The sequence below is a fragment of the Paraburkholderia sp. A3BS-1L genome (assembly GCF_051125215.1).
In the GTDB taxonomy this organism is placed as follows: Bacteria; Pseudomonadota; Gammaproteobacteria; order Burkholderiales; family Burkholderiaceae; genus Paraburkholderia.
Map to the genome: position 1 here is coordinate 1,484,326 of NZ_CP120443.1, position 114,233 is coordinate 1,598,558.

The 114,233-nt window shown below is 65.6% G+C and carries 97 protein-coding genes and 4 pseudogenes (2 of these 101 only partly in view); 41 read left to right on the top strand and 60 right to left on the bottom strand.

Annotation, left to right across the window (positions count from 1 at the left end; genetic code table 11):
• From P5W99_RS21870 to P5W99_RS21880, 3 genes are all read left to right on the top strand, one after another.
• Positions 1-124, top strand: partial view of a response regulator gene (locus tag P5W99_RS21870; RefSeq protein WP_213302789.1) — the 3' portion only. Its footprint begins 590 nt before the window's first position; 124 of the gene's 714 nt are visible here — the last part of the coding sequence; the start codon falls outside the window, past its left edge; its stop codon occupies positions 122-124.
• Positions 125-138: 14 nt separating this feature from the next.
• The gene (locus tag P5W99_RS21875) at positions 139-1,479 is read left to right on the top strand and encodes an ATP-binding protein (RefSeq protein WP_421025493.1); all 1,341 of its coding nucleotides are present in this window, start codon (positions 139-141) and stop codon (positions 1,477-1,479) included.
• A gap of 198 nt (positions 1,480-1,677) precedes the next feature.
• Complete coding sequence (locus tag P5W99_RS21880; protein ID WP_421025494.1) at positions 1,678-2,439, top strand: DUF4410 domain-containing protein; 762 nt, start codon at positions 1,678-1,680, stop codon at positions 2,437-2,439.
• A gap of 1 nt (position 2,440) precedes the next feature.
• On the opposite strand, the gene hpnR is transcribed toward P5W99_RS21880, so the two are convergent.
• Positions 2,441-3,985, bottom strand: coding sequence for a hopanoid C-3 methylase HpnR (gene hpnR / locus P5W99_RS21885; RefSeq protein ID WP_434662917.1), 1,545 nt, complete (start codon positions 3,983-3,985; stop codon positions 2,441-2,443).
• A 375-nt stretch (positions 3,986-4,360) separates the two neighbouring features.
• Here hpnR and P5W99_RS21890 point away from each other — a divergent pair.
• Positions 4,361-4,975, top strand: a pseudogene (locus tag P5W99_RS21890) (uracil-DNA glycosylase family protein); the annotation flags it as partial.
• 24 nt (positions 4,976-4,999) lie between these two features.
• A complete protein-coding gene (locus P5W99_RS21895) occupies positions 5,000-5,365 on the top strand; it encodes a DUF488 domain-containing protein (protein WP_421027008.1) in 366 nt (121 codons plus the stop codon).
• A 60-nt stretch (positions 5,366-5,425) separates the two neighbouring features.
• Here the strand turns inward: P5W99_RS21895 and P5W99_RS21900 are convergent, their stop codons facing one another.
• Complete coding sequence (locus tag P5W99_RS21900) at positions 5,426-5,647, bottom strand: hypothetical protein (RefSeq protein ID WP_434662920.1); 222 nt, start codon at positions 5,645-5,647, stop codon at positions 5,426-5,428.
• A 467-nt stretch (positions 5,648-6,114) separates the two neighbouring features.
• Complete coding sequence (locus tag P5W99_RS21905; protein ID WP_421042685.1) at positions 6,115-6,723, bottom strand: universal stress protein; 609 nt, start codon at positions 6,721-6,723, stop codon at positions 6,115-6,117.
• A 268-nt stretch (positions 6,724-6,991) separates the two neighbouring features.
• Between P5W99_RS21905 and P5W99_RS21910 the strand changes: the two genes are divergently transcribed.
• Positions 6,992-9,262: a phosphoketolase family protein gene (locus tag P5W99_RS21910; RefSeq protein WP_434662924.1), complete on the top strand. Its 2,271-nt coding sequence runs from the start codon at positions 6,992-6,994 to the stop codon at positions 9,260-9,262.
• A 27-nt stretch (positions 9,263-9,289) separates the two neighbouring features.
• Here P5W99_RS21910 and P5W99_RS21915 read toward each other — a convergent pair whose 3' ends face one another.
• Positions 9,290-10,261: an acetyltransferase gene (locus P5W99_RS21915; protein ID WP_421025499.1), complete on the bottom strand. Its 972-nt coding sequence runs from the start codon at positions 10,259-10,261 to the stop codon at positions 9,290-9,292.
• A gap of 263 nt (positions 10,262-10,524) precedes the next feature.
• Entirely contained in the window at positions 10,525-10,902 is a 378-nt protein-coding gene (locus tag P5W99_RS21920; protein ID WP_421025500.1) for a transposase, read from the bottom strand.
• Between the two features lie 223 nt (positions 10,903-11,125).
• On the opposite strand from P5W99_RS21920, the pseudogene P5W99_RS21925 reads away from it, so the two are divergent.
• Positions 11,126-11,949 (top strand): annotated as a pseudogene (locus P5W99_RS21925) (DUF72 domain-containing protein).
• A gap of 1 nt (position 11,950) precedes the next feature.
• On the opposite strand, the gene P5W99_RS21930 reads toward P5W99_RS21925, so the two are convergent.
• Positions 11,951-13,552: an RNA polymerase factor sigma-54 gene (locus P5W99_RS21930; RefSeq protein ID WP_434662928.1), complete on the bottom strand. Its 1,602-nt coding sequence runs from the start codon at positions 13,550-13,552 to the stop codon at positions 11,951-11,953.
• A gap of 294 nt (positions 13,553-13,846) precedes the next feature.
• On the opposite strand from P5W99_RS21930, the gene P5W99_RS21935 reads away from it, so the two are divergent.
• Positions 13,847-14,209 carry a BON domain-containing protein gene (locus P5W99_RS21935; protein ID WP_421025502.1) on the top strand — a complete coding sequence of 121 codons (363 nt, stop codon included), beginning with the start codon at positions 13,847-13,849 and terminating at the stop codon, positions 14,207-14,209.
• Between the two features lie 64 nt (positions 14,210-14,273).
• On the opposite strand, the gene P5W99_RS21940 is transcribed toward P5W99_RS21935, so the two are convergent.
• Positions 14,274-15,326, bottom strand: coding sequence for an aldo/keto reductase (locus P5W99_RS21940; RefSeq protein WP_434662930.1), 1,053 nt, complete (start codon positions 15,324-15,326; stop codon positions 14,274-14,276).
• A gap of 162 nt (positions 15,327-15,488) precedes the next feature.
• On the opposite strand from P5W99_RS21940, the gene P5W99_RS21945 reads away from it, so the two are divergent.
• Complete coding sequence (locus P5W99_RS21945; protein ID WP_421025504.1) at positions 15,489-19,997, top strand: DEAD/DEAH box helicase; 4,509 nt, start codon at positions 15,489-15,491, stop codon at positions 19,995-19,997.
• A 115-nt stretch (positions 19,998-20,112) separates the two neighbouring features.
• Here P5W99_RS21945 and P5W99_RS21950 read toward each other — a convergent pair whose 3' ends face one another.
• Together P5W99_RS21950 and P5W99_RS21955 are read right to left on the bottom strand one after the other, a co-directional pair.
• Positions 20,113-20,454, bottom strand: coding sequence for a YcgJ family protein (locus P5W99_RS21950; RefSeq protein WP_421027009.1), 342 nt, complete (start codon positions 20,452-20,454; stop codon positions 20,113-20,115).
• A gap of 46 nt (positions 20,455-20,500) precedes the next feature.
• Entirely contained in the window at positions 20,501-23,122 is a 2,622-nt protein-coding gene (locus P5W99_RS21955; RefSeq protein ID WP_434662933.1) for a heavy metal translocating P-type ATPase, read from the bottom strand.
• An 82-nt stretch (positions 23,123-23,204) separates the two neighbouring features.
• Between P5W99_RS21955 and P5W99_RS21960 the strand changes: the two genes are divergently transcribed.
• Positions 23,205-23,669: a Cd(II)/Pb(II)-responsive transcriptional regulator gene (locus tag P5W99_RS21960; RefSeq protein WP_421025506.1), complete on the top strand. Its 465-nt coding sequence runs from the start codon at positions 23,205-23,207 to the stop codon at positions 23,667-23,669.
• 89 nt (positions 23,670-23,758) lie between these two features.
• Here P5W99_RS21960 and P5W99_RS21965 read toward each other — a convergent pair whose 3' ends face one another.
• Positions 23,759-25,219, bottom strand: a complete 1,461-nt coding sequence (locus P5W99_RS21965; RefSeq protein ID WP_421025507.1) for a M20 family metallopeptidase — start codon at positions 25,217-25,219, stop codon at positions 23,759-23,761.
• A gap of 178 nt (positions 25,220-25,397) precedes the next feature.
• Between P5W99_RS21965 and P5W99_RS21970 the strand changes: the two genes are divergently transcribed.
• Together P5W99_RS21970 and P5W99_RS21975 are read left to right on the top strand one after the other, a co-directional pair.
• Positions 25,398-25,748, top strand: coding sequence for a superinfection immunity protein (locus P5W99_RS21970; protein ID WP_421025508.1), 351 nt, complete (start codon positions 25,398-25,400; stop codon positions 25,746-25,748).
• 170 nt (positions 25,749-25,918) lie between these two features.
• On the top strand, positions 25,919-26,548 hold the full coding sequence (locus P5W99_RS21975) for a LysE family translocator (protein WP_421025509.1): 630 nt from the start codon (positions 25,919-25,921) through the stop codon (positions 26,546-26,548).
• A gap of 22 nt (positions 26,549-26,570) precedes the next feature.
• Here the strand turns inward: P5W99_RS21975 and P5W99_RS21980 are convergent, their stop codons facing one another.
• From P5W99_RS21980 to P5W99_RS22000, 5 genes are all read right to left on the bottom strand, one after another.
• Entirely contained in the window at positions 26,571-26,852 is a 282-nt protein-coding gene (locus P5W99_RS21980) for a YodC family protein (protein ID WP_421025510.1), read from the bottom strand.
• A 297-nt stretch (positions 26,853-27,149) separates the two neighbouring features.
• The gene (locus tag P5W99_RS21985) at positions 27,150-27,716 is read right to left on the bottom strand and encodes a carboxymuconolactone decarboxylase family protein (RefSeq protein WP_421025511.1); all 567 of its coding nucleotides are present in this window, start codon (positions 27,714-27,716) and stop codon (positions 27,150-27,152) included.
• 24 nt (positions 27,717-27,740) lie between these two features.
• Positions 27,741-29,099, bottom strand: coding sequence for an aspartate aminotransferase family protein (locus P5W99_RS21990; protein ID WP_421025512.1), 1,359 nt, complete (start codon positions 29,097-29,099; stop codon positions 27,741-27,743).
• Between the two features lie 70 nt (positions 29,100-29,169).
• Complete coding sequence (locus P5W99_RS21995; protein ID WP_434662941.1) at positions 29,170-30,222, bottom strand: C45 family autoproteolytic acyltransferase/hydolase; 1,053 nt, start codon at positions 30,220-30,222, stop codon at positions 29,170-29,172.
• A gap of 141 nt (positions 30,223-30,363) precedes the next feature.
• Positions 30,364-30,495, bottom strand: coding sequence for a hypothetical protein (locus P5W99_RS22000; RefSeq protein WP_421025514.1), 132 nt, complete (start codon positions 30,493-30,495; stop codon positions 30,364-30,366).
• On the opposite strand from P5W99_RS22000, the gene P5W99_RS22005 reads away from it, so the two are divergent.
• The gene (locus P5W99_RS22005) at positions 30,494-31,672 is read left to right on the top strand and encodes a M91 family zinc metallopeptidase (protein WP_421025515.1); all 1,179 of its coding nucleotides are present in this window, start codon (positions 30,494-30,496) and stop codon (positions 31,670-31,672) included. The genes P5W99_RS22000 and P5W99_RS22005 overlap by 2 nt on opposite strands.
• Before the next feature lie 84 nt (positions 31,673-31,756).
• Here P5W99_RS22005 and P5W99_RS22010 read toward each other — a convergent pair whose 3' ends face one another.
• Together P5W99_RS22010 and P5W99_RS22015 are read right to left on the bottom strand one after the other, a co-directional pair.
• Positions 31,757-32,617, bottom strand: coding sequence for a MurR/RpiR family transcriptional regulator (locus tag P5W99_RS22010; RefSeq protein ID WP_421025516.1), 861 nt, complete (start codon positions 32,615-32,617; stop codon positions 31,757-31,759).
• Positions 32,618-32,759: 142 nt separating this feature from the next.
• A complete protein-coding gene (locus tag P5W99_RS22015; protein WP_421025517.1) occupies positions 32,760-33,512 on the bottom strand; it encodes a TerC family protein in 753 nt (250 codons plus the stop codon).
• 192 nt (positions 33,513-33,704) lie between these two features.
• Here P5W99_RS22015 and P5W99_RS22020 point away from each other — a divergent pair, with 192 nt between their 5' ends.
• From P5W99_RS22020 to P5W99_RS22045, 6 genes are all read left to right on the top strand, one after another.
• Positions 33,705-34,685 carry a hypothetical protein gene (locus P5W99_RS22020; protein WP_421025518.1) on the top strand — a complete coding sequence of 327 codons (981 nt, stop codon included), beginning with the start codon at positions 33,705-33,707 and terminating at the stop codon, positions 34,683-34,685.
• A 144-nt stretch (positions 34,686-34,829) separates the two neighbouring features.
• A complete protein-coding gene (locus tag P5W99_RS22025; protein ID WP_434662947.1) occupies positions 34,830-35,951 on the top strand; it encodes an AI-2E family transporter in 1,122 nt (373 codons plus the stop codon).
• Positions 35,952-35,989: 38 nt separating this feature from the next.
• Positions 35,990-37,570: a TolC family protein gene (locus P5W99_RS22030; RefSeq protein WP_421027010.1), complete on the top strand. Its 1,581-nt coding sequence runs from the start codon at positions 35,990-35,992 to the stop codon at positions 37,568-37,570.
• On the top strand, positions 37,567-38,697 hold the full coding sequence (locus tag P5W99_RS22035) for an HlyD family secretion protein (RefSeq protein WP_421025520.1): 1,131 nt from the start codon (positions 37,567-37,569) through the stop codon (positions 38,695-38,697). Before P5W99_RS22030 ends, P5W99_RS22035 begins: the two co-directional genes overlap by 4 nt.
• 13 nt (positions 38,698-38,710) lie before the next feature.
• A complete protein-coding gene (locus P5W99_RS22040) occupies positions 38,711-39,727 on the top strand; it encodes a DUF2955 domain-containing protein (RefSeq protein ID WP_434662950.1) in 1,017 nt (338 codons plus the stop codon).
• Positions 39,728-39,768: 41 nt separating this feature from the next.
• Positions 39,769-40,158 (top strand): potassium channel family protein, encoded by a 390-nt coding sequence (locus P5W99_RS22045; protein ID WP_421025522.1) that lies wholly within the window; start codon positions 39,769-39,771, stop codon positions 40,156-40,158.
• Between the two features lie 31 nt (positions 40,159-40,189).
• On the opposite strand, the gene P5W99_RS22050 is transcribed toward P5W99_RS22045, so the two are convergent.
• The 3 genes from P5W99_RS22050 to P5W99_RS22060 are packed head-to-tail and all read right to left on the bottom strand — an operon-like array spanning position 40,190 to position 46,118.
• Positions 40,190-41,764: an efflux transporter outer membrane subunit gene (locus P5W99_RS22050; protein WP_421025523.1), complete on the bottom strand. Its 1,575-nt coding sequence runs from the start codon at positions 41,762-41,764 to the stop codon at positions 40,190-40,192.
• A 1-nt stretch (position 41,765) separates the two neighbouring features.
• Positions 41,766-44,966, bottom strand: coding sequence for an efflux RND transporter permease subunit (locus P5W99_RS22055; protein WP_421025524.1), 3,201 nt, complete (start codon positions 44,964-44,966; stop codon positions 41,766-41,768).
• Positions 44,967-44,978: 12 nt separating this feature from the next.
• The gene (locus P5W99_RS22060) at positions 44,979-46,118 is read right to left on the bottom strand and encodes an efflux RND transporter periplasmic adaptor subunit (RefSeq protein ID WP_421025525.1); all 1,140 of its coding nucleotides are present in this window, start codon (positions 46,116-46,118) and stop codon (positions 44,979-44,981) included.
• A 486-nt stretch (positions 46,119-46,604) separates the two neighbouring features.
• Between P5W99_RS22060 and ppk2 the strand changes: the two genes are divergently transcribed.
• Entirely contained in the window at positions 46,605-47,426 is an 822-nt protein-coding gene (gene ppk2 / locus P5W99_RS22065) for a polyphosphate kinase 2 (RefSeq protein WP_421025526.1), read from the top strand.
• Between the two features lie 62 nt (positions 47,427-47,488).
• On the top strand, positions 47,489-47,749 hold the full coding sequence (locus tag P5W99_RS22070; RefSeq protein ID WP_421025527.1) for an RNA recognition motif domain-containing protein: 261 nt from the start codon (positions 47,489-47,491) through the stop codon (positions 47,747-47,749).
• Between the two features lie 40 nt (positions 47,750-47,789).
• On the opposite strand, the gene P5W99_RS22075 is transcribed toward P5W99_RS22070, so the two are convergent.
• Together P5W99_RS22075 and P5W99_RS22080 are read right to left on the bottom strand one after the other, a co-directional pair.
• Positions 47,790-48,446 carry a response regulator transcription factor gene (locus P5W99_RS22075; protein WP_421025528.1) on the bottom strand — a complete coding sequence of 219 codons (657 nt, stop codon included), beginning with the start codon at positions 48,444-48,446 and terminating at the stop codon, positions 47,790-47,792.
• Complete coding sequence (locus tag P5W99_RS22080) at positions 48,443-49,570, bottom strand: PAS domain-containing sensor histidine kinase (protein WP_421025529.1); 1,128 nt, start codon at positions 49,568-49,570, stop codon at positions 48,443-48,445. Before P5W99_RS22080 ends, P5W99_RS22075 begins: the two co-directional genes overlap by 4 nt.
• Before the next feature lie 1,227 nt (positions 49,571-50,797).
• Here P5W99_RS22080 and P5W99_RS22085 point away from each other — a divergent pair.
• Positions 50,798-52,264, top strand: coding sequence for a DUF3300 domain-containing protein (locus tag P5W99_RS22085; protein WP_434662956.1), 1,467 nt, complete (start codon positions 50,798-50,800; stop codon positions 52,262-52,264).
• An 11-nt stretch (positions 52,265-52,275) separates the two neighbouring features.
• Positions 52,276-53,313 (top strand): DUF2950 domain-containing protein, encoded by a 1,038-nt coding sequence (locus tag P5W99_RS22090; RefSeq protein WP_434662958.1) that lies wholly within the window; start codon positions 52,276-52,278, stop codon positions 53,311-53,313.
• Positions 53,314-53,338: 25 nt separating this feature from the next.
• On the opposite strand, the gene P5W99_RS22095 is transcribed toward P5W99_RS22090, so the two are convergent.
• From P5W99_RS22095 to gltA, 10 genes are all read right to left on the bottom strand, one after another.
• Positions 53,339-55,108 carry a SulP family inorganic anion transporter gene (locus tag P5W99_RS22095; RefSeq protein ID WP_421025532.1) on the bottom strand — a complete coding sequence of 590 codons (1,770 nt, stop codon included), beginning with the start codon at positions 55,106-55,108 and terminating at the stop codon, positions 53,339-53,341.
• A 78-nt stretch (positions 55,109-55,186) separates the two neighbouring features.
• Positions 55,187-55,783: a PqiC family protein gene (locus P5W99_RS22100; protein ID WP_421025533.1), complete on the bottom strand. Its 597-nt coding sequence runs from the start codon at positions 55,781-55,783 to the stop codon at positions 55,187-55,189.
• Positions 55,780-57,402, bottom strand: coding sequence for an intermembrane transport protein PqiB (locus tag P5W99_RS22105; protein WP_421025534.1), 1,623 nt, complete (start codon positions 57,400-57,402; stop codon positions 55,780-55,782). Before P5W99_RS22105 ends, P5W99_RS22100 begins: the two co-directional genes overlap by 4 nt.
• Positions 57,395-58,708: a paraquat-inducible protein A gene (locus P5W99_RS22110; RefSeq protein ID WP_434662963.1), complete on the bottom strand. Its 1,314-nt coding sequence runs from the start codon at positions 58,706-58,708 to the stop codon at positions 57,395-57,397. The genes P5W99_RS22105 and P5W99_RS22110 overlap by 8 nt, the downstream gene beginning before the upstream one ends.
• A 14-nt stretch (positions 58,709-58,722) precedes the next feature.
• On the bottom strand, positions 58,723-59,109 hold the full coding sequence (locus P5W99_RS22115) for a response regulator transcription factor (RefSeq protein ID WP_421025536.1): 387 nt from the start codon (positions 59,107-59,109) through the stop codon (positions 58,723-58,725).
• Positions 59,110-59,260: 151 nt separating this feature from the next.
• Positions 59,261-59,854 carry a hypothetical protein gene (locus P5W99_RS22120; protein ID WP_421025537.1) on the bottom strand — a complete coding sequence of 198 codons (594 nt, stop codon included), beginning with the start codon at positions 59,852-59,854 and terminating at the stop codon, positions 59,261-59,263.
• 13 nt (positions 59,855-59,867) lie between these two features.
• On the bottom strand, positions 59,868-60,455 hold the full coding sequence (locus P5W99_RS22125; RefSeq protein ID WP_421025538.1) for a BPSL1445 family SYLF domain-containing lipoprotein: 588 nt from the start codon (positions 60,453-60,455) through the stop codon (positions 59,868-59,870).
• Positions 60,456-60,598: 143 nt separating this feature from the next.
• Positions 60,599-61,057, bottom strand: a complete 459-nt coding sequence (locus P5W99_RS22130; RefSeq protein WP_434662967.1) for a glycine zipper domain-containing protein — start codon at positions 61,055-61,057, stop codon at positions 60,599-60,601.
• Positions 61,058-61,370: 313 nt separating this feature from the next.
• Entirely contained in the window at positions 61,371-63,641 is a 2,271-nt protein-coding gene (locus tag P5W99_RS22135) for an amylo-alpha-1,6-glucosidase (RefSeq protein ID WP_421025540.1), read from the bottom strand.
• A 121-nt stretch (positions 63,642-63,762) separates the two neighbouring features.
• Positions 63,763-65,064, bottom strand: coding sequence for a citrate synthase (gene gltA / locus P5W99_RS22140; protein WP_421027011.1), 1,302 nt, complete (start codon positions 65,062-65,064; stop codon positions 63,763-63,765).
• A gap of 315 nt (positions 65,065-65,379) precedes the next feature.
• Here gltA and P5W99_RS22145 point away from each other — a divergent pair, with 315 nt between their 5' ends.
• On the top strand, positions 65,380-65,781 hold the full coding sequence (locus P5W99_RS22145) for a hypothetical protein (RefSeq protein ID WP_421025541.1): 402 nt from the start codon (positions 65,380-65,382) through the stop codon (positions 65,779-65,781).
• A 90-nt stretch (positions 65,782-65,871) separates the two neighbouring features.
• On the opposite strand, the gene P5W99_RS22150 is transcribed toward P5W99_RS22145, so the two are convergent.
• The gene (locus P5W99_RS22150; RefSeq protein WP_421025542.1) at positions 65,872-66,516 is read right to left on the bottom strand and encodes an alpha/beta hydrolase; all 645 of its coding nucleotides are present in this window, start codon (positions 66,514-66,516) and stop codon (positions 65,872-65,874) included.
• A 362-nt stretch (positions 66,517-66,878) separates the two neighbouring features.
• Here P5W99_RS22150 and P5W99_RS22155 point away from each other — a divergent pair, with 362 nt between their 5' ends.
• On the top strand, positions 66,879-68,465 hold the full coding sequence (locus P5W99_RS22155) for a DHA2 family efflux MFS transporter permease subunit (protein WP_421025543.1): 1,587 nt from the start codon (positions 66,879-66,881) through the stop codon (positions 68,463-68,465).
• A 55-nt stretch (positions 68,466-68,520) separates the two neighbouring features.
• Here P5W99_RS22155 and P5W99_RS22160 read toward each other — a convergent pair whose 3' ends face one another.
• Both P5W99_RS22160 and P5W99_RS22165 read right to left on the bottom strand, forming a co-directional pair.
• Complete coding sequence (locus P5W99_RS22160) at positions 68,521-69,765, bottom strand: NAD(P)/FAD-dependent oxidoreductase (protein WP_421025544.1); 1,245 nt, start codon at positions 69,763-69,765, stop codon at positions 68,521-68,523.
• 40 nt (positions 69,766-69,805) lie between these two features.
• Positions 69,806-70,624 carry an ABC transporter substrate-binding protein gene (locus P5W99_RS22165; RefSeq protein WP_421025545.1) on the bottom strand — a complete coding sequence of 273 codons (819 nt, stop codon included), beginning with the start codon at positions 70,622-70,624 and terminating at the stop codon, positions 69,806-69,808.
• Between the two features lie 128 nt (positions 70,625-70,752).
• Here P5W99_RS22165 and P5W99_RS22170 point away from each other — a divergent pair, with 128 nt between their 5' ends.
• The 4 genes from P5W99_RS22170 (at position 70,753) to P5W99_RS22185 (ending at position 73,992) form a co-directional block, all read left to right on the top strand.
• The gene (locus P5W99_RS22170) at positions 70,753-71,793 is read left to right on the top strand and encodes an ornithine cyclodeaminase family protein (RefSeq protein WP_421025546.1); all 1,041 of its coding nucleotides are present in this window, start codon (positions 70,753-70,755) and stop codon (positions 71,791-71,793) included.
• The gene (locus P5W99_RS22175) at positions 71,790-72,437 is read left to right on the top strand and encodes a helix-turn-helix transcriptional regulator (protein ID WP_421025547.1); all 648 of its coding nucleotides are present in this window, start codon (positions 71,790-71,792) and stop codon (positions 72,435-72,437) included. The genes P5W99_RS22170 and P5W99_RS22175 overlap by 4 nt, the downstream gene beginning before the upstream one ends.
• Positions 72,438-72,511: 74 nt before the next feature.
• Positions 72,512-73,435, top strand: coding sequence for a glutaminase (locus P5W99_RS22180; protein WP_421025548.1), 924 nt, complete (start codon positions 72,512-72,514; stop codon positions 73,433-73,435).
• A gap of 50 nt (positions 73,436-73,485) precedes the next feature.
• Positions 73,486-73,992: a GNAT family N-acetyltransferase gene (locus P5W99_RS22185; protein WP_421025549.1), complete on the top strand. Its 507-nt coding sequence runs from the start codon at positions 73,486-73,488 to the stop codon at positions 73,990-73,992.
• Positions 73,993-74,025: 33 nt separating this feature from the next.
• On the opposite strand, the gene P5W99_RS22190 is transcribed toward P5W99_RS22185, so the two are convergent.
• The 12 genes from P5W99_RS22190 to xylA form a co-directional block, all read right to left on the bottom strand.
• Positions 74,026-74,358, bottom strand: coding sequence for a non-heme iron oxygenase ferredoxin subunit (locus P5W99_RS22190; protein ID WP_421025550.1), 333 nt, complete (start codon positions 74,356-74,358; stop codon positions 74,026-74,028).
• A 1-nt stretch (position 74,359) separates the two neighbouring features.
• Positions 74,360-74,716, bottom strand: a complete 357-nt coding sequence (locus tag P5W99_RS22195; protein WP_421025551.1) for an SUF system Fe-S cluster assembly protein — start codon at positions 74,714-74,716, stop codon at positions 74,360-74,362.
• 13 nt (positions 74,717-74,729) lie between these two features.
• Entirely contained in the window at positions 74,730-75,203 is a 474-nt protein-coding gene (gene sufU, locus P5W99_RS22200; protein ID WP_421048015.1) for a Fe-S cluster assembly sulfur transfer protein SufU, read from the bottom strand.
• The gene (locus P5W99_RS22205; RefSeq protein WP_434662974.1) at positions 75,200-76,453 is read right to left on the bottom strand and encodes a SufS family cysteine desulfurase; all 1,254 of its coding nucleotides are present in this window, start codon (positions 76,451-76,453) and stop codon (positions 75,200-75,202) included. The genes sufU and P5W99_RS22205 overlap by 4 nt, the downstream gene beginning before the upstream one ends.
• The gene (sufD, locus tag P5W99_RS22210; RefSeq protein WP_421025554.1) at positions 76,450-77,784 is read right to left on the bottom strand and encodes a Fe-S cluster assembly protein SufD; all 1,335 of its coding nucleotides are present in this window, start codon (positions 77,782-77,784) and stop codon (positions 76,450-76,452) included. The genes P5W99_RS22205 and sufD overlap by 4 nt, the downstream gene beginning before the upstream one ends.
• Positions 77,781-78,542: a Fe-S cluster assembly ATPase SufC gene (gene sufC / locus P5W99_RS22215; protein WP_434662976.1), complete on the bottom strand. Its 762-nt coding sequence runs from the start codon at positions 78,540-78,542 to the stop codon at positions 77,781-77,783. The genes sufD and sufC overlap by 4 nt, the downstream gene beginning before the upstream one ends.
• A 14-nt stretch (positions 78,543-78,556) precedes the next feature.
• Positions 78,557-80,005 (bottom strand): Fe-S cluster assembly protein SufB, encoded by a 1,449-nt coding sequence (gene sufB, locus P5W99_RS22220; RefSeq protein ID WP_421025556.1) that lies wholly within the window; start codon positions 80,003-80,005, stop codon positions 78,557-78,559.
• 313 nt (positions 80,006-80,318) lie between these two features.
• Positions 80,319-81,518 (bottom strand): sugar ABC transporter permease, encoded by a 1,200-nt coding sequence (locus P5W99_RS22225; RefSeq protein WP_434662978.1) that lies wholly within the window; start codon positions 81,516-81,518, stop codon positions 80,319-80,321.
• Positions 81,515-83,056: a D-xylose ABC transporter ATP-binding protein gene (gene xylG / locus P5W99_RS22230; protein ID WP_434664469.1), complete on the bottom strand. Its 1,542-nt coding sequence runs from the start codon at positions 83,054-83,056 to the stop codon at positions 81,515-81,517. The genes P5W99_RS22225 and xylG overlap by 4 nt, the downstream gene beginning before the upstream one ends.
• Positions 83,057-83,192: 136 nt before the next feature.
• On the bottom strand, positions 83,193-84,221 hold the full coding sequence (gene xylF, locus P5W99_RS22235; protein WP_434662980.1) for a D-xylose ABC transporter substrate-binding protein: 1,029 nt from the start codon (positions 84,219-84,221) through the stop codon (positions 83,193-83,195).
• 253 nt (positions 84,222-84,474) lie between these two features.
• On the bottom strand, positions 84,475-85,965 hold the full coding sequence (gene xylB, locus P5W99_RS22240) for a xylulokinase (protein WP_421025559.1): 1,491 nt from the start codon (positions 85,963-85,965) through the stop codon (positions 84,475-84,477).
• Positions 85,966-86,049: 84 nt separating this feature from the next.
• Positions 86,050-87,366 carry a xylose isomerase gene (xylA, locus tag P5W99_RS22245; RefSeq protein ID WP_421025560.1) on the bottom strand — a complete coding sequence of 439 codons (1,317 nt, stop codon included), beginning with the start codon at positions 87,364-87,366 and terminating at the stop codon, positions 86,050-86,052.
• 255 nt (positions 87,367-87,621) lie between these two features.
• Here xylA and P5W99_RS22250 point away from each other — a divergent pair, with 255 nt between their 5' ends.
• Positions 87,622-88,860 carry a XylR family transcriptional regulator gene (locus P5W99_RS22250; protein ID WP_421025561.1) on the top strand — a complete coding sequence of 413 codons (1,239 nt, stop codon included), beginning with the start codon at positions 87,622-87,624 and terminating at the stop codon, positions 88,858-88,860.
• 40 nt (positions 88,861-88,900) lie between these two features.
• The gene (locus P5W99_RS22255) at positions 88,901-89,986 is read left to right on the top strand and encodes an aldose epimerase family protein (RefSeq protein WP_421025562.1); all 1,086 of its coding nucleotides are present in this window, start codon (positions 88,901-88,903) and stop codon (positions 89,984-89,986) included.
• Positions 89,987-90,075: 89 nt separating this feature from the next.
• Here P5W99_RS22255 and P5W99_RS22260 read toward each other — a convergent pair.
• A pseudogene (locus tag P5W99_RS22260) lies at positions 90,076-90,245 on the bottom strand (IS110 family transposase); the annotation flags it as partial.
• 127 nt (positions 90,246-90,372) lie between these two features.
• Between P5W99_RS22260 and P5W99_RS22265 the strand changes: the two are divergent.
• Positions 90,373-91,113, top strand: a complete 741-nt coding sequence (locus P5W99_RS22265; protein ID WP_421025563.1) for a PadR family transcriptional regulator — start codon at positions 90,373-90,375, stop codon at positions 91,111-91,113.
• 45 nt (positions 91,114-91,158) lie between these two features.
• Positions 91,159-91,968 (top strand): siderophore-interacting protein, encoded by an 810-nt coding sequence (locus P5W99_RS22270; protein WP_421025564.1) that lies wholly within the window; start codon positions 91,159-91,161, stop codon positions 91,966-91,968.
• A 95-nt stretch (positions 91,969-92,063) separates the two neighbouring features.
• On the opposite strand, the gene P5W99_RS22275 is transcribed toward P5W99_RS22270, so the two are convergent.
• The 3 genes from P5W99_RS22275 to P5W99_RS22285 form a co-directional block, all read right to left on the bottom strand.
• Positions 92,064-93,191, bottom strand: a complete 1,128-nt coding sequence (locus P5W99_RS22275; RefSeq protein WP_421025565.1) for a 3-deoxy-7-phosphoheptulonate synthase — start codon at positions 93,189-93,191, stop codon at positions 92,064-92,066.
• 138 nt (positions 93,192-93,329) lie between these two features.
• Positions 93,330-94,337: a sterol desaturase family protein gene (locus P5W99_RS22280; RefSeq protein ID WP_421025566.1), complete on the bottom strand. Its 1,008-nt coding sequence runs from the start codon at positions 94,335-94,337 to the stop codon at positions 93,330-93,332.
• Positions 94,338-94,355: 18 nt separating this feature from the next.
• A complete protein-coding gene (locus tag P5W99_RS22285; protein WP_434662988.1) occupies positions 94,356-95,381 on the bottom strand; it encodes a YncE family protein in 1,026 nt (341 codons plus the stop codon).
• A 318-nt stretch (positions 95,382-95,699) separates the two neighbouring features.
• Between P5W99_RS22285 and P5W99_RS22290 the strand changes: the two genes are divergently transcribed.
• The gene (locus tag P5W99_RS22290) at positions 95,700-97,025 is read left to right on the top strand and encodes an Nramp family divalent metal transporter (RefSeq protein ID WP_434662991.1); all 1,326 of its coding nucleotides are present in this window, start codon (positions 95,700-95,702) and stop codon (positions 97,023-97,025) included.
• A gap of 213 nt (positions 97,026-97,238) precedes the next feature.
• Positions 97,239-98,711, top strand: coding sequence for a glucose-6-phosphate dehydrogenase (zwf, locus tag P5W99_RS22295; protein WP_421025569.1), 1,473 nt, complete (start codon positions 97,239-97,241; stop codon positions 98,709-98,711).
• Between the two features lie 174 nt (positions 98,712-98,885).
• On the opposite strand, the gene P5W99_RS22300 is transcribed toward zwf, so the two are convergent.
• Positions 98,886-99,908 carry a hypothetical protein gene (locus P5W99_RS22300; protein WP_434662994.1) on the bottom strand — a complete coding sequence of 341 codons (1,023 nt, stop codon included), beginning with the start codon at positions 99,906-99,908 and terminating at the stop codon, positions 98,886-98,888.
• Positions 99,909-100,035: 127 nt separating this feature from the next.
• Here P5W99_RS22300 and P5W99_RS22305 point away from each other — a divergent pair.
• A protein-coding gene (locus tag P5W99_RS22305; protein ID WP_434662996.1) for an IS3 family transposase occupies positions 100,036-101,258 on the top strand; the annotation gives its coding sequence in 2 pieces (ribosomal slippage) (positions 100,036-100,315 and positions 100,315-101,258; 1,224 coding nt in all).
• A gap of 279 nt (positions 101,259-101,537) precedes the next feature.
• On the opposite strand, the gene P5W99_RS22310 is transcribed toward P5W99_RS22305, so the two are convergent.
• The 4 genes and pseudogenes from P5W99_RS22310 to P5W99_RS22325 all read right to left on the bottom strand — a co-directional run bounded on the left by P5W99_RS22310 (position 101,538) and on the right by P5W99_RS22325 (position 106,011).
• The gene (locus P5W99_RS22310) at positions 101,538-102,809 is read right to left on the bottom strand and encodes an IS256 family transposase (RefSeq protein ID WP_421025294.1); all 1,272 of its coding nucleotides are present in this window, start codon (positions 102,807-102,809) and stop codon (positions 101,538-101,540) included.
• A gap of 181 nt (positions 102,810-102,990) precedes the next feature.
• Positions 102,991-105,119: pseudogene (locus P5W99_RS22315) on the bottom strand (hypothetical protein); the annotation flags it as partial.
• A 245-nt stretch (positions 105,120-105,364) separates the two neighbouring features.
• Positions 105,365-105,559 carry a hypothetical protein gene (locus P5W99_RS22320; RefSeq protein WP_421073366.1) on the bottom strand — a complete coding sequence of 65 codons (195 nt, stop codon included), beginning with the start codon at positions 105,557-105,559 and terminating at the stop codon, positions 105,365-105,367.
• Positions 105,560-105,594: 35 nt separating this feature from the next.
• On the bottom strand, positions 105,595-106,011 hold the full coding sequence (locus tag P5W99_RS22325; RefSeq protein WP_421025572.1) for a MarR family winged helix-turn-helix transcriptional regulator: 417 nt from the start codon (positions 106,009-106,011) through the stop codon (positions 105,595-105,597).
• Positions 106,012-106,291: 280 nt separating this feature from the next.
• Between P5W99_RS22325 and P5W99_RS22330 the strand changes: the two genes are divergently transcribed.
• On the top strand, positions 106,292-107,344 hold the full coding sequence (locus P5W99_RS22330; RefSeq protein ID WP_421027013.1) for an alcohol dehydrogenase: 1,053 nt from the start codon (positions 106,292-106,294) through the stop codon (positions 107,342-107,344).
• Positions 107,345-107,453: 109 nt separating this feature from the next.
• On the opposite strand, the gene P5W99_RS22335 is transcribed toward P5W99_RS22330, so the two are convergent.
• Positions 107,454-107,735: an aldo/keto reductase gene (locus P5W99_RS22335; RefSeq protein WP_421025573.1), complete on the bottom strand. Its 282-nt coding sequence runs from the start codon at positions 107,733-107,735 to the stop codon at positions 107,454-107,456.
• A 23-nt stretch (positions 107,736-107,758) separates the two neighbouring features.
• Between P5W99_RS22335 and P5W99_RS22340 the strand changes: the two genes are divergently transcribed.
• Positions 107,759-107,971, top strand: coding sequence for a hypothetical protein (locus P5W99_RS22340; RefSeq protein WP_421025574.1), 213 nt, complete (start codon positions 107,759-107,761; stop codon positions 107,969-107,971).
• Between the two features lie 66 nt (positions 107,972-108,037).
• The gene (locus P5W99_RS22345) at positions 108,038-110,173 is read left to right on the top strand and encodes a tetratricopeptide repeat protein (RefSeq protein ID WP_434663000.1); all 2,136 of its coding nucleotides are present in this window, start codon (positions 108,038-108,040) and stop codon (positions 110,171-110,173) included.
• A 26-nt stretch (positions 110,174-110,199) separates the two neighbouring features.
• Here the strand turns inward: P5W99_RS22345 and P5W99_RS22350 are convergent, their stop codons facing one another.
• A complete protein-coding gene (locus tag P5W99_RS22350) occupies positions 110,200-110,421 on the bottom strand; it encodes a hypothetical protein (RefSeq protein WP_421025576.1) in 222 nt (73 codons plus the stop codon).
• 336 nt (positions 110,422-110,757) lie between these two features.
• Between P5W99_RS22350 and P5W99_RS22355 the strand changes: the two genes are divergently transcribed.
• Positions 110,758-111,111 (top strand): DUF1330 domain-containing protein, encoded by a 354-nt coding sequence (locus P5W99_RS22355; RefSeq protein WP_421025577.1) that lies wholly within the window; start codon positions 110,758-110,760, stop codon positions 111,109-111,111.
• Between the two features lie 47 nt (positions 111,112-111,158).
• On the opposite strand, the gene P5W99_RS22360 is transcribed toward P5W99_RS22355, so the two are convergent.
• The gene (locus P5W99_RS22360) at positions 111,159-111,683 is read right to left on the bottom strand and encodes a hypothetical protein (RefSeq protein ID WP_421027014.1); all 525 of its coding nucleotides are present in this window, start codon (positions 111,681-111,683) and stop codon (positions 111,159-111,161) included.
• A 42-nt stretch (positions 111,684-111,725) separates the two neighbouring features.
• Positions 111,726-112,535: a DUF2092 domain-containing protein gene (locus tag P5W99_RS22365; RefSeq protein WP_421025578.1), complete on the bottom strand. Its 810-nt coding sequence runs from the start codon at positions 112,533-112,535 to the stop codon at positions 111,726-111,728.
• A gap of 507 nt (positions 112,536-113,042) precedes the next feature.
• On the opposite strand from P5W99_RS22365, the gene P5W99_RS22370 reads away from it, so the two are divergent.
• Positions 113,043-114,233 carry the 5' portion of an NAD-dependent succinate-semialdehyde dehydrogenase gene (locus P5W99_RS22370; protein WP_421025579.1) on the top strand. The gene runs 252 nt beyond the window's last position, so 1,191 of the gene's 1,443 nt are visible here — the first part of the coding sequence; it begins with the start codon at positions 113,043-113,045; the stop codon falls past the right edge of the window.

Here is a 114,233-nt window from a genome sequence, read left to right on the forward strand (position 1 = left end):
CCGCAGCGTCGACGTGCAGATCCTGCGGCTGCGCCAGATCGTCGAGGAAGATCCCGCCAAGCCGCGCTTCATCAAGACCGTCTGGGGTCTCGGCTACATGCTGGTGGCCGGCGTCGAGTCCTGAGCCCCGCGACGTTCATGCGCTGGCTGCCACGCTCGCTCCTCTCGCGCAACATCGCGCTGCTGGTGGCGCTCGTCGCGCTCACCCAGCTGTGCTCGTTCGGCGCGCTGCTGCATTTCGTGCAACGCCCGCGCATCGAGCGCGCCTCGATCATCTTCGCGGACTACGTCAAGCTGCTCGACAGCACGCTCGCCGCGTTGCCGCCCGCCGAAAGCCGCGCGAGCGCCGCGCGCCTGAACGAACACCGCACGGCCCCCGCCGCACACGTGGCGAACCTCGATCCGCCGGGCGCGAGTCTGCTCCATGTTTTCCAGACGTGGCAGCGCGACGTCTTCATCACGGCGCTTCAGCGCCACCTGCCCGCCGACATGCCCGTGCGCTGGGAATCATCAGACGAAGAGCGCCTCTGGATACGCATGCACGCGGCGGGCGAGCCCATTTGGGTTGCCTTGCCGATGAGCGCCGATGCGCGCGCCAGCGGCATCGCCGCGGCCATCGTGTTGTCGATCGGTCTCGCGCTGCTCGCGGCGTTCACGGGCTGGCTGATCCAGTTGCATCTGAACCGCCCCCTCGGCGATCTGGCGCACGCGGCGCGCCATGTCAGCGCCGGTGAAGCGCCCGCGCCGCTGCCCACCGACGGCCCGACCGAGATCGCCGAGGTCAGCCAGGCCTTCAATCAGATGACCGCCGCGCTGCAACAGGCCGATGCGACGCGTGCGCTGATGCTCGCGGGCGTGTCCCACGACATCCGCACACCGCTCACGAAACTGCGCCTCGCACTTGCGATGGCGCTGCCGCGCGGCACCAACGACAAGCTCGTAGACGCGGCCGAGGGTTATCTCGACCACATCGACACGATCCTCCAGCAGTTCATGGACTACGCGGGCAGCGGCGAGCGCGAAGCCCCGCAGCCAGGCGACCTCAACGCGCTCGCGGGCCAGCTCGTGGCCGACTTCGCGGGGCTCGGTCACGAATTCGACTTCGAGGAATGCGCGCTGCCCTGCTTCGCGTTCCGGCCCGTGGCCATCATGCGTCTCTTGATGAACCTGATGCAAAACGCCGTCGTCTACGGGCGCACGGGCCTGTGCGTGCGCACGTGGCAGGCGGACGGCCACGCTTGCGTGGCCATCTGCGACCGTGGCGGCGGCATCCGCGCCGAAGAACTGGAGCGGCTCAAAGCGCCCTTCAGCCGGGGCACCAACGCGCGCACCCACGCGGGCGGCACCGGCCTCGGGCTCGCCATCGTCGAACGCATCGCGCGGCAGCACGGCGGTTCGCTCACCTTCACCGACCGTGCGGGCGGTGGACTCGAAGCCGTGGTGAAGCTGCCGATTCACGACGCCGACGCGCGCCGATGACATCGAGCGACATAATTTGCGCGTGGCGCACCCACTGACTCCCCCGCATACTTGCGCCTGTGCCGAGTGACACGCGCTGCAACCTGAATAATCAGGCGAATGCAGGCAAGCCGCTCAGGCAGCCCTCACGAACCCATCGCGATATTTCGATATCCTGATTAACCGTCGATATCGAATCCAGCATCCAGGCGACCCGACATGAATACGCTCTTCCCCTCCCTCCTCAACAAGACCCGCCGGTTCGCCGGCGCTGCGCTGTTCGCGGGCTCGCTGCTCGCGTCAGGCTGCGCCTCGGCTGCGAGCCCGCTGCAAGCCGCCGCTGCGCTGCCGCAAGTGCACGCCGAGGTCATCTACGTCTGCGCGTTCGAGATCTCGCCCGAACTCGTGAAGCTCGACAGCGGCATGGCGCAGCGGCTCAAGACGATGTCGAGCGGCGAGTCGTCGGCGCAGCAACAGCAGCAAGTGGCGCTCGCGGCGCGCGAAAAGCTGGCCGACGACATCGTCGCGCAGTTGCAGAAGATGGGGCTGCCCGCGGTGCGCGTCGACGGCCCCGTGCCGGCGGGCCGCGACGCCATCGTGGTCGAAGGCCGCATCGATACCGTCGATGCAGGCAGCCGCCGGCGCCGCGCGCTGATCGGACTCGGTGCGGGCAAGAGCGAAGTGGACGCCACCATCGCCGTGTCGTACCTGCCGGCGCATGGCGCGCCGCAATCGATCGCCACCTTCGAGACGAGCGCGAACAGCGGCTATATGCCCGGCATGGCGGAAACTGCGGGCGCGGGTGCGGCGGCGGGCCACCTTGCGGCATCGGCGGCGGCGGGCGCGGGACTGCACGGCGCCTGCGCATCGAAGCGCGACACGATTGCCGCCGACGCGGGCAAGCTCGCGAACTCGATCGCCAAGCAGCTCGCGCAGGCGGCCGCGCAATACGGCTGGGTGCCAGCCAGCAAGGCGGCGTGATTCAGCCCAAATCCATGCGGGTCTCGTCGACGAACTTCTCGGTGGCGTCGTCGATCTTGCGGCCGCGCCGCCCGGTCGGCCCGTGAATGTAGACCGTCTTCATGTCGACCCCGCGCTCGCCCATCGCGGCGGGCGGCGGCGTCATCTCGTAGCGCACCTCGCGCGCATGATCGGCGAGTTGCAGACGCGGATCGAACACCGAGTTGAACTTCCACAGCATGCGCACGAAATTGGTCTGGCCGCGCAGCAGCAGATGCATCGCCTGCCCCGCCGCGCCGCGAAACGCGGTCCAGCCCATGTGCTTGCGATTCAAAACCTGTTGCGTGCGCACCAGTTCCGCATAGAACTCGGGCAGCGGCAGCTTCGTTGGCACGACCGCATGCTGGATGTCGTAGAGCCGGTAGTCGAGGCTCGTCAGGCGCCGCGTCTCGTGTTGCCAGTTCTCCGTGCCCGGATACGGCGTGTTCACGCTGATGTTCACGATCTCCGGAATCTCCATGCACCACTGGCGTATCGTCTCGAAGCGGGCGTGGCCCCAGTCCGGGTCGGCAATCAGGTTGATCGCGACCGTAATGCCGAGCGAACGCGCGAACTCGAGCGCCTCGAAATTGCGGTCCAGACTGATGCGCTTGCGAAACGCCTTGAGGCCCTCGTCGTCGATGGCTTCGAGCCCGAGGAACATGTATTTCAGGCCGATCGCCTGCCACGCGCGGAACACCGCCTTGTTGCGCAGGAGCACGTCGCCGCGCGTCTCCAGGTAGTAGCGCTTCTGGATGCCGCGCCGGCGGATCGCATCGGCAATCGCCATGCCGTGCTCGGCGTGCACGAAGGCCACATCGTCGACGATAAAGACACCTGGTTCGCGCAGCGCCGCCAGTTCCTCCACCACGACCTCGGGACTGCGGGTGCGGTAGCTGCGCCCGTAGAAGGTCCACGCGCTGCAGAACGTGCAGTCCCACGGGCAGCCGCGCGCGAACTCGATCGAGGCGCACGGATCGAGCGTGCCGATGAAATATTTGCGCCGATGCCGCAACAGATCGCGCGCGGGCCGCACGGGATCGAGCTGCTCGACGAAGCGCGGCGGCGGACCCGATCCTTCGCGCGTCACCACGCCCGGCACTGCGAGCAGATCGCCGCCTTGCGCAACGGCTTCGAGCAGCGCATTGATCGACGCCTCGCCCTCGCCGCGCAGAATGCAGTCGATGGCGCCCTCACCGTGACGCAGCAGATCGTGCGCCGTGAACGAGACGCTGTGGCCGCCCACGAACACGAAGCATGCGGGCAGCGCGGCCTTCACAGCCCTGGAAAGATCGACGATCTCGGGAATGTTCGCCAGATAGTTGCCCGAGAAACAGAGCGCCTCGGGCTGCCAGTCGCGCACCATGCGCATCAGGTCGCGATGGGTTTGCACCTGCAGGTCGATGAGGCGCACCTCGTGTCCCGCATCGCGCGCCGTGCCGGCGACCGATTCGAGACCCAGCGGCTCGAGCCGAAGAAACACGCGCGTGTACATCAGCCCGCTCGGGTGGACGGCCAGCAATCTCATGAAGCCTCCTTGCGAAGCGCGCCTGCCCGAAGCGACGCACGACTCGTGCGATTCATGTGATTCGTGCAAACCTGGCGGGGCGCTCGCGGTGTCGTTCACGGTTCTCGTCGCGCCGGCGCGGCTCGAACGTGCGGCCAGCGCGTCCCTGACACTGCTGCTCCGTGCGAGTCTACGCGCCTTCGCGCAGCGGCGCTCGCGCTGTACGCCGCCATCGTCCTTCATGCCCGCCGTGCCGACCGGCCGGGCCGGCACGCCCAGGCCACGAGGGAGCACCGAGGTCAGCGCCGAGGTCAGCGCCGAGATAAGGACGATAGGCAGCGGCGCTTTGATAGACTGGAATTCCCGCACATTAATTCGTCGAAGCGCCGTCCCACCGTGCCGAATACCCGCTCGCTCCCGCGCCTGCTGACCGAAATCCGCGCTTGCCGCATCTGCGCCGACACGCTGCCGCTCGGTCCGCGTCCGGTGCTGCAAGCGAGCGCGAGCGCACGGCTCCTGATCGTGGGCCAGGCGCCCGGCGCGAAGGTCCATGCCTCGGGTATCCCATGGGACGACGCGAGCGGCGAGCGTCTGCGCGAATGGATGGGCATCGACGCCGAAACGTTCTACGACGCCGCGCGCATCGCCATTGTGCCGATGGGCTTTTGCTATCCGGGGCGCGGGGGCGGCGGCGATAACCCGCCGCGTCCCGAATGCGCTCCCCTCTGGCACACACGCCTGCTCCCGCTGATGCCCGACGTGCGCCTCACGCTGCTGGTCGGCCAGTATGCCCAGCGTTATTTTCTCGGCAGCCGCCGCAAGGGCTCGCTCACCGAAACCGTGGAAGCCTGGCGCGACTATGCCCCAGGCTTCGTGCCGCTGCCCCACCCCTCGCCGCGCAATACGCCGTGGCTCCAGCGGCATCCGTGGTTCGCGCGCGACGTGCTGCCCGCGCTGCGCGAGCGCGTTGCCGATGCGCTGTCGGTGCCGTCCCAGCAGACGAATGCCAAGATGCCTCACAAGGAGAAGTGCAACATGACCCTACCGGCGATCACCACCCAGCGTGTCTATGAACCGCTGCCCGAAGACAGACAGGCGTGCTTTCTGGTCGACCGGCTATGGCCGCGCGGCATGAGCAAGGAAAAACTCGCGGGCGTGACCTGGGCGAAGGACGTCGCGCCGAGCACGGAACTGCGCGAGTGGTTCCACAAAGACCCGGAACAGTGGGACGAATTCACGCGGCGCTACGTCGCCGAACTCGATGCAAACCATGCTGCGTGGGCGCCGCTTGCGAAGGCGAGCAAGGCGCAGCCGGTGGTGCTGCTGTTTAGTTCGCACAACACCGAAAACAACAACGCGACCGTGTTGCGTGACTATTTGATGAAGAAGCGGCGCAAATAAGGGCGCGCGCAATCCGAGTCGATTGGAATCGATCGGGATTCTGGAAAACTGCGCCGCCGGTTAGCATGCGTCGAGATCGAAATCATGCCCGCTGCCTTGTGTCAGGCGCCGCAACAACTCCTTGCCGCGGGTCGTGAGGCGGGCGGCGCAGCCGTCGCCGACTTCGTCCATCTCCACGAGATGGTAGCGCTCGAGCGCCAGAAAATCGGAACCGAATGTTTGAAGCGGCGCATTGGCGTCGCGAATCAATAGCAGCGCCGCCAGTTCGTGATGACTGAGCATCGAATCTCTCCTGTTCAGGACTCACCGTGGAAACCAGCATAGCGAGCAAAACGTACAGTTTCGCTACAGTCGTGTTTCTTCTTGTTACCCATACAATCCACGCGCCGGAGGGGAAAATTCGCTGCGCGTTGCATGGTAGTTAAAGCGTGTTATGCATCCGATAAAAAATTAAATCGGATTCCTGATTGCATGCGGAGGTGAATGGCGGCACATAGGGCGTGCCTCCAACCAGCCGGGCGACCCAGCCGGATTGTCGCGCCGCCAGTTGCAAATGATAAAAGGGATGCCCGGCTCCGCGTGACCTACACGGGTGCAAGATTTGATCGAAATCGTATTTCGAGATATTTGCACCTCAGGCGGACACATTGAACCCGGGGCGCGCATCAATTTTTAGATGCGGATGCCAGCGCGGCGGCGGGCGCCGCCGCGCCCGCGCACCGCCCGCGAAAGCCGGCGTCAGACCGGTGTCAGGCCGCCTTCGGTTCCTCATCGCGCACCAGCATGACCGGGCGATCGGCCATGCGCAGGAACGATTCTGCGACGCTGCCGAGCAGCAGCCGCTTCACGCCCGACAAACCGCGCGTGCCCATCACGACGAGGTCCGCATCCTCTTCCGCGGCGATGCGGTAGATCACCGCCGCAATGTCCTCGCCCATCGCGTCGGCGGCGCGCGCCGTGCCCGACACGCCAACCTGCGCGAACACGGTTTTCGCCTCCTCGAGCGCGGCCGTGGCGAGATCGGCCTCGGCCCTTTGGCGCGTGGGCTCCTCCGCAAATCCCGTGCCGACATCGACGAGGCGCGCCGGATGCTGCACCACGCAAAGCGCCTGAACCGCGGCGCCCGTCGCCTGGGCGATTTTCACGGCCTCGTCGAGGGCGCGGCGTCCGCTGCGGCTGCCATCGACGGCTACCAGAATTTGTTTGTACATCATCACCTCCAGGGCAAGGCCCATGATGCGCGGCATCCGGCATGCGCGGCCCCGATCGCCGGGGCCGTGCGCGACGGCCTGCCCGCCGTTGCGTTGCGCGCGAGTGGCATGCGGGTTGCATGCGGGCTGCAGGGTTCGCTCGCGCAATCGAAAAACCGCGCTTTCGCGTGCTTTTCGTCCTTTATCGCCGTTACGCAGATGGGGACAAAAGCCCGCCTCGCGCTGTGTCGCAGTGTCGCTCTTCGGTCCCATGCAGCGCTTGCGTTTCGGGTCCTGGAAAGCGTTCACGAGATCCAGGGGAAACGCTGCCGCGCGATGCACGAGGGACGCATCATCCATGTTAGGCGCTCGACGCACGCACCGCGACCCGCGCGTGCGTACACGCGGAGGAAGCGTTCCCAGCGATCGTGGCACCATGATCGCCGCACGCTACCTCCCTTCGTCCGACAGGTGCCTCAATTTCCTCTATACGCACCTGAACCGCATCATCAACGAGCGCGATCTCGATCTGCTCTTCATCGCGGGGCCGGGGCATGGCGGGCCGGCCGTGGTTGCGAACACCTGGCTCGAAGGCACCTATAGCGAGACCTGGCCGAACGTGCCGCAGGACGCGGAAGGCATGGCCGCGCTGTTCAAGCAGTTCAGCTTTCCGGGCGGCATTCCGAGCCACGTTGCGCCGCAAACCCCGGGCTCGATCCACGAAGGCGGAGAGCTCGGTTACGCGCTGTCGCATGCCTATGGCGCGGTGTTCGACAATCCCGATCTGATCGCCGCGTGCGTAATCGGCGACGGCGAAGCCGAAACGGGGCCGCTCGCCACCTCGTGGCATTCCAACAAGTTCCTCAATCCGGTGACGGATGGCGCCGTGCTGCCGATCCTGCATCTGAACGGCTTCAAGATTACCGGGCCGACCGTGCTCGCGCGCATCGGCGACGATGAGCTCGCCGCGCTGATGAAAGGCTATGGCTACGCGCCGATCTTCGTGGAAGCCGAGGATCCCGGCGTCGCGCACGGTCTGATGGCCGCGGCCTTCGACACCGCGTTCGACGAAATCGCGCGCATCCAGCAGCACGCGCGCAAGGCGGCCGAAGCCGATCCGCAAGCTCACATCGAGCGCCCCCGCTGGCCGATGATCGTGCTGCGCACGCCCAAGGGCTGGACCGGTCCGAAGAGCGTCGACGGCCTGAAGACCGAAGGCTCATGGCGCTCGCACCAGGTGCCGCTTGCGAACATCGCGAAGCCGGGCCATCTCGCGCTGCTCGAAGACTGGATGCGCAGCTACAAGCCCGAGGAACTGTTCGACGCACATGGCCGGCTCACGCCCGAGCTTGCCGCGCTCGCGCCGCGCGGCGAGCGCCGCATGAGCGCGAACCCGCGCACGAACGGCGGCGGCCGGGTGCGCGAACTGCGCGTGCCCGCCTTCGAGCGCCACGCGGTGGACGTGCCCGCGCCGGGCCAGGTGGACGCCGAAGCCACCCGCGTGATGGGCGCGTTCCTGCGCGAGGTGATGCGCGTGAATCTGCCCACGCGCAACTTCCGCATATTCGGCCCCGACGAAACCGCATCGAACCGCTGGGCCGATGTATTCGACGTGACGGCGCGCACGTGGCTGGCCGACACCACGCCCGACGACGTCCAGCTCGCGGCCGACGGCCGCGTCATGGAAATCCTGAGCGAACACACCTGCCAGGGCTGGCTCGAAGGCTATCTGCTCACGGGGCGCCACGGCTTCATGTCGTGCTACGAAGCGTTCATTCACATCGTCGATTCGATGTTCAACCAGCACGCCAAGTGGCTGAAGGTGATCCGCGAGATTCCGTGGCGGCGGCCCCTGCCCTCGCTCAATTACCTGCTGACCTCACACGTGTGGCGCCAGGACCATAACGGCTTCAGCCATCAAGACCCGGGCTTCATCGACTATGCGGTCAACAAGAAGGCCGACACCGTGCGCGTCTACCTGCCGCCCGACGCCAACACGCTGCTCGCCGTGACCGATCATGTGCTGCGCACGTGGAACCGCATCAACATTGTCGTGGCTGGCAAGCAGCCGCAACCGCAGTGGCTCGACATGGACGCGGCGATCCGCCATTGCGCGGACGGCATCGGCATCTGGCAATGGGCCAGCAACGACGAAGGCGGCGAGCCCGATGTGGTGATGGCCTGCGCCGGCGACGTGCCCACGCTCGAGACGCTCGCGGCGGTCGACCTGCTGCGCGGCTGGCTGCCCGATCTGAAGATGCGCGTGGTGAACGTGGTGGACCTGATGACGCTGGAGCCGGCAGACCGCCACCCGCACGGTCTCTCCGATGCCGACTTCAACGCGCTCTTCACCACGAGCCGGCCCGTGATCTTCGCGCATCACAGTTACCCGTCGCTGATCCATCGCCTGACTTACCGGCGCGCCAATCACGCGAACATCCATGTGCACGGTTTTATCGAGGAAGGCACGACGACCACGCCGTTCGACATGACGGTGATGAACAAGCTCGACCGCTACCACCTGTGCGAGGCCGTGATCGACCGTGTGGATGGGCTCGCGCAGCGCGCCGCGCATGTGCGGCAAACGCTGCACGACAAGCTTGCCGCGCACCGCCGCTACGTGGACGAGCATGGCGACGACATGCCCGAGATCCGCAACTGGCGCTGGCTGCGCGCGAGCGCCCCTTTGCCGGGCGGCAGCGACTGATGCCGCGCGCGGCGCACGGAATTTGGCTCAGCGCGACGTCGATCGCCCGAACACGCGCACGAACCCCGTGACGAACAGGTCGAGCCGTTCCGAATCGAGGCTGTCGATGCCCGCCGCGCCCACCCGGCCGTTGCCGCCCGGGAACGCCCGGCACAACTCGTCCGCGCCGCTGGGACGCACGAGCGGCGCGCGCACGCTCACCGCGTAATTGCCGTCGGGGTTGACGCTCAGCACCGCGTGGGCGCAGGTCGGTTCCTCGAGCGCGAGGACATTGGCGAACACCCCGCGCACGCGGCGCGCCCAGGGCTCGTCGGGGAGCACGCACACGGTGCCGTACTGCACCATGAATAGCGGCGTGACCTGCTGCGCGCGTTCGAGATCTTCCTGGCGGCATGCCGAAAGACGTGCCACGACCGGCTCCGCTGCAATGAACTCGAACGGATCGGTGTAGGGCTTGAGCATCCCGTAGAGCGCGGCCGGCGCGATGAACAGATCGTCGGCGCTGTCGCCGTAGGCGTTGTAGTTGATCGATTCGCCCAGTTCGCACAACTGCGCGACTTGCGCCTCGTTAAGCCCGCCTTCGTGCGCGAGTTCGTGCGCGGTGGCCTGCAAGTTGTCGCCGAACGCCGCCGCAATCGCCCACCGGCGATACTGCCCGCGCAGGTGACGGTCGACCAGCACGCTCGTGCAGACCTGCGCGGTGGTGTCGATGTGCGCGGCGAGATTGACGTTCATCGGCAATTCGCCCGCGTGGTGATGATCGAAATACTCGATGTGGACGCCCTGGTCGAGCAACGCGCAAAGCGCTGCGCGGTTGGCGTCGAAGGAAATGTCGAGCACCGTGAGCGAGTCGCCGGGATGGGCCGGCACGCGCTTGATGAGCGCAATGTCGCGCTTCGCTCCAGTGACGAGCGTGGCCTCGCGCGGCCGGGAAAGGCGAAGCTGGTGCAACGCGCAGATGCCGTCCGCGTCGCCGTTGAATACGTCGAAATGCGCCATGTCCTGTGGATTCCGTTGCGTGGAGCTTCACAGTATCGCGCACCAAACGCGGATCCCACAAAGGGCGGATTTGACCGACCACAGTGAAGAACGATTCGTTCACCCTATCACACGACTTCGTGCCCCGACGTTCACGTGGAGTTCACGCGGACACGCAGGCGAGCGGGCAAGAACACGGCGTCACGAGCCAATCTGCATACGCAAGCGTCCAGCGGATGATGAGTCCGCTGGACGCTTGCGCAGCCAAACCTGCAGGCTGCGGCTCAGGTGCGCGCCACTGGCCAGCGCAGCGTGAACGCCACCGGGAAGCGCGGCGCCTTGCGCCCCGCCGGTGCGCGCCACGGCTGCATGCGCGCGCTCATGGCCGCGCACATGGACACGCCTTCTTCGCCGTAGAGGCGCTCCATGGCCTGTTGCACGAGGCCGGCGTCGAACCACATCTTGAAGCGGCGATGGCAGGTGCGGAAGTCAGGATAGCGCTCGGGCAGCTTCGACCATACGGAGCCCGTCGACAGCACCCACAGGATGGCTTCGAATACGGCGCGCGAGCAATGCGCCGGACGACCGCGGCGCGGACCGCTGGCGCGGATGTCACGGAAAAGCGGTTCGACGCTGCGCCACTGTGCGTCGTTCAGTTCCATTGAGGGACGAGGCTGCATCTGATATTCCAAGTGAGGTTGTCTGACACACAGCTAAATTAGCCTCACGCCCCATAGGAAAATATCGGACTTTGCCTAAAACGATCTGAAAATCCGCAATGTGATGGAGGTAGTGCCGCATTGCACATGCGTACTGGTGCTTTCGAAACCTTGCTATTGCAACCGCGCTACACTGCGCCATTCCTGACTCCACGGCGCAATTCCCATGGCTCGCTCCCCTGTTTTGCCCGAGAAAACCGGGCGCATTCGCATCGGCATCGGTGGATGGATTTACCCGCAGTGGCGCGGCACGTTATCCCGAAGGGCTCGCGCAGCGCCTCGAACTCGGTTATGCGAGCCGTCACCTGAGTTCGCTGGAAATCAACAGCACCTATTACGGCTCGCAGCGCCCCGAGAGCTTCATGCGCTGGCACGACGAGACGCCCGACGATTTCGTGTTCTCGTTGAAGGGACCGCGCTTCGCGATGAACCGCCGCGTGCTGGCTGAAGCGGGCGCATCGATCGAGCGCTTTCTCACGAGCGGCGTGCTGAATCTGCGCAACAAGCTCGGCCCGATCAACTGGCAGCTCATGCCGGGCAAGTCGTTCGATCCGGAGGACTACGCACGATTTCTCGAATTGCTGCCCGCCGAGATCGACGGACAGCCGCTAAGGCACGCGCTGGAGGTGCGGCACGAGAGTTTCTGCACGCCGGAATTCGTCGACCTCGCGCGGCGGCATGGGGCCGCCATCGTGGTATCCGGCGATTCGGACTACCCACAGATCGCCGACGCATCCGCGCCCTTCGTCTACGCCCGCATCATGGGGACGTCCGCTGACGAGCCGCTCGGCTACGCGCCCGTGGATCTCGACCGCTGGGCCGCGCGCGCTCGCATGGGCGCGCGGCGAGAGCCCCGGCGACCTCGCCACCTTCGCCGCGCCGCTCGCGGCCCAACCCGGACGCGACGTGTATCTTTACGTGATCAGCGGCTTCAAGGCGCGCAACCCCGCCGCCGCGATGGCACTGATCGAACGCCTGCGCAAGCCTTGACTCAAAGCTGCCGGCGCATGTCGGCCGCCGGCACCTTCATCATCTGGCGATACTTCGTGACCGTGCGGCGCGCCACGCGCACGCCCTGCCGTTCCAGCTCCTGCGCGAGCACGACATCCGAAAGCGGATCGCGCGGATTCTCCGCATCGATCATCTCCTTGATGAGCGCGCGCACGGCCGCAGCCGAACAGGTGCCACCCGTGCGTGTCTCCAGCTCGCGCGGGAAAAAGCGCTTGAACTCGAAAATGCCGCGCGGCGTGGCCATGTATTTGTTGCCGGTCGCGCGCGACACGGTCGATTCGTGCAGGCCGAGTTCGTCGGCGACGTCGCGCAGCAGCATCGGGCGCAGCGCGATCTCGCCGTACTGGAAGAAGGCCTTCTGGCGCGCGACGATGCACTCGCCCACCCGCAGGATGGTCTCGCAGCGCTTGTGCGCGTTGCGGATCAGCCAGCGCGCTTCCTGCAACTGCTGCGCGAGCGGCGAGCGGCTCGTCTGGTCCGAGCGCGCAAACAATTCCGCATAGAGCTTGTGAATGCGCGCGCGCGGCTCGATGGCCGGATTCACGCTCACCACCCAGCGCCCGCGCACCTGGCGCACGATCACGTCCGGCACCACATAGCCACCGTCCGCGCGGCCATAGTGATTGCCCGGCTTCGGGTCGAGGCGGCGTACGAGCGCGGTCGCGGCTTGCAGCGACTGCGCATCGCAGCCCAGCTGGCGTTGCAGCTCGCCGTGCTCGCGGCGCGCGAGGCGCTCCAGATGGCCCGTCACGAGCCGCAGCGCCAGCGCGCGGTGCGGCGTGTCCTCCGGCATCGCGTCGAGTTGCAGCGCGAGGCATTCCGCGAGCGAGCGGGCGCCGATGCCGGGCCGGTCGAGCGTCTGCACGACGCGCAGTGCGACGCGCAGGCGGTCTTCGTCGAGCGCGCCCTCCGTACCCTCGACGTCGGCAAGCTCGGTCAGGTCCTGACGCAGGTAGCCGTCGTCGTCGAGCGCCTCGATCACAACCTGAACTGCCGCGCGATCGAGGTCTGCGAGCGGCGAGAGCCGCAGCGCCTCGTGCAACTGCTCGCGCAGCGAGATGGGCACGCGCACCCAGTCGGCGGCATCGGATTCGCCGTCTTCCGAGCCGCGATAGCCCGACGGCGCGCGCGTCGCGCCTGGCAGCGGCAGGTCGGCGGCATACGCCGCGCCTTCGTCGCTGTAGCCGGACGTTTCTTCGCCATAGGCGCAGGGGGCCTGCTCGCCATACCCGGCCTCGTCGGCGTATCCGGCCGGCTCGCCGCCATAGCTCGCGGGGTCCAGCGTCATGCTGCCGTCGGCGGCGCTTTCCATGCCGCCATCGAGATCGCCCTCGGGCATATCGGCGGCCACCACGGGCGCCGCAGGCGCAGCAGCGCCAATCCCGGCCGCACCTTCGGCAGCCTCGGCGGCTTCGCCGGTTTCCTGGGCGGGCGGCACATATTCTAGAAATGGATTGGTATCGAGCGCTTCGCGCAATTCTTGCTGAAATTCGAGCGACGATAGCTGCAACAGGCGCACGGCCTGCTGCAGACGCGGCGTCAGCGCGAGATGCTGACGCGCGTGTAACGCGATGGAAGCCATGGCTTTGATGTTCTCTTGGGATTGACGTGAATGGCCCCAGTAACGCAACACCCATGCCAGCTTTTACAAGCACTTGTTTTATAACGGGATCGCGCCTTGCGAATCGCAATTCCGGCACCTGCTCCGAGCCCCATCCCGGACGTTTTTACAATCGCAGGAGAAAAATTGCGCGCCGGGTGCGGCCCCGGCCGTGGCGCCGGCCGACGTGGCAATGCCCGTTGCACCGAGGTTGACGCAATGCGGCATGGGCCTTGCGGCACCAGTTGGCCAATACCAACGGAACAGGAGAAACGCATGAAGCGCATTCCGATGCTCAAGACCGTTGCGGGTGTGGCCTGCATGACCTTCGCGCTCGCCGCCGGCGCACAGACGACCACGACAGCGCCTTCGACATCGCCTTCTGCGGCGACCCCGGCCAGCTCCGAGAGCTTCGGCCAGCACGTTGATGACTCAACCATCACGACCAAGGTGAAAGCCGAGTTGCTGGCCGCGAAAAACGTGAAGTCCGAGCACATTCACGTGAAGACCCGCAAGGGCGTCGTGTCGCTCACAGGCACGGTGCCGAGCGCCGCGGACAGAGACAACGCCAAACAGGTGGTGGAAAGCGTGGCGGGCGTGAGCGAAGTGAAAAACCACCTGAAGGTGGCCACGGAGTAATCCGCCGCGCGGGGCGTGGGGCAGCGCGGCGGCATGCCGCGCGATCCCGCGCCCTCACGCGCCCTCAGCGCTCCTCGCGCTGCGCCTGACGCAATTGCTCCAGCCGCGCCTCGCCCTGGCGCGCGAGCATCCAGCCCGGATATTCGGCGGGCAGGCGGCTCACGTCGTCGAGAGTCGCGAGTTCTTGCGCGGAGAGCCTCACCTTCGTGGCCGCGACGTTGTCGTCCAGTTGCTCGGTGCGCTTCGCGCCGACGATCACCGTCGTCACCGCGCGCTGGTGCAGGAGCCACGCGAGCGCGATCTGCGCCACCGAAACGCCCTTGCTCTCGGCGATCGGGCGCATCGCGTCGATGCAAGCCCATGCGCGCTCGCGCTCCACGGGCGGAAAGTCGAAGGTGGTGCGGCGGCTGCCCGCCTCGCCCTGGCGATCGCGCCCAAATTTGCCGCTCAGGAGGCCGCCCGCGAGCGGGCTCCATACCATCAGCCCGAGCCCTTCGCTCGCGAGCATCGGCACGATCTCGCGCTCGAGGTCGCGGCCCGCGATCGTGTAATACGCCTGCAGTGTGTCAAAGCGCGCGAGCCCATGATGATGGGCGATGCCGAGCGCCTTCACGATCTGCCACGCGGCCCAGTTCGAGACGCCCACGTAGCGCACGTGGCCCTGCTGCACTAGCGTGTCGAACGCGCGCACGGTCTCCTCGATGGGCGTGGCGGGGTCGAAGCCGTGGATCTGGTACAGGTCGATGTGATCGAGCTGCAGGCGGCGCAAGCTCGCCTTCACGCCCTCCATGATGTGATAGCGCGTCGCGCCGCGCTGGTTCGGCGATGCGCCCATCTCGCCGAGCACCTTGGTCGCCACCACGACCTGGTCGCGCACCACCTTGAGGTTCTTCAGCGCCTGGCCCGTGATCTGCTCGGAAATGCCTTGGGAATAGACGTCGGCCGTGTCGATGAAGTTGATGCCCGCGTCGAGCGCGCGGCCGATCAGGCGCTCGGCTTCGGTCTGCTGCAAGTCGCCAATCTGGTTCCAGATGCCGGTGCCGCCGCCGAAAGTCATGGTGCCGAGGCAAAGTTCGGAAACAAACAGGCCGGTACGGCCAAGAGGTTGCATTCGCATAGGAAAACTCCGACGTGAGCCGAGGGAACATCCAACGGGCCAGAGGATACTGCTAAACGCTCCAGGCGTGCCCGTGCTGCGCCGCATGCCCGAGCGAGCCCCGAACCTCACCCAGCAGCCGCGCGAGAAACCTGCCAGACTGCTTTTTTGCGCCCCGCACCCATGAACCTGCTCACGTCCGCCACCGCCCTGCCAGAGTCTGCCGCGCTCGCGCCCGCGCCCGGCGCCTCCAGCCCCGACGATCCGCTCACCCTCTTCCATCCCGCCGTGGCCGCGTGGTTCCGGACCAGTTTCGCCGCGCCCACCCCCGCGCAGCGCGCCGCCTGGCCGCTCATCGCGAGCGGCCGCGCCACGCTGGTGGCCGCGCCCACCGGCTCGGGCAAGACGCTCACGGGCTTTCTCGCCGCGCTCGACGCGCTCGTGCGCGAAGGCCTCGCAAACGGCGGTGCGCTGCCCGACACCACGCTCGTGGTCTATGTCTCGCCGCTCAAGGCGCTCTCCAACGACATCCACCTGAATCTGGAGCGCCCGCTCGAAGGCATCCGCGCGGAGCTGGCGCGCCGGGGCCTGCCGCCCGTCGAGATCCGCACTGCCGTGCGCACCGGCGACACGCCGCAGCCCGCGCGCGCCGCGTTGCGCAAGCGCGCGCCGCACATCCTCGTGACCACGCCGGAATCGCTCTATGTGCTGCTCGGTTCGGAGTCGGGCCGCCGCATGCTTGCCCTCGCGCGCAGCGTGATCGTCGACGAAATTCATGCGCTCGCGGGCAACAAGCGCGGCGTGCATCTCGCGCTCAGCCTCGAGCGCCTCGATGCGCTGTGCGGCCAGCGTCTGCTGCGCATCGGCCTGTCGGCGACGCAAAAGCCAATCGAAACGGTGGCGCGATTTCTGGTCGGCATGGGCGAGGACGCCGATGCGCCGCCGGCCTGCGCCATCGTCGATGCGGGCCACGTGCGTGCGCGCGACCTCGCGCTCGAAGTGCCGCCCGTGCCGCTCGAAGCGGTCATGGCCAACGACGTGTGGGAGCGCGTGTACGACCGCATGGCCGAACTGGTCGCGCAGCACCGCACGACGCTGGTGTTCGTGAATACGCGGCGCATGGCCGAGCGCGTGGCGCGCCATCTCACCGACCGCCTCGGCGCCGAGGCCGTGGCCGCGCATCACGGCAGCCTCGCGCGCGAGCAGCGCTTCGACGCCGAGCAGCGCCTGAAGCGCGGCGAGCTGCGCGTGCTGGTGGCCACGGCCTCGCTCGAACTCGGCATCGATATCGGCGATGTCGATCTGGTCTGCCAGATCGGCTCGCCGCGCTCGATCGCGGGCTTCCTGCAGCGCGTCGGGCGCTCCGGGCACCAGGTCGGCGGAATGCCGAAGGGACGGCTCTTTCCGACTTCTCGCGACGATCTCATCGAATGCGCGGCGCTGCTCGATTGCGTGCAGCGCGGCGAGCTCGACCGCCTCGCGCTGCCGAGCGCGCCGCTCGACGTGCTGGCGCAGCAGATCGTCGCCGAGGTGGCGTGCGCCGAATGGAGCGAAGACGCGCTGTTCGCGCTCGTGCGCCGCAGCGCGCCATTTGCGCAGCTGGAGCGCGCACGCTTGGACGCGGTGCTGCGCATGCTCGCCGAGGGCTATACGAGCCGCCACGGGCCGCGCGCCGCGTATCTGCATCGCGACGTGGTCAGCAAAACGCTGCGCGCCCGGCGCGGCGCGCGCCTCGTCGCGCTGACCTCGGGCGGCACGATCCCCGACAACGCCGACTATGCCGTGCTGCTCGAACCGCAGGGCGTGCAGATCGGCACCGTGAACGAGGACTTCGCGGTCGAGAGCCTCGCGGGCGACGTGTTCCAGCTCGGCAACGCCTCGTACCGGATCCTGCGCATCGAGGCCGGACGCGTGCGCGTGGAGGATGCGCAAGGCCAGCCGCCGAACATCCCGTTCTGGCTCGGCGAGGCGCCGGGCCGCAGCGATGAACTGTCGTTCGCGATCTCGCGCTTGCGTGGCCAGATCGAAGCGGCGCTCGGCGCAGATGGCGCGGCCCCGGATGCCATCGATCGCGCCACCGCATGGCTCGCCGAAGCGCTGAAGCTCGACGATGCCCCCGCACGCCAGATCGTCGAATACCTCGCGCGCGCCCGCGCCGCGCTCACCGTCCTGCCGACCCAGGACACGCTCGTGATGGAGCGCTTCTTCGACGAAGCGGGCGGCACGCAGCTCGTGATCCACGCGCCGTTCGGCAGCCGCGTAAACCGCGCGTGGGGCCTCACGCTGCGCAAGCGATTTTGCCGCCAGTTCAACTTCGAATTGCAGGCCGCCGCCACCGAGGACGCCATCATCCTCTCGCTCACGCACGCGCACAGCTTCGCGCTCGACGAGGTATGGCGCTATCTGCATTCGAACAGCGCCGAGCACCTGCTCGTGCAGGCGCTGCTCGACGCGCCCCTCTTCGGTGTGCGCTGGCGCTGGAACGCCACCACGGCGCTCGCGCTGCCGCGCCAGACCGGCGGACGCAAAACGCCGCCGCAAATCCAGCGCATGCGCAGCGAGGACCTGCTCGCCGCGGTGTTCCCCGACCAGGCGGCGTGCGTCGAAAACCTCGCGGGCGAGCGCGAAATTCCGCGCCATCCGCTCGTCGATCAAACGCTCGACGACTGCCTCCACGATGCTATGGATACCGAAGCATGGCTCGCGCTGCTGCGCCGCATCGAGTCGCGCGACGTGAAGCTGGTGACGCGCGAATTGACGGCGCCCTCGCCGCTCGCGGCAGAGATTCTGAGCGCGCGTCCCTACGCGTTCCTCGACGACGCGCCGCTCGAAGAGCGTCGCACCCAGGCGGTGCTGTCACGCCGCTTTCGCGACCCCGAGTCCGTCGACGACATGGGCGCGCTCGATCCCGAGGCGATCGCGCGCGTGCGTGAGGAGGCCTGGCCCCAGGTGCACGATGCAGATGAACTGCACGATGCGCTCAATACGCTCGGCGCGCTGGCCGAAAGCGAAGCGCACGCGCACGGCTGGGGCGCATGGCTCGCCGCGCTGGCCGCCGCCGGACGCGCGACGCGCATGCCGATAGCGGAACACGACGCGCTGTGGGTAAGCATCGAGCGGCTCGCCTGCGTGCGCGCGATCTACCCGCAGGCGCAATGCGAGCCGCCGCTCGCCGCGCTCTCCGGCCTCGATGAGCCGCGCGACGAACCATGGAACGAGGACACGGCGCTAGTCGAGATCGTGCGCGCGCGGCTGTCCGGATTCGGCCCCCTGACGGTCGCGCAGATCGCCCGGCCGCTCGCGCTGGAGGCGAGCGTGGCCGCGCTTGCGCTCACGCGGCTCGAAGCTGAAGGCACGCTCATGCGCGGCCGCTTCACCCCGGGCGCGCCCGAAGAGGAATGGTGCGAACGCCATCTGCTCGCGCGCATCCACCGCTACACCGTGCGCACGCTGCGCCGCGAGATCGAGCCGGTCGAGCGGAGCGATTTCATGCGCTTTCTATTCGAATGGCAGCACGTCGCTCATGGGACTGAGGGGGCGCACGGCTCGGGCCGCGACGCGCTTGCGGCCACGCTCGGGCAACTGGAGGGCTGGGAGGCTTCGGCCCTCGCATGGGAGGACGAGATTCTGCCCGCGCGCCTCGACGATTACACGCCGATGCTGCTCGACGAGCTGTGCCGCTCGGGACAGATCGCGTGGGCGCGGCTGCCGGCGCGCGCGGCGGCGTCGACGGTGCGCAGCACGCCCGTCGTGCTGCTGCCGCGACGCGAGCTCGCGCACTGGACGGCGCTCGTCGAAACGCCTGAAGCAGCGGACCTTTCGGCGCGCGCGCGACGCGTCCACGAGGCGCTGCTGCGCCATGGCGCGATGTTCTTCGACGAGCTGGGCGCCGATGCGCATCTGCTCGGCGTGGAACTCGAAAACGCGCTGGGCGAGCTGGTGGCCGCAGGGCTCGTGAACGCCGACAGCTTCGCGGGCCTGCGCGCGCTCGTGCGCCCGGCGGCGAAACGCCATACGCAAGGACATTACGGACGACGACGCCCGCGCGGCTTTGGGCCGCTCGTGGGCGGCATGGGCGACGCCGGACGCTGGGCGGTGCTGCGGCGGATTGCGCTGCCGGATGCCGCAGCGCCCCAGGCCGTGCGCGCGGCGAGCCCGACGCCCTTGCGCCGCCCTCCTGCCGATACCGACCTGCTGGAGCACGTCGTGCACGTGCTGCTGGGCCGCTACGGCGTGGTGTGCTGGCAGGTGCTGTCGCGCGAAGCGCCGTGGCTGCCGCCGTGGCGAGACCTGCTGCGCGTGATGCACCGCATGGAAGCGCGCGCAGACTTGCGCGGCGGCCGCTTCGTCACGGGCCTTTCGGGCGAGCAATTCGCGCTGCCCGAGGCGGTTGCGCTGCTGCGCGAAGTGCGCCGGCGCGGCAGTGCTGGCAACGCGCCGGGCGGCGCACGGAGCGAAGCGGCTGCGCTGGTCTGCATCGCCGCATCGGATCCGCTCAATCTGGTCGGCACTATGCTGCCCGGTGAGAAAGTGCCGGCGGTCGCGGGCAACCGCATCGTGTTTCGCGACGGCGTGCCGGTTGCGACGCTGGTCGCGGGCCGCTGCGCGTTTCTCGGCGATTTCGACGCGGCGACGCAAGATGTGCTGCGCACGGTTCTTGCTTGCCTCGGGGGCCGTTCGCCGGGCGTTTGACGCGCATTCCGGCTGTGGCGGATTTCTGTGCCACCGTGAAGTAGATGGGTTAGGCGGGCTCGGAATTGGCTGTTAGTTGCGTAAACGGCTGTAAGTCGCCATACCGCCGGAATCGCTACTGTGTTGCCTCTGCACTCCCGCCAAAAAGCAGCCTTGTGTACTTCCCGGACACGGCGCCGGTGCGCTTGCCGTCCGCGCCGTAATAACGATCCTGACGGCACAAGCGCTCTTTCACGTCGCAGAAGATACCGTTGGCGAAAGTGAAGGCGGTGAGGTCGAAGTCGCCCTGGGAAAACACTTTCGCCGCAACGCGCTGCCCGAGGTACTTCTCGGTCAGCGCGCGGGAAATGCCCTTCTCGTTGGCGCAGATGTAGCGGTCGCACAGCACGCCGCGCTCGGGCGAGCGAAGGGCTTGCTGGCCGGCCTGTGCGGAGAGGGTTGCGCCGGCCAGCAGCATGACGAAGAACAGGCCGACTGATGTCTTGTTCATGGATCAGCCCGCTTCACGCGTTCCCAGCGAAATGCCGCCGCAACCGCAGCCCGTTGGCGACCACCAGCAGGCTCGCGCCCACGTCCGCGAACACCGCCATCCAGAGGGTCGCCTCGCCCGCCAGCGCCAGCACGAGAAACACTGCCTTGATCCCCAGCGCGAGCGCGATGTTCTGCGTGAGCACGGCCGCCACCTTGCGGCTCAGCCCGATGAACGCCGCGATCTTGCGCGGGTCGTCGTCCATGATGGCGACGTCGGCGGTTTCGAGCGCCGTCGCCGTGCCGGCCGCGCCCATCGCAAAGCCGATGTCGGCGCGCGCGAGCGCGGGCGCGTCATTCACGCCGTCGCCGACCATCGCCGTCATGCCGTGCTGCGCCGAGAGCGCCGCGACCGCATCCTGCTTGTCCTGCGGGAGCAGATTGCCGCGCGCGTCGTCGATGCCGAGTTGCGCAGCGATCGCGCGCGCCGTCGTCGGGTTGTCGCCGGTCAGCATCACCGGCGTCACGCCCAGTTGCTCGAGAGCGCGCACGGCGGGCACGCTCTCGGGCCGCACCGCGTCGGCGACCGCGAACAGCGCCACCGGCTCGCTCGGCGAGCACAGCACGATGGCGGTCTTGCCCGCCGCTTCGAACTGCGCCAACTGCGCTTCGAGTTCCGGCGAGCACAGCCCCAGCGACTCGACCAGCCGATGATTGCCCAGATGCCACGCCGCGCCGCCGATGCGCCCCGTCACGCCGAGGCCGTTGAGCACCGCGAAATTGTCGATCGGCGCAAGCGCAGCCTGCCCGGCCTGCGCCGTCCGTGCACTGCGCTCGCGCCAGCCCGCAACGATTGCGCGCGCGACCGGATGGGCGCTCGCATCGTCGAGGCTCGCGGCAAGGCGCAAGGCCTCGTCTTCAGGCAACGCTGCCAGCACGAGCGTGTCCGTGAGCACTGGCGCGCCGCGCGTGAGCGTGCCGGTCTTGTCGAGCGCGACCGCCTTGAGCAGACGCCCGCGTTCGAGCCACACGCCGCCTTTCACGAGCATGCCGTTGCGCGCGGCTGCCGCGAGGCCGCTCACGACCGTCACCGGCGTCGAGACGACGAGCGCGCACGGGCAGGCGATCACGAGCAACACGAGCGCCTTGTAGAGCCATGCGCTCCACGCGCCGCCCAGCGCGAGCGGCCCCGCGATCGCGATCAGCACCGCGAGCACGACTACGGCGGGCGTGTAGTAGCGCGCGAACTGATCGACGAAGCGCTGGGTCGGCGCCCGCTGCGCCTGGGCCTCCTGGACCGCCGCCGCGATGCGCGCGAGCGTGCTGTCGCGCGCAGCGGCAGTGACGACCGCCTCCACCACGCCATCGACGACGATGCTGCCCGCGTAGAGCGCATCGCCCTCGGCCTTGTCGACGGGCAGGCTCTCGCCCGTGATGGGCGCTTGATCGAGCGCCGCGCGGCCCGCGGCCACGCGCGCATCGACCGGCACGCGCTCGCCCGTGCGCACACGGATGCGCTCGCCCACGGCCACTTCGGCCACGGCGCGGGTGCGCCATTCGCCGGACGGTTGTGCCGCTTCTGGTGCCGCTTCTGGTGCTGCTTGTTGCATCCACACCTCGGCCGTCTCGGGCGCGAGCGCCGTGAGCGAGCGGATCGCCTGACGCGCGCGTTCGAGCGACAGCGCCTCGATCTCCTCGGCGAGCGCGAACAGGAACACGACCATGGCCGCCTCGGGCCACTTGCCGATGATGACGGCGCCCGCGACCGCGAGCGACATCAGGAAGTAGATGTTGATCGTGAAGTTCTTGAGCGCGACCCAGCCCTTGCGCAGCGTCGGCAAGCCCGCGCACAACAGCGACAGCACCGTGCAGACGAGCACCGGCACGCCGGTCTCGTGGCCCGTGCTCCACGCGAGCACCTCGGCGGCGGCCGCCGCGACGCCGCTCGCCGCGAGCAGCAGCTTCTGGCGCAGCGCGAGGCTGGGGCCGCGCGCCGGCGCTTGCGCGCTCGCGCCGGCCGGGGCGGCATCGTCGAGCGGGCGCGGCGCCATGTCGAGCGAGCGCAGCGCGGCTTCGAACGGCTTCGCGTCGGGCAGCCGGTGGTAGAGCGTAAGCTCCCGCGCGAGCAGGTCGAAGTCGAGACGCACGACGCCCGTCATCGGCTCGAGGCGTTTGCGGATGAGCCGCTCCTCGGTCGGGCAGTCCATGTTCTCGATGCGGTAGCGCGCGCGCTGCGCGCCCTCCGGCGCGCTTGCCGGCGTGGCGCGCGTGGATTGCAGCGCGGCGGCGCCGGCGCAGCAGGCGTCGGCTTCGTGGCCATGGCCGTGATCGTGATCGTGATCGTGTGAATGGCTGTGGCCGTGAGCGTGGTCATCGTCATGATCACGGCCGCAAACCTGGTCGTGGCCTTGGCCGTGATCGTGTGCGTGATCATCGCCATGGTCGTGGCTGCATGTCCGGCCATGGTCATGGCCGTGACCGCTCGCCTCGTCCGCATCCGCGCGCGCGTGATCGCAGCAGCCCGCGGGCTTCTTGTTCCCCGCCTCATCGAGCAACACCGCCGATTCCGCCGGGCCCGACGCCGCCGCGCCCCGCTCGTCTTCGCGCGCCCGCAAACGTTGTGCGAGCACCAACCGCGACCAGAAAGCCAGGATCATGGCTGAATTCTCCCAAAAGTGACAGAATCATTAGACAGCCTGTAGCCGCTACAGGGTCAAGCCATTTTGGAGAACTGCGACCATGAGAATCGGCGAACTGGCGCGCCAGGCGCATTGCGACGTCGAAACGGTACGCTTTTACGAACGCGAAGGCCTGCTGGACGAGCCCGAGCGCGAAACCAACGGATACCGCAGCTACACGGGCGCGCACGCCGCGCAACTGAACTTCATCCGCCATTGCCGCTCGCTTGGCATCGGGCTTGCCGATATCCGCATGCTGCGGCGCTACCAGGCCGACCCGAGCCAGCCCTGCGACGAAGTCAATCAGCTGATCGACTGCCAGATCGCGCGCATTCACGAGCAGGTCGAGTCGATGCGCACGCTCGAACAGCAATTGCGGACGCTGCGCGAAAGCTGCCATGCGCACCACAGCAGCAGCGCCGAGTGCGGCATCATGAAGAACCTCGAGCAGCCGATCGACGAGGAAAGCTGCTCGTGCCACGCGGAAACCGCGCACGGCGACGCGGCCCACAAGAAGCAAGAGTAAGGCGCGAGATCCCGCCGAACCTCGGACCTCGCTCCGGAATTCGGCCGCTGGGCCTGTTCAGACCCGCGCTCGCCCGCTCACCTGCGCCCTCAGGGCGCTGACGCGATCACCTCGGCCACCGTGGCGGTGAGCTTCTTCGCATACGGCACGTGCAGGAACTCGTTCGGCCCGTGCGCATTCGACTTCGGGCCGAGCACGCCGCACACCATGAACTGCGACTTCGGGAAACCCGCCTGCAGGACATTCATCAACGGAATCGTGCCGCCCTGGCCCAGATACGCGCAGTCCGCGCCGAAATGCGTGCGCGACGCCGCGTTGAGCGCCTGCGTGAGCCACGGCGCGAGTTCCGGTGCGCTCCAGCCATTGGCCGAGCCCGTGTCCGGCTTGAACGTGACCTTGGCGTTATAGGGCGGATCGAATTCGAGCAGCGCCTTTAGTTCGGCGACGGCCTTCGACGCCTCCACCAGCGGCGGCAGCCGCAGCGAAAGCTTGAACGCCGTGCGCGGACGCAGCACGTTGCCGGCATCGGCGAGCGCCGGCAATCCGGCCGCGCCGGTCACCGAAAGCGAGGGCCGCCACGTCGAATCGAGCAGCGCCTCCTTCGGGTCGGTGGTCTTGGGCAGCACGGGGCGACCGTCCTGGCCGCACGCCCAGGGCAGGCCCTTCCAGACACTGTCGCCAAGAATTTGGGCCGTGGCCTCGGCTTCGGCCAGACGCGTGGACGGAATCGCGCAATGAAAGCCCTTGGGCAGAAGCGTCCCGCTCGCCGCGTCTTCCAGACGCTCGAATAGCTGACGCATCACGCGGAAGCTCGATGGTGCAATGCCGCCATACGAGCCGGAATGGATGCCCTCCTCGAGCACCTCGACTTCCAGATCGCCCGACACGAGACCGCGCAGCGAAGTGGTGAGCCAGAGCTGGTCGTAATTGCCCGCCCCCGAGTCGAGGCAGACCACGAGCCCAACCGTGCCCAACCGTTCGCGCAGCGCGTCGACATAGGGCAGCAGGTCGTAGCTGCCCGACTCCTCGCAAGTCTCGATGAGGCCCACGCAGCGCGGACGCTCGATGCCCTGGGCGTCGAGCGCGGCCAGCGCCGTGACGCTCGCGTAAATGGCGTAGCCGTCGTCGGCGCCGCCGCGGCCGTAGAGACGGCCGTCTTCGAGCTTGGGCGACCAGGGCCCGAGGTCGTTGCGCCAGCCGGCGAATTCGGGCTGCTTGTCGAGGTGGCCATACAGCACGACGGTCTCGCTGCTGCCCGAGCGCGTGGCCGGCACCTCGAAAAAGATCACCGGCGTGCGGCCCGGCAGCCGCACGATTTCGAGCTTCAGGCCGCGCACGGGCTGCGTTTCGGCCCACTTCGCAGCGTCCTGCACGACGCGCTCGAGATAGCCGTGCTTCGCCCAGTCGGCGTCGAAGGCGGGGCTCTTCGCGGGCACCGCGATGTAGTCGGTCAGCGCAGGGACGATTTCGTCGTTCCACTTGCGCTCCACGAACGCGCGCAAGGCGTCGTGATCCAGTTGCCGGATGTCCTCTGTGGTGTCTGAGCCCATGGTGCGAATACCGTGCGGGGAAAGCCTGAATCATAGACCCGAACACCTCTTGCAGGCAGGCCTTCGGCGCAAACGGAACAGCGCGCTGGCCATCCGGCCAGGCATGTCATGCGCGCGAGGCCGTTCCGCGCGACAATGAACCATTGGGCGATGGATGCCCTGTTGGGGAGGACCGGCCATGGTGAGCCATTCCGTCTTCGAGATCATTGTTCTGCTGGCGGCGGTCGCGCTCTATTTCCTGCCCGCGCTGATCGCGGAGCGCCGCCAGCGCGACGATCTGCTGACGATCGCCCTCTTCAACGCGGTGCTCGGCTGGACAGCGTTCGGCTGGCTGCTCGCGCTTTACTGGTCGCTGCAGGCGAATCCGCCGAAGAATATCGGCGGCAACGTGAAGGAAAGGCAGCGGCGTCTGGGCATGATGCTGTTCTCGCGCCAACTCGACGACCGCGCTCATGCACGCGAGGTCCGCGAAGCCGAGCGGGGGCAATCGTCACAATCACCGCAATCATCACATTCGTCGCGTTCGTAGCACCAGGCCCCGCATCGCGCGCGGCCTGGCCGAACGGCTAATCCTCACACCAAGCCGGACACGCGCGCCGTTTGCATGAAATAATCGCATCCATAACCGCTGGGCACTCCGGTCCCCCGTCGTGCGCCGCCTTTCCCCACCGCTTTGCCCCCAGGACCACGGAGCCCGCCATGCATGTCGCCCCGCTGCTCGCCTTTGCCGCCGTTGCGCTCGGCATGGCGCTCACGCCCGGACCCAACATGATCTATCTGATCTCGCGCTCGATCTGCCAGGGCCGCAAGGCGGGCCTCATCTCGCTCGGCGGGGTCGCGCTCGGCTTCGTTTTCTACATGCTGTGCGCCGCGTTCGGGATCACGGCCCTGCTGATGGCCGTGCCATTTGCCTATGACGCGCTGCGCCTCGGCGGCGCGCTCTATCTGGCCTGGCTCGCGTGGCAGACGCTCAAGCCCGGCGGCCGCTCGCCGTTCCAGGTCAGGGAACTGACACCCGACCCGCCACGCAAGCTTTTTCTCATGGGATTCGTCACGAATTTGCTGAACCCGAAAGTGGCGATTCTTTATCTCTCGCTGCTGCCCCAGTTCATCGAGCCGGCCAAGGGCAGCGTGCTCGCGCAATCCATCGAACTGGGCGCGGTGCAAATCGCGCTCTCGGTCACCGTGAACGCCGCCGCGGCAATGACGGCGGGCACGATTGCGTCGTTTCTGTCGGGCCGCCCGAAATGGCTGGCGATTCAGCGCTACCTGATGGGGACCGTTTTGGCCGGACTGGCCGTGCGGATCGCAGCGGAAGGCCAGCGCTAAAAGGATAAGGGGAATACGGGGATTAAGCGCGCCGGTTGGCTCGGGTTGCCGACCGGCGCAGTTTGGCCGCAGCCGCAGAAATCAGGCGCGGCTCGATTTTCACCATGTCTTGCGCAAACATGTCCTGACGCAATTCACCTCGTTCGTCGAACCATTGGCAGATCAGCCAATGCCCCTCGGCAAAGCCAACCGGCCCCGCATGCATGACGGTCATGCGCGGCCCGCCCGATTTCAGGGTGACAACATCGCCAACGCCTGCCATGGCGGGTTCGTTTTCTGCAAGCTCAGTATGCGTATCCAGCATGGCGCTGCCTCGCTAATCAGGTCGTTAAGCGAATAATCCCCGACAAGGATCGCCGCTCCCGCATGCGGATCCCCTTTTATTGATAATTTTATTCGGCCGACCGTTAATAAGTCCCGCAAGATTAACAACACGGATTAAATCTCGCAAGCGATTTATATTTTTTTATATACAAGACTTATTGTGGCAATGCACAAGCGCGATTTAATCGGCTCATCCTGAGAAAATCCCGGCAGCGGAAATAAAAAAGCCACCTGTCTTGAACAGGTGGCCAATCTGCAACTCGTGCGCCCCGGCGCTTTATTCCGGAAACGGCAGCGAAGTCTGACCTTCGGCACGCATGCCGAACACGTTGAGCGTCATCGCCACCAGCGCGTAATAGCCGAGCAGCCCGACGAGGTTGATCGTGGTCTCATGCCCGAAGCGCTCCACCGCGCGCGCGTAGGTCGCATCGGACACGCGCTTTGTGTCGTAGAGCTCGGTCACGAATGTGTGGATGAGCGCGTCGTCGGGTTCGTCGAAGACCGGCTCGGCGCCGGTGCGGATCTGCTCGGCCAGCGCCTCGGGCACGCCCGCCTCCAGCGCAATCGGATAATGGATGTACCACTCCGCCTGGGCCTGCCAGCGCGCCGCCGTCACGAGTATCGCCAGCTCCGACAGGCGCAGCGAAAGCCCCGTGTTGTAGCGGCAGAACGCACCCAGGCGCTGCGCATGCTGGGCAAGCTCCGGGCTGTGGATCCAGCCGAGAAACGGTCCGTTCAGGTTGCCGCGCGGGCCGGAAAGAATTTCGTCGAGCACGGCTTTCTGCTCGGCCGTCGCGCTCGCCGCGTCGAAGGCAGGCAGGCGCGCGTTCGTGGATTGGGTCATCGGTCAGGCTCCGGAAACGAATGATCAGGCGGCACGCGGCGCGCCCGCCACGCCCGTCGCGCTCAGCGCGGCGCCGATCGCGTCAGCAAGGCGTGCCTCGATCGTATCGATATCCTCTGCGGTGCAGATGAACGGCGGCGCGAGCAGCACGTGATCGCCATGCTTGCCGTCGACGGTGCCGCCCATCGGGTAGACCATCAGGCCGCGCACGAACGCCTCGCGCTTGATCGCGGCGTGCAGTTTGAGCGCCGGGTCGAAGGTGGCCTTGGTCTCGCGGTCCTTCACGAGCTCCACGCCCACGAACAGGCCGCGCCCGCGGACGTCGCCCACGTACGGATGTTCCGCGTAGCGCTCGCGCAGGCGCGCCCGCAGTTGCTCGCCGCGCGCGAGCACGTTGTCGAGCAGTTTCTCGTCGGCAATCACGCGCTGCACTTCGAGCGCCGCCGCGCAGGCCGTGGCATGGCCGATATAGGTGTGGCCGTGCTGGAAGTAGCCGCTGCCGCCCACGATGGTCTCGTAAATGCGCTGGCTCACGAGCGTCGCGCCGATCGGCTGGTAGCCCGCGCCGAGGCCTTTCGCGATCGTCAGCAGATCGGGCGCCACGCCGTCTTCGTCGCAGGCGAACAGATAGCCCGTGCGGCCCATGCCCGACATGATTTCGTCGAGGAGCAACAGCACGCCGTAGCGGTCGCACACCGCGCGGATCTTGCTGAAATACTCGCGCACCGGCGGCAGCGCGCCAGCCGTTGCGCCCACAACCGTTTCCGCGACGAATGCAGCCACGTTCTCGGCGCCGAGTTCGAGAATCTTCTGCTCCAGCTCGTCGGCGAGGCGCTGCGCGTAGGCCTCGTCGGTCTCGCCTTCATGACGCTCGCGGTATGCGTAGCACGCGCTCACGTGATGCGATTCGATCAGGATCGGCAGGAACGGCTCGCGACGCCATGCGTTGCCGCCGATCGCCAGCGCGCCGAGCGTGTTGCCGTGATAGCTCTGGCGGCGCGCGATGAAATGGCGGCGCGTGAGCTCGCCCTTCTCCACGAAATACTGGCGCGCGAGTTTGAGCGCGGCCTCGATCGCCTCCGAGCCGCCCGAGACGAAATAGACGTGGTCGAGCCCGGCGGGCGCGGCGGCAATCAGGTGTTCGGCGAGCTGCTCGGAGGCCTCGGTCGTGAAGAACGAGGTATGCGCGTACGGCAGTTGCTGCGCCTGGCGCTTGATCGCGTCGATCACGCGCTGGTTGCTGTGGCCAAGGCACGAGACGGCCGCGCCGCCGCTCGCGTCGATGTAGCGCTTGCCGGTGGAGTCGATGATCTCGATCCCCTCGCCCGCCACCGCAACGGGCAAGGTTTGCTTAGGCATCCGATGGAAGACTTTCGTGGACATGGGCGTTCTCGCTGAAATCGCTGAAATCGAATTGATGCGTTGAAATTGAGCCGATGAATCTCGCCGTGTGTCAGCCGCCGCGCCCGACCTGCAGGCCCAGCGTGCGCACGCCGTCCTGCCAGACATCGAGCGTCACGCGGCGCGGTTCCACACGCATGCAAGCGGTGGCGAGCGTGTTTTCATCGTCGGGATCGTGGGGGTCGTCGCGGTAGATCGGCAGGCCCGCGCCCGCGCGGTCTTGCAAGGTGCGCACGAAATCCGCGCCGTCGGGCCGTGCGTCAAATGCGGACACCAGCGCGGGCAGCAACTCGGCGAGCCGCGCCTGCCGGTCGCGCGACGAATCGGTGACGATCTGCGCTTCGTTCTCGCAGCCCGCGTGAATCAGGTGGTTGGCGTGCCCCGAGGGCGCGCCTATTTCGGCCATCGATGCGCGCTGCGCCGTGGCTTCCACGCTATGGATGCGCACTGCGCCGGCCGCGTCGGTGCCGCCGACCGTGTGGTGGAAGCCGCTCGCGCGCGGCGTGTCGCGCAGCAGCGCGAGGGCGTCGGCGAGCGTGGCAGCGTCGAGCACCGCGCGCGCGAGGATCATGCGCGGCACGCCCGCGCGCGGCTCGCGGATGCGCACGTTGTTGATCGCCTGCGAGATGCCCGCGTGCGACGCCGCGAAGGTGTGGCCGGGCAGCGATCCCGGGTAGTAGAAGCTCACGAAGCCGGGCTTGCCCTCGGGCTCGATCTCGACCACGGCGCAGCGCCCGCGCAGATACGGATCGCCGTCTTCGTTATGGGCGATCAGGCCGGCCTCGGGCGTGCGCACCGCCAGCGTCGTGCAGCCGTCCGGCGCGTTGTGGATCAGCTCGCCGCGGCAATTCCACAGAAACAGATCGTGCGCGGGCCAGCCGAGGGCCGCGGCCATCGCATCGATTTCCGCGACATGGGCCGGGAAATACCGCTCGGCCGCCGCGCGCAGCTCCTGCGCAAACGCGCTGCCGCGCCAGCGGCTCACCGCCGCCCACGCGCTGCTCTGCGCCATATAGTCCGCGAAGACGGGCTTCGCCAGCTCGCCGAGCCGCCGCCCGATGGCCTCGGGCGAGCCGCCCATCCGGTAGGTCTTGAGTTCCTGCATCGAAATTCTCGAAATTCTCGTTTGAATGCTTGCAACGGGGAATGATGGATTTATACGTCACGCAACATGTGTTGTCAACAATTATGCAATCAACAACAAATGATATTCCTGCAAACGTAAGTCGGGCCTCCTCGCGGGCGGCTAAAAAATGGTTCCCCGGGGATTTCCGGGAAACGCGCCATCGTCAAGATCGTCTTGAATTTGGTTCGGATTGAGATAGCCTGAGTTGTCAGGGCGGATCTGTTGATGGATCAGCGCTTGACGCGCGTACATGAATCCAATCCTCGCGAGGTTTGCTATGACGCTCAGGACCGAAACAAAGATCGAGGGGCGGCTTTACCCTCCCCTCAGCGATGAAGAAAAACGCAATTTCCAGCGCAGCGTCGAGGAATCGTTGGCGCAGATCCGCTCAACCGATATCGGGTCGAGTCTGCTTGACGATATCGAACGTGCAAGTAACGAAGTGCTGATCTTTCAGGCCGCCCCCGTTGTGGGCAATAAGTGCAGGCAGAAGGATGCTTCGATAAAAGCCTGCAGGGCAGCTTGCTACGAGGAAGTGCTCGATTTTCCAAGCCTCGCGGACAAGGTATCGAAACAGGGGAAAGGCCACCCCGCCATGAGAAAGCTCTACAAATTTTGCGTACCGGAAGCGAGCGGTGGAGAACAGGGAGCGTACCGGCATACTGCTTCCGCGCGCCCGCTTCCTCTCGCTCACAAAAAGCCTGGCGAACAGAGGGCAAGCGAGGAAGCCGCGAGCCCATTCAAGGTGAGTTCCCTCCAGCGCGGGCTGATCGGCTACCACATCATGGACCATCTGACGCCGGGGGCCGGCACCGGAGCCGATGTCCTTTGGGATCCGACATCGGATGGCGTTTGCCGGGATCTGCCGGCTGACAAACGCGCAGCCTGGATGGATCGCCCGCCGTGGATCGCGTTGGTCCACGAACTGATTCACGCATGGCGCCTGGTGACCGGCAGATGCGTCTTTGAGCCGGGCGGGATCGAGGAATATTGGGAGGAAGCGATGACGGTCGGCCTCCCGCCCTATGACGGATGCCGTTACACCGAGAACCGCTTCCGTCAGGCCAAGGCGCTCCCGCTGCGAACGTTCTATGGAGAAACGACGCTTGGCCGCAGCAAAGCCGCTGCGGCCAAGCACGGTGCGGCCGAATCACGGCTACTGATAAAGGTTGTCGGTAGCGGCCCCAACGACCCCTTGGTCTTCGATTTCGATATCCGCTCAGCCCAAAAGCCGGATGAAGTGACCCATGGAACGACCGACACCCGGGGACGCGCCACGGCCGGTGCGACCGATGGGGAAATACGCTTTCGCGGCTTTGGCGCTTTCGGCCGCGTCGAAACGCAGTGGCAGAAAATTTTGGTCGGCAGGCAGATGACTTTGCAGTTTGGCCGCTACAGCTTCATTTGCGAGCCTTTGGTCAAGTCATGAAAGCTTCGGGCGCCAGCGGCGTGGCGGTGTCTCTCGTAGCGTGCAAACGCCACACGGCAAACGCCAACCCCGGTCAGCGCGCCGTCAAGGCACATAAGCGCCGCGCGCGTTGAGCGTGCGCTCGGACTGTTCGAGCTGTGCCACGGCGCCCGCCCCCTCCAGCGCGAGCAGGTGCGCGACGAGCGACTCCGCCAGCGCCGTCGCCGCCACCAGCGAGGGGAAGAACGATGGGCTTTCGTGCGTGAAGATCAGCACTTTATCGGCGTTGAGCGCGATGGGCGCAACGGCGCTGTCGGTAATCGCGATCAGCCTGCTGCCTTTTTCGAGCGCCGCCTCGGCTACGCGCACGGCCTCCACCGAATACGGCGCGAAGCTCACCACGATGGTCGCGCTGTCGCGCTCGATGCCGAGCAATTGCATTTCGAGCGTGCCGGCCTCGCCGCCCAGCAGCGACACCGAGGGCCGAAAAAGCCGATAGCCGTACACAAGGCCGAACGCCACCGCATAGCACGAGCGAAAGCCCGCCACGTGCACGTGCTTCGCTTTCTTCAGCACGCGCGCGGCCTCGACCATGGTGCGCGCGTTATGCGCGGCGCTGGCGTCGAGATTGTGCTGCTGGGCAACCAGCAGATCGTGCGCGAGCGCGTCCTTCGCGCTGCCCGCCACGAGCGAGCGCGCCCGGTTCGAAAGCGGTTCGGGACGCGTGCGCACGCGCGCGACGAACAGATCGCGCAACTCGTTCCAGCCCGGAAACCCAAGCTGCTGCGAGAGCCGCACGAGCGACGCGGGCTGCACCTGGGCGCGCTCGGCGACTTTGCGCATCGACGAAACGGCGACTTCGTCGGGATGATCGAGCAGGAAGGCGGCGCCGGTCTGGAATTGCGGGCTCAGATCGGAGAAGCGTGCGCGAATGAGCGCGGCAAGCTGGTCGAAGCTTTCTGGCATGCGAATGGCTGAATGGCTGAATGGCTGAATGGCTGAATGGCTGAATGGCTGAATGGCTGAATGGCTGAATGGCTGAATGGCTAACGGGCAGGGAACGACAACAAATGTTACCACTGGTGTTGCGGGATGTTGTCGAAACGTTTTACCCCGCCTGCTTCAGCCGCCGACTCCGCCTCGCGCGCCGCGCCAGCATGTTCATACCTTCGACGAACGCGGAGAACGCCATCGCCGCGTAGATATAGCCTTTGGGAACGTGAGAGCCGAAACCGTCGGCGATCAGCGTCATGCCGATCACCAGCAGAAAGCTCAGCGCCAGCATGACGATGGTGGGATTGTTGCCGATGAACCGTGTCAGCGGACCTGCCGCGAACAGCATCGTTGCAACCGCCACGATCACGGCGATATACATGATGGCCAGGTGCTGGGTCATGCCGATCGCGGTCACGATGCTGTCGACGGAGAACACCAGGTCGAGCAGCAGGATCTGGCCGATTGCTGCACGCACCGTGAGGCCGGCCGGAGCTGCGCCACCCGATTCATCGTCTTCGTCATGAGAGACGTTGTGATGAATTTCCCTGGTCGCTTTCCAGACGAGGAAAAGCCCCCCGCCGATCAGCACGAGATCGCGCCACGAAAAGTCATGATCGAACAGCGACAGCGCGGGCTGGGTCAGTTGCGCGATCCATGCCACGGCGCCCAGCAACGCAAGGCGCAGCACGAGCGCGAGCCCAATGCCGATCCGCTGGGTCCGGGTGCGATGCTCGGGCGGCAGCTTGTTGCTGAGAATGGCGATAAAGACGAGGTTGTCGACGCCGAGCACGACTTCCATGACCACCAGTGTCACAAGAGCGGCCCAGGCTGAGGGGTCGGAAAACAGAGCAACGAGATCGTCCATGCGCGGTGTGCCGTCCAGGGTAGCGGAGAGATCGATTCTACGGTCGTGCGGGCACGGCGAGTATGTAAAGCATTTTGCAATCGCACAATGGGACCAAAGTCGTATTTTTCCGGCGCTTCAAAGCCGGCGATGTCCATGCCACAATTCGGCTGCAACAGTGAATGAGCGATGCGCCAGCAACGGGAGCGATTCATGCCTGGTCAATCGGACAAGTCAGCACGGCGCCTCGCCTGTGCCTGCTTGCTCGCGGTCCTGCTGCCCTGCCAGTCGAATGCCCAGACGGCCGCTGGCCCGTTGTCGGGCAACACCGTCGTCGGCGGCAACGTGAAGCAGCACGCGGACGCCGTGCTCGCCATCATGACCTACACCACCGTTCCCGACGTCACGACCAGCAATCTCTCGGTCAATAGCGGCTCCACCGGGAATCCGGGCTTCGGCCAGACGCAGTTCGGCGGCGGCTTCACGCTCAGCAAGTCGTTTCCTTTGTATCTGGAAGGCACGCTCGCCTACAGCCGCTACGATCCGATTTTCATCGCGTCCGACGGCACCCAGCAGCGCGCGATACCGACCAAATGGAACACCTTCAGCGGCACGGTGGGCATCGGCTGGGACTTTCGCATCGCGGACGAACTGGTGTTCCGTCCGATCCTGAACGGCACGCTCGGGCGCGTCTCCAGCGATCTGAAAGTCGGCCAGACGATCTTCAATCACGTCACCGACAGCAACCTCCAGTTTCTCCAGAATGGCTCGCTCGATGCGTATGGCTATGGCGGCTCGCTGATGCTCGATTACGAGCATTACCGCGAGAACTACGAAATCGACGCCGAACTGCGCGCGACCGATATCTATCTGCGCAGCTTCGGCGGCTCGTCGGCGGCCGTGCAGGGTTCGGCCATGGCGCAGCAACTGAGCCTGTGGACCCGCTGGCGCGCGCCGACCGGCTGGCATGCGCTGGACCGGCCGATCCGCTACGTGCTCGAAGGCGCCTACTCGCACTACTTCGGCGACAGCGCCGGCGTGCTGGGCTTCAACGACCTCACATCGCTGGGCGTGGGCCTCGAGCTCGACAGCAGCAAGTACCCCATCATCGTCACCCGCACCCGGGCGATGGTGCGATATGTGTTCGGACATAACGTGCACGGCGTGTCGTTCGGATTCGCGATGAGCTTTTGATGCGCACGATCTTGATGCGCACGGCAGTGGCGCCCTTCGCGCGCAACGATATGAGACCAAAGTCCGATTGCCTCGACCCGGTGTCGATCAGATAGTGAAGGATCGCCAAATGAGCATGCAAGGCTTCCGTAACAGGAGAAAAAAATGCTCACACCGCTTGCCCAAAGGGTCTTGTCCAGACAACTGCTCGATGTCCTGATTCGCGCCGGCCTGGTGGCTGTGCTCGTCGTATTCTGTTACCGGATCTTCCGGCCGTTCTTCGATCTCATGGTGTGGGCGCTGATCCTCGCCGTCACGCTCTATCCGCTTCAGGTCAGGCTGCGCCGTCCGTTCGCCAATCGCGACGGTCTGATTGCGACGCTGATCATCCTCATTTCCTTTGTGGTCATTCTTGTGCCGACCTATATGCTGGTCGTGGCGCTCGCCGACTCGATCGAGCATGCGATCGCCGTGTTCAGGACCGGCGGCGTGCGCATTCCGCCGCCCGCCGATTCGGTCGCGAGCTGGCCGCTGGTCGGCAAAACGGTGTATGCCAGCTGGCTCCAGGCCTCCACCGACCTCACCGGCCTCGCGCAGCGGTTCACGCCGCAAATCAAGGAGGCAGGCCGCGCCCTGCTCGGCACGGCGACCGGTCTGGGCGCGGCGCTGCTCGTCTTCTTTGCCGCCCTGGTGGTGGCCGGCATTCTGATGGCGTATGGCGAAAAAGGCCACGACAGCGCCGTGCGGATCGCCACGCGCATCTTCGGTCCCGGCAACGGCGCCCAGATTGCCGATCTGTGCACGGCCACCATTCGCGCGGTGGCCCAGGGGGTCGTCGGCATCGCGTTCATCCAGATGCTGCTGATCGGTATCGCGTTCATCGTCATGGGGATTCCCGGCGCCGGCCTGCTGGCCCTCGCGGTGCTGCTGATCGGCATCATGCAGCTGCCCGCCACGCTGATTACCGTGCCCGTCATCATCTTCGTGATCGCCACCGAGGGCGCGAGCACCGCCACCATCGTCTTCTCCATCTATGTCTTCATCGCGGGTCTGGCCGACAACGTGCTCAAGCCCTTGCTGCTCGGCCGGGGCGTTGCGGTGCCGATGCCCGTGGTGTTGATCGGCGCGCTCGGCGGCATGGTGACGGGCGGCGTGATCGGCCTGTTCATCGGTCCGGTGCTGCTGTCGGTCGGCTATCAGCTGTTCTGGCGATGGGTGGAGCAGCCACAGGCTGAAGCAGAGGCTGAGGCAGGAACCCGCCAGGCACAGGAACAGCCGCAGCCTTGAAGCCGGGAGCCGTGTTGGCCGTCCTGCGTCCGATCACGATGGCGATGCTGCTAGGCACAGGCTGCCTGAGCGCGTGCATGCGCGTGGGACCGGACTTCAAGCCGCAACACGAAGCCTGGAGCGCGCACTGGAGCAGCGCGGCGATCGAGCAGGTCACGCAGCAAGTCACGCAGCAGGCCGCGGAGCCCGACGTCAGCCAATGGTGGCTGATTTTCGGCGATCGGAATCTCGAAAGCCTGATGGACGCCGCCGACGCCAACAACGGCGACATCAAGATTGCCGGCCTGCGCGTGCTCGAGGCCCGCGCCCAGCTCGGCATCGCGCTCGCGGGGCGCTACCCGCAGGTGCAGCAGGTCAATGCCGACGTGTTCGCCTCGGCGCGCAAGCGCTCGGATGGCTTCAACCCGCGCTCGGGGGTCTATGCGCAGTACGGCGCGGGCTTCAGTGTCGGCTGGGAGCTCGACTTCTGGGGGCGTTTCGCGCGCGCCATCGAGTCGGCCGATGCCAACTTTTTTGCCGCGCAGGCGAACCGCGAGGCCACGCTCGTGCTGTTGCACGCGCAGCTCGCCGACACCTATTTCACGCTGCGCACGGCCGAGGCGCGGCTGCGCATCGCGCGCGAGAACGCGCAGCTGCAAAAGCGCAGCTACGAGATCACGGAGAAACTGTTCAAGAGCGGCGAGACCGACGAGCTGGACCTGCAGCAGGCGAAAACGCAGTACCTCGGCACGCTCAGCAGCATTCCCAACCTGGAAAGCCAGATCCAGCTTTCGCGTCACGCGCTGTCCGTGCTGACGGGCCGGCCGCCCGGCCCGCTGCCGGAACTCGACGTGCAGTCCGGCAAGGAAGGCGTGGTCCCGCTCGTGAGCCGTGCGGTGCTGCGCGACGTGCCCGCCGATCTGCTGCTGCGCCGCCCCGATGTGCGCGCGGCCGAGTATCAGATGGCGGCCCAGTCGGCGCTCATCGGCGTGGCGCAAGCGGACTTCTATCCGTCGGTGTCGCTGCTCGGTTCGCTGTCGTGGAGCGCGAGCTCGCTCGCGGGCTCGCCGAACACGCTGGGCGTGCTGCTGGGCCCGAGCGTGACCTGGAACGTGTTCGATCACGGCAGGATCACCAACAATGTGCGCGTGCAGGACGCCCGGCTCCAGCAGTTGACCGTCGCCTACCAGAACACCGTGCGCGAGGCGGCGCGCGAAGCCGACGATGCCGCCACGGCGCTGATCGCCGCGCTGCGACGCGAAACGATTCTGAGCGACGCACAAACGGCCGCGCGGCGCTCGCTCACGCTCGCCAACACGATTTACCGCGAAGGATATTCGGACTTTCAGCGCGTGCTCGATGCCCAGCGCGCCCTGTTCACCCAGCAGGACGCCTACATCGTCAACCGCAGCAACGCCGTGGGCAGTCTGATCGCGCTTTACAAGGCGCTCGGGGGCGGCTGGTACACGGCGCAGCCGCTCGTCGACGCCGCGACCCGCACGCAGATGCAGCAACGCACCGACTGGGGCGATCTGATCGACGATGCGAGCGCCGCTCCAGTTGCCCGCTCAGTTGCCCACCCAGTTGCCGCTCCAGCAGCAACCTCAACCGCCGCTCCCGCCCAAGGTGCGCCCCGATGAGCGATACCCCCGAACCCTCGAACGCAGCACCGCCAGCCGGCGCTGCGGCGCAGGCCGCCGAACCCTCGGGCAAGGCGCTCAAGTGGATCGTCTGGCTGATCGTCGTGAGCCTGATCTGGTATCTGCTCGCCGACCGCTTCACGCCCTATACGCAGCAAGCGCGCGTGCAGGCCTTCGTCGTGCCGGTTGCCGCCGAAGTGGCGGGACGCATCACCCGCGTGGTCGTGCACAACAACCAGGAGGTCAAGGCCGGCGACGTGCTGTTCGAAATCGACAGCGACCAATACCGCGTCGCCGTCGATCGCGCGCGCGCCGACTACGAGACCACGCGCCGCCAGATCGGCGCGAGCACGGCCGGCATCGATTCGGCGCAAGCCTCGCTGCGGGCGGCGCTCGCAAACGAGGTCAAGGCGCGCCAGGACAGCGAGCGCCTCGAACGGCTCTACCGCGAAGACGAAGGCACCGTCTCGCTGCGCCGCATCGAGGTCGCGCGCGCCACGCACGAGCAGGCTCAAAGCCAGGTGGAAGCCGCGCGCGCCGAAGTGGAGCGCGCCCGCGAGCAGCAAGGCGGCAGCGAGGCGCAGAACGCACAGTTGCGCAGCGCGGCGGCGGCGGTGAAGAAGGCGGAACTCGATCTCGCCGATACGCGGATCAAGGCCCGCACGGGCGGCGTCATCACCGATCTGCGCGCGGAGGTGGGCCAGTTCGCGGCGGCCGGCAATCCGGTCATGACGCTGATTGCGATCCGCGACGTCTGGGTGAGCGCCGACATGACCGAGAACAATCTCGGCCGTCTGCGGCCCGGCACGCCGGTGGAAATCTCGCTGGATGCACTGCCGGGCGAAGTCTTCAGCGGCAAGATCCGCAGCATCGGCTATGGCGTGAGCACGGGCCAGAGCACGCCGCCCGGCAGCCTGCCCACGGTGCAGAACAGCCGCGACTGGCTGCGCCCCGCGCAGCGCTTTCCCGTGATCGTCGAGTTCGATCCGAACGAACGCACGCGCCTGCGCGACATGCGCGTGGGCGGCCAGGCCGAGGTGATGGCGTTTCCCACCCAGACCAATCCGCTCAACCCGCTGGGCCGCGTGTTCGTGCGCGTGATGAGCTGGGTTTCATACATTTACTGACCATGCGCTGATCATGCCGACGGCAAACAGGCTTTGGATTCCCGGCCTCCGTGCGCTGCGCCTCGCTACCGGCACGGCGCTGTGCCTCGCGATCAGTTTCGCGCTGGATTTCCCGATTCCCGTGATCGCGCCGGTGTTCGCCGTGTTTCTGCTCGCGACCCAAACCCGGCCGCTATCGCTCAAGACCGGCACGGTGCTCGTGCTGGTGGTGGCGTCGACCACTGGCAGCGGGCTGCTGCTGGTGCCGCTGATGCGCCACTACGCGTTCGCCGGCGTGCTGATCGTCGCCCTGCTGCTCTTTCTCGCGTTTCGCTACGGACTGCGCGGCGGCAACAATCTGGTCGCCACCTTTCTGGTGGCGGGACTGACGATGATCTCCGCCGCGGGGACGAGCGACTTCCAGCTTGCCGTGACGGTGATCGGCGCGCTGACGAAGGGGCTGCTGCTGGCCGGGCTGGTGTCGGCGCTCACGCACCGCCTGCTTCCCGAACCGGTGGACGCACAGGCGCCTGCCGCGCGCGCGCTGCCCGACGCCCAGGCACAGCGCATTGCGTTGCGCGCCGCGCTCGTGGTGATGCCGGCCTACCTGCTCGCGATGACCGATCCGGCGAGCTACATGCCGATCATCATGAAGTCCGTCAGCCTCGGCAGGCAGAGCTGCACCACGACGGCCCGCACTGCGGCGCGCGATCTGATCGGCTCGACCCTGCTGGGCGGCCTGCTCGCGATCGCGTTCTGGTTCTCGCTCAGGCTGTTCGTGAACCTGTGGATGTTTTTCCTGTGGATGGCGCTATTCGGCCTGCTGGTCGGCCGCAAGCTGTATCGCCTCAGCCCGACGCGCTATTCGCCGGGATTCTGGCTGAACAGTTTCGTCACCATGATCATCCTGCTCGGTCAATCGGTGCAGGACAGCGTGGCCGGCAAGGACGTGTACACCGCCTTCGCGGTGCGCATGGGGCTCTTTCTGGCGGTCACGGTCTATGCGTGCCTGATGCTCCTGCTCTTCGAGCAACGGCACGGCGCGGGCTGAGGGCCTAACGGCGGCGAGGTGCCGTCAACGAGGTATCTGCGATGAAACCGGAAAAAAACGCTGCCCCCTTCCGTCCGCGGGCCCGCGACATTCTGCTGGGAATGGGCCAGACCCTCTGGTATGTGCGGGCGATCCTGAGCGGGCTGCTGGTGATGTTCGTGCTGCTGACGATCGGCATGTACTACTTCGGCGGCCCCGTCGAAACGGCGAACCGGACACCTTCGCCGTGGGGCGAGACCGTGTACTTCTGCGCGATCACCGCCCTGACCATCGGCTACGGCGACGTCGTGCCGACTTCGACGTTCGGCCGGATCGACGCCGTGCTGCTGGGGCTGGTCGGCCTGGTGATCACGGGGTTGATCGTGGCAGCCGCCGTTCACGGCGTCCAGGAAGCCACGCGCCACGCAATCGGCCGGACATTGGAAGAGTGAACGCAGACTGGCCAGGTCAGACCCGGCGGCGCTATCCGCCCGTGGCGTCGCCGGCGTCCCTGACGGTAGCCACGGCCGCCGCGCCACCTTGCTGCGCTTGCGGCGCCTGGGTTTCCGAAGCGGGATTCGCGGGCGCCGGCATCGTCATGCGTTCGGCCTGCGTGATCCATCCCCCGCCCATCGTCTTGTAGAGGCTGACGTACCACGTCAGCACCGACGCCTCGGTTTGCGTATAGGAAAGCTGCGCATTAAAGAGACTGCGCTCGGCATCCAGCACCTCGATATAGCTCGTGTAACCGCCTTCATAACGCTTGCGCGCGAGCCGCGCATAGGTCGTCAAGGCATCGACCTGGCGGCCCTGGGCGACCAGTTGAGCCTGCGTCTTCTGCAGTGCGATCAAGGCGTCCTCGACTTGCTGGAACGCCGTCTGCACCGACTGCAGATACGTATAGAGCGCCTCCTGCTCGCGCGCTTCGGCCAGATGCACCTGCCCGGTAATGTTGCCGCCGGTGAAAATCGGCTGCGTGATGGCGCCGCCCACCGACCAGATATAGGCCGGCCCCGTGAGCAGGCTGGAAAACACCGTGCTGGCCGCGCCGATCAGCCCCGAAACGGAGATGGTCGGAAAGTACAGCGCGCGCGCCGCGCCGATCTGCGCATTGGCCGCGATCAGATTCTGCTCCGCCGCCAGCAGATCCGGACGCCGCACCAGCAGGTCCGACGGCACGCCGGCAGGCACGGCCGGCAGCTCGATCGACTGCAGGTCGCGCCCGCGCGGGATCGGGCCAGGATTCTGTGCGAGCAGCACGGACAGCGCATCCTCCTGCTGGGCAATCTGCATCTCGATCACCGGAATCGTGGCGAGCGCGGATTCGTACTCGGACTGGCTTTGCGCCAGCTCCATTTGCGACACTTCGCCGTGCCTGAAGCGCAGCGAGAACACGCGCACCGACTCGGCGCGGCTCGTGGCCGTGGCCTGCGCGATCTCGAGCTGCCGGTCGAGGCTGCGCAGATTGAAGTACGAAACCGCCACCGACACCACCAGCGTGAGGATGGTGTCGCGCCGCCCTTGCACGGTCGCCGCGAGTTCGGCGCGCGCGGCCTCGGTCTGGCGGCGCGTGCGGCCGAACAGGTCGATGTTCATCGAGGCGGCCAGCGTCGGCGAAAACAGGTTGTAGACCGGATCGACGCTTGCCGGCAGCGGCACGCCGCCAAGCGACGACGAACGCTGGCGCGACGCGCTGAAGCCCGCGCCCACCTGCGGGTAGAACGCCGAACGCGTGATCTGCAGCTGCGCGGCGAATTCATCGATGCGGGCGGCGGCGATCTTCACATCGCGATTGCGCTCGAGCGCCGTGTTGATCAGCTGATCGAGCACCGGGTCCTGGAATTGTTCCCACCACGCCGTATTGGCCACGTCGGCGACTTCGCCGCTCGCAAAGCGGTAGGTCGCGGGCACCTCGATGTTCGGGCGCACGTAGCTCGGGCCCGGCAGACAAGCGCTCAGGGTGAACACCAGCAGCGGCGAGAGCCGGCGAACCAGGGTCGACAAGCGAGTCGACAGGCGTGCCGGAACATGGACGGAACCTCGGGCGGGAGCGCGCATCTTAGTGATCCTCGCGCGGTCCGGAAGGCGTTCCCTCCGGCGCCCCTGCGGCGGCCGGACCGCCCGCGTCCGGCTTGGCCGCCCCCTTGCTCTTGCGCGACGACAGCGTTTCGAGCAGGTAGTAGAACATCGGGATGAAGAACACGGCGATCACGGTCGCGCCGAGCATCCCGCCGATCACGCCCGTGCCGATCGAGTGACGGCTGTTGGCCGACGCGCCCGTGGCGATGGCGAGCGGCACGCAGCCGAGAATGAACGCGAGCGAGGTCATGACGATCGGCCTCAAGCGCTCTTCGGACGCCACGATGGTGGCGTCGAGCACCGAGGCGCCGCCCTCGCGGTTCATCACCGCGAACTCGAAGATGAGAATCGCGTTCTTCGCCGCCAGCGCAACCAGCATGGTGAGCCCGATCTGGAAGTAAATATCGTTCTCCAATCCGCGCAGCAAGATGGCGAGCAACGCGCCGAACAGCGCGAACGGCACCGCCATCAGCACGCCCACCGGCAGCGACCATTTTTCGTACTGCGCCGCGAGAATCAGGAACACCATCACGAGGCCGAACACGAACACGGCGCCCGAGGTCCCGCCCGATTTGCGCGCTTCATAGGCCTCGCCGCTCCATGCGACGCCGAATCCGTTCGGCATCTGCGCCGCGATTTCCTCCAGCGCCGCGATGACCTGGCCGGAGCTGTATCCGGGCGCGGCGTTGGCCGTGACCAGCACGGCCGGGAAGTTGTTGAAGCGCGTGAGCAGGTCCGGCCCCGTCACGTAGTGGTAGTTCGCCACGGCGCGCAGCGGCACCATCGTATTGCTCTTGCTGCGCACATAGATGCGGTCCAGATCGTCGGGCCTCAGGCGGGTGGCGGGATCGGCCTGCAGAATCACCTGCCATAGCCGGCTCGATCGATTGAACTGCGACACGTAAAGCGAACCGAACATGGTCTGCATCGCGCTGTACACATCCTCCACTGGCACGCCGAGCGTTTCGGAGCGCTCGCGGTCGACATCGACGAGCAGTTGCTGCGAATTGGGATTGAAGGTGGTCGTGACGCGCGCGAGCTCGGGCCGTTGGCGCGCCCGCGCGATGAACTGGCGCACCACCTCCGCGAGTTGCGCGATGGTCGCGTCGCCCTTGCTCTGAATCCACACCTCGGTGCCGCCCGTGGTGCCAAGACCGGGGATCGACGGCGGGTTGACCGGTATGACGATCCCCTCCTTGATGGCCGACAGCGACTTGTATGCATTGATCAGCACCGCGCGGGCATTCTGTTCCTTCGCATGCCCGCCCGAATAGCGTTCGTCGAAACCCTTGAGCCCGACGAAGAAGGTGCTCGCGTTGTTCTTGCTCTGCACGTCGAGCAGGCTGTAGCCGTCGACAGTGGCGATGCCGCTCACGGCGTCCTGCTTCATGAAGTACGACGACACCTTGTCCGACACCTCCGCCGTGCGGTCGAGGCTCGCGGCATCGGGCATGGTCACCGCGCCGAGCAGGTAGCCCTGATCCTCGGGCGGCAGGAACGCAGACGGAATCGCCTTCATCATCACGACCGTGACGGCGATCATGCCCGCGAACAGCACGAGCGAGAGCACCCAGCGCCGGATGACCTTATGGACCATGCCGACATAGCCCTTGGTCATGCGCCCGAACGCGTTCTCGAACCAGCGGAAAAAGCCCTTCTTCTCGTGATGGCTGTGCTTGAGCAGCAACGACGCGAGCGCGGGCGACAAGGTCAGCGCGACGATGCCCGAAATCACCACGGAAATGGCGATGGTGATTGCGAACTGCTTGTAGAGCTGCCCGGTGATCCCGCTCACGAACGCGACCGGAATGAACACGGCGCACAGCACCAGCACGATGGCGATGACCGGCCCGGCCACCTCGTCCATGGCGCGCTTGGCGGCAGCCTTGGGATCGAGCTTGTGGACCGTCATGTTGCGCTCGACGTTTTCGATCACGACGATGGCGTCGTCCACCACGATGCCGATCGCCAGCACCATGCCGAACAGCGTCAGCATGTTGATCGAGAAACCGAGCAGCGCCATGCCCATCGCCGTGCCGACGATCGACACCGGCACCGCCAGAATCGGAATCAGCGTCGCGCGCAGGCTCTGCAGGAACACATACACGACGATCACGACCAGCACCAGCGCTTCGAAGAAGGTGTGCACCACGTCGGAGATCGAGGCGCGCGTGAACTCGGTCGTGTCCATCGCGATGCGGTAGTCGAGCCCCTCGGGGAACGACTGCTTGAGTTCTTCGAGCGTGGCGCGCACCTGCTTCGACACGTCGAGCGCATTCGCGCCGGGCTGCTGATAGACCGCGATGATGGTGGCGGGCTTGCCCTGATAGCGGCTGCGGATCGAGTAGTCCTTCTGCCCGAGCTCCGCGCGGCCCACGTCCTTGAGCCGCACAATCGCCGCGCCCTCGCTGGCCGCGCGCAGGATGATGTTGTCGAACTCAGAGGGCTGGGCGAGCCGTCCTGGCGTCGTGACGGCGAACGACTGCTCGACGGGCGAGCCCGTGGGCGACTGGCCGATGCGCCCCACCGCGAACTGCTGGTTCTGGTTCTGCACTGCCTTTTGCACATCGGCCACCGTAATGCCCAGTTGCGCCATGCGGTCGGGCTTGAGCCAGACGCGCATCGCATAGTCCGGCGTGCCGAAGATGCTCGACTGGTTCGCACCCGGTATGCGCTTGAGCGCGTCGAGCACGTAGATGTTCGCGTAGTTCGCGATATAGGTGCTGTCGTAGCGCTCATCGGGCGAATAGATCGCTATCACCATCATGAACGCCGACGACTTCTTCTGAACCTGGACGCCCTGCGCCTGCACCGACTGCGGCAACTGCGGCAGCGCGAGATTGACGCGGTTCTGCACGTCGACCTGCGCGAGCTGCGGATTGGTGCCGATCTCGAAGAAGGCGTTGATCGTCAGATTGCCGGTCGATGAACTCGACGAGTTCATGTAAATCATGTTGTCCGCGCCGTTCACCTGCTGCTCGATGGGCGCGGCGACGTTGTTGGCGACCACCTCCGCGCTCGCCCCTGGATACGACGCGCTGATCGTGATCTGCGGCGGCGTGATGTCCGGATATTGGGCGACCGGCAGCGCCAGCATGGTCAGCGCGCCGCCCAGCGTGATGACGATGGAGATGACCGACGCGAAGATCGGCCGGTCGATGCAGAAGTGGGAGATGCTCATCGGCGCTTCCCGTCAGTTGGCTGCAGCCGCTGCCGGCTGCTGGGCTTGATCGGGTTTGGCAACGATCTTGACGGGCGTGTCGGCCACGACGCGTATCGCACCATCGACGACGACCCGTTCGCCGGCTTTCAGGCCGTCGAGGATAAACCAGTCGTCGCCATGCCACTCGCCCACCTCGACCACGCGCTGACGCGCCTTGCCATCCTTGCCCACGACCCAGACAAAATGGCTTTTTGCGCCCTGCAGCACGGCGCGTTGCGGCACGAGAATGGCGTTCGGGCGGATCGCGCCCGAGATGCGCGCGCGCACGAACTGGCCGGGGCGCAGCAGGCCCTCGGGATTGGCGAACACCGCCCGCACGAGAAACGTGCCGGTTTCGGTGTTGAACGCGGGATTGGCGAAGTCGATATTGCCGCGCCCTTTATAGGTCGAGCCATCGGCCAGTTGAAGCGACACGGAAAACGCGTTGTTCTCGGGAAAGCGCAACTGCCCCGACGAAACCTGATCGCGGTATCGCAGTTGCTGGTTCTCCGAAATGCTGAAGTTGACCCACATCGGGTCCAGTTGATAGACGTAGGTCAGCAGCCCGTTCTGCGTCGCGGTGAGGTAGCTGCCGTCCTGTTGCCGCGCGAAGCTCGACAGGCCGTTCAGCGGCGACTTGATGGTCGTGTAGCTCAGATTGAGCAGTGCCGTGTCGACCTCGCCCTGAGCGGCGATCACCGCGGCCCGCGACTGCTTTTCGTTGCCGACCGCATCGTCGAGATCCTTCTTGCTCAACGCGTTTTCCGCCGCCAGCGGTCTCACGCGCGCGAGATTCGCTTCTGCCACTTCGAGGCGCGCCTGCTGCTGCGCCAGCTGCCCTTTGGCGGTTCTCAAGGCCGCTTCGAAAGGCTTGGGGTCCATTTGGAACATGGTCTGGCCGGCCTTGACCATTTGCCCTTCCACGTACATGCGCCGATCGAGGAAACCGTCGACGCGCGCGCGGATCTCGACCTCGCGCGAGCTTTCGGTCTGCGCGGTGAAATCGAAATCCACGGGGGTATCGTGCGGCGCCACCGTCGTGACGGTGACCTCGACCTGGGGCGCGGCCGGCAGCGCCTCTTTCTTGCTGCATCCCTCGACCAGACCCAGCAGCGCAATGGCGAAGGCCATCGCGAACCTGCCCAACGGGCGGGACCGGCATGCCGATGCCGGCGCCGTTCGCCATTGCTGCGGCTCTCTCTCATGCATGCACGCGCGCGCCATCGTTGCCTCAGAGTGCTTGAACGTACCCACCAGGTCATGCCTGCACGCAGGGAAACTGCGCTGCGCGGCAAACCCGCCGCTGATTCGCCGAGAGCCAGTATGTCCATGCACCATGCCGTCAACAATCGGACTTTGGTCCTAGACTTACGTCATCGGCTTACGTCCTCGGCTTACATCCTGGACTTTCGCTCTGGACTTCGGCCCTGGCCGGCCGTACTGGAACTTTGAAAGAAACCCGCGGCGCGGCTCAATAGGACCAAGGTCTTATGGTGCCGCCCCGGACCTGCGGTTCATGCTCACGGGAAGAACATGCGCAAACCTCGAGCGCGCAGCCTCGAGTGCACCCGGCGCATTGCGCGCGCAGCGCAACGCCATCTTACTGGGAGTGACGCGATGTCCGGACGCTCGAGCCACGCAAAAAGCACGGAGGCCAACTCCGGGGAAAAAATGAGCAACAAGGCCTATTTGAAGGAGTTGCTCAAGCTGCATATCGAACTGGTGAAGATGCAGCAATGGGTCGTCAAGAGCGGCGCGAAGATCTGCATCGTGTTCGAAGGACGCGACGGCGCGGGCAAAGGCGGCACGATCAAGGCGATCACCGAGCGCGTGAGCCCGCGCGTGTTCCGGATCGTGGCGTTGCCGGCGCCCACCGAGCGCGAAAAAACCCAGATGTACGTGCAGCGCTATCTTCCCCACCTGCCTGCGGCCGGCGAGATCGTGATCTTCGACCGGAGCTGGTATAACCGGGCGGGCGTCGAGCGCGTGATGGGATTCTGCACGCCCAAGCAGGCGGACGAGTTTCTGGGAGCCGTGCCGTTGGTGGAAAAAGCCATCATCGCGTCGGGCATCATCCTGATCAAGTACTGGCTCGAAGTCAGCCCCGAGGAGCAGACACGCCGTCTCGAAGCCCGCATCCACGACGAGCGCAAAACCTGGAAGCTGTCGCAGATGGATCTGGATTCGTACAGCCGCTGGTTCGATTATTCGCGGGCACGCGACGAGATGTTCGCGAAGACCGACCTGGACTTTTCGCCGTGGCATGTCGCGCGTTCGGACGACAAGCGGCGCGCACGGCTGAACATCATCACCCATCTGCTGAGCCAGGTTCCCTATGAGGCCGTGCCGCGCGCCAGGATCGTGCTGCCGAAACGGCAAAAGGCGGCGGGCTACGTGGAGCCGGAGTACCCCTATAAATACGTGCCGGAAACCTTCTAGCCGCCCGCGCAGCGCGAACGGGCGGAGTCGGTGTTAGCCGGGGCCAAGCCAATGCGAGGACAATGATGGCCGAATTGTGGATTGGAAATATCGAAGCCGACGTGACGCCGGAAGAGCTCAAGGAATTCCTCGGCAAATATGGTCTGCCGCCGTTCGACGCTATCCAGTACGTGCCCGGCAGCGGCGAGCGGCCCGGCGTGATGCTGAGCTACGAGAACGTCGATGCCGAGGCGCTGCGCAGGTTTCAGCCGCGCATTCACAACATGTTCTGGAAGAACCACTCGATCGTCGTCCAGGTCATGCCGACGCGAAGCGAGGACTGAGCCCCGGGCGTCTGCAAACGTTCGGCCGCGCCGGCGCCGCTCACGAATGAGGCTTGAGCGCCGCCAGCTCCGGCATCGTCAATGCGGGACCGCAAATGTCGGCGCGGTCCGCGAGACGGACCAGTTCCGCGAGCGACTCGGCCCGCATCTTCTCCATCACCCGCGCGCGGTGGATCTTGATCGTCTTCTCCGCCGCGCCTAGCGCGTCCGCCACGAGCTTGTTCGGCCGGCCCGCCACGACCAGCGCCATCACCTCGCGCTCGCGCGGCGTCAGCTGATCCACGCGGCGCTGGATTTCAGCCCGTTGCGCGCGCTGCTCGAACAATTGCCGCGCGCGCGTCAGCGCACGCTCGGTCGCGTCGAGCAACAGGCTTTCGTCCACCGGCTTCACCAGAAAATCCGTTGCCCCGGCCTTCATCGCTGCGATGGCGGTGCGCAGACCGCCGTGGCCGGAAACGAAGATGATCGGCACGCGGTCGAGCAGCCGCTGCTGCAATGCAATGCCGCTCAGATCGGGCAGCTTCAGGTCGAGCAGGAGGCAGGCCGGCGCGCTGGTCAGGTCGGCGCGTTCGAGAAACTCGTTGGCGCAGCCGAAGGCTTGAACCGCATAGCCCGCCGAGCCGAGCAGGCGTGCGAAGGCGCGGCGGATCGAGTCATCGTCGTCGACGATGAACACAACGGAGGTGGGTGCATTCATGACCGTTCGCGCAGGCCAGTCGTCATGGCCGCGCCCTCTGCGGGAAGTTCGATATGGAATGTCATGCCGCGGTCGCGGTTGCGTTCGGCCCACAGGCGCCCGCCGTGGCCCATGACGATGATGCGGCTGATCGACAGCCCGAGCCCCATGCCGTCCGGCTTCGACGTCGAGAACGGTTTGAACAGGAGCGCTAACTGCTCGTCGCTCATGCCAAGCCCGCGATCGCGCACCGCAATGCGCACCCCGCTGCCGCCCGGCATCGCGCCGACATCCACGAACACCGCGCGCTCGCCCGGGCCGCAGTCCAGCACGGCATCGAATGCGTTGATGATCAAATTGACGAGCACCTGCTGCAATTGAACCGCATCGCCTTGCAGCAGCGGCAAGCTGTTCTCGATGTGCGAACTCAGCAATACATCGCACTCCCGACTTCTGCGGTGAAGATGTTGCATAACATCGCGCACGAGACGCGCCATGTCGATCGTGCCCATCTCCGCCTGCTCGCGTTTGCCGAAGCGCCGCATCTTGCGGATGATGGCGTGCGCCCGCGTGCTGTCGGACACGATCTCTTCGAGCAACTCGAACAACTCGGCCGTGTCGGGCGGGGTGTTCGACAGAAAGCGCCGGGCCGCCTGAGCGTTGCTGAGAATGGCGGTGAGCGGCTGATCGACCTCATGCGCGAGCGCCGAGGCCATATCGCCAATATCGGAAACCGGTTCGCGATGCAGGCGTGCCAGATCGTCGCCTGGAACTCCGGACCCCGGCGCACTCGTGGCGGCGCCGTGAGCGGACTCGATCACGACCACCGCATACTGTGCGCGATCGATTGCAAACGAAACGGATCTCGTGACCTGCACGTCGCGCTGCTCGCCGTCCTTGCTGCGCGCGATGGCCGCACGCGTCGTGCTGCCCGCGGCAGCGTGCATGATCCACGACCGGCCGATCGGGGAAACGATCTCCTTGCTCTGCAACGGCAGCACAAGGACGTCGACCGGCATCCCAAACAGCTCCGCCATGTCGTAACCGAAGAGCAGCGCGGCTCGCGCGTTCGCGCAGACAATGGTTCCTTGCGTATCGACCGCCAGCGCTGCGGCCGGCACGACGTCGATCACGCTGCAAAGCATGTGCTGCGCCCCCGGTTCGACATCGCGCTTCGCACGTGGTCCTTGTAATGATTTGATCGACGCTACCCGATGAACAAAATGGTCTTTCACCAGAGCAAACCACAAAAATATGTCCCCGCCCGTATGCACCGGACCTGACAGCCGAAAAGTGCGTTTCCCGTGTTCCGCGTTCTGGCCATACATGGTGTCCTCCGAACGCACAATCCCGCCTCGAGTTTGCGACATTGCGGCCTATGCCGGCGCCCTTCCCCGGGCGCCATGCAGCCAGACGCGAACCCCAGACTCCCGGATGCGCGAGATCTCTCCATTACCTGCATGCAGACGGCGACATCTTTATGTGTTCACAACCGCAGCTACTGCTGTGTTTTTAAATGTCCGGCAAAGCTATGCGGCTCGGATGTGGAGAATAGAGGTATAGAAACGTGCATGGCATGCGCAACGGAAACGAACTTCGCGGCGCCGCCTTAATTGCATGCGTGCTTAATACCTCTGGCGAGCACGCGTAAATTATAAAGGGGAAAAATGAATTTTTTGTAAACTTTATTCCGCGTTCCGGCAATTTTTCCCGATTCGTCTACACGATATGCATTGCACATTGATTGGCGCGCAGCGCGCTTCGTGTTTATGGCGACGATGCCGGCATGGCACTGCCGGCGTCCTTGTGCTGCGATGATTGACTGTGCGGCGGGGGCTGCTTGCTCGTCCTCGCCTTATGCTCCGCCTTACGTTGCGCATCCTGCATCTGTTTCATTCCCGGCGCACCCATTTGCGCGTGAGCCGGCCCCATGCAGAACGATGCAATAGCCAGCGTTATCAGCAATAGCCGCCATGGGGCGCGAGACAGAATCATGAGATCACCTCATTCGATTGGCGCCGCGATGCGCGTTTGCGCTTCGCACGGACTCTATCACTTTACTTAATCGCTACCGGATTTCAAACACGCGTTATACCCGGCTCTCTTCCAGGCAACACCATGAAATCACGCCGGAATTCAAGGCGTCGCTTATTATATGAACAATAAGAAAATTTGCTGGGCGCTTCATACGCCAAAACTAATACGCCCAGAGGATATTGATTCGCGGTACGCGTATCTGAATAGTCAATAGGACTCTGGTCCGATTGCTACGGCTGGCCGCAATGGCGAGTATGCAACGATAACCTTCCTCGGCTGCGTCATGCCGCGACCCGCGCATCGGCGGGTTCGACTGGACAATGGGAGAAGTGGCCATGATCTGGTGGACTAAGCGAATCTCCGGCGCGTTCCGACTGCTGTTGCTGGTGTTGGTGAGCGCCGTGTCGTGCGTGGCGCTCGCGCAAGAGCCGGCGCCATCCGCAAGCTATAAACCCGAAGAGATCGAGGCGCTCGTCGCGCCCATCGCGCTCTACCCCGACTCGGTGCTCGCCACGGTTCTGATGGCTTCGACCTATCCGCTGGAAGTCGTCCACGCGGCGCGCTGGTCCAAGGAGCATCCGAAACTCAAGGGCGATGAAGCGGTCAAGGCCGTGCAGGATCAACAGTGGGACACCAGCGTGAAATCGCTGGTTGCGTTTCCCCAGATTCTGGAGCCGATGAACGACAAAATCGACTGGACGCAGAAGCTCGGCGACGCCTTCCTGGCCCAGGAAAAAGACGTGCTGGACGCCGTGCAGCGGCTGCGCGCCCGCGCTCAGGATGCCGGCAACCTGAAGTCGAACGAGCAGCAGCAGGTGATCGTCGAGCAGCCCCAGCAGCAAGGCGGGCAGACCGTCGTGCGCATCGAGCCCACCAACCCCGAGGTGATTTACGTCCCCGCCTATAACCCGACCGTGGTGTATGGCGCGTGGAGCTATCCGGCCTATCCGCCGACCTATTGGCCTCCGCCTCCCGCGTACTACCCTGGCGGCGCGCTGATGACGGGCTTCGCGTGGGGCGTCGGACTCGCGGCGGCGGGCGCGATATTCGGCAACTGCAACTGGGGTGGCGGCGACGTCAACATCAACGTCAACAAGGCCAGAAACGTCAACCGCAACTTCGACAGCTCCAAGGTCCAGGGCGGCAGGTGGAGCCACGACCCCGGCCACCGCCAGGGTGTCGCGTACCGCGACAACGCCTCGCGCGAGAAGTTTGCACGTAATGTGCCGGGCGGCGATGCCCGCCGCGACTATCGCGGCCGCACGGGTGGCGCCGGTGGACCGGGAGGCGTGGGCGGTGCTGGCCGGCCGGGCGGCGTGGGTGGTGCGGGCGGCGTGGGCGGACCCGGAAGGCCGGGCGGCGTCGGAGGCGCTGGCGGCGTAGGCGGACCCGGAAAGCCGGGCGGCGTCGGGGGCGCTGGCGGCGTGGGCGGACCTGGGAAACCGGGCGGCGTCGGTGGAGCAGGCGGCGTGGGCGGACCTGGGAAACCGGGCGGCGTCGGTGGTGCTGGCAGACCGGGAGGCGCTGGCGGTGCTGGCGGTCCTGGAGGCGTGGGCGGCGCCGGGAGACCAGGTGGCGTGGGTGGTGCTGGCGGTGCTGGCGGCCCCGGAGGACGCGGCGGCTATGCCGGCGGCGGACGCGACAGCGCCTTCCAGGGCGTGGGCGGCGGCAGCGCCACGCAACGCGATATCAACCGTGGCAGGTCGAGCATGGGCTCCGCGGGTTTCAATCGTGGCGGTGGCGGTGGCGGCGGCGGCGGCGTGCGTGCAGGCGGCGGCGGTCGTGGCGGCGGCAGACGCTAGGGAGAACGAACATGAAAGAACGATCGCCACTTCGGCTACTTCAGCCACTTCGGCCGCTTCAGCGACTTCGCCCCGCCACCCGCGTCGCGATCGCGGCGGCGTTGACGGTTGCGCTCGCAATCAATCCCGCGCGGCCGTTCGCCGCCACGGCGCCGGCTTCATTCGCCACGCCCGAAGCGGCCATGAGCGCGTTCGGCGATGCGGTGTCCGGCAACAACGAGGCAGAACTGAGGAAACTGTTCGGCGCGGACTTCCGGCAGTTCCTGCCGCCGACCGGCGCGCAAATCCGCGAGACCTTCCTCGAGCAGTGGAAGGTCTCGCATGCGATCCAGCCCGCCGGCGAGAACCACGCCCATATCGCGGTTGGCAACGACGGCTGGACGTTCCCGGTGCCGCTCGTCAAGGACGCCCGCGGCTGGCATTTCGACATGACGGCGGGCGCCGAGGAAATGCGCGTGCGCCGCATCGGCCGCAACGAGCTCGCGGTGATCCAGACGATGCTCGCGATCTACGACGCGCAGCGCGAATACGCCTCGACCTACCACGACGGCAGCGATACTTACGTCTATGCGCGCCGTCTCGCCAGCACGCCCGGCAAGCACGACGGACTTTACTGGCCCACCGCGGACAACGAAGATCCGAGCCCGCTCGGTGAAGCGTTCGTCACCGCGGGCGCGCGCATGAAAGAGAGCAGCGGCTACTACGGCTACCACTACAAGCTGCTGACTTCGCAGGGGCCGCACGCCCCCGGCGGCGCCTACGACTACCTCGTGCGCGGCCAGTTGTTCGGCGGCTTCGGCGTGATTGCATGGCCGGTCAAATACGGCGACACCGGCATCAAGACCTTCATGGTGAGCCACTACGGGCAGGTCTACGAGCGCGACCTCGGCCCCGACAGCGCGGCGAGGGCCGAAGCGATAACCTCATTCGACCCGGGCCCCGGTTGGACGAAAGAGCAAGACACGCAAGCCGACACGCAATCGGCCAAACCAGCCGGCACAGAATCCGGCACGCAATCTGGCGCACAAACCGGCACAAACTCGCAATAGCGGCACGCGCCGTCCCGCCCGCGCTTCAGGGTCGGGGCGCGCCGCGATGGCCCGCTAGCGGATCGCCGTCCGTTGCGCCGAGGTAATCGTCGACCGCGCTGCCCACGGTCGGATGAAAGCGCTCGCTGCCAATCAGCGGCATCAGTTCGAAACGCTCGAGTTTGTCGCGCACGGGGTCCTTCATCTCGGCAAAATGCAAGGCGATGCCGCGCTCGTCCAGCACGCGGACGAGTTCGCGCAGCATGTCGGCGGAAGTCACGTCCACACTGGTCACGGGCTCGGCGGCCACCACGATTCTGCGCACCGGCGTGGGCGAGGTATCGACCGCCTGAAGCAGACGCTCCTGGAACAGCTCCGCGTTGGCAAAAAACAGCGGCGCGTCCCAGCGGAACAGCACGAGCCCGGGAATCCGCTCGGCCTGCGGGTAGCGCTCGATGTCGTGGTACCCGCGCACATCTTCCACGCGGCCGAGAATCGCGTAATGCGGCCGCCAGCCATCCCACAGGAATTCGATGATCGCGATGACCACCGCGATGCCGATGCCGGGAATCGCGCCGAACACCGCGACGCCCGCGAAGCACACCATCGAAAGCCAGAACTCCCATTGCTGGATGCGATAGATGCGCTTGAGGTCGGCGAATTCGAACAGGCCGATAGCGGCCGCGATAACCACCGCGGCAAGCGCGCTGTTGGGCAGATAGCGCATCAGATTCGGCGCCGCGAGCAGCAATGCCGCGACAGCCAGCGCGCCCACCGCCCCGGTCAGCTGCGTTTGCGCGCCCGCGGCTTCCGCGACCGGCGTGCGCGACGAGCTGCTGCTGATCGGGAAGCCGTGAAAGAAGCCCGCCGCCAGATTGGCGATGCCCAGACCCACCATCTCCTGGCTCGGATCGACGCGGCTATGGAACCGGGCCGCGAAGGTGCGCGACAGCACGCTGGTGTCCGCGAACGAGATCAGCGCGACCGCGCAGCCGCCCAGAACGATCCTGGTCAGATCGGCGCCGCTCGCCCAGGGAATCGCAAACGACGGCAAGCCCTGCGGAATCTTGCCGAGCACCTTGACGCCGTGGCTATCGAGATTGAACACGCTCACGCACAAGGTTGCGACCACAACGGCTATCAGAATGCCCGGCACCTTTTCGAAGCGCTTGAGGAACAGGATCAGCACCAGACTTCCGAGGCCCACCGCGAAGCTGTACCAGTTGGCTTTGCCGTCGGCGATCGCCACGGCGAGTCTCAGCAGGTCCCGCAACGGACCGCCCTCGTCGACGGAAATGGCGAACAGCTTGGGCAGCTGGCTGACCAGCACGGCAATGGCGATGCCGTTCATGTAGCCGTAGCGAATCGGCTTGGAGAGCAGCTCGGTCACGAACCCGAGACGCAGCAATCCCATGACGATGCAGAACGCGCCGGACACGATGGCCATCATGCTGGCGACGGCGATCGCGCGCGCGGGATCGCCGCCGGCCGTCGCCGCCACGACCGCCAGAATCGGCGCCGCGAGCGCGGAGTCGGGCCCGAGGACCAGAATCCGGCTCGGCCCGAACACCGCATAGGCCAGCAACGGAATGATCGTCGCGTAGAGACCATAGACGCCAGGAACGCCCGATGCCTCTGCGTAGGCGATGCCCACCGGCACGAGCATGGTGGTCAGGACGAGCCCCGCCGCGACGTCGCGCGGCAACCAGCTGAGGCGGTATTCCTTCAGCGTGAGGAGGCCGGGCAGCCAGCGCAGCCATCCTTGCATCCCGTTCGCGGGATGCGAGCCGTTGAGATCTGACTTGTCTGGTTGCATGATTCGAAGGGAACCCCATGCAGATTTCAGGTCGATGCTATTGCGCTTTCGCGACCACCCCATAGTACCGGGTTGCGCTCAAGGCACCGCTCCCCGACGAATCACCTCGGCAATATCCGTACTGATCACCCCAAGCGCCCGCTCATGCGCCGCCACCAGCGCGCCATAATCGCGCCCATCGACCGCTTCGCGAGCCACCGTCTGCCCCAGCACGGGCGCGCCCTTGCCAGGCGGGCGCACGACCCATTGCGCGTCGATCGTCACGGCCTCGCCACGCACGCTATCGATGCTCACGACATCCACGCGCACATGCCACTCCGATGCCGCGCTCGCGCCCGTCTCGAACGACGTGACCCGCGCCGTATCCAGACGCTGCCCAAGATCGGCGGCAATCACACGGGCGATATTCGTCTTCAGCGGCTCGGCCCAGCGCGCGAATTCGTTCAGCTCGATCTGGTTGCCGGCGCCGCGCGTGACGATCTGCGGACGGTCGACGATGTCGGGCACCGTAACGGGACTCACGACGATGTTCATGGTCGCGCGCGCGGACGGATCGGCGCGCTGCGCATCGCCGTGCATGACGTAAAACGTCGGCGAGGTTGACCGGCAGCCCGCGCCGGCGAGCAGCGCGGCCAGCGCGATCAGGCCGGCGGCGAGCAGGCGGGCGCGCGTCATGGGCTGTCTCCCGGCTTGCCGCGCACCACCGCCTCCGGATGCCGCTCCAGATAATCCGTGAGGTTGCGCACCGAAGCCGCCGTGCGGGCCAGTTCGCGCATGGCGTCGCTGGTGTTCTGCTGCAATTGCGTATCGGGCTGCAAGGCGGAATTCGCCGCTTCGAGCGCCGAGCGCGCCGACGACAAGGTGCCTTGCGCCTGCGGCACGACATCGGTGCCCAGCTTCTTGATCACGTCGTTGGTGTTCTGCAGCGTTTGCTGCGCCTGCGCGCCGAGCTGGTCGAACGGAATGCCGTTGAGCTTCGCGAGCAGACGTGTCAGCGACTCCTGCAGCGACTGGAGCGTGCGCGGCGCAGTCGGCAGCTCGGGCGGCGTTTTGGTCCAGTCGATCGTCGCCTTCGGCGAATCCGGGAAAAGATCGAACGCGAGATATAGCTGCCCGGTGAGCGGGTTGCCCGAGCGCAACTGGAAGCGGAAGCCGCTGGCGACCAGGAAGTCGGCAAGCTCGCGCGGCGACGACGCAATGCGCCCGGCCTGCTTCTGACCGTTCTGATAGCGCGAAGTGAAGCGCTCCGGATACAGGTTGATCTCGACGGGCACGCTGAACTGGCGCTTGACCGGATCGAAGCGCGTGAAGATGCGCGTGACCTCGCCGATCTCGACGCCGCGGAAATCGACCGGCGCACCCACGGTCAAACCGCGCACCGAGTCGTAGAAGGTCACGATATAGGTATCGACGATGCGGTCATGCGGCCGCATTGCTTCCGTGCGCGTTTCGTACAGGTCGAAGTGCGTGTTTTCGGCGGCCTCGGGCGTGTTGCGGTCGCTGTCCGGCGTCTCGAAGGCAATGCCGCCGATCAGCATCGAGACGAAGGATTGCGTATTGATCTGCACGCCATCGGAGCTCAGCGACACGTCGAGCCCGCTCGCATGCCAGAAGCGCGTATCGCTGCGCACGTAGCGGTCGTATGGCGCGTTCACGAACACATGCATCGTCACGCCCTTGCCGTTCGGGTCGAGTTCGTACGAGGAAATCTGCCCGACCTGCAGGCGGCGGAAGAACACCGGAGAGCCGGCGTCGATCGAGCCCATGTCCGCGCTACGGAGCACGAATTCGCGGCCGGGAATGTCGCTCGGAAACACCGGCGGCACTTCGAGGCCGACGAAATCGTGGCGGGCCTTTTTCGAATTGCCCTCGTCCATGCCGACGTAGGAGCCCGACAGCAGCGTGCCGAGACCCGACACCGTGCCGCCGGAAATGCGCGGACGCACGACCCAGAAGCGCGTGTTGTCGACGAGCATGTCCGCCGCGTCCTTCACGAGCTCGCCGGTGGCGATCACGCGCTTGTGATCGCGTGACAGCGTCACCGACTTCACGATGCCGATGTCCACGTCCTTGTACTTGATCTTGGTCTTGCCGGCCTCGAGCCCATCGCCGCTGCGAAAACTGATCGTGACCGTCGGCCCCTCTTCGAGCACCGCCTTCACGGCGAGCCAGCCGCCGATCAGCAGCGCGACGATCGGCACCAGCCAGACCAGCTGCATGCGCCAGCGCGAGCCCGCCACCGGCCTCGCCTGCGGGAGATCCGGCAACGCGCCGCCAGGGCCGGGATCAGGCATGATCGAACTCCACGGGGTCCCAGATGAGGCGCGGATCGAACGCGTTCGCGGCGAACATCGTCATCACCACGACCGCCCCGAAGGCGATGGCGGCGGGCCCGGCCTTGATCATCGCGAGCGCGCTGAACTGCACCAGCGCGACCAGCATCGTGACGACATAAATGTCGAGCATCGACCAGCGGCCAATCAGCTCGATCATCCGGTAAATGCGCGCGCGCTCGCCGGGCAGCCATTTCGAAGCGCGCTGCGCCGACCACGCCAGATAAGCAAGGCCGAGTATCTTCACCATGGGCACCGCAATGCTCGCGATGAACACCAGCACCGCGAGCGGCCACGAGCCCGACACCCATAGATAGGCCACGCCGCTCATGATGGTGTCTTTCTGCGTGCCGAACAGCGAGCTCGTGTCCATCACCGGCATCACGTTCGCCGGCACGTACAGCACGATCGACGCCAGCAGAAACGCCCACGTGCGCGAAAGGCTCGCGGGCTTGCGCAGATGCAGCGCAGTGGCGCAGCGCGGGCACGCCAGCGCGCCTGCGTGCGCCGGCATGCGCACCAGCAGCTCGCAGCAGGGGCACAACGCGATGCCACAGGTCGCGCCGGTGAACCCGGGCAGCGGCGCGCCCGATCGCTGCGGGTCCTGCGGCGCGGGCAGCGGCGCGATGCGGTGCCAGACGGTGGCCACATCGAGCGACGCGCCCGCGCCGGCGAGCACGATCATCAGCGCGCCGAACGACCACAACGCCGTGCCGGTCACGACCGTGGCGATATGGGCGAGCTTGACGAGCGCGACCAGTAATCCAAGGATCAGCACTTCGGTCATGCCCCACGAGCGCGCGACGCCCATCACGCGAAACACGATGTTCGCGCGCCACGGCTTGCGCCCGAGCGCGAGCGGCACGAGCAGCCACAGCAGCGCCACGATCTGCGTGGCGGGCATCATCATCGTGGTGATGAACACGAGGCCCGAGATCGGCCACATGCCGTCGCGGTACAGCATCTCGACGGAACCCCACAGCGTCGCCTGAACGACATTGCCGTTGACCGCGAGGCCCACGATCGGATAGAGGTTGGAGATGACGAACAGCAGGAGCGCCGCCGCTGCGAGCGCGAGCGAACGCGTCCCGCTATCGGCATGATCGCGTTCGAGCTCCGCGCCGCAGCGCATGCAGCGCAGCACGCCGCCCTGCGGACACGGCGCGCGCCGCTGCAGCAGATCGCAGTCGTGACACAGCAGCAATCCCGCAGGCGCGGGATGGTGATCGCGGTGATCGCGGTGATCGCTATCGGACTGGGCTCTCATGGCGACATACGGGCTCAGGCGTCCGGATCCTCGTCGAGCACGGAGCGCACAGCGTCGATGAGGTCCGATTCGTCGAACGGCTTGCACAGATAAGCCAGCGCGCCCCCTGCGCGCGCCTGCTCGCGCACACGCGGTCCGTCGTAAGCCGTAATGATGATGACGGGCAGACCGGTGCCCGAGAGGCGCTGTTGCACGTCGAGGCCGCTCAGCCCCGGCATCTGGAAATCGAGAATCACGCAGGCCGGCCGATACGGGGGCATCGCCTGCAAGGCCTCGAGAAAGGCCTCGCCGCTCGTGAAAACAACGGCCTCGATGCCCGCGGACTTCAACAGACGCCCAATCGCGCGCCCAACCGATTCTTCGTCGTCCACGATCGCCACAGATTGACTCGAAGCGCTCATTCGATTCACCAGGACGAAGCCGGTCCGGGCATTGGTCGCTTCCGAGCCATCAACGCCTGGCGATCTGCGGCTAGATGTAGGGTCGCGGCCGCGCATGTGCATATCCAGCATGCGCGGCGCACCTGACTGCTTCGCTAATGCGGTTCCTGCGCTACTTCGTGTTAAGCGGCTGGACCGAGATGGCCAGGGCCTCGGTGTATACGGCCTCGACCTGGTCGCCCTTCTTGATGTTCGCCAGCTGGGCGGGGTCTTCGACCATCACGTCGACGGTGTTGCCCTCCGGCCCCTTGAGCGTGACGGTCTTGCTCTTCGGGTGGACGGCCACCACGTTCGCCACCACCTTCACTTGCCGGGCGACGGTACCGCCTGGCGACGCGCCGCTTGCCGCGCGCTCGATCGTGGGCGCCGGCGCATCGACCGAAGCCACCCCGTTGCCGCCCTTCTTCAGGCTCAGCGAGAGGGCCTCGCGATACGTCGCGGTGACCTTGTCGCCAATCCTGAGCTGATCGAAATTGCGGGCTTCCTCGCCGACCTGAACCTCGAAGGTCTTGCCGTCGGAGCGCTTGAGCCTGACAACGCGTGTTGCGGGGTCGACGTTCAACACCTCCGCCGTCACCGTATGCACGCCCATGACCTTGACCTTGCCCGGCGCTTTCGCCACTGCCACGTCAGCTTGTCCCTGTGCGCATACCAGCTGGGCCGCACCCATGAGCATCGCGGCGGCCAACAGTTTTAACTTCTGCATGGATCTCTCCGTTCTACAGATTGAGCTTCGTCACTTTGGCGCCCGACAACGACGCATCCGCCATCAGCCCGGTGTTGGTCATCACGAACGCCAGCACAGGCGCCGTTGCGGTTCGCGTATCGATGCTGCCGTTCGCGCCCAGCTTGACGAGCGAAACCTGCACATCGCCGCCGACCGACCAGCCCGACGAATTGCGGAATTTGTCGAGCGCTTCCTGCGTCATGAACAGGTAGACGATCGCCGTCGACTGCGCGCCCGCCTGGAATCCGAACGACGCCGCCGCCGTGCTGTAATAGCCGGAGGTCATGCCGCCCACGCGCAAAGAGCCTTCCCCATACGCCGCGCCGGCAATGAAGGCGGCCTTGACGACGGAAGGAAACGCGAGCACGCCGCGCGACTTGGTCACCAGCTCCTGCGCGCCTTTCACCGTCGCGTACAACCTCGACATCGTGCTGTCCACGGCGGCATCGATCTGCTGGCGCTTCAACGCGTCGGTTGTCGGGCTCTCGCCGCTGCTGGTGGTCGTGCTGCAACCCGAGATGGCCATGCTCACCGCAGCGGGCATCAGCGCAGCCCTAAGCACAAAAGTCCTTCGATTCATTAGCGTCCTCCGATTGGCTTCAAAAGCCCCGCAACGCACGCTTCCATCACGGAGCTGACGTTTCGCGCTGCCGCTACTGTGGTCCTATGATGTCAAATGCAAACGAAAGGACCTATCGGACCTTGGTCCTACATCTGGCTGGGCTACTTGATCGTGTAGCCGCGCCCTTCCATGCAGGCGCCGAAGGCGCGATTGAAGGTATCCATGGCGCCCTGCGACTGGGCTTGCGCATTGGCCTGCGCGTTGCGCTGATTCTGGCGCGCCCGCGCGCCGCCGACCATCGTGCCGCCTACCGCGCCAATGGCCGCGCCCTTGCCGGCATCGCCCGCGATCGCGCCGATCACCGCGCCGCCCGCCGCGCCGCGCGCCGCGCCGCCAACCCGCTCGCCGCCGCCGACGGCCGGCCCGGAAGGCGCAGGCGCGGCGGACAACTGCTTGGGGTCGATGCCGGTATTGCTCTTGGCCCACGAGTAACACGAACTTTGGTCCTTCTGCTGCTGCGCCTGGCTTTGGCCCTTCGCCGGGTAGACGATCGGCCCGGCGCTCGCGAGACTCGCCGGCAGCAGTCCCGCGACAACGATGACACGGATGAGGCGTTTCATACACAGGCCCACGATGCCTCCCCGGCTCAATGCCAGGTAGAACGAACGATGATCGGAAAAAAGCCGCCGCTCGCGGAGCTTGCCCGCCGCGACGGCCCGCCGTACGTAGAGGGGATGAGACACCTCTGCTCTTCAGCATGGGATGGCCGCCTGACCGGGACAATCGGACCAAAGTCCTATTTGCGTAAGCAACTGCGCCTGCGTAAGCGACTGCGCCGGCCGAAGCTGCCGGGGGGCCAGAGTGCCAGAGCGGTCCGGCATCGCCGTGTTCCAGCCCGGCGCCGAACCGCTGCAAGCGCCAGGAGATGCAACTTCACAGCACCGCGACCACCTTCACGTCGCTGCGATCCGCCGATGCCACCACCTTGCCGTCCACGCGCCGGAACGTGAGCGTTACCGCGGCGTTGCCCACGCGCAGATCGCCCACTTCGAGCCAGTCGATGCCGTCGGGCAACATGGGCTGCTCGACGCGCACTTCGTGGCGCGCCGCGTCGATGCTCACGCCTAGGCACGCTTCGAGCATCATGAACGGCGAACCCGCGGCCCATGCCTGCGGCAGGCACGCCACCGGATACGCGGTGGGCGGCTCGCCGCGGCGCTGCGGGAAGCCGCAGAACAGCTCGGGCAGGCGCATGTCGAACGTGACCGCAGCCTCGAACAGCGCCTGCAACAGCCGCACGGCCGCTTCCTTGCGGCCGTAGCGCGCGAGCCCGCGCGCGCATAGCGCATTGTCGTGCGGCCAGACCGAGCCGTTGTGATAGGCCATCGGGTTGAAGCGCGCCTGGCCCGCCGCCAGCGTGCGCACGCCCCACCCCGTATGAAACAGCGCCGACTCCAGCACGCCGGCCACGGCGCGCCCGCGTTCGTACTCGGGCAGGCCGAAGGCCAGCAGATGCCCCGCATTCGACGCGAGCACGCGGCACAGTTCGCCGTGGCCGTCGAGCGCGATGCCGTAGAACCCGGAGTCCGCCATCCAATACTTGTCTTCCACGCAACGGCGAATCTTGGCGGCGCGGGCCGCATAGCGCGCGGCGTCTTCAATGAGGCCGCGATGGGTGGCGAACTTCGCCATCGTCTCGAAGGCCGCGCTCGCATACGCCTGCACTTCGACCAGCGCGATCGGGCCATCGGGGAAGCGGCCATCGGCATGGAACACCGAATCGTGGCTGTCCTTCCAGCCCTGGTTCGCAAGGCCGCCTTCCGACTCGCGCTTGTAATCGAGCAGGCCGAGCGGATTGCGGTCGCATACGCCCGCGACCCAGCCCGCCGCGCGCTCGAGCGCAGGCCACAGCTCGTCGATGAGCGCCAGGTCGCCGGTGCGCTCCGCATAGGCGCCCGCCAGCACGACGAACAGCGGCGTGGAGTCCACGCCGCCGTAGTAGAGCGCAAACGGCACTTCGCCCGTGGCGGCCATTTCGCTCTTGCGCATCTCGTGCATGATCTTGCCGACTGCCGCATCGCGGAACGCCGAGTCCTCCAGCGCCTGATGCGCCGCGAGAAAACGCAGCACGCCGCTCGCCAGCGCGGGCGTGAGCCACAGCGTCTGCAGCGACGTGATGATCGCGTCGCGGCCGAACGGCGTGGAGAACCATGGAATGCCCGCATAGGGATACGGGCCGGTGGGCAGATCGGTGGTGAGCAGGCCGAGGTCGGCGATCGAACGGTTGATCCACGCATTGAAGAGCGGATTGCTCGAACGCACGTGCGCCGCCGCGCGGCGGCGCTCGCGCATCACGATGTGCGCGTCGACCAGCGCGGCGCGCACGGCCGCGCGGCCCACACGCGATTCCTTCGAGTCGGCAAGGCAATTCGGCGCCTGGATGATGCCCGCGCTCGACGCGCCGGGCGCGGCGCCTGCTAGCGGCTCCACTTCGATGGCCACCGTGAGGTAAACCGACACGCACGCCTGCGCGGGCAGCGCCACGGTGAAGTCGGCGCGGTCGGCGAAGAGTTTGTCCGGCGCGGGCGAGAATTCGATGCGCACGCGCCGCGCGACTTTATCGAGGCCGATATATTCGAGCCGCACCTCGCCGTCTTCCACGCGCGGCGGCACGACCGTGCCCTGCCGCTCGCGCTTGAGGCCGCGCACCTCGAACATGTCGCGGAAGTCGCTCGCGAACGAGATCGACAGCGGCACGACCGCTTCCTGGGTGCCGTAGTTCGTGAGCTCGATGGCCTCGGTCATCATGGTGCCCGAGAGCACGCGCTCGCGCTCGACGTGAATCACGCCCTCGGGCGTGGTCGAGCCGCCGAGCGGCGGCAGCGGGCGGTTGGTCAGATGCGCAGTGAATGCCGTGTTGTCGCTGCTCACGCTGCCCGAGAGCAGCGACGGCCTGCGCCCGCCGAAGGTGAGGCGCAGCGACGACAGCACACGCGTGTCGTTGACGAAGAGACCATCGTCCACGCCGGTGATGTCGCCTTGCGAGTCGTTGACGATGAAGGTGTCGCCCGACTTGAGCACGTGCTGATCCGCACTTGCGATCTCGGGTGTTTCAGGCGCGATAAATGCGCTATCGGTTTCGTGAACGGGATGGTCCACGCCGCCCTCGCGGGTGACGCCACCGAGTGATTCGGGATCCTGCATCGCGTGCCTCCTGATCGGTTCGCGCTGGCTCGATTGCCACGATTGTAGTGGCTCGAGCGCCTGGCCTGCGAAAGCTTTGTCCGAACAGGAGGCCGCAGGTTCACCGCGGCGCGATGCGCAATCAGCGCGCGGCGATCGGCGTGGCCTCGCGCGAGGTTTCGCCCACGAAAAGCTGACGCGGACGGCCGATCTTCTGCTCGGGGTCGGCGATCATTTCGTTCCACTGCGCGATCCAGCCCACCGTGCGCGCCATCGCGAAGATGCAGGTGAACATCGACGTGGGGATGCCCAGTGCGCGCTGCACGATACCCGAGTAGAAGTCGACGTTCGGGTACAGCTTGCGCGACACGAAGTATTCGTCTTCCAGAGCGATCTTTTCGAGCGCCATGGCGAGCTTGAACAGCGGATCGTCGTGCAGGCCGAGCTCCTCGAGCACTTCGTGGCACGTTTCGCGCATGAGCTTCGCGCGCGGATCGTAGTTCTTGTAGACGCGGTGACCGAAGCCCATCAGCTTCACGCCCGAGTTCTTGTCCTTGACCTGCTTGATGAACTCGGGGATGTTGTCGACCGAGCCGATCTCTTCGAGCATGTTCAGCGCGGCTTCGTTCGCACCGCCGTGCGCCGGGCCCCACAGGCAAGCGATACCGGCAGCGATACACGCGAACGGGTTCGCGCCCGACGAGCCCGCGAGACGCACGGTCGAGGTCGAAGCGTTCTGCTCGTGGTCCGCGTGCAGGATCAGGATACGGTCGAGCGCGCGCACCAGCACGTCGTTGACCTTGTACTCCTCGCTCGGCGTGGAAAACATCATCTGCATGAAGTTCGCGCTGTACGAGAGGTCGTTGCGCGGATACACGAACGGCTGGCCGATCGTGTACTTGTACGCCATGGCGACGAGCGTCGGCAGCTTGGCGATCATGCGGATCGCGGACACTTCACGGTGCGTCGGATCGTTGATGTCGAGCGAGTCGTGATAGAACGCGGACAGCGCGCCCACCGCCGCCACCAGAATCGCCATCGGATGCGCATCACGGCGGAACCCCCGGAAGAAAAAGTGCATCTGCTCGTGAACCATCGTATGGTTCGTGACCATCGCAACGAATTCGTCTTTTTGCTGCTGCGTGGGCAGTTCGCCCTTCAGCAGCAGGTAGCAGGTCTCGAGGAAGTCGGCGTTCTGCGCGAGGTTGTCGATCGGGTAGCCGCGATAGCGCAGCTCGCCCTTGTCGCCGTCGATGTAGGTAATGGCCGAATTGCACGCCGCCGTCGACATGAAGCCCGGGTCATACGTGAACATGCCGGTCTGGCCGTACAGCTTGCGGATGTCGATCACGTCCGGGCCCGTCGTGCCCTTGTAGACCGGCAGTTCAACGCCTTTTGCGTGGCCGGGGATCGTGAGTGTGGCGTGGGTCGTTGCATCGATCATGACTTGTCCTTGCATGGTGTATTTCCGGCCGCCTGGCTGCAAGACCTGCTGCAAAATCTGCCGCAACAATCGTTGCAAACCACCTTGCGACCGCACGCCGCATTTTACGGCGCAGCGCAACATCCATTGATAGCGATGCCAGCAACAATGCCTCTCCTGGCCAGCAATATTGCAGGCTTTCAACAGCCTTAACATCGATTATTGCAACAATATTTTGCTTGCGCAGTGCAACATGGGGCCGATTCGCTCTGAGATACTGCCTCGCATGCCGCGCCCTCTCCGGTCGGTGTGCACAACATGATGAGGAATCAACAGATGAACATTTCGGTCGATACCCTGTTCGCAGAGGACGAGCTTGCAGAAGACGCCGCCGTCACCGCGCTCAATCACCAGGACATCGTGGTCGCGCTCTCGGCGGCGCTCGCATCCGAACGCGTGGCGGTGCTCCACATGCTCTACCCGCGCACCGACGCGCGCACGCACCGCAGCCTCGACGCCCTCGTCGATGTCCTGCACGGCCACGGCCTGCACGAGGTCGCGCAACTCGTCGCGCAGGAAGCGCACTACCTCGTGTTCAAGGATCCGGTGAAGGCATGGAAGGCCTTTCACGAGATCCGCAACGACTCGCTGGCCATCGGCGTGCATCTCTACTACGCGGGCCTCGTGGGCGAAGCCGCCGAGCACAAGCTCGACGCGCATGCGCATGGCCGCGAGTAAATTCGGACTGCCATATTTCCGGAACGTACTGGAAGGACCGCGCGGCGCGCCATCATGGGTCGCGCTGCGCGGCGTGGTGAAGCGAAAGCGCTATCCCAGCGCCCGCACCAGCGCGTCGCGCCCGAGCATCGCGCCTTGCGCCGTAATCGTATGACCCACGCCCGGCAGCGCGAACGCCGCCACGGCATAACCCGCGTCGCTGAACGCGAAAGCAGCGCGCTCGAGCTCCATCACCGGGATCACATCGTCGTCCTCGCCGTGCACGAGCGTGATCGGCGTGCGGCTCTTCGCGACGACCGGCGTGACGAGGCGTCCCGCGTAGGCGACCACGGCCGCCGCCCCCTCGGGCTGCGTCGCCGCGTGGTATAGGGACATTATCGACCCCTGCGAGAAACCCACCAGCGCGAGGCGCTCGAAGCCGAGCCCCCAATGCGCGAGCTCGCTGACAAGACGCTGCTCCAGCACCGGCGCCGCCGCCGCCACACGCGCGGCGCGGTTGGCCTCGTTCACATCGCGCAGCGTGAACCACTGCCGCCCGCCAAAGCCGCCGTCGAACGGCTCGTTGCCGTCGAGCGAGGCGAACGCGACGCCGGGCAGCGCCTCGCGCCAGGCGTCGGCTAGCGGCATCAGATCGCGCGCATTGCTCCCCACGCCGTGCAGCAGCACGACGAGCGCGCGCGCCGCGCCTTCGGCCGGCGCGAGACGCCAGCCGCCATCGAATGGTTCCCAACTCATGGTTTTGACCCCCTGTCGTCTTGCCGCGGCTTTGCTGCCGCCATTTTTCCGCTGCTTGCGCCACCGACTGCGCCACCGACTGCGCCCGCTAGCGCCGATAGACCGGACTGCCGCCAGCATACGCCGCCTTTGCGGCCCGCGTATGCCCGCCCTGCGCCGCCCGTCAAACGAAAGGCCAGTGTAATGACATCAACGCGGGCGCGGCCAGACGAAGTCCCTGCGCCGCCTGGGGATGCTTTCACGCCTGCCCATGCCGTGGCGCGATTGCGGGTATCCTTGCCGCACATCCGGTCCGCGCGCGCGAGTCCCGCGCGCGCATTGCCCCGCTCCCCCCGCTGCCCCAGCATTCGCGGAGAAGATGCTTGAACCAGCCCGCCGCCCCATCGGCCTCGCCGTCCGCGCCGCCCCCCGCGCCGCCGCCTCCGCTCCACGGAGGCCAGCTGCTCCTTGGAACCGTTGCGGTCTCGCTGGCAACCTTCATGAACGTGCTCGATACCTCGATTGCCAACGTGGCCATCCCGACCATCTCGGGCGACCTCGGCGTCTCGGTGGACGAAGGCACGTGGGTCATCACGGTGTTCGCGGCGGCCAACGCCGTGTCCATTCCGCTCACCGGCTGGCTCACGCAGCGCTTCGGCCAGGTGCGCCTGTTCGTGTGCTCGATCCTGTCGTTCGTGCTGGCTTCGTGGCTGTGCGGGATCGCGCCGACCCTGCCGATCCTGCTCGTCGCGCGCGTCTTGCAAGGCGCCGTGGCGGGCCCGCTGATCCCCCTCTCGCAGGCCATCCTGCTGGGTTCCTGGCCGCGCGACAAGTCGGCCAGCGCGCTCGCGTTCTGGGCGATGACCACCACGGTCGGCCCGATCGCGGGTCCCGCGCTGGGCGGCTGGATCACCGACAGCTACAACTGGTCGTGGATCTTCTACATCAACATTCCAGTGGGCCTGTTCGCCGCCTCGATCGTGTGGTCGATCTATCGGCGCCGCGAATCGGCCACGCGCAAGCCGCCCATCGACGTGGTGGGCCTGGGTCTGCTGGTCGCCTGGGTCGCTTCGCTGCAGATCCTGCTCGACAAGGGCAAGGACCTCGACTGGTTCGCCTCGCCCGTGATCGTGACGCTCGGGATCGTCGCGCTCGTGAGCTTCGCGTTCTTTCTGGTGTGGGAGCTCACCGAGGAGCATCCGATCGTCGACTTGCGGCTCTTTTCGCAGCGCAATTTTCTGGGCGGGACCATCGCGATCTCGGTGGCCTATGGAGTGTTTTTCGGCAATCTGGTGCTGCTGCCGCAATGGATGCAGGAGTACCTGAACTACCGCTCGGTGGATGCGGGCCTCGTGACCGCGCCGCTCGGCATCTTCGCGCTGCTGCTGTCGCCCGTGGTCGGACGCGTGCTGCCGCGCACCGACGCGCGCATGATCGCGACGGCCGCGTTCGTACTGTTCGCCGTGGTGTTCTTCATGCGCTCGAAGTACGTGATCGAGATCGACACCTGGCATCTCGTGCTGCCCACGCTGCTGCAAGGCGTGCCGATGGCGCTGTTCTTCGTGCCGCTCACGGCGATCATCCTCGCGGGGCAGCCGCCGCAGCGCATTCCCGCCGCCGCGGGGCTGTCGAATTTCGTGCGCGTGTTCTGCGGCGCCGTGGGCACGTCGATCGCGACGAGCGCGTGGAACAACCGCACGATCCTGCACCACGCGCGCCTCACGGAGCAGGCTTCGGTCAACAACCCGATCTTCATGCAGTCGATGACGCAGACGCAGGCCGCGCTGCATCTGAGCGAACCCTCGGCGCACGCGCTGTTCGATTTCCAGCTCTCGACCCAGGCCGCGATGATGGGCCTGAACGACATTTTCTATATCTCGGCAATCATCTTTCTCGCGATCATTCCGCTCATCTGGATCACGAAGTCGACGAAGGGTTCGGGGGGCGGCGGCGCGGCAGGCGCGCATTGAGCCTGCCGCGTTGATCTCGTTGAGCGCATTGAGCGCGTCGCTCGCATCGATCGCGCTACCCGAACCGATGCGGCAAATAAGGCCTGGGATCAGTGAACGGCGTCTCGCCCATGATCTGCTCCGCCACGAGCCGCCCTGACACCGGTCCCAGCGTGAGCCCGTGGTGGTTGTGCCCGAACGCGAACCACAGCCCCGCATGACGCGGCGCGGGCCCGAGCACCGGACGCATATCGGGCGTGCACGGGCGCATGCCCATCCACGGCGTGTCGTCGAGCCGCTTGCCGAGGCCGAACATGGGCCGCGCCGCGCGCTCGGCCGCGTCAAGCTGCGCGTAGTTGGGCGGCCGCCCGCGCTCGGCCAGCTCCACGCCGGTGGTGAGCCGCAGGCCGCGCTTCATCGGCGCGACTACATAGCCGCCCTCGATATCCACCACGGGACGCGTGAGCGGCGCGCCGGCCTCGCTCGCGTAATGCATGTGATAGCCGCGCTTCGGTTTGAGCGGCACGCGATAGCCGAGCGGCCCCGTCACGAGATCCGACCACGGCCCGAGCGCCACGACGGCCAGTTGCGCCGATAGCGGCCCCGCATCGGTTTGCACCTGCCAGCCGCTGCCCTGCGCGCGCAGCGTGAGCGCATCGCCCTGCGCGAACGCGCCGCCTTCGCGCAGGAACAATTGCGCGTAGCCCTTCACGAGCGCGCCGGGGTCGGCCACGCTGGCCGGATCCATCCAGTGCAGCCCGCCCGCATAGCCCCCCGCGAGCGACGCCTCCGCCGCGCGCAGTCCCGCCGCATCGAGCGCCGCCATGTGCAGCCCGTGCTGCGCGGCCACGCGCTGCGCGTCCTCGCGTTCGCGCTCGAATTGCCTGGGCGAGCGGTATGCCTCGATCCAGCCGACCGCGCGCACGAGCGGGCGCAGCTCCGTTCTTGCAATCAGCGCATCGTGCTCGGCAACTGAGCGCGCGATGAGCGGCAACATATCGCGCGCCGCGCCCGCCAGCCGCGCCGGCGCCGACTCGCGCCAGAACGTCGCGAGCCAGCGCGCGTACGCGGGCAGCGAGCGCACGTCGTAGCGCAGCATCGTCGAGTCGTTGCGCATGAGCCGCAGCAGCATGCGCCAATCGCGCGGAAAGCCATACGGCACCACCGACGACGCCTCGATCAACCCCGCGTTGCCGAAGCTCGTTTCCTCGCCGGGCTCGCGCCGGTCGACCAGCGTGACGCGCACGCCGCGCGCCTGCAGATGCAACGCGACGCTCACCCCGACGATGCCCGCGCCCAGCACGATTGCGTCCTTGCTCATGCGGCTCCTCTGGAAGTCATGGATGGGATTGCGGCGCGCATCACTTCGCGATGATGTCGCGGCCGAAATACTTCATGGAAAGCTTCGTGAGCGTGCCGTCCTTGCGCAACGCGTCGAGCGCCGCGACCAGCTTCGCCTTGAGCGCCGCATCGTTCTTGCGCATGCCGAAGCCGGTGCCCTCGCCGAGCGTGGCGGGGTCCTTGAGCGGCGCGCCCGCGAAATCGAAATCCTTGCCTTGCGGCTTCGACAGAAAGCCGTCGGTGGCAGTCTGCACTTCCTGGACCGCGCCGTCCAGACGGCCCGCGGCCAGATCCGCGAAAATCTGGTCCTGGTTTTCGTACGTGACGATCGACACGCCCTCGGGCGCCCAGTGCTTGCGCACGTAGTCTTCCTGCGTCGACCCTTGCAGCACGCCGATGTGCTTGCCCTTGAGGCTCGCCGGCGTGGGCTGCAGCCCCGCGCCGCGCCGGGCGACCATCTGGATCGGCATCACGTAGATGGCCGGCGTGAAGTCGATCTGCTGACGCCGCTTGTCGGTGATGTTCATCGCCGAATTGATGGCGTCGAACTTGCGCGCCTCGAGCGCCGCGATCAGGCCGTCGAAGCTGTTCTCCACCCACGCGCACTTCACCTGCATGCGCTGGCAGACCGCATTGCCGATGTCGATGTCGAAGCCCTGCAGCTCGCCCGACGGCGTCTTGCTCTCGAACGGCGGGTAGGACGCCTCCACGCCGAAGCGCAACGTCTGCGCGCCCTGTGCATGCACCGCGCCCGCCGTCATGCCGAGCCCCGCGCCCAGCAAGCCTGCCAGGCCCGCAAGGCGGACCGCTCGCGCGTAGCGAATCATCTTCGTATTCATCGTCGTCACCATAGTCGTTAAGAGATCGGCGGCGCCGTTCGTGAAGAAGTCCCGCGCCACGATGCGAATATAGACGAAAAATAAAAATAAAGTCTAGAATGGACAAAAATGTCTACATGGAGCACGGCATGACCGATACGTCCCTTTCCTGCGCGAACGCCGCAGGCCCAGTCGACGCGCAACTCGGCGCACAACTCGCGGCACAACTCGCGGCGCCGTTCATCGCCGACGCCGCACAGGTGCGCGCCGCGCTACCCGCCCTCGATGTGCGCGGCGTGCTCGCGCAGATGTTCGCCGCGCTCGGCCGTGGCGAGGCCGTCCAGCCGCCACAGACGCTCGCACTGTTCCCGCAGGACGCGGGCGACTTCATCACCTACCTCGGCGTGCTGTCCAGCGCGGGCGTGTTCGGCGCGAAGCTTTCGCCGTATATCGCGGGGACTCAGGGGGCCACGCCCATCGTCACGGCCTGGACCGCGCTGATGTCGATGCAGACCGGCCAGCCGCTGATGTGGTGCGACGCCGCGCTGCTCACGACCGAGCGCACGGCGGGCACGACGGCGCTCGCCATCGACCGGCTCGCGCCGCGCGACGCGCGCCGCCTCGCCGTGATCGGCGCCGGCGCGGTGGCGCTCGCGCACATTCGCCACGCCGTGCCGCTGCGCGCGTGGGACAGCATTCGCGTGTACTCGCCGGGGCTCACCGCCGACACCGGCCGCGCCGCGAGCGTGCGCGCCGCCGACGCCCGCGCGAGCCTCGCCGCCACGGCGCGCGAATGCGTCGAAGACGCCGATGTCGTGATGCTCTGCACCTCGTCGGGCAAGCCGGTGCTCGCGCTCGACGCGCTCACGAAGCCCGCGCTGATCACCTCGATCAGCACCAACGTCGCACAGGCGCACGAGATCGATCCGGCCGCGCTGCCCGCGCTCGACGTGTATTGCGACTACCGCCGCACCACGCCATCGAGCGCCGGGGAAATGGTGCTGGCCGCGCGCGAGCACGGCTGGTCGCCGGACGCGATCGTGGGCGACCTTGCCGAGCTCGCGAACGACGCCTGCCCGCGCCCGGATTACGCGCGCCACGTGTTCTTCCGCTCGATCGGTCTCGGCCTCGAAGACATCGCGATCGCCCACGCGCTCTATACGCATCTGCGCGGAGCGGCACGCCCATGAAGAAGCCGCCCGCCCCCGCGAAGACGCCGCGCGAGCGGCTGCTCGAACGCTATGCGCACGTGGCCGACAGCATCACGACGCTGTTCTTCCCGTTCGCCGAAGTGGTGATCCACGATCTCGCGGACCAGACCGTGGCGTACCTGTCGAACAATCTCTCGAAGCGCGAGATCGGCGACGACTCGGCGCTGGAAGACGTCGAGGAAACCACCCGCAACAAGCTGCTGGGCCCCTACGAAAAAGTGAACTGGGACGGCCGGCGCATGCGCTGCGTGAGCACGGCGCTGTTCGACGACGAAGGGCGCGCCACAGGCGTCATGTGCATCAACTTCAACATCGCCGCGTTCGACGACATGCAGGCGACGCTCGACCTGTTCCTGCGCGGCTCGGGCGTGATCGCGCAGCCCGAGGAGCTGTTCAAGGACGACTGGCAAGAGCGCATCAACACGTTTCTGCACGGCTGGCTGCGCGAGCGCCAGGTGGCGCTCAACTCGCTCACGCGCGAGCACCGGCGCGAGCTGGTGGAGGCGCTGCATGCCGAAGGCGCGTTCAAGGGCAAGAGCTCGGCGAACTACGTGGCGAAGGTGCTGGGCATGGGGCGCGCGACGGTGTACAAGCACTTGCGCGAGATGAAGGGCGACGCCTGACGAGAAGCCGGACACGCAAACCGCGCACGCCGTGCGCTATCATCGCGTTCCTTGCTCACGGGCGTCATCCGGCCATGGACCATCCAGACTATCAAGCGATCCTCGAACAGATCCATCGCGACATCGCGCCATGGCGCACCGCCGGCCGTGTCGCCGACTACATTCCCGAACTCGCCAAAGTGCCCGCCGAGCGTTTCGGCATGGCGATCGTCACGCTCGACGGCACGGTGTATGCGATCGGCGATGCGCACGAGCGCTTCTCCATCCAGAGCATCTCCAAGCTGTTTGCCTGCACGCTCGCGTTCCAGTTGCTCGGCGATGCGCTCTGGGAGCGCGTCGGCCGCGAACCCTCGGGCAATGCGTTCAACTCGCTCGTCCAACTGGAGACCGAGCGCGGCAAGCCGCGCAATCCGTTCATCAACGCGGGCGCGCTCGTGGTCACCGATGTGCTGTGCCGCCGCTTCGTCGGCGCCGAGACGGCGCTGGTGCAATTCGTGCGCCGGCTCACGGGCGCTGCCGATCTCGACTACGACCTTCGCGTCGCGAGCTCCGAGCTCCAGCATGCCGAGCGAAACCGCGCGATGGCGCATTTCATGGCGAGCTTCGGCAACCTGAAGATGCCGCCTGAAACGGTGATCGAAGCGTATTGCCGCCAATGCGCGATCGAGATGAATTGCGTCGAGCTGGCCACCGCCGCGCTCTTTCTCGCCAACGGCGGCGTCGCGCCGGTCCCGGGCGAGCGCATTCTCGACGCGAGCTCCGCCAAGCGCCTGTCCGCGCTGATGCTGACCTGCGGCACCTATGACGCCGCGGGCGACTTCGTCTATCGCGTGGGGCTGCCGGCGAAAAGCGGCGTGGGCGGCGGCATCGTCGCGGTGCTGCCGGGAGAGATGGCCGTGTGCGTCTGGTCGCCGGGGCTCGACGCGAACGGCAACTCGCTTGCGGGGGTGAAGTCGCTGGAATGGTTGACCACGCGGACGGGGCAGTCGATTTTTTGAGGGGGATCGCACCTGTTCGCACCCGGTAACGCACTCGCAGACTTGCCACCATGTCCTTCGAAATCCGCCCCGAAACCCCCGCCGACCTTCCCGCGATCCACGCGCTCACCGCAGCCGCCTTTCTGCACGCGGCGCACACGAGCCACACGGAGCACTACATCGTCGACGCGCTGCGCGCCGCCGGCGAGCTCGCGGTCTCGCTCGTAGCCGTGCAAGGGGATGAACTCGTGGGGCATGTCGCGCTGTCCGCCGTGGCGCTTTCGGATGGCAGCACAGGATGGTTCGGGCTGGGGCCGCTTTCGGTCGCGCCTTCACACCAAGGGCAAGGCATCGGCAGCCGGCTCGTCGAGCAGGCGCTCGACGCGTTGCGCGCGCGGCACGCGGCGGGCTGCGTGCTGCTCGGCGACCCGCGCTACTACCGGCGCTTCGGCTTCACGCCCGAGCCCGCGCTGGTGCTGCCCGGCGTTCCCGCCGAATATTTCCAGGCGCTCGCGCTGCGCGGCAGCGTGCCGGCGGCCAGCGTGCGATACAGCGAGGCATTCGAGGCACGCGCCTGACGCGGGAACTGCGGATGAAATAGCAGCGGCGGCTCAAAAACCGCTCTCGTCCCACCGCGTGTCCCGCACCTGAACGATGCCGCCCTCCACGCGCACCGCGAACACCGCCACGTCCTCATAGGCGGGCGGCGCGAGAACCTTGCCGGTTCTGATGCAAAAGCGCGCGCCATGCCGTGGGCAGATCACCTCGTCGCCCTCCACCGCGCCGCCGGTCAGCACGCCGCCATCGTGCGTGCAAACGTCTTCGATCGCGTAGCAGGTGCCGTCGAGATTGAACACCGCGACCTGCGCGCCCTCGACATTCACGCTGCGCACCGCGCCCGGCGGAAATTCGGCGCAAGGCGCCACGTCGACCCAGTCGGCCATGTCAAAGCATCCCCAGTTCCAGACGCGCTGCCTCGGACATCCGCGCCCGCGTCCACGGCGGATCCCACACCAGTTCGACCCGCACCGCGCTCGCGCCCGCCACGTCGAGCACACTGTCCTCCACGATCGACGGGAAGGTTTGTGCAACGGGGCACCCCGGCGCGGTCAAGGTCATGCGGATCGCCACCTGGCCGCTTTCCTCGTCGACGTCGAGCCCATAGACGAGCCCAAGATCGTAGATGTTGACCGGTATCTCGGGATCGTAGACCGTGCGCAGCGCATCGATCACGCGCGCGCGAAAGTCGCCGCCGCTGCCCTGCGCGTCGTCGCGTTCGGGCAAGTCGTCTGGGGGTTTCATGGTTCGCCTCGCGTCATTCCGTGGATACCGTGGATGGCGTGGATAGCGGGTCGCCTTCGTCGCGCAAGGCGGCGCGCAACGTGTGCCACGCAAGCGTCGCGCACTTGATGCGCGCCGGAAACTCGCGCACGCCCGCGAGCACCGCGAGCTTGCCAAGCCCGGCCTCGTCGTCGAGCGGCCGGTCGGCGGGCGCTGTCGCCATCGCGTGAAAGCGCTCGAACAGCGCGTCGACCTCGGCCTCGGTGCGGCCCTTGAGCGCCTCGGTCATCAGCGAGGCCGAAGCGGTCGCGATCGCGCAGCCCGCCCCCTCGAAGCCGACATCCTTGACGATGCCGTCTTCGACGCGCAGATACAGCGTGATGCGGTCGCCGCACAGCGGGTTGTATCCTTCGGCCCGACGATTCGCGCCCGGCGGCACATGGCAGTTCCGCGGCCGCCGGTAGTGGTCGAAAATCGTTTCCTGGTATAACTCGCGAAGCTCGCTCATAGCGGAAATATCTCCTGCACGCGCGCAAGGCCCTCGACGAGCGCATCCACATCGGCGCGCGTGTTGTAGAGCGCGAATGATGCGCGCACCGTAGCCGGCACGCCATAACGCGCCATCACCGGCATCGCGCAATGATGGCCGGTGCGCACCGCCACGCCGCACTGATCCAGAATCGTGCCGATATCGTGGGCGTGCGCGTGCGCCATCACGAACGACACGATGCCCACTTTCTCCTTCGCCGTGCCGATCATTCTCAGGTTCGGCACCTCGCGCAGCGCATCGCTCGCATAAGCGAGCAGATCGGCCTCGTGCGCACCCGCGACTTCCACGCCGATCGCACTCACGTAATCGAGCGCCGCCGCCAGTGCAATGGCGCCCGCGATATTCGGCGTGCCGGCCTCGAAGCGCCACGGAATCACGTTGTATTCGGTCTTTTCGAAGCTCACGCTGCGAATCATGTCGCCGCCGCCTTGCCACGGCGGCATCGCCTCCAGCAAGTGCGCCTTCGCGTAGAGCGCGCCGATGCCGGTCGGCCCGTAGACCTTATGCCCGGAAAACACATAAAAATCGCAATCGAGCGCGGCCACGTCCACAGGCAAATGCGCGATCGCCTGCGCGCCGTCGATCAGCACCGGCACGCCGCGCGCGTGCGCGAGCTCGATCAGCCGCGCAATGGGGTTGATGGTGCCGAGCGCGTTCGATGCGTGCGTGATCGCGGCCATGCGCGTGCGCGGGCCCAGCATCCGCTCCCAGGCGTCGATGTCGAGCGTGCCGGTGTCGTCGATGGGCACGACCTTGAGCGCCGCGCCGGTCTGCGCGCAGACCATCTGCCACGGCACGATATTCGAGTGGTGCTCCATCGCGCTGATGAGAATCTCGTCGCCGGGACCCACGCGGGGCCGGACATGGCTCTGCGCCACGAGATTGATCGCCTCGGTGGTGCCGCGCACATACACGATCTCTTCGGCACGCGCCGCATGGATGAACCGCGCGATGCGCAGACGTGCGCCTTCATAGGCATCGGTGGCGCGCTGCGAAAGCAGATGCACGCCGCGATGCACATTCGCGTTCGCCTGCTCGTAATACGCGCGCTCCGCCGCGATCACGGACTCGGGCTTCTGCGTGGTCGCGCCGTTGTCGAGATATACGAGCGGCACGCCGTGCACGCGTTCTCGCAGAATCGGAAAGTCGCGCCGCCAGCGCGCCACCGTTTCCTCGTCTGGAATCCTTACGGGTTCGACCGGTTTCATGCGAGTCCCCGCAGATGCTCGCCGCCAGGCACGCGCGCGAGCAACATTTGCGTGAGCCGCTTGCGCAGCGCGGCGCTTTCCACGCGGTCCACGCAGGCGCGCGCGAACGCCCACACCAGCAGCGCGCGCGCCACGCGCTCTTCGATGCCGCGCGAGCGAAGGTAGAACAGCGGCGTCTCGTCGAGCTGGCCCACAGTCGCGCCGTGCGTGCATTTCACGTCGTCGGCGTGAATCTCCAGTTGCGGCTTCGTGTCGATTTGCGCATCGCGCGAGAGCAGCAGATTGTCGTTGCCCTGGTGCGCGTCCGTCTGCTGCGCGTCCGGGTGCACGATCACGCGCGCGTCGAACACGCCGTGCGATGCGCCGTCGAGCACGCCGCGGTAGTACTCGCGGCTCGTGCCGCGCGGCTGCGCATGATCGATGCGCGTATGGTGGTCCACATGCTGCCTCGCGCCCACCAGATACAGGCCGTTCAGATCGGCGCGGGCATCGGCCGCGTCGAGCCGCGTCTCGATCTGCGTGCGCGAGAGCGCGCCGCCGAACGCGAACGAATGCGAGGTGAAGCGGCTCGCCCGCCGCTGCGCAACGTCCACATCGGCAATATGGAACGCGCTGCGCGCTTCCTGCTGGATGCGGCAATGCTCGACCTCGGCTTCGCTGTCCGCGACGATCTCGGTGGCGACGTTGACGAAATACGGTTCATCGGCGATTCCGGCGAACTGCTCGACGATCGCGCAGCGCGCCCCCCGCTCCGCCTGCACGACATTGAACGGATGCATCGCGAGGCCCGCTTCATCGGCGAAAAACAGCACATGGAGCGGCGCGCTCATCACCGCGCCTTCCGGCAGCACGACCACGTAGCCGTCGCTGAGGAACGCGCCGTTCAGCGCCGCGAAGCCGTCGCGCAACTCGCGCCGCGCCATCACGGCATGGAGCCGCCCTGGCATCTCGCGCATCGCCTGGCGCAGGCTGCCCACCCAGGCGCCCGCGGGCAAGTCGGCGAGCCGGGAAAGCTTCGGCACGCAGCGGCCGTTCACGAACACGAGGCGACTCGCGGCTTCATCCGGCACGAGATCGCCCACCAGCCCGGCGATGCCGCCCAGGTCCGCGGGCGCGGGATGCGCGGGCGCGAAATGCCAGCACGGTTGGGCGATGGGCGTCACGTTGGTGTACTTCCACGCTTCGAGCTGCGTGCCCGGAAAGCCCAGCGTCTCGAAGCGCTCGAACGCGTGCCGCCGGGCGCTGCGCAGCCACGGCAGCTCGACGCCCGGCAGCGTCTTCACCGTTGCGCGGAAAGCGTCGCGGTAATAGTCGCGCAGCGCTTCGCTCATGGCTGCTCCTCGCGCGATTCGCGACTGAGCCAGCCGTAGCCCTTGCGCTCCAGTTCGAGCGCGAGTTCATGCGGGCCCGAGCGCACGATGCGCCCCTCGGAGAGCACGTGGACATGATCCGGCACCACGTAATCGAGCAGGCGCTGATAATGCGTCACCAGCACGATGGCCCGGTTCGGGCCGCGCATCTGGTTGATGCCGCGCGCGACCACCTGGAGCGCGTCGATGTCGAGGCCCGAATCGGTCTCGTCGAGAATCGCCAGGCGGGGCGCGAGCACGGACATCTGCAGCACCTCGTTGCGTTTTTTTTCGCCGCCCGAGAATCCCTCGCTGACGCCGCGCGAGAGCAGGCTTTCGTCCATCTGCATGTCCGCGAGCTTCTGCTTGATGAGCGCGAGAAATTCCATGGCGTCCAGTTCCGGCTCGCCGCGCGCCTTGCGCTGGGCATTGAGCGCGGCCTTCAGCAGATATGCGTTGCTGACACCAGGAATTTCCACCGGATACTGGAAAGCGAGAAAGACGCCCCGGCGCGCTCGTTCGTCGGGCGCGAGCGCCAGCAGGTCCTCGCCGTCGTAGAGCACGCTGCCGCCCGTCACCACGCACGGTGCGCGCCCGGTCAACACATGCGCGAGCGTGCTCTTGCCCGAGCCGTTCGGGCCCATGATCGCGTGAACCTCGCCGGCATTCACGCGCAGATCGACGCCGCGCAAAATCGGCTTGCCGTCCACGTCGACACTCAAATTGCGGATATCGAGCATCCTGTTTACCTCTCTCAGCCCACGCTCCCTTCGAGACTCACGCCCAGCAGCTTCTGTGCCTCCACGGCGAATTCCATGGGCAATTCCTTGAACACATCCTTGCAAAAACCGTTGACGATCATCGACACCGCGTCTTCTTCCGAAAGCCCGCGCTGCATGCAATAGAACAACTGATCCTCGCCGATGCGCGACGTCGACGCCTCGTGCTCGACCTTCGCGCTCGCATTCTTCACCTCGATATACGGAAACGTAAAAGCACTGCACCGGTCGCCGAGCAGCAACGAATCGCACTGGCTGTAGTTGCGCGCGTTCTGCGCCGAACGGCCCATTTTCACGAGTCCGCGATACGCGTTCCTGCCGCGCCCTGCGGAAATGCCCTTCGAAAGAATCGTGCTGCGCGTATCGCGCCCGAGGTGAATCATCTTCGTGCCGGTGTCGGCCTGCTGGTAATGATTGGTGAGCGCCACCGAATAAAATTCGCCAATCGAGCGGTCGCCGCGCAGGATCACGCTCGGGTATTTCCATGTGATAGCGGAGCCGGTTTCCACCTGGGTCCACGAAATTTTGGCGTTGGCTTCGCGGCAGTCGCCACGCTTGGTCACGAAGTTATAGATGCCGCCACGCCCCTGCTCGTCGCCCGGATACCAGTTCTGCACCGTCGAATAGCGGATCTGCGCGCCTTCTAGCGCCACCAGTTCCACCACGGCCGCGTGCAACTGGTTTTCGTCGCGCATCGGCGCGGTGCAGCCTTCCAGATAGCTCACGTACGCGCCCTTGTCGGCCACGATCAGCGTGCGTTCGAATTGCCCCGTGTTGCGCGCGTTGATGCGGAAATACGTGGACAGCTCCACGGGGCAGCGCACGCCCGGCGGGATATAGCAGAACGAGCCGTCGCTGAATACCGCGGAATTCAACGTGGCGAAGAAGTTGTCTGTGTACGGCACCACCGAGCCGAGATACTGCCGCACGAGTTCCGGATGCTCCTGCACCGCTTCCGAAAACGAGCAGAACACGATGCCGAGTTCGCCAAGCTGCTTGCGAAACGTCGTGGCCACCGAGACGCTGTCGAATACCGCATCCACGGCCACGCCGGCCAGCACCTCGCGCTCGCGCAGCGGCACGCCGAGTTTTTCATAGGTGCGCAGCAGTTCCGGATCGACTTCGTCCAGGCTCTTCGGCCGCTCGCCTCGCGTGTGCGGCGCCGAATAGTACGCAATGGATTGCCAGTCGATGGGCGGATGCTCGACCGTGGCCCAATGGGGCTCGCTCATCGTGAGCCAGTGCCGGTACGCGGCCAGCCGCCATTCGAGCATGAATTCCGGCTCGTGCTTGCGCGCCGAAATCAACCGGACCACGTCTTCGGAGAGCCCGCGCGGCAAGGTGTCGGACTGCACGTCGGAGACGAATCCATGCTGGTATTTGCGCCGAACCCATTCGTCCATTCCGGTCGCGCTTTGACTCATGTGGACCTCCGCATTGCTCGGAGACCGCTCGCGAAGCCACGCTGCCATGACGACTGGCGGCCTCGAGATTATTACGGTCTCCTGTTCACTCTTACTGTCCATTGTAGAGCCGCGCTCAAGACCCTGGCGGACTCAGGGTCTCCACGCTTATGAAGCCAACTACAAAACGGGTCACATCGAAATCACCCCGCCTCGCATTAAATAGGGACCCAGTATTGCCTGTCGCAACAACTCAGGCGCGACAACGCTGGCGTGTGCTCCCAATGCGCCGCCGCGCCCGATGGCCTCCTACCCGCGCGGCGTCAGGCAAAAATCAGCGACGGTTCGACCCCGACACCACATCCACCCACACGGCGAGCACGAGAATGCCGCCCTTCACGATCATCTGCCAATAGGCGTCGACGTCCAGCATCGACATGCCGTTGTCGAGGCTCGCCATCACGAGCGCGCCAATCAGCGCGCCATACACCGTGCCCGAGCCGCCTCGCATCGACGTGCCACCGATGAAGCACGCCGCAATCGCATCGAGCTCGCCCATGGTGCCCGCCGAAGGGGACCCCGCCGCCAGCCGCGCCGTGTTCACGATGCCCGCCACGGCGCACATGAGGCCCATGAGCGCGAAGATGGCCAGCTTCACGCGGTTGGTGTTGACGCCCGAAAGGCGCGTGGCTTCGAGATTCGAGCCCACCGCGTAGATGCGGCGGCCAAACACGGTTTGCGTGGCGACCCACGTGAAGACGCCGAGCAGCGCGAGCAGCAGGAGCACCGGCACGGGAATTCCGCCGTAGCTGTCCAGCATCACGACGAACGCCAGCACGATCGCGCCGGCACCGACGATCTTCATGCCGTCCTGCCACAGCGGCACCACGCTCAAGCCATAGCGGCGCCGGTTCGCGCGCTGGCGCACCGTCAGCACCGCCAGCAGCACGAACAGCGCGAGCGCGAGCGTGTCGCCGGCAAGGCGCGGCAGATAGCCTTGCCCAATGAACACGAACGAATCGGACACGGGCGCAATTGTCGAGCCCCCCGTGATACCGAGCAGCACGCCCCGAAACGCGAGCATGCCGCCCAGCCCGACGATGAACGAAGGCACGCGCCGGTAGGTGGACCACCAGCCGTTGAAGAGTCCCACGAGCACGCCCAGCACGAGCACAACCGGCACGCTCACGCCGATGGGCCAATGGCGGTTCACGTCGAGAATGGCCGCCACGCCGCCCAGCAGGCCAAGCAGCGAGCCCACCGAAAGGTCGATCTCGCCGGCAATGATCACGAATACCATGCCGCACGCAAGCATGCCGGTGATCGACATCTGGCGCAGCAGGTTCGAAACGTTGCGTGGCGTGACGAACGCACCGTGCGTGAGCATCGAGAAGAACACCCATATCGCGGCCACGGCGAGCAGCAATGCAAGAATCTTGTAGCGCGCGAACAGTTGCTGAAAACGCAGCGCGACGCCGCTGCCGCCGGGCAACTGGTCTTCGCGCGCACCTTGAGTCGTGATATCGGGGGTCATGCAGCACTCGCTTCGCTGGATTGGGCGCGCGCGCTCTGGATCGCCGCGCCGAGAATGTGTTCCTGGGTCAGGGCGTCGTTGACGAAGTCGCCGCGCACCTCGCCCTCGCCGATCACGAGCACGCGGTCGCTAATGCCGAGCACCTCCGGCAACTCGGACGACACCATCACGATCGCCACGCCACGCTTCGCGAGCTGGAACACGAGCTTGTAGATTTCGTATTTGGCGCCGACGTCCACGCCGCGTGTCGGCTCGTCGAGAATCAGCACCTTCGGGTCGGTGAGCAGCATTTTCGTGAGGACTGCCTTCTGCTGGTTGCCGCCCGAGAGGCTCGCGATCGAAAGCATGGGATTCGCCGCGCGCACCGAAAGGCGCTCCATCTCGTTGCGGATGGTGCCGAGCTCCGCCGCGGCGTCGATGCGGCCATGCCGCGTGAAACGCTCCAGCACCGCGAGCGTGATGTTGTGCCCCACGCCCAGTTGCGGCACGATGCCGTGGCGCTTGCGGTCCTCGGGCACCATGGCAATGCCAGCGCGTATCGCATCGAGCGGCGAGCGGATCTTGAGAGGTTTGCCTTCGAGCAGTAGCGTTGCCGAGCTGGCACCCGGATACGCGCCGAAGATCGCCTGCATGATTTCCGTGCGGCCCGCGCCCACAAGCCCCGCGACACCGAGTATCTCGCCGCGCCGCACCGTGAACGAAACGTCGTCCACGCGTTTGCGGCGCGGATTCGTCGTGTCATGGCAGGTGACGTTGCGCGCTTCGAAGACGACCTCGCCGATCTCGTGCGGCTCGCGCGGAAAAAGGTTCTTGATCTCGCGGCCCACCATCATCGCAATGACGCGATCGGTCGTGAGCGAGGCCATCTGCTCCGTCGCCACGTGCTTGCCGTCGCGGATCACGGTGACGGTGTCGCACACCGCCTCCACTTCGTCGAGCTTGTGCGAGATGTAGACGCAAGCCACGCCGCGCCGCTTCAGATCGCGCACGATGTCGAGCAGAATCTTCGTCTCGGCTGCCGTGAGCGAGGAAGATGGCTCGTCGAGGATCAACAGCTTCGCGCGCTTGTTGAGCGCCTTCGCGATCTCGATGAGCTGCTGGTGCCCGCCACCGTAATTCATCACCGGCTGCGCCACGTTGATGGCATCGATATTGAGCTCGCGCAGCAGTTCGTCGGCGCGCCTGTACATCGCCGCATAGTTCATGCGACCGCCGGGCAGCGTGATCTCGTTGCCGAGAAAGATGTTCTCTGCCACCGAGAGCTCGGGCACCAGCATCAGTTCCTGATGAATGATGACGATGCCCGCGTCCTCCGTGTCGCGCACGCCAGCCGCCCTGAGCGGCTGGCCTTCCCAGCGGATCTCGCCGCCCCACGTGCCGTATGGGTGGACGCCCGAGAGCACCTTCATCAGCGTGGATTTGCCCGCGCCGTTCTCGCCGCACAGCCCAACGCACTCGCCGGGCCGCACCGTAAGGTCGATGCCGTCGAGCGCCTTCACGCCGGCAAAGGACTTGACGATGCCGCGCATCGTCAGCAAAGGCTCAGTCATACGCTTTCAACCTTTCCTTTCAGCATTGCTTTTCCGCTCCAACCGCGTGCCCCGCCTTCATGGGCCGCGCGCTTTCGCCAGCCGCTCGTGGCGGCCCGACACGCGGGCCGCCACGCCTGCCGGCTCACTGGCTGGCCAGTTGCGCCTGCGTATAGAAGCCGTCCTTCACGACCACGTCCACGTTGCTCTTCGTGAGCAGCGTGGGTTGCAGCAGCACCGTGTCGACTTTCTTCTTGCCGTTGTCGTATTGCGCGTTGTACGCGGGCTTCTGGCCCTTCGCGAGATTGACGGCAAGCCTCGCCGCCTCGCCCGCGATAAGCTTCAGGGGCTTGTAGACCGTCATGGTCTGCGTGCCCGCGATCACGCGCTTGACGGCGGCGAGGTCCGCGTCCTGGCCCGAGACCGGCACCTTGCCCGCGAGATGCTGCGCCGCCAGCGCCTGGATCGCGCCGCCCGCAGTGCCGTCGTTCGACGCGACCACTGCATCGATCTTGTTGTTGTTCGCGGTGAGCGCGTCTTCCATGATGCGCAGGGCCGTCGAGGCACTCCACTCCGGCACCCATTGCTGGCCGACCACCTTGATGTCGCCGCGATCGATCGCCGGCTTGAGAACATTCAGTTGTCCTTCACGCAGCATTTTGGCGTTGTTGTCGGTGGGCGCCCCGCCCATCAGGAAATAATTGCCCTTGGGCTGCACGTTGTAGACGCCCTGCGCCTGCAGCTCCCCCACCTTCTGGTTGTCGAAGGAAATATAGGCATCGACATCGGCATCGAGAATCAACCGGTCGTACGACACAACCTTGATGCCAGCCTTCTTCGCTTCCGCGACCACGTTGCCGAGCGTCTTCGAATTGAACGGTACGATCACGATCACGTCCACGCCGCGCGAGATCAGGTTTTCGATCTGCGAGATCTGGCGCTCCTCGCTCGCGTCGGCCGACTGCACCGAGACCTTCGCGCCGAGTTTTTCGGCAGCGGCAACAAAGTAATCGCGATCGCGCGACCAGCGCTCCACGCGCAGGTCGTCGATGCAGAAGCCGATTTCCGGATGATCCTTGCTTGCATGGGCAAGCGGCGCAGCGAGCGTCAGGCTTGCGAGCACCGCGCCGCAGATCAGCGACCCCAGAACCGAACGACGTTTGGCAAACTTCATGTCTCCACTCCTCGTGATGTCGTGCGCCGACAGCGCATGGCCCGCCGGCACATCGTTGCGTGATCGAATAACCAGCATATGAGCGCACGCGCGGACTTACGGCCAGGCTCGTGCTGAGCCCCGCGTGCGGAAACGACGCGGCAATACCAGGCAATACCAGGCAAAAAACCGAAAACAACATGCAACAGCGGGTCCAGCGATGCGCCGCACGCACAGAATGTGCCGCGCGGAGTCCTGCGCCAGCGCCGTGCTTTCAGGCGCCTGATGCGAATACGGGTGCGAGTGCGCGATAGAGCGCGTGAAAGGTCGGTCGGCGCGCCTCGCGATACCATGCGTGCAGCGTGGCGTCGGGCTCCCTCACGGCCAGCACCGGCGGCTGCGGACAAACCGCATCGAGCGGTGCTCCGGGTTCGAGCGCGAGATGCGCAAGGCGCGCGGCCCCAAGCGCCGGACCGACTTCCCCTCCCGCTCGCAGCGTGAGCGCCCGCCCGCAGATATCGGCGAGCATCTGCGTCCACCACACGCTACGCGAGCCCCCCCCAATCACCGTGATGGTTTCGGGCACGAGGCCCGTTGCATGCAGCGCTTCCATGCCGTCGAGCAGGGCAAAGCCCACGCCTTCGAGCGTCGCGTTGGCGAGATCCGCGCGCGTGGTCCGCGGCGTCATGCCATGGAACACACCCTTCGCGTTGACGTTGTTGTGCGGCGTCCGCTCGCCGCTCAGGTACGGCAAAAACCACGGTCTGTGCGGATCGAGCCCGGCATTCGAGTGCGCTTCGGCCTCGGCAAGCAGCGCGGAAACCGTCTCGTACCCCGTCAGGCGCGCAGTGAAATCGAGGCAACTGGCTGCATTGAGCATCACCGACATGAGATGCCATGTGCGCGGCAACGCGTGGCAAAAGCTATGGACCGCGGAATCCGGGTTCGCGAGAAATCCATCCGAGACCGCGAAATAAACGCCCGAAGTGCCCAGCGAAAGCATTGCGTCGCCGGGCCGCACGATACCTACACCCACCGCGCCCGCCGCGTTGTCGCCGCCGCCCGCGACCACTGGAATCTCACGCAGTCCGAACTCGCGTGCGAGTTCAGCGCGCAACGTGCCAGTGACTTCATTGCCCTCGAAAACCTCGGGCATGTGTGAGCGCGTGAGACCACAGGCCGAAAGCAGCGCCTCGCTATAGTCGCGCTTCGCAACGTCGAGCCAGAGCGTGCCTGCGGCATCGGAAGGGTCGGTCGCGAGCACGCCCGTCAGGAGCCAGCGCAGATAATCCTTCGGCAGCAACACGTGCGCGATGCGCGCGAATATTTCCGGCTCGTGCTTGCGCACCCATAGCAGCTTGGGTGCCGTGAAGCCCGGCATGGCGAGATTGCCCGCTACCTCATGGAGTTCGGGCACGGCCCTCTCCAGCTCGATACATTCGGTATCCGAACGACCATCGTTCCAGAGTATCGCGGGGCGCAGCACCTCGCCCTTCGCGTTCAGCAGCGTCGCTCCGTGCATCTGACCAGTAAGGCCGAGCGCCTCGATGCTCGCGGTGTCGATGCCGTTGCGGCGTACCTCGTCGAGCAACTCGCGCAGTGCGGTGCGCGCCGCGCGCCACCAGTCCTCCGGCGCCTGTTCGGACCAGCGCGGCTGCGGCCGGCTGACGGCAAGCGGCGCGCTCGCGCTGGCGATCACGTCGCCGGCGCGCTCGAGCAACACCGCCTTGACACCCGATGTGCCGAGGTCGATACCGATAAACATGTCTCCATCCTTTCTTGTGCATGCCGGTGCTTGCGCGCTGCTACGCGCCCGCAGCATCGGCATTGTCTTGCTGCGCGCTCAGCGTTAGCCGTATATCGCCTGGTTGACGACGTTTTCGAGGCGCTCCTGCTGGCCGCTCGCATGCTGTGGATTGAGGCCACGAGCGGCGGCATCCGCGGCCAGCGACGAAAGCGCATAACCGCCGGCAAGAATCTTGCGGCCGAACTCAGTGTCCCAGCCCGCGTAGCGCTGCTGCTTGAACTGCTGGAGACGATCGTTCTCCACCAGTACCGCCGCGCGCTCGAGCGCAAGGGCGAGCACGTCTATCGCACCAACGTGACCGTAAAACAGGTCTTCAGGGTCCACGCTTTGACGCCGCACCTTCGCGTCGAAGTTCATGCCGCCGGTGGTGAAACCCCCGTGCCGCAAGATCTCGTAAAACGCCAGCGTGAGCTCCTCCACGCTATTCGGAAACTGATCGGTGTCCCAGCCGTTTTGAGGATCTCCGCGGTTGGCGTCCACGCTGCCGAACACGCCCAGCGCGTGCGCCATCGCAATCTCATGATGGAACGAATGCCCCGCGAGCGTGGCATGATTCGCCTCGATGTTGACGCGAATTTCGTTCTGCAGTCCGTATTGCGTCAGGAATCCATGAACCGTTGCGACGTCGTAATCGTACTGGTGCTTGGTGGGCTCCTGCGGCTTCGGCTCGATCAGCAGCGTGCCCTTGAAGCCGATGCGCTCCTTGTGCTCGACCACCATCGCGAGAAAACGCGCGAACTGCTCGCGCTCGCGCACGAGATCGGTGTTCAACAGCGTGTCGTAGCCTTCACGGCCACCCCAGAGCACGTAGTTTTCGCCGCCGAGCTTTTGCGTGGCATCAAGCGCATGACATACCTGGGTCGCTGCATAGGCAAAGACTTCGGGATTCGGACTGGTGGCCGCGCCGCCCGCGTAACGCGGATGCGAGAACAGATTGGCCGTACCCCACAACAGCTTCATGCCGCTCGCCTGCTGCTTTTCGCCGAGGTAATCCACCATGCGCGCGAAGTTCTCCTTGTAGTCCTTCAGGTCACGGCCCTCGGGCGCGACGTCGGTGTCGTGGAATGTGTAGAACGGCACATGGAGCTTCGTGAAGAACTCGAACGCAGCATCGGCCTTCTGGCGCGCCCGCTCCATTGCTTCACCAGGCTGCTGCCACGGCCGGTGAAAGGTGCCCTGGCCGAAGATGTCGACGCCCGGCCACACCAGCGTATGCCAGTAGCACACGGCAATGCGCAAATGGTCCTCCAGCGTCTTGCCGAGCACCTTCTTCGTGCGATCGTAGTGACGATAAGCAAGTGGATTGTCCGATTGCGGACCCTCATAGCGAATCGGCGGAATAGCTTCGAAATACGACATGTCGTCTCCTTGGTCGATGCACAGCGAGCGCTTCAGCGCTTTGCGCTCCGCTCCCATGCAGGGCGGTTATGTTGCGGCGCAGCGGCAAGCGCCCGTCGATGTGGCCTCATACTGCCCGCCGGGGGCGAAGGGCGGCAATTACGAAATTTCGCGAGGCAGATAACGTTTCCTGCCAGCCCCCTCGCCGGCGCGGGCGTGCGGCTCGCACTCGGCCTAGAATAGCCAGACGCTTAAAAGGAACCCGTACGGCATGCCATGACCCGCGCCACCGCTTCCCAGACATCGCACCGCATCGCGCTGCTCTTCAATGCGAACAAGGTGTACGACCGCGAGATCATCGCGGGCATTGGCCACTATCTGCGCTCGACGCGCGTCGCCTGGGACCTCTTTCTCGAAGAGGATTTCCGCTGCCGGCTCGCGGGCATCGAGCGCTTCGAGGGCGATGGCATCATCGCTGATTTCGACGACCCCGCCGTCGCCGAAGCGCTGCGGGGTTCACCGCTTCCGGTGGTGGCGGTCGGCTCGTCGTACGAAGACCCGGCCCAGTACCCCACCGCGCTGCCCTATATCGCCACCGACAACAGAAAGCTGGTCTCGCTCGCCTGGACGCACCTGATCGGCGCGGGGCTGCCGCATCTCGCCATGTACAGCCTGCCCGCCGCACTGGAGAACCGCTGGGCGCAAGAGCGCGAGCGGGCCTTCCAGGCGCTCGCGCATGCCGAAGAGATGGACGCGCCGATCTATCGCGGCCTCGCCACGAGTGCACCGTCCTGGAACCAGGCAATCGAGCAGTTGAGCGCGTGGCTCCATACGTTGCCCAAGCCCGTTGGCGTGATCGCGGTAACCGACGCCCGCGCACGGCATCTGCTGCAAGCCTGTCTGATGCACGGCATTGCCGTGCCGGAGCAGGTGGCGATCATCGGCATCGATAACGACCCGCTCACACGCACGCTCGCGCGCATCCCGCTTTCCTCGGTGATCCAGGGCACGGCGGAAATGGGCAAAACGGCGGCGCACCTGCTGCATCAAATGCTGGGCGGTGCACGTTTTCCGGGACGGCGCATTCTGGTGCCGCCCGTCGGCATCAATGTGCTGGAGTCGACGAAACATAAACCCCTGTCGAGCCCGCACGTCATGCGTGCAAGACACTTCATCCGCCAGTACGCGTGCCAGGGTATCAAGACCGAGCAGGTGGCCGACTACGTAGGCGTTTCGCGTTCGTCGCTGGAAGAATATTTCCGGCGCGAGTTGCATTGCACGGTCCACCAGGAAATCCTGCGGCACAAGCTCGATGCCGCGAAGGCAATGCTCGCGAGCCACGACGCGTCGAGTGCGGAAGTGGCCATCCGTTGCGGATTCACGTCGCTCCAGTACATGTATGCGGTGTTCCGGCGCGAACTGGACTGCACGCCGCGCGAATACCAGGACAGCGTGAAGCCATCGTCGCCCCCTGCGTCTTCTGCCACGCGCGCCGCATGCACTTCAACTTCCTGATCCGGCTTTCGGCCGATTCGACTTTCACGACTCACGCCTCATGAACAGCCCTCTTCCAATGAGCCAACTGAACTCCGAACTGTGGGGCGCGCTACCCGGCGGCGATGCCTGCCGACTCTACACACTGCGAAATGCGCAGGATATGAAGGTGACGATCAGCGACCTGGGCGCCACGCTGGTTAGCTGGTATGCGCCCGACCGCGCAGGGCAGCTTGCCGATATCCTGCTAGGGCACGACACTCCGGCGGAGTACCACGCGGCCACCACCTACATGGGCGGCCTGGTGGGCCGCTGGGCCAACCGCATTGCCGGCGCGCGCTTCACGCTCGATGGGATCGATTACGCACTCGATCGCAACGAGAACGGCAATTTATTGCACGGCGGCGCAAACGGCTTTCACCGGGCGCTGTGGCAAGTCGCGGACGAGCGCGGCGCCCTGCTGTTGCGGCTCGAGTCGCCCGAAGGCGACGGCGGCTTTCCCGGCAATGTGAGCGTGCAGGTGCGCTATACGCTCGACGACGACGGCACGCTCACGATCGAGTACGAAGCCGTAACCGACGCGCCCACGCCACTCAGCTTGACGAGCCACGGCTATTTCAACCTCGGCGGCGAGCCGGGCTCGGACATTCGCGGCCACATCCTCACGATCGATGCCGACGCTTATCTGGAAGTCGATCCCATGTTGATCCCCATCCGCGTGGCGGAAGTCGGCGGCAGCGCCTTCGACTTCCGCCATGGCGCACCGCTGGGGGCGCGGCTCGACTGGCCGCACGAGCAGCTTGCGCGCGCGGGCGGCTTCGACCATTGCTACGTTCTGCGCGATGCCGCCCAGGCAGGCCACGCACCGGCCATGCGCACCGTGGCGAGCCTCTACGAGCCAGGCAGCGGACGCGAGCTCACGGTTGCGACCGACCAGCGCGGCCTGCAGTGCTATACGGGGAATTATCTGGAAGGCCAGCCGGGGCGCCACGGCACGCCGTGCGTCCGCCACGCGGGCCTGTGCCTGGAAGCGGGCGCGCTCCCGAACCAGATCAATATGGGCGCACCGGAGCGCGATGAAGTGGTGTTGCGCCCTGGCGGCACCTACCGCCAGGTCACGCAATACAGGGTGGGCGTGCGCGCCTGAAATGGAATGCAGGCGCGGGCACCAGGAATGCCTCGTTGATCATCGGCGCGCGAATACGGTTCACGACATGACCCCGCGAGTTCCGTGCCTCGTCGCAAACGTTCCGGACTCTGTGGCGGCACCATCCAAGCTCAGCAGGCAAACCCCGCACCCTGTCATATGCGGCATTCCGTTCCTCGACAAATCGCTGTCGGGTTCGGTGCAAACATAGGGTTGTTTGCTGATGCTCATCCTCAGGCGGCGCAAACCCCATTTTCGGGCAACTACGTGCGTTGCGTCCGTGTCGCGCGGAAGGTTCGGACTCGTGCCGCGAAATTTTCTTTGACAAACACTCTTAAGATATATATCTTAAGACATGTTTTAAGATACTCAGAGAAGGAGGCCTCATGCGCCACCATCACGCTATTGGCTATTTTTGGCGCCAAGGCGCCGCCGGCCACGCCTGTTTCGACCCTTTCGCAGACGATGATCGCCTCGGCGTTCGCTTCGCCATGCGCCACCCCATGCATGCGCTGCGCCACGCCATGGGCCGCCATCGCGGCGGCGGCCCCGGTGATTTTGGCGAAGGCTTCGGCCGCGGTTTCGGCGGCTTCGGAGAAAATGGCGACGGTTTCGGACGCGCCCGCAAGTTCACCTCCGAAGATTTGCAGTTGATGCTGCTCGTGCTGCTCGCCGAGCGCCCGAGCCACGGCTATGAACTCATCAAGGCGCTCGACGCGCGCTCGAACGGCTTCTACAGCCCGAGCCCCGGCATGGTTTACCCGGCGCTCACCTACCTCGAAGAACTCGGTTACGTCAGCGTCGCGCTCGAAGGCAATCGTAAGCGTTACGAATTATCCAAAGAGGGCCGCGCGCATCTGGACGCCAATCGCGACCGCGCCGACCTGATCCTCGCGAAGCTCACGCATTTCGGCCGCAAGATGGAAGTCATGCGCCGCGCGCTCGCGGGCGAAGATCCCGCTGAAGGCACCGGCTGGGTGCGCGAACTGATCGAAGCGCGCCGCGCGCTCAAGCGCGCCCTGCTGCGCCGCACGGACGTCTCGCCCGACGAGCAGCGCCGCATCGCTGCCATCCTCGCGCGCGCCACCCGCGAAATCGAAAACGGCGAGGAAGGCGGCGACGCTTGAGCCCGGCTCATCGCCCGTCACCCCATCGCCTTATCGGAGTCATTGATGCAAAACCCGAGCCCCCTTGAAGTCGTCCGCGTTCGACATCCGTTGAAGTTTCGCCTGCTGCGCGTCGCGCGCGTCACAGCGCTTTCACCCGCGCTGGTGCGCGTGACGCTCACCGGCGACCTGAGCGACTTCGTGTCGGCGTCGTTCGACGATCACCTGAAGGTGTTTTTCCCGCCCGCGGGCACGGAGAAGCCCGTGCTGCCGCATCTCGGACCCGACGGCATCGCCTTTCCCGAAGGCGTCGAGCGCCCCGCCGCGCGCGATTACACGCCACGCCGCTTCGATATCGCGGCTGGCGAGCTCGACCTCGAATTCGCGCTGCACGACGCCGGCCCCGCCACGGCATGGGCGGCACAGGCGCAGCCCGGCCAGTTCCTGGGCGTGGGCGGCCCGCGCGGCTCGATGGTGATCCCCACGGGCTACCACTGGCATCTTTTGATTGGCGATGAAACGGCGCTGCCGGCAATTCAGCGCCGCCTGACCGAACTGCCTGCCGGCGCGCGGGTGGCGGCGGTCGTGGAGGTGGCGAACCGCGCGGCGCGCATCGCGCTGCCGACCGAAGCCGACCTCTATGTGGTCTGGTGTTATCGCGAGGAATCCGAATCGGATCAGCCGCTCGTCGACGCCGTGAGCGAAGTCTGGCTGCCGCCTGGCGACGGCTATGTATGGGCCGCTGGCGAAGCCTCGGAGATTCGCGCCGTGCGCGCGCATCTGTGCAACGAACGCGGGGTCGACAAGAAGCGCATTCGCGCTTCGGCGTACTGGCGGCGCGGGGCGCAGGCGACGCATGAAGCGATCGAAGATTGAGTGCTTGCCGGCGCCCAGAACGACAACGCGCGGCGAACCTCCCGGTCCGCCGCGCGTCGCTCATTCAAGCCCGCTGAAACAAAACTCTCGCAGGCTCACCCCGCCCGCTTCTCCCTGCGCGCCCTCACCGCCTGCGCGAGCGACTCCAGTACCGGCTGCGTCTGCGCCCAGCTAATGCATGCATCGGTAATCGACACGCCGCGCTTGAGCGGCACGCCCGGCTCGAGGTCTTGACGCCCCTCTTCCAGATGGCTCTCGATCATCACGCCCACGATGCGCGATTCGCCGCCCGCCAGCTGCGCGCCGATATCGCGCGCCACCTCGATCTGGCGCTGGTGCTGCTTGCTCGAATTCGCGTGCGAGCAATCGATCATGACCTGCTCGCGCAGCCCGGCCTTCGCGAGCGCCGCCGCGCACGCCGCCACCGACGCCGCGTCGTAGTTCGGCCCGCTCTTGCCGCCGCGCAGAATCACGTGGCAGTCGTTGTTGCCGCGGGTCTCGAAGATCGCGGCCATGCCCATTTTCGTCATGCCCATGAACGCGTGGCTCGCGCGCGCCGCGACGATAGCGTCCGCCGCAATCTGCACGCCGCCATCCGTGCCGTTCTTGAAGCCGATCGGGCACGACAACCCCGAGGCCAGTTGCCGGTGGCTTTGGCTTTCCGTCGTGCGCGCGCCAATCGCGCCCCATGCCACGAGGTCGGCAATGTACTGCGGGCTCAGCAGGTCGAGGAATTCGGTGCCGGTGGGCAGCCCGAGCGCGTTGATGTCGAGCAGCAGCTGGCGCGCGGCGCGCAGCCCTTCGTTGATGCGGAAGCTGCCGTCGAGGCGCGGATCGTTGATATAGCCCTTCCAGCCCACGGTCGTGCGCGGCTTTTCGAAGTACACGCGCATGACCACGAGCAGATCGTCCTTGAGCCGGTCGGCTTCTGCCTTGAGCAGCTTCGCGTACTCGATGGCCTGGTCGTGGTCGTGGATCGAGCACGGCCCGACCACCACCACCACGCGGTCGTCGCGCTGCGCGAGCACCTCGCCGATCTGCGCGCGGCTCGTTTCCACGAGCGTCTGCGTGGCCTGCGGCACCGGCAGTTCGTCGAGCAGCAGTGCGGGCGAGATGAGCGGACGCACCGCGCCGATGCGCACGTCGTCGATGCGGGTGGAATCTTCGGTGGCGTCGGCGAAACCGACTTCCTGGTCGTGCTGCGGATTGTCGATACGGCTCAAGATTTTCTCCAGCATGGTGCACGGCGCAGCCGCCGCGCGAAGGGCAAGCCGCGATTATCGCACTGGCCGCGCGAACCGCTGGAATCCTGCGCTGGAATCCTGATGTGAAAGCGCCGGGCCGGGCGGTCCGGCACGGCGTCAATGAGCCTGCCCGCCCACCGGATAGCCCTTGCCCGCCAGCCGCCGCGCGATGCGCACGAGCGCGAGCCACTGCTGGGCGATCAGCCCTTCGCCGTAGTTCACACCACGCCCTTGCGGCGCGGGCAACTGCTCGCGGATGCCGGTAGGCTCCAGCGCCTTGTTCCACGAGGCGGTGCGGAACATCATGTCCCACCACGGAAACAGCACGCCAAAATTGCAGCCATAGCGCGTGCCTTCGTGGCCGTAGCCAATCGCGTGATGACGCCGATGAAACGCCGGGCTCACGAGCACGCGCTCGAGCAGCCAGCCGAATTCGAGCCGCGCGTTCACGTGCTGCACGCTTTGCAGGAAGTTGCTCACGGCGATGAGCACGACGAACTGCGCGGGCGGCACGCCAATGAACAACGAAATGCCCGCGAAGTACGCGGCCTGCGCGATATCGTCGATGAAATGATTGCGATCGTCGCACCAGAGCGACATCTGCTGCTGGCTGTGGTGCACCGCGTGCAGTTCCCACCACACGCCGACGCGATGCTGCCCGCGGTGATACCAGTAGCCCGCGAAATCGAGCACGACCAGGTAGATCAGGAACGACACGAACGGCTTGTCGGTCACGCCGGGCCAAAGGCTGTCCACTTCGATGTTCGGCACGTTGTGGATCGCCATCAGGCTCTGCCAGTGATTAAACAGCGGCGTGAGCATGAAGAAGAACGCGATGTTCAGGATGCCGAGCTTGGCGATCCACGTGTACCAGACGTCGGCGCGCAGCGCCTTGCGGTCGCCCCACGCCTCCGCCGGGCGCAGCGCTTCGAGCGGACGCAGCAGCAGGTACGACGCGCAGATCTGCAGCACGCCCACGATCACCCAGTAGAGCGCGTCGTAGGTGTCCTCGTCGTAGCCCATCAAGCCGACCTTGTAGAAGAGCGGCTGCACCACGTCCACGAACACGAGCGTCTGCAGCGTCGACACGAGGTTGTCGGCTTGCGCCAGCAGCGTATCAAGCATCTCGGGAGGCCTCGCTCGTCAATCCGGGTTCGGCGCGTACACGGGCGCGCTGTTCGCGAAGTAGATACCGTGCGGCGAGCGGCCCACGGGAATCGTGTCGATCAGCTTGTTCGTCGTGAGGTCGATGATGCCCACGTGGCGCGCGAAGCGGAACGTGACCCACAGGTAACGCTTGTCGGCGGACAGTTGCATGTCGTCGGGGCCGGGACGCAGGCCCGTGATGTCGGCGACCTTGGAGAGCGTGGTGTAGTCGAGAATGCTGATGGTGCTTTCCACGCGATTCGACACGGCCACGTGCTTGCCGTCGTCGAGATTGCGGAAGTTGTGCGCGCCGCGCCCGGTCTGGATGCGCTTCACGACCGTGCGGTTGCGCCAGTCCACCACGGCCACATCGTCCTCGCCCGTCATGCCGACCAGCAGGTACTTGTCGCCGGGCGTCATCCACAGGCCGGCGGGCGTCTTGCCCACGGGCAGCTTCCACAGCACGCTCTGGGTGGCCAGGTCGATCGCGGCCACTTCGCCGGTGTCCTGCAGCGTCACGAACGCGAGTCGGCTATCCGAGGTGAAGTTGATGTGGCTGGGCGTTTTCCCAAGCGGAATGCGCTTCACGAGCGAGACGTCATGGCCGTTGTAGCCGTAGATGTCGACGCGGTCCAGACGCAGGCCCGCCGTGACGAACCATTTGTGATCGGGCGAGAAGCCGAGCTGATACGGGTCTTCGATGCCCTCCACGCGGCGCTGCACCTTGCCGGTGTGCGGGTCGAGGAACATCAGGTCGTTCGAGACCGAATCGGCCACGATGAGCGACTGGCCATCGGGCGTGATCATCAGGTGATGCGGCTCCTTGCCGGTGGGCTCGGTGCCCACCACGCTGCGGCTATTCTGGTCGATGAGCGAGAGCTTCGCTTCGCCCGAGTCGAGCACGATGATCTTGTCGTTGCTGTTCCCGCCTGCATGGGCGAGTGCGCTGAAGGCGAGCGAGCCAAGGAACACCGCCGCTGCAACGCGGTTCCTGGTAGAGGTAAAAATCGGGAAGTGGGGCATTTCGTAAGGAAGTAAGCCGGCGGGAATAAACCGGTGAAAGCACGCGCGGCGCCGGTTTGTGCTGAGATAGATACTGGCGCGCCGCAAAGCGGGCGAAAGCCAGTTGAAATCCCGATCGAATCCACCCAGGAATCCACACAAACCAGCGTGCAGCGAAACCGGCGCACACGACATTACCTTAACGCACCAGGGTGGTTTTGCGATGACGCGCGCGGGCCGCGCAACGGCTTTTTTTAAGGGCTTTTCATCGGCCGCCCGTTGCTTTGGGCGGTGTTTTGGCCCCTGAACGACGGGCTCATTACTCTCGACGAGGTGTTCATGCTCCATCGCACCCGCGAAGACAGCCTGCATGAGCCGCAGGGCGGACTCTCCGATCGCACGGCGCGCAAGGTGCGCGAGGCGCTCGACGGCCGCCGGCGCGGCGCCGCGCTGCTGCTGCCGCTCGCGGGGCCGGCCGTGATCGTCTCGGTGGCCTACATGGACCCGGGCAACTTCGCGACCAATATCCAGGCTGGCGCGCGCTACGGGTATGCGCTGCTGTGGGTCGTGCTGCTCGCGAATCTCGTCGCCATGCTGTTCCAGGCGCTCTCCGCGAAGCTCGGCATCGTCACCGGCTGCAATCTCGCGCAACTGTGCCGCGCGCACCTGCCCGCGCCGCTCGTCTGGCTCATGTGGATCGTGAGCGAGATCGCCGCCATGGCCACCGATCTCGCCGAATTCCTCGGCGGCGCGATCGGGCTCGCGCTCCTGCTGCATCTGCCGCTCATCGCAGGCATGGCCGTCACCGCGCTCCTCACCTACGGCCTGCTGCTCTTCGAGCGCGCGGGCTTTCGGCCGCTCGAACTCGTGATCGGCGCGCTCGTGGGCGTGATCGGCCTGTGCTATCTGCTGGAGCTGTTCATCGCGCCCGTCGACTGGCGCGGCGTGTTCGGACATCTGGCCGCGCCACGCCTGCCCGACGCGCAGGCCGTGACGATTGCCGTGGGCATCGTGGGCGCGACGGTCATGCCGCATGCGCTGTTTCTGCACTCCGGGCTCACCCAGGCGCGCGTGCGCCCGCGCAACGCGCACCAATGCACGCGCCTGTTGCGCTTCTCGAACATCGAGGTCGCGATCGCGCTGTCGTTTGCCGGGCTCATCAACATGGCGATGGTCATCATGGCGGCGGCGGCCTTCCACCTGGGCCACGCCGACGTCGCCGAAATCGGCACCGCCTGGCACACGCTCGCGCCGCTCTTCGGCATGGCGGCGGCCAGCATTTTTCTCGTTTCGCTGATCGCCTCGGGTCTGTCGAGCTCGGTGGTGGGCACCCTCGCGGGCCAGATGATCATGCAGGGTTTCGTGGGCTTCCAGATTCCGCTGTGGCTGCGCCGCGTGGTGACGATGGCGCCGAGCTTCGCGGTGGTGGGCCTCGGCGTGAACGCCACCGAGGCGCTCGTCGCGAGCCAGGTGGTGCTGAGTTTCGCGCTGCCGTTTCCGATGGCCGCGCTGGTCTGGTTCACGAGCCGGCGCGACATCATGGGCGTCTGGCGCAGCGGCCCGGCGCTCGCGTGGCTCGCGGTGCTAGGCGCGGCGGCCGTGCTCGCGCTCAATGCGCTGCTGCTGGCGCAGACCTTCGGCATGAAGGTGCCGGGGCTCGCGTGACGAAACGCGTGAAGCAACGCGCAATGCATCATGTGAAGCCTCGCGTGAAGCAACGCATCAAGCAGGCATTGCACGTGCGCGCGCGAACCATCGTTCGCCGACCGCGCGGTCGGTCTGCCAATGCTTGCGCAAAAGTCCGCATCGAACGTGCAAACTCGCGCGAAACCATGCAACATTAGCCTTTTTCACCGCGCCACAACCGAGCGACCCGCCATGACGAATCAGCACCACGCCGCGCCCGAACTGCCTGTCGACATGATCATCTTCGGCGGCGGAGGCGACCTGGCCGCGCGCAAACTGCTCCCCGCGCTCTACATGGCGCACCTGCACGGCAACCTGCCGCCCGACACGCGCATCATCGCCGTGGGCCGCAAGAACTGGAGCATCGACGATTACCGCGCGTTCATGGAAGAACAGTCGCGCCCGTTCATCGACGCCAAGGCCTTCGATGAACAGGCCTGGGGCCGCTACCTGGATCTGTTCCAGTACGTGATCATCGACGTGAACGCACCCGGCGATTACGAACGCCTCGCCGAGGCCTCGCGCAAGCACGCGCTACGCGTGTTCTATCTCTCGACGTCGCCCGAGCTGTTCACGACGATCTGCGACAACCTCTCGAGTGCGCATCTGCTCGACAAGCATTCGCGCGTCGTGCTGGAGAAACCGCTCGGCCACGATCTCGCTTCGGCCCAGGAGATCAATGCCTCGGTGGGCCGCCACTTCGCGGAGTCGCAGATCTACCGGATCGACCACTATCTGGGCAAGGAAACGGTGCAGAACCTGATGGTGCTGCGCTTCGGCAACCCGATCTTCGGGCCGCTGTGGCAAGCGCCCTATATCCGCAGCGTGCAGATCACGGTGGCGGAAACGGTGGGCGTGGGCAGCCGCGCGGGCTTCTACGACCACACCGGCGCGCTGCGCGACATGGTGCAGAACCACCTGCTGCAACTGCTGTGCATCGTGGCGATGGAGCCGCCCGTCTCGCTCGACCCGGACGCCGTGCGCGACGAAAAGCTCAAGGTGCTGCGCTCGCTGCGGCCGATGTCGGTGGCCGACATTGCGCGCGACACGGTGCGCGGCCAATACGCGGCGGGCGCCGTGGACGGCCAGCCGGTAATCGGCTACCTCGAGGAAGACAACGTGCCGGCGGGCAGCAAGGCGGAAACCTTCGTGGCGCTGCGCGCGCACATCAACAACTGGCGCTGGGCCAACGTGCCGTTCTTCCTGCGCACCGGCAAGCGCATGCAAAAGCGCCAGTCGGAGATCGTGATCGAATTCGCCGACCTGCCCTTCTCGATCTTCCCGAGCGGGCCGCGCAACTACGGCAACCGCCTCGTGATCCAGCTTCAGCCCGAGGAGTCGATCCAGTTGCAGATGCTCGCAAAAGAGCCGGGCAGCGGCATGAACATGCTGCCGGTGAGCCTGAATCTGGATTTGCAGCAGGCCATTCCCGAGCGCCGCGCGGAAGCCTATGAGCGCCTGCTCGTCGACGTGATTCGCGGGCGCCTCACGCACTTCATGCGCCGCGACGAACTGGAAGCCGCCTGGAGCTGGGTGGAGCCGATTCTCGATGGCTGGAAGGAGCTCAACGACCGTCCGCGCATTTATACCGCGGGGACTTTCGGGCCGGCGGCTTCGTCGGCGCTGCTGGCGCGCGAGGGGATGTCGTGGGCTGAGGAGGCTTGAGTTTGTTTTGAGAGAGTGTCCTGTGCCGATGATTAGCGAACGAAATCCTATGGCTTTTTCGAGGATGGAATCGTGTGAGGCGGTTCAGGCATGTCGAGTTGGGGCACGATATACCTCCTTCGGATCAAATACAGTGCTTGCCATCGCGACCTGAATTGACGCAGCAGTCCGGACTCAATCGACGGGAAAATAACGCCTTGGGGGGACGCTAATCCATCCGCCGCGGGCGCCGCTGTCCGATCTATCAAGCACAAACATCCCGGTCGAAACGTTGTTCGCACCCAATTCCAGCAAATAGGTCAGACCGTCCCGCTTTAATCCCCTGAGAACAATATCTTCGCCCCTTCCTGCATATGAGTAGTGGCCGATCAGACAGCCACCAACGCTGCCCAGCGTGAAATTGATGTTGAGCCTGTGAGCCACCCGTGCCTTACCGGAAATATCACTAGTAGGAATTGTATCTTGAGCGAAGCAGTCAAAATTTCCTTCAAACACTACTGTTTTCGCCTGCAGGTCGCCAGTCAGCAAGAAGCGCTTGCCATCTGCTCCAGGAATCAGTTCATAGCCAGCGACGGAAAACAGTGTCTTGCCCTGCTTGTCATAAGCCACAATCTTTTGCTTCCGCGTGTCGGACGCACCATCTGCAGCACATCTGGCGATTCGATAGTTGCTGTACTCAAACCCAACCGCGTTCGAGCAAGTTGCAGCAGGGATTTCTTTCAGCCACACATGATCTGCACCATAGTGCTTTAATCCGTTGTCGTTGATGGCTGAGGAGACATCCAACTTGCCCAGCTCCAGCTTTGCGCAGGAAGTCCCAACGGATATCGTTTCGTCTACGGAGTCATATATGGATTTATATATGCAATCAACGTAAAAACGTCCGTCAGCTTTTCTGATAGGCGCAATCATGTGAAATTTGTTTCGCGACCCGTCTGAATCTATTTCGATGGCCAGGCCACCACCCGTCAGGGTGATCACGTTTGAAGACAGCGCAGGCTGGTCGACAATCAAATTATCGAATTTCCCCACCAGCTTCGCGTCTTCATAAATCGCCACCGTGCCCGCATGCCCCTGCTGAGACACGATCGCCTTATCGGCGTGACCATCATGGCCGATATCAACGACAAGTGTTTCTGCCGAAACCAACCCGGACGTGACGACCATCATCAATATAACTACCAAGCTTCTCAGCATTTCGTTGACTCGAGTATTTTTTTGAATCGAACAGCAAAATCTGCAATCGTTTCTGCTTGATCGTTAAAGTGGACCCCGGGATTGAGACAATAATTTAAGCTGCTGTCCGCGAGAGGACAACAGAAGCATGAGCGAGAATAAAAAGCGCCGAGTACACCCGGCGGAGTTCAAGGCGAAGGTAGGACTTGAAGCGGTGCGCGGGGTGAAGACGATCACGGAAATCGCGCAGGAATACGGCGTACATCCGGTACTGGTCGGCCAGTGGAAGAAAGAAATTCTGGAGCGGGCCGAAGCGCTGTTCGAGGTCAAACGCGGGCCGCAACCGACTGACGTGATGAGCCCGGAAGACCGGTTGTACGGCGAGATTGGGCGATTGAAGATGGAAGTAGACTGGCTTAAAAAAAAGCTGGGGCCGTAAGCCGTGAGACACGCCTGACGTGGATTGAGCTGGGGCATGATGGATTGCCGCTCGCGCGCCAGTGCGAACTGGCTGGCGTGTCGCGTGCGACGGTGTATCGGCGCATGGGTGCGACACCGGCGCAGCAGGATGAAGTGGACCTTCTGCTGCGCGCGCTGATCGACGAGGAATACACGCGCCGACCGTTCTACGGCAGCCGTCGCATGGTGGTGTTCCTGCGCGCTCGCGGGCACAGGGTCAATCGCAAGCGTGTGAAGCGACTCATGCGTGAACTGGGACTGGCAGGCATGGCGCCAGGACCAGCGACGAGCCGCGCGCACCCGAAGCACAAAGTCTGGCCGTATCTGCTGCGTGGGGTGGCCATCACGCGGCCTGACCAGGTGTGGTCGACGGACGTGACCTATATCCGGCTGGCGCGCGGCTTTGCGTATCTGGTGGCGGTGATCGACTGGTACTCGCGGCGGGTGCTGTCCTGGCGCATCAGCAACAGCATGGACGCGTCGTTCTGCGTGGACTGTCTGGAGGACGCGCTTCGCGCGCACGGCAAGCCCGACGTGTTCAACAGCGACCAGGGCTCGCAGTTCACGAGCGCGGCCTTCACGGGCGTGCTACTGCGCGAGGGTGTGACGATCAGCATGGACGGCCGCGGCCGGGCGCTGGACAACATCTTTGTGGAGCGGCTGTGGCGCAGCGTGAAGCACGAGGACGTGTATTTAAAGGGCTACGCGAACATGGCTGAGCTGCTGGTGGGACTGTCGGAATACTTCGCGTTCTACAACGGCGAACGCCCGCACCAATCGCTGGGCTACAGGACACCCGACGAGGTGTATCGCAGCGGCTGCGGAGGCGGTGCGATCATCGTTGACCGGTACGGCAGCAGGAAGGACGAATCAGAAGTGAAAACAGGGCAGCGCTGGGCAGCTGCGAATTGAAATCGGACCACAGCTTAAACTCGGCCTATGGCTGTCTTGACTGCGGGGTCCACTTTACACTGCTCTTTCCCTGCGCTGCTCTCAGATGTAGGTTCGAAGTAAATGAACATCTTCAGGTCTTTGTGGTATTTCTTTGTTTCAAGTCGAGCGGTAGCCAGCGTATAGGCAATGTAAGGAATGTTGCATTTGCCACTCTGGTATTTTTTGTAGTAATCAAGGATGCCCTGAATGAGGATGAACCTGTCCGCATTTTTGTGGGCGAGGCGGTTAAAGGAATCGTTACCCGCGCGCCTGCGTGAATCGATCACCAAACAGGATAGCAAACTGGTTCATGGCCGACTTCCAATCGAAGGCAGCGCGAACAGATTTTGCCAGGACATTGCGTAGCGCCAGCCAGAGCAGCTTGATGGCAGCCTCGTCGTTCGGGAAGTGGCCGCGGGTCTTGATGATCTTGCGTAGCTGCATGTTCAGACTCTCAATGGCGTTCGTTGTGTACACAACGCGCCGGATCTCCGGCGGAAACGCGAAGAACGGCGTGACGTGCTCCCACGCGCGCTGCCACGACTGCACGATCATCGGGTATCTGAGGCCCCAGGGACCATCAGCAAACGCCTGCAGCGCCTGCTGCGCGGCCTGCTCGCTGGCGGCGGAGTAGACCGGTCGCAGCGCCGCCGCAAGGGCCTTGCGGTCCTTGTAGCTGGCATAATCCAGGCTGTTGCGGATCAGGTGCACGATGCAGGTCTGCACGGCCGTGCGGGGGTAAGCGGTGCCGATTGCGTCGGCCAGTCCCTTCAGGCCGTCAACCACCGCAATCAGGATGTCCTGGCAGCCACGGGCCTTCAGTTCGTTGAACACCTTGAGCCAGAACTTCGCGCCTTCGGTCTGCTCGATCCACAGGCCCAGTACATCGCGCTGGCCATCGGCCTGAATGCCCAGTGCCAGATAGACCGCCTTGTTGCTGACCACGCCGTCGTCGCGGATCTTGACGCGCAGGGCGTCGAAGAACACCACCGGGTACATCGCATCGAGCGGACGGTTCTGCCAGGCCAGCGTTTCGGCCATCACCTCGTCGGTGACCGAGCTGATGAAATCAGGCGACACCTCGGTGCCGTAGCTTTCGGCCAGAAAGGCCTGAATCTCGCGCACGCTCATACCGCGCGCGTACATCGCGATGATGCGCTCGTCGAATCCGGTGAAGCGGCGTTCGTGTTTGGGGATCAGGATGGGTTCGAAGCTGCCGTCACGGTCGCGAGGCACCTCGACGCGCACGGGGCCGCGATCGGTGATGACTGTCTTGCCACTGGCGCCGTTGCGCTCGTTGGCTTGCCCGGCCGGTTTGGACTGGCCCGGTGGGTAGCCCAGATGCAGGTTCATCTCTGCACCCATTGCCCGCTCGATAACTGCCTTGTTGAACGCCAGCATCAGGTCCTGCACCTCGGCCGGCGTCATCGGCCCCTTGACCAGCTCGTCCAGCAGCGCCTTGGGCAGTTCAGGCAGCGGCCCTCGGGCCGCTGCCTGAGACGCCACCGTACGTTTCTTTTTCATTGGCATATCCATGACTTTTACCTCTCATGATATGCCTCACCCACAAAATGCCGGATAGGTCCATGAGGATTCTCAGATGTTCTTTCGACGTAGCATCCAGCGGATGCGTACCCGATTCAAACGAGGTATGTTGAGCCTCGTAGGCCTGCAAAAACGCATCGATATTGATGCAATTGCAGTTACACACAAAACTCCCCACCACCCCCACCGGATGAAAATGCCACGGCGTCGGCTCTTGCGGAAATCCCTCGACGGAAGTCACCTGCTCCCACCACTGCAGTTTCCCGATCCGCTCTATCTCGGACTGCCACAGCCACAGCAGATTCTTCATCAGCGGCGACATCTCTTCCCATTTGCCCATCCCGCCGCCCCATTCGGTTTCCGAGCGCACCACCAGATGCGTGATCGCTTCGGCCATCCACGGGGTTTCCCGCGCCTGCTGCAACTCGTATGCCGTCACCTTGCCGTCGTGGTTCGCATCGATCGCTTTCTCCAGCTTGACGATCAGATCGCCGGCATTCACCTTCAGCGCGCTCGGCTCGAACGCCGTCTTGTCCTCGTCGGCCAGATACTGGTCCGTGACATGGAGGTGCCGTTTGAACAGGTCGACCGGTCTGAAGCTGATGTTGTCGACGAGTTCGAACCCCGGCCAGTCCCACGGGCCACACAGGCGCGCGAGCGGATGATGTGCCTCGCACACCCAGCCTTGCAGGGTTGAGCCATCCTTCGTCCCGATCGTGATGTTCCACCAGTGCAGCCCCTTGTCGTCGACGGCGACATTACCTGCGCCCAGCCGGTCCAGATCGGTGCGCCGGAATACGTCGCGGAAGTCCGCGCCCGGGCCTTTCGCATTGGAGATATTCAGCGGGAAATCCGACCATCCCTTTACGACACCGGTTGCCGTTGTGTTCGCGAGTTGGGCTTCCACCCACACCGGGGAACCGGCGTTCGTCAGCGTCGGGGTTGGGCGCTGGCCACGGTGTCCTCCACGTGCGGGCATCGTCACCGTCTTCGGCTGGACCCTGACCCATCGCGAACCCTCCGCCTTGCCCACTGGCACGAGCTTCAGGCCGCCTGCGCTCTGGGGCAGCGTCCGGTCCGGCTCGGGGATCTCCATGACGAGCCGCGCGCCGGGCGAAATCTCCAGAAACGTCTTCGCCGCCGGCAACGCTTTTGCGCGTGCGCGGCTCTTTTCGATGAACGCCGGCAATTCCGGGCCCGCGAATACTTCGAGATGCAGCAGCGGCCGGGTCGGCTTCGGCGGCAGCAGCTTCGCTTCCGTGTAGCGCACGTAGTGGCCCATCTGGCCCACCACGTCGCCGGCCTTCACGGGATACGGCTGTTTCAGCACCACCACCGTATCGAGTGGTTTCGGATCGAGAACCGCATCGAGTTCCTTCGCATACACCCAGCTCCACCGTGCATGCTCCGATACCCGCTGGCCGGCAATCGGGGCGACCGGCTCGCCGCTTCTGAGCGCCTTGATCTTTCGCCAGCCGGGATGTCTCGGGTCCGATTCGGACAGCAGGAGTTCAGCGCCACGGGGCAGGATGCCGATGATTCTGCCATTCGCCAGGTCGCGAAGTGGATGCCCTTCACGGGCGCGGGGGGCGGCGTGTTGTCAACCGGCTGGACTACGGGCGGCTGGGGTGGAACGACGAAATCCGCATCGATGAATTCGCCAAGCAGGTCCCGGTTCGCGATGTCCACCGGCACGGGCTGCGGCGGCTTGGGTTTCGGCAGCGTTTGCATGTCGTTCGACCTGTCGCCCACGCGGTAGTAGCGCTCGCCTTCCCAGAACGGCATCGGCTCCAGGTGCGGTGTGGCCGGATCAGGTTGTTTCTTCGCGGCCTGATAGCTGTTCCAGTCCATCAGGTGCATGTACAGGCTGAAGAACGTCAGCGTTTCATCCGGCGCGGGCTTGCCCGTAATACCAGGCGCCGGCGGCAACGGCAGCCTGTGACGGATCAGCACGAAGCCCGTGGAGTAGAGCGCCTTGCGATTGTCCCGCCAGATCTGTTCGGGATACTTACTGTCGAGCCGGTAGGCCACGATCTCGCCGTCGGCGATGGCGCGCACGCCTTCATCCTGCTTGAGCATCGCGGCGGTGTTGCGGTCGAAGTGCACGCCGCCGTGCCATATCCCGCTGACGCCAAGCGGATAGAAACCGTCCCCGGCCTTCGCCAGCGCCTTCATGTACGTCATCGGATCGGTGGCGCCACCATTGCCGGACGGCGTGAATGGAAAGGCCCAGTTCAGCGGGGTATAGGCGGGTGCTGGCGATGCTGTGGGTACAGGAGGAACGCGCGTGCTCATGGATTTTGAACCTGTGGCCGCAGTGCGACCGGGTTCAACATCGTAATCGGGTCTCTGCCCCCGAATATTGACGAGCCTCTACCTCATTGTGGATGAGCGTGAACTACTGAACGGCCCTCGGACGTTATGCACGCTGATACGTGGCCAAGGAAACCCGCAAAAAGAACTCGGCTTGGGTAGCAGCTGACATGCTGGCGCCAATTACCGATGAGGTTGGATTGAACATCCTGGGAAGATCCGGTGCGTCACGAACGCCCGTGCCGCTCGCCATCGTCGCGCGCTTGTGCGCCCTCCGCGCCCGCGCGGTCGGGGCGGCACAGATCGAGCCCCGCAAACACCACCACGCCGCTTAGCGCCATCATCGGCACCGAATGGCGGCCCAGATACAGAATTGCGGCAGCGAGCCACGTCGAAATACAGAAAGCAGCCATGCGCCGCATGTTGAAACTCCCCAACCCATGATGTGCGCGGCGCGTCAGCCGAGCGTCGCGCGCACCGTGCGTAACCGGCTCACGGTATCCACGAAGGCCTCGCCGCCCAGCGAGCGCTTGATGCGGCCGGTGACCTGCGCGCTCGCGTGATTGAGCGCCTCGCGTATCGAGGTCGCCTGTGCGGTAGGCACGATCGCCACCTCGCGCTGGTCGCCGGCAGTGCGCTGGCGCGCCACGTAGCCGCGCGCCTCGAGCCCGTCGAGCACGCGCGTGGCCGTGGGCCGCGCAATCGAGAGCAGATCCGCGAGTTCGCGCTGCAGCGAGCCGGGCCGCTCGAGCACCGCGCGCAGCATGAAACCTTGCGGCGGCGTCAGGCCAAAAGGCTCGAAGGCCTCGGACCATTCCCGTTCCAGCCGCCGCGCGAGCGCCGACGTATTGAAGTAAAGACACTGATCGAACATGGCTACAGGATAAACGGTTATCGTTAGCCATGCAATCAATCCGACACGATAGGTCCCTGATTCAGGCTATTTTCGAATTCTTTCGATGCGATGTTCGGCTTCGGTCGTAGCACCCCTCACTTCACACTTAATACGTTATACGAACTGTTTAACCGCCCATCTGCGCGCGCCTGACGGCCTTCCCATAAAATCGAACGACCGGACGAATTATTTGCAGATCCGTTATGATGGAAGCCAATCGACATCGCCTCACACCACTCCAACGGAGACATCCATGCAGATGCGTTGTTATTGCGTGACCCACCATGGCCAGCCGCTAGAACTCGTGCAGCGTGAAACGCCACAACCCACGGGCACCGAAGTGCTTGTGCGCGTGAAAGCCGCGGGACTCTGCCATTCAGACCTGCACATCTGGGAGGGCTACTACGACCTGGGCGGCGGCAAGAAGCTCTCGCTCGCCGACCGCGGCATCAAACTGCCGCTCACGATGAGTCATGAAATATGCGGTGAAGTGGTGAGCGCCGGCCCCGAGGCCGGCGACGTGAAGACCGGTACGATGGCGGTGGTGCATCCGTGGATCGGCTGCGGGCAATGCGTGGCCTGCCTGCGCGGCGAGGAAAACATCTGCACGAAGCCGCAGTCGCTCGGCGTGATGCGCGACGGCGGCTTTGCCGATTACGTGATCGTGCCGCATCCGCGCTATCTGGTCGATCTCGGCGGCCTCGACCCGGTGAAGGCCGCGCCGCTCGCATGCGCGGGCGTGACCACGTACTCGGCAATCAAGAAGTTCGGCGCGCGCATTCATGACGAGCCGGTCGTGATCATCGGTGCGGGCGGGCTCGGCATGATGGCCATCGAGGTGCTGAAGGCGCTGGGCGCGAAAGGCGCGATCGTGGTGGACGTGGACGCCGCCAAGCGCGAGGCCGCGCTCAAGGAAGGGGCGCTTGCCGTCATCGATGCGCGCGCACCCGACGCCGTCGAGCAGGTCGTCAAGGCCACCGGCGGCGGCGCGCGCGCCGTGCTCGACCTCGTGGGCGCGACGCCCACGGTGAAGCTCGCGCTCGATGCGTGCACGCGCGGCGGGCATGTGGTGATCGTCGGGCTGATGGGCGGCGACATCACGCTCTCGCTGCCGATCATCCCCATGCGGCCGCTGAAGATCGAGGGCAGCTATGTGGGCACGCTGCCCGAATTGCGCGAGCTGGTCGCACTGATGCGCGAGGGCAAGATGCAGCCCTCACCGGTGTCGAGTCGGCCACTCGGCGAAATCAACGCGGCGCTCGAAGCGCTTGCGCAAGGGAAGGTGGTGGGGCGTCAGGTGCTGATACCCTGAAGGCCGTCCGGGCGTTGCGGTAATGAAGCAAGGGGCGCACAAAGCGCCCCTTCTCTGCATCCACGATTTATTTCGGATCGCAAATCATTTATGGATTATCAATGCCGGCTTAGCGCGCGGCATCGCCCAGACGATACGCAGCGCTCGCCTCGTCGAGTTGCGTTTTCAGCGCGGGATCGAGTGCGAGGTCGACTGCTGCGATCGACGCGTCAAGCTGCTCGGGCCGGCTCGCGCCAATGAGCACCGACGTCACGAGCGGATTGGCCAGCACCCACGCCACCGACGCGGTCGTGAGCGACTGCCCGGCCTGCGCGACGATGCCGCGCAGCGTCTCGATGGTCTCGAACTCGCGCGCATGCCAGTAGCGCTCGTGATACATCCTCCCGGCCACGCCCGCGCTTTGCGATGTTCCCGATGCACAGTGACGATGAACTCGCAGAACTGGCTGACGATATCAAGCTCAATGGCCTGCGCTGTCCCGTCACACTCGGCATTGCCGTAGTGGAGGAAGGCACCGAGCCGACCTTGTGTGTGGTGGCCATTGCGATCAGCCGCAGGCAATCGCAGCCAACCGCAGGCAGCCGCAAGCACGCGATTCCCCGAACAGGCCGGTCCGTCCCGCTCTAATCGCGCCGTTGCCCGCGCACCGCCTGCCGTAAGCTCGGAGCATCCCATTCTGTTTCTCAGCCCACCGTGACCCCGACGCCCACCGACTCGCCCCTCCACGCCGACCGCCAGCAGGAAGCGAGCGCACTGAGCGCGCAAGGCCGCTTCTGCGAAGCGCTCGCCATGCTCGCGCCGCTCGTCGGCGACCGCGCGCGCGCGGACGACGCGGATCTCGCCGACACGCTCCATCTCGCGGCGCTATGCGCACTGGGCGCCGGCAAGACCGATGCCGCGCATGCGCTGTGGCAGCGCTGCATCGACGCAAAGCCCGCGTTCGTCGATGCCTGGCACGGCTTGGCCGCGATGCTCACCGCGCTCGGCCAGTGGGCTGCCGCCGAAATGGTCTGGCGGCAACTGACCGCCGTGGCCCCCCATAACGCGGATGCGCACAGCAATCTCGGCATCGTGCTGCATCGGCTCGGGCGCACGCAGGAAGCTGAGCTTGCCTGCCGCATGGCGCTCGCGCGCGAGCCGGGGCACGTGGACGCGCATTACAACCTCGGCGTGGTCCTGCACGACGCGGGCCGCCGCGACGAAGCCGAAGCGTCCTGGCGCGCGGCGCTCGAGCACAACCCGCGCCATGCGCGCGCGCACAACAATCTCGGCACGCTGCTGCGCGAGCGCGGCCAACTCGAAGCCGCGGAAGAGGCCTGGCGTCAGGCCCTGCTCGCCGAGCCGCAATACCCCGAGGCGCTGAACAACTACGGCGCGCTGCTCAAGTCGCTCGGCCGGCTCGTCGAGGCGGAGCTCGCATGCCGCCTCGCGATCCAGATACGGCCCGACTATGTCGATGCGCTCAACAACCTCGGCTGCGTGCTCACGGAACTCAAGCGCCAGCCCGAAGCCGAGCGGCTTTATCGGCAAGCGCTCGCGTTGCGCCCCGACCATGTCGAAGCGCATTACAACCTCGGCGTCGCGCTGCAACAGCTCGAACGCTACCCCGAAGCCGAAACGGCCTGGCGCACGGCCCTGCGGCTCGCCCCGGCGCACGCGCAAACGCTCAACAATCTCGGCTGCATGCTGGGCACGCTAGGCCGTCTGCCCGAAGCGCTCGCGACACTTCGGCAGGCGCTCGAATGCGACGCCCATCTCGCGCAAGCCCATTTCAATCTGGGCGGCGTCCTGAAGGAGCTGGGCGCGCTGGAAGAAGCCGAAGCCGCATATCGCCGCGCAATTGCACTCGCACCGGCTTACGGCGATGCCGTGTTTCGCCTCGCCACGCTGCTCATCGCCATGGGCCGCTACGAGGAAGGCTGGCGCCTCTACGAACGGCGCTACGAAAACACCGGCTTCGTGCATTTCGCCTCGCGCGGGATGCTCAGCTGCGCGCATTGGCAAGGCCAGCCGCTGGCCGGCAAATCGCTGCTGCTGTGGCAGGAAGACGGCCTCGGCGACATGCTCCAGTTCGCCCGCTACGCGCGCCTCGTCAAGGCACGCGGCGCGACGCGGGTGGCGTTCGGCTGCGTCGACGCCCTGCATCGCGTGCTCGCGGGCGTCGAAGGCATCGACGCCGTGCTCACTCACGCCGAAGCCGTCGCGCGCGCCGCCGGGTTCGACTACTGGGCGAGTCCGCTGAGCCTGCCGCTGCATCTCGCCACCACCCTCGACACGACGCCGCCGCCCACCCGCTTCGTGCTCGACTCCGGGCTCGTACGCAAATGGGGGGGGCGCCTCGCGACACTCGGCGCCGGCCCGCGTATCGGGCTCGTGTGGAAAGGCAATCCGCAGCATCACAACGACACGCATCGTTCGATTCCCTCGCTCGCGGTGCTCGCGCCGCTCTGGAGCGTGCCGGGGCTGAAATTCGTGAGCCTGCAAAAAGGCGCGGGAGAAAACGAAGCGGACGAGGCGAATGAAGCGCAGCGGCCGATCCTGCACCTGGGGGGAGAAATTGCCGATTTCGTGGATACGGCCGCTATCGTCTCGCAGCTCGATCTGCTGATCTGCGTGGACACTTCGACGGCCCATCTGGCCGCCTCGCTCGGCACGCCCTGCTGGGTGATGCTGCCGCGCCGCGACGTCGACTGGCGCTGGCTTCACGCACGCGAGGATTCGCCGTGGTATCCGCAGACGGTGCGGCTGTTCCGCCAGTCCGTCGACGAAACATGGCACGCGCCGGTCGAGCGCGTGCGGCAGGCGTGCGTGGAGCTCTTCGGCCGGTAGCGCCACCCGCACCCGGCCCGCTTGCGTCAGTCCCAGATATTGCGGAACGCCACGGCCGCGATCACCGGCACGCACAGCACGAGCGGGATCGCGAAATAAGGCATCTCCCGGTCGACTTCCCAGCTGTAGATCAGCCAGCCCAGGCCTACGGCGAGCGTGAGCAACCCAACGAGCACGGTTAGCGTGTTGAGCACCCAGGTGGGCGGCTGCTTGCGCTTGTTCGGGTCTTGCGCGGGAGACGATTTCATTGGGGCTTGAGTGCTGCGTTGAGCGCCTGGGCGTCCCGGCTGGGACGCCGATGAGTCAATTTTACGCTCGAAGCTTGACCGCAAGTGAATGGGGACAGGTCCGGACCGGACACGAGAGAGGCGCATTTCCAACGCCGGAAAAGAAAAAGCCCGCCTGAGCAGGCGGGCTAAATCCATATCAGGAGGAGACATGGAGGAGACCAGACCATTCTAGGGTTTTCCCCAGGCATTTGCAAGCACTTTTTTGCATTACCCCAGAGGTAATCGATTCGCCTCGCGCGCCGCCCTATTCTCGCAAGCAGCTCCCACCCATTTCCCAGCCTCCGCGAGGACATCATGACCGCCTACGCCATCGCCCATCTGCACCAGACCGAACTGTGCGCCGATATCGTCGAATATCTGGAGAAGATCGACGCCACGCTCGCGCCGTTCGGCGGGCGCTTCATCATCCACGGCGGCCCCGTGGAGCGGCTCGAAGGAAAGTTCAGGGGCAATCTGATCGTGATCGAATTCGACGACCGCAAGCGCGCACGAGCGTGGTATTGCTCGCAAGCCTATCAGGCCATCTTGCCGTTGCGCACGCAGCACTCGAGCGGCGAGGTGTTCATCGTCGACCAGGTTGCGCAGCCGCACCGCGCCGCCGACGTGCTCGCGGGCGTGCCCATGCCCGCAACCGGCGTCGCCCCCTGATGCCCTGCCGGGGCGACACGGTTCAGGCACAGGCGCCCGCGCGCTCCTTAGTGCGGCGGCGCGTTGACCACCACGTATTGCACCGTAGTGCCCGAGTATTGCGGCTGATACCACGTCGAGCCGCATTGCTGGTACGTCACGCCGTTGACGGTCATGGCCGAGCAACTAGGCGGCAAAGTGTGGACGATGGAACCGATCACGGCCGCTGTGCCGACCACCGCCGTGGTCACGGCAGCCGCCGTTGCCACCGGATGGTCGTTGTACCAGCTGTTGTGGTTGTCGTTGTAGTTATTGGCGACATTGGCCCGGTTATTGCTGACGTTGTTCGCGACATTCGCGCGGTTGTTGCTGATGTTCGTCGCCGCGTTGGCCCGGTTCGCACTGGTTTGCTGCATGGTGTTCTGGCGATCGGCCGAGCGCGCGGTGCGGTTCTCTTGCCGGGTCTGGACATTGGCCGGATTCGCGCCTCCTCCGTTAGCCCCGCTCACCGATGTCCGCGCGCCGCCTCGAGTCTGAAACGCGCCGGCGGTCGTTGCCACTCCCGCCGCTAACAGCGCGGCGACCGCTGTCATCAAGAATTTTTTCGAGTGCATGGTGATCCCTGTATGAAAATATTATTGGGCGGCGCTGGATTGCACAAATTTGATCTGATGTGCATTTTCAGGTGGCTTGAATTTAAATGTCGCCGGCGTGATCTCGGGTTTGAGATTCCAGCGATACACAGCCGTATATTGGGGTCGCTCCTTGTCCGCCGACGTCACGATATTCAACTTGCATGGCAGCGGCTGCTCGCCTTTCTGAATCCAGATTTGCCAATCGATATGCTTTTGATGATAAGCGTAATGCGAACAGGTATTTCCGCTTACCACTTCGTCGCCTACATATACCGCTGAAATCACATCGGCAAAGGCTGCCGGATCCGCGCCCAGCGAGAAGATGTCGTTCAGCGGCAATTCAACGCCATACCTGGACTCGAGATCGCCGATCAGTTCCTTGATCGTCGACGGCGCGGGGACCGTTGCGTAATAGTTGGCCGGCTCCGTATAGAGCGTGAAGGTCTTGCCGTCATAAATCGCGTGGCGGCTGTTGCCGGGCGCGCCGCCAACGATATCCGCCTTGAGGGAATCGGGGCGGCTCACGGTCATCTTCGTGTTGTGCGACATCTGGATCAGTTGCGTCGTCGGACCATCGACCATGATCTGGTCCGTCGTCGAATCGACATCGAGAGCGAATTGCTTGACGGTTTGCAAGTAATTGTTCATTTTGACCAGCGCATCGATTGCCGCCGGATCCGGCTTATGCGCGGCAGACGGTGCGTTTGCCTTTGATGCCGCCTTCGATGCCGCCATTGCGGCACCTCCCGAAGCACATAATGCGCCAGCAATCGCAGCGGCAAGTGCCAACCTGGTAAACTTTTGCGTCACGCTTCTTCTCCTTTAATTGGCCTGGCAGGCCGATTTCGCAACGTTGAGCTTCAACCCCTGAATAGTCGTTTGTGCCGCGGAACAACAGTGTAACTTTACTTCCGTTTCGTGAATTTCATCACCAATGCATTCGGGCAAGTCTCAGGGACGCGAGCACGTATTTAATTAATCGGCGCTACTGTAAAGATTCGCACTCGAACCGCAAATACATCTGTGCCGGTGCGCGAATATGCATGCCGGCCGCAAGCATAGCGTCTGAGTCATTCCACGGGTTTGCGTCGACTCAAATGAAGCGGCGGTCGAGCAAGGCCCGCTGTCGCTTGCGTCACGCTATCGAACTGGCGCAGGGCAGAATGCCCGCGGTCCGGGGGGACACGAGACTGCAGAATGCGCGCGGCGATGGCAGAATGGACGGCTCTCAGGCAGTTCCCGGCCACGGCGCCTTCCGCGTTGCCGTGCGCGGCGCCCGCTTCCCACCGTTGCACCGTTGAAGAGGATTGTTCGATCATGAGTTCCAGCGTGAAGCCTTATCCGGATACCCAGATTTACGTCGATGGCGCGTGGCGCGCCGGCGCAAAGACGATTGCCGTGATCGACCCCGCCACCGAGGCGGAGATCGGCCGCCTGAGCCTCGCCAGCGAGCAGGACCTCTCGGACGCCGCTTCCGCCGCCGCACGCGCCTTCGCCACCTGGCGCAAAGTCTCGCCGCTCGAACGCAGCAAGCTGATGCGCCGCGCCGCCGATATCCTGCGCGAGCGCGCCGGCGACATCGCTGCGATCATGACGCGCGAGCAAGGCAAGCCGCTAGTCGAAGCAAAGGGCGAAACGCTCGCGGGCGCCGACGTCATCGACTGGTTCGCCGAAGAAGGCCGCCGCACCTACGGCCGCGTGGTGCCCTCCCGCACCGACGCGGTCCGCCAGATCGTCACGCGCGAACCCGTGGGCCCGGTCGCCTGCTTCACGCCCTGGAACTTCCCGCTCAATCAGGCGGTGCGCAAGGTATCGGCCGCGCTCGCATCGGGCTGCACCGTCGTGCTCAAGGGACCGGAAGAAACGCCCGCGAGCTGCGCGGCGCTGGTGCAGGTGTTCATCGACGCGGGCCTGCCCCAGGGCGCGCTCAATCTCGTGTTCGGCGTGCCTTCGGAAGTGTCGTCGTATCTGATCGCGCACCCGGCCATCCGCAAAATCTCTTTCACGGGCTCCACGCCCGTGGGCAAGCTGCTGGCCTCCAAGGCCGGCGAGCACATGAAGCGCGCGACGATGGAGCTCGGCGGCCATGCACCCGCCCTCGTGTTCGCCGACGCGGATATCCCGCGCGCCGCGAAGCTGCTCGCAGGAGCCAAGTTCCGCAACGCGGGCCAGGTATGCATTTCGCCCACGCGCTTCATGATTGAAGACGCCGCGTACGACGAGTTCCTCAAGCACTTCGTGGCGGCCACCAAGGCCATCAAGGTGGGCAACGGCCTCGCCGAAGGCGTGCAGATGGGTCCGCTCGCGAACGACCGGCGCCTTGCCGCCATGGAGCGCCTCGTGGCCGACGCGCGCGAGCACGGCGCAAAGGTGCTGACCGGCGGCGAGCGCGTGGGCCGCGAAGGCTACTTCTTCGCGCCCACCGTGCTGACCGATGTGCCGCTCTCCGCGCGCATCATGAATGAAGAGCCGTTCGGCCCGCTCGCGCCCGTGACGCGTTTCTCGCGC

Bases quoted from the DNA above. Each gene is read 5' to 3' on its own strand.
- sufD (WP_421025554.1), bottom strand. From the start codon at position 77,784: ATGAGCGAAGCGCTGCGCGACTATTACCGCGACGCTTTCCGCGCAACG.
- zwf (WP_421025569.1), top strand. From the start codon at position 97,239: ATGACGAATCAGCACCACGCCGCGCCCGAACTGCCTGTCGACATGATC.
- P5W99_RS22005 (WP_421025515.1), top strand. From the start codon at position 30,494: ATGAATCCAATCCTCGCGAGGTTTGCTATGACGCTCAGGACCGAAACA.
- P5W99_RS22050 (WP_421025523.1), bottom strand. From the start codon at position 41,764: ATGCGCGCTCCCGCCCGAGGTTCCGTCCATGTTCCGGCACGCCTGTCG.
- P5W99_RS22325 (WP_421025572.1), bottom strand. From the start codon at position 106,011: ATGTTCGATCAGTGTCTTTACTTCAATACGTCGGCGCTCGCGCGGCGG.
- P5W99_RS21975 (WP_421025509.1), top strand. From the start codon at position 25,919: ATGCATGTCGCCCCGCTGCTCGCCTTTGCCGCCGTTGCGCTCGGCATG.
- P5W99_RS22000 (WP_421025514.1), bottom strand. From the start codon at position 30,495: ATGTACGCGCGTCAAGCGCTGATCCATCAACAGATCCGCCCTGACAAC.
- P5W99_RS22270 (WP_421025564.1), top strand. From the start codon at position 91,159: ATGCAAAACCCGAGCCCCCTTGAAGTCGTCCGCGTTCGACATCCGTTG.
- P5W99_RS22320 (WP_421073366.1), bottom strand. From the start codon at position 105,559: ATGCGGCGCATGGCTGCTTTCTGTATTTCGACGTGGCTCGCTGCCGCA.
- P5W99_RS21940 (WP_434662930.1), bottom strand. From the start codon at position 15,326: ATGCGAATGCAACCTCTTGGCCGTACCGGCCTGTTTGTTTCCGAACTT.
- P5W99_RS22105 (WP_421025534.1), bottom strand. From the start codon at position 57,402: ATGCCTGATCCCGGCCCTGGCGGCGCGTTGCCGGATCTCCCGCAGGCG.
- P5W99_RS22285 (WP_434662988.1), bottom strand. From the start codon at position 95,381: ATGCCCCACTTCCCGATTTTTACCTCTACCAGGAACCGCGTTGCAGCG.
- P5W99_RS22255 (WP_421025562.1), top strand. From the start codon at position 88,901: ATGAACAGCCCTCTTCCAATGAGCCAACTGAACTCCGAACTGTGGGGC.
- hpnR (WP_434662917.1), bottom strand. From the start codon at position 3,985: ATGAGATTGCTGGCCGTCCACCCGAGCGGGCTGATGTACACGCGCGTG.
- P5W99_RS22025 (WP_434662947.1), top strand. From the start codon at position 34,830: ATGCTCACACCGCTTGCCCAAAGGGTCTTGTCCAGACAACTGCTCGAT.
- P5W99_RS22165 (WP_421025545.1), bottom strand. From the start codon at position 70,624: ATGAATACGAAGATGATTCGCTACGCGCGAGCGGTCCGCCTTGCGGGC.
- P5W99_RS21970 (WP_421025508.1), top strand. From the start codon at position 25,398: ATGGTGAGCCATTCCGTCTTCGAGATCATTGTTCTGCTGGCGGCGGTC.
- P5W99_RS22350 (WP_421025576.1), bottom strand. From the start codon at position 110,421: ATGAAATCGTCTCCCGCGCAAGACCCGAACAAGCGCAAGCAGCCGCCC.
- ppk2 (WP_421025526.1), top strand. From the start codon at position 46,605: ATGTCCGGACGCTCGAGCCACGCAAAAAGCACGGAGGCCAACTCCGGG.
- P5W99_RS22075 (WP_421025528.1), bottom strand. From the start codon at position 48,446: ATGAATGCACCCACCTCCGTTGTGTTCATCGTCGACGACGATGACTCG.
- P5W99_RS22080 (WP_421025529.1), bottom strand. From the start codon at position 49,570: ATGCTTTGCAGCGTGATCGACGTCGTGCCGGCCGCAGCGCTGGCGGTC.
- P5W99_RS22120 (WP_421025537.1), bottom strand. From the start codon at position 59,854: ATGCAGAAGTTAAAACTGTTGGCCGCCGCGATGCTCATGGGTGCGGCC.
- P5W99_RS22010 (WP_421025516.1), bottom strand. From the start codon at position 32,617: ATGCCAGAAAGCTTCGACCAGCTTGCCGCGCTCATTCGCGCACGCTTC.
- P5W99_RS21915 (WP_421025499.1), bottom strand. From the start codon at position 10,261: ATGGCGCATTTCGACGTATTCAACGGCGACGCGGACGGCATCTGCGCG.
- P5W99_RS21900 (WP_434662920.1), bottom strand. From the start codon at position 5,647: ATGCTCAGTCATCACGAACTGGCGGCGCTGCTATTGATTCGCGACGCC.
- P5W99_RS22175 (WP_421025547.1), top strand. From the start codon at position 71,790: ATGAAGAAGCCGCCCGCCCCCGCGAAGACGCCGCGCGAGCGGCTGCTC.
- P5W99_RS22045 (WP_421025522.1), top strand. From the start codon at position 39,769: ATGAAACCGGAAAAAAACGCTGCCCCCTTCCGTCCGCGGGCCCGCGAC.
- P5W99_RS22150 (WP_421025542.1), bottom strand. From the start codon at position 66,516: ATGAGTTGGGAACCATTCGATGGCGGCTGGCGTCTCGCGCCGGCCGAA.
- gltA (WP_421027011.1), bottom strand. From the start codon at position 65,064: ATGATCGATGCAACGACCCACGCCACACTCACGATCCCCGGCCACGCA.
- P5W99_RS22055 (WP_421025524.1), bottom strand. From the start codon at position 44,966: ATGAGCATCTCCCACTTCTGCATCGACCGGCCGATCTTCGCGTCGGTC.
- P5W99_RS22040 (WP_434662950.1), top strand. From the start codon at position 38,711: ATGCCGACGGCAAACAGGCTTTGGATTCCCGGCCTCCGTGCGCTGCGC.
- P5W99_RS22185 (WP_421025549.1), top strand. From the start codon at position 73,486: ATGTCCTTCGAAATCCGCCCCGAAACCCCCGCCGACCTTCCCGCGATC.
- P5W99_RS21935 (WP_421025502.1), top strand. From the start codon at position 13,847: ATGAAGCGCATTCCGATGCTCAAGACCGTTGCGGGTGTGGCCTGCATG.
- P5W99_RS21980 (WP_421025510.1), bottom strand. From the start codon at position 26,852: ATGCTGGATACGCATACTGAGCTTGCAGAAAACGAACCCGCCATGGCA.
- sufU (WP_421048015.1), bottom strand. From the start codon at position 75,203: ATGAGCGAGCTTCGCGAGTTATACCAGGAAACGATTTTCGACCACTAC.
- P5W99_RS22310 (WP_421025294.1), bottom strand. From the start codon at position 102,809: ATGCCAATGAAAAAGAAACGTACGGTGGCGTCTCAGGCAGCGGCCCGA.
- P5W99_RS22095 (WP_421025532.1), bottom strand. From the start codon at position 55,108: ATGCAACCAGACAAGTCAGATCTCAACGGCTCGCATCCCGCGAACGGG.
- P5W99_RS21880 (WP_421025494.1), top strand. From the start codon at position 1,678: ATGAATACGCTCTTCCCCTCCCTCCTCAACAAGACCCGCCGGTTCGCC.
- P5W99_RS21910 (WP_434662924.1), top strand. From the start codon at position 6,992: ATGATCGCCGCACGCTACCTCCCTTCGTCCGACAGGTGCCTCAATTTC.
- P5W99_RS21920 (WP_421025500.1), bottom strand. From the start codon at position 10,902: ATGGAACTGAACGACGCACAGTGGCGCAGCGTCGAACCGCTTTTCCGT.
- P5W99_RS22340 (WP_421025574.1), top strand. From the start codon at position 107,759: ATGCACAGTGACGATGAACTCGCAGAACTGGCTGACGATATCAAGCTC.
- P5W99_RS22085 (WP_434662956.1), top strand. From the start codon at position 50,798: ATGATCTGGTGGACTAAGCGAATCTCCGGCGCGTTCCGACTGCTGTTG.
- P5W99_RS22330 (WP_421027013.1), top strand. From the start codon at position 106,292: ATGCGTTGTTATTGCGTGACCCACCATGGCCAGCCGCTAGAACTCGTG.
- P5W99_RS22090 (WP_434662958.1), top strand. From the start codon at position 52,276: ATGAAAGAACGATCGCCACTTCGGCTACTTCAGCCACTTCGGCCGCTT.
- P5W99_RS22170 (WP_421025546.1), top strand. From the start codon at position 70,753: ATGACCGATACGTCCCTTTCCTGCGCGAACGCCGCAGGCCCAGTCGAC.
- P5W99_RS21990 (WP_421025512.1), bottom strand. From the start codon at position 29,099: ATGTCCACGAAAGTCTTCCATCGGATGCCTAAGCAAACCTTGCCCGTT.
- xylF (WP_434662980.1), bottom strand. From the start codon at position 84,221: ATGAAGTTTGCCAAACGTCGTTCGGTTCTGGGGTCGCTGATCTGCGGC.
- P5W99_RS21950 (WP_421027009.1), bottom strand. From the start codon at position 20,454: ATGCTGCTGGCCGGCGCAACCCTCTCCGCACAGGCCGGCCAGCAAGCC.
- P5W99_RS21995 (WP_434662941.1), bottom strand. From the start codon at position 30,222: ATGCAGGAACTCAAGACCTACCGGATGGGCGGCTCGCCCGAGGCCATC.
- P5W99_RS22225 (WP_434662978.1), bottom strand. From the start codon at position 81,518: ATGACCCCCGATATCACGACTCAAGGTGCGCGCGAAGACCAGTTGCCC.
- P5W99_RS22135 (WP_421025540.1), bottom strand. From the start codon at position 63,641: ATGCAGGATCCCGAATCACTCGGTGGCGTCACCCGCGAGGGCGGCGTG.
- P5W99_RS22160 (WP_421025544.1), bottom strand. From the start codon at position 69,765: ATGAGCAAGGACGCAATCGTGCTGGGCGCGGGCATCGTCGGGGTGAGC.
- xylA (WP_421025560.1), bottom strand. From the start codon at position 87,366: ATGTCGTATTTCGAAGCTATTCCGCCGATTCGCTATGAGGGTCCGCAA.
- xylB (WP_421025559.1), bottom strand. From the start codon at position 85,965: ATGTTTATCGGTATCGACCTCGGCACATCGGGTGTCAAGGCGGTGTTG.
- P5W99_RS22265 (WP_421025563.1), top strand. From the start codon at position 90,373: ATGCGCCACCATCACGCTATTGGCTATTTTTGGCGCCAAGGCGCCGCC.
- P5W99_RS22190 (WP_421025550.1), bottom strand. From the start codon at position 74,358: ATGGCCGACTGGGTCGACGTGGCGCCTTGCGCCGAATTTCCGCCGGGC.
- P5W99_RS22280 (WP_421025566.1), bottom strand. From the start codon at position 94,337: ATGCTTGATACGCTGCTGGCGCAAGCCGACAACCTCGTGTCGACGCTG.
- P5W99_RS22360 (WP_421027014.1), bottom strand. From the start codon at position 111,683: ATGACAGCGGTCGCCGCGCTGTTAGCGGCGGGAGTGGCAACGACCGCC.
- P5W99_RS22355 (WP_421025577.1), top strand. From the start codon at position 110,758: ATGACCGCCTACGCCATCGCCCATCTGCACCAGACCGAACTGTGCGCC.
- P5W99_RS21960 (WP_421025506.1), top strand. From the start codon at position 23,205: ATGAGAATCGGCGAACTGGCGCGCCAGGCGCATTGCGACGTCGAAACG.
- P5W99_RS22250 (WP_421025561.1), top strand. From the start codon at position 87,622: ATGACCCGCGCCACCGCTTCCCAGACATCGCACCGCATCGCGCTGCTC.
- P5W99_RS22125 (WP_421025538.1), bottom strand. From the start codon at position 60,455: ATGAATCGAAGGACTTTTGTGCTTAGGGCTGCGCTGATGCCCGCTGCG.
- P5W99_RS22015 (WP_421025517.1), bottom strand. From the start codon at position 33,512: ATGGACGATCTCGTTGCTCTGTTTTCCGACCCCTCAGCCTGGGCCGCT.
- P5W99_RS22205 (WP_434662974.1), bottom strand. From the start codon at position 76,453: ATGAAACCGGTCGAACCCGTAAGGATTCCAGACGAGGAAACGGTGGCG.
- P5W99_RS22195 (WP_421025551.1), bottom strand. From the start codon at position 74,716: ATGAAACCCCCAGACGACTTGCCCGAACGCGACGACGCGCAGGGCAGC.
- P5W99_RS22035 (WP_421025520.1), top strand. From the start codon at position 37,567: ATGAGCGATACCCCCGAACCCTCGAACGCAGCACCGCCAGCCGGCGCT.
- sufB (WP_421025556.1), bottom strand. From the start codon at position 80,005: ATGAGTCAAAGCGCGACCGGAATGGACGAATGGGTTCGGCGCAAATAC.
- P5W99_RS21965 (WP_421025507.1), bottom strand. From the start codon at position 25,219: ATGGGCTCAGACACCACAGAGGACATCCGGCAACTGGATCACGACGCC.
- P5W99_RS21985 (WP_421025511.1), bottom strand. From the start codon at position 27,716: ATGACCCAATCCACGAACGCGCGCCTGCCTGCCTTCGACGCGGCGAGC.
- P5W99_RS22145 (WP_421025541.1), top strand. From the start codon at position 65,380: ATGAACATTTCGGTCGATACCCTGTTCGCAGAGGACGAGCTTGCAGAA.
- P5W99_RS21895 (WP_421027008.1), top strand. From the start codon at position 5,000: ATGACCCTACCGGCGATCACCACCCAGCGTGTCTATGAACCGCTGCCC.
- P5W99_RS22290 (WP_434662991.1), top strand. From the start codon at position 95,700: ATGCTCCATCGCACCCGCGAAGACAGCCTGCATGAGCCGCAGGGCGGA.
- P5W99_RS21945 (WP_421025504.1), top strand. From the start codon at position 15,489: ATGAACCTGCTCACGTCCGCCACCGCCCTGCCAGAGTCTGCCGCGCTC.
- P5W99_RS22130 (WP_434662967.1), bottom strand. From the start codon at position 61,057: ATGAAACGCCTCATCCGTGTCATCGTTGTCGCGGGACTGCTGCCGGCG.
- P5W99_RS22020 (WP_421025518.1), top strand. From the start codon at position 33,705: ATGCCTGGTCAATCGGACAAGTCAGCACGGCGCCTCGCCTGTGCCTGC.
- P5W99_RS21875 (WP_421025493.1), top strand. From the start codon at position 139: ATGCGCTGGCTGCCACGCTCGCTCCTCTCGCGCAACATCGCGCTGCTG.
- P5W99_RS22100 (WP_421025533.1), bottom strand. From the start codon at position 55,783: ATGACGCGCGCCCGCCTGCTCGCCGCCGGCCTGATCGCGCTGGCCGCG.
- P5W99_RS22030 (WP_421027010.1), top strand. From the start codon at position 35,990: ATGGCGATGCTGCTAGGCACAGGCTGCCTGAGCGCGTGCATGCGCGTG.
- P5W99_RS22300 (WP_434662994.1), bottom strand. From the start codon at position 99,908: ATGCTGAGAAGCTTGGTAGTTATATTGATGATGGTCGTCACGTCCGGG.
- P5W99_RS21930 (WP_434662928.1), bottom strand. From the start codon at position 13,552: ATGGCTTCCATCGCGTTACACGCGCGTCAGCATCTCGCGCTGACGCCG.
- P5W99_RS21955 (WP_434662933.1), bottom strand. From the start codon at position 23,122: ATGATCCTGGCTTTCTGGTCGCGGTTGGTGCTCGCACAACGTTTGCGG.
- P5W99_RS22110 (WP_434662963.1), bottom strand. From the start codon at position 58,708: ATGAGAGCCCAGTCCGATAGCGATCACCGCGATCACCGCGATCACCAT.
- sufC (WP_434662976.1), bottom strand. From the start codon at position 78,542: ATGCTCGATATCCGCAATTTGAGTGTCGACGTGGACGGCAAGCCGATT.
- P5W99_RS22180 (WP_421025548.1), top strand. From the start codon at position 72,512: ATGGACCATCCAGACTATCAAGCGATCCTCGAACAGATCCATCGCGAC.
- P5W99_RS22070 (WP_421025527.1), top strand. From the start codon at position 47,489: ATGATGGCCGAATTGTGGATTGGAAATATCGAAGCCGACGTGACGCCG.
- P5W99_RS22060 (WP_421025525.1), bottom strand. From the start codon at position 46,118: ATGGCCTTCGCCATTGCGCTGCTGGGTCTGGTCGAGGGATGCAGCAAG.
- P5W99_RS22115 (WP_421025536.1), bottom strand. From the start codon at position 59,109: ATGAGCGCTTCGAGTCAATCTGTGGCGATCGTGGACGACGAAGAATCG.